Genomic DNA, 115,343 nt, shown 5'->3' with positions numbered 1-115,343 from the left:
CCCGACGGCTCGCTCGCCACGAACATGTGGATCTGGTCGCTCGGCATGAACGCCAGGAGCCGCAACAAGTCCGCGGCCTGGCTGTTCCTCCAGTGGGCGACCGGCAAGGAGCATCTGCGCAAGGGTGCGATCGAGTACAACCACATCGACCCGGTACGGAAGTCGGTCAGCCAGGACCCCGCGTACAAGGCCAAGATGCGGGCCATCCCCGGCTTCATCGAGACGTTCGAGACGGTCGTCGACCGGACGGAGATCCAGTTCACCCCGCAGGAGCAGTTCTTCGACGCGACGACCAGCTGGGCCGCCGCGCTCCAGGAGATCTACGGCGGGAAGAATGCCTCGTCCGTACTGAACTCTCTGGCCGGCGACCTGGCGTCGAAGGTCGGCTGACCGATGCCAGGACGCGCGTCGCCCGTGCTGGAGGCCGACCACGGGGCGGCCTCCGGCACAGGGGCCGGGAAGCGGGCGGTGCGGGCGGTACCGGCATGGCGCCGCTCGCTGCGGCCGTACCTGCTGATCGTGCCCGCGCTGCTGCTGACCGGCGGCATCCTCTATCCGTTCGGACTCGGCCTCTACTACACGGTGTTCGACTTCGCGGCGAGCAAACCGCAGCCGGACCTGGTGGGCATCGAGAACTACCGGCGGATCTTCACCCAGTCCTCGTTCTGGGACTCGGCACGGGTGACGGTGGCGTACGCGCTCGGCGCGGCGGCCGTCGAAACGGTGCTCGGGGTGGCCGTGGCCCTGCTGCTGCACCGGGCGAGCTTCGTCGGGCGGGTGCTGGAGAAGATCCTGATCCTGCCGCTGATGATCGCGCCGGTGATCGCCGCGATCATGTGGAAGCTGATGCTCCAGCCGTCGGTCGGTGTCATCAACCACCTCCTGGAACCGTTCGGCCTCGGCGGTGTGCAGTGGACGGACACCCCGACGGGCGCCCTGCTGTCGTCGATCGCCGTGGACGTGTGGGTCTACACACCGTTCGTCGCGATCCTCGCGCTGGCCGGTCTGCGCTCGCTGCCCGCCTCGCCCTTCGAGGCTGCGGCCGTCGACGGGGCGGGCTGGTGGTTCACCTTCCGGCGCCTCACCCTGCCGATGCTGTGGCCGTACGTCCTGGTGGCCGTGATCTTCCGGTTCATGGACTCGCTGAAGGTCTTCGACATCATCTACGCGCTGACCGAGGGCGGCCCCGGCGACTCGACGATGGTGCTCCAGATCCGGGCCTATCTGGAGGCGATCCGCTTCCAGCGCTACTCGTTCGGGATCAGTTACATGATCGCGCTCTGGGCCGTGGTCTACCTGGTCACGATGGTGCTGGTGCGCTATCTCGGCCGGATCCAGAACCGGGCGGCGGAGGTGCCGGGGTGAAGCGCAGGGTGCTCGCCGTCGCCGCCGACCTGGCGCTGATCCTCTACTTCGTCTTCGCACTGTTCCCGGTCGCCTGGATGCTGATCCTGTCGCTGAAGCCGGCGAACGAGCTGTTCAGCACGTACTTCTCGTTCACCCCGACCTTCGACTCCTACCGCACGGTCCTCGGCGCCGGTGACGACCAGGGCGTGCCGTTCGTGCGGTTCTTCGTGAACAGCCTGGTCGTGTCCGTGGGCGCGGTCACGCTGTCGCTGGTGATCGGTCTGCCCGCCGCGTACGCCGCCGCGCGGTGGCGGTTCCGCGGCTCGGAGAACCTGATGTTCACCCTTCTCTCGTTCCGCTTCGCCCCCGAACTCACCGTCATCATCCCGCTGTTCGTGCTCTACCAGAAGCTCGGACTCTTCGATACGTATGTCGGCATGGTGTGGGTGCTGCAGCTGGTGACCCTCCCGTTGATCGTCTGGATCATGCGGTCGTACTTCTCCGACCTGTCCCCCGAGCTGGAGCAGGCGGCGCTGCTGGACGGCTACACCCGCAAGCAGGCGTTCTTCAAGGTCGCGCTGCCGCTGGTGAAGCCGGGGATCGCGGCCGTCTCGCTGCTGGCGTTCATCTTCGCGTGGAACAACTTCGTCTTCCCGCTGATCCTCACCTCGTCGAACGCGCAGACGGTGACGGTCGGCGCGCTGTCCTTCCTCGGCGGCGACCGGCCCAAGTACAACCTGACCGCCGCGGCGGCCCTGGTCTCGGTGGTCCCGCCGTTGCTGCTGGCGCTCACCATCCAGCGCTACCTGGTGCGCGGTCTGTCGTTCGGGGCGGTGAAGTCGTGACCGGCCCCGCAGCCATCGCCCTGCGTTCCGTGCACAAGAGGTACGGGAAGAACACCGCGCTCGACGGCCTGGACCTGGAGGTGGCCGAGGGCGAGTTCTTCTGTCTGCTCGGCCCGTCCGGCGCCGGGAAGACGACCACGCTCAAGACGATCGCGGGCCTGGAGCAGCCGGATTCCGGCGCGGTCGAGCTGGGCGGGGTGGACATGGCGGGCGTGGAGCCGTACGACCGGGGCGTGGCCATGTGCTTCGAGTCGTACGCCCTGTATCCGCACCGCACCGCGTACGACAATCTCGCGTCCCCGCTCCGCTCGCCGCGCCACCGCCTCCCCGCCCACGAGGCGCGCGAGCGGATCGGGGATATTGCCGAACTCCTCGGTATCGGGGCCCTGCTGGACCGTCCGGTGGGCCGGCTCTCCAACGGTCAGCGGCAGCGGGTGGCGCTCGGCCGGGTGCTGGTGCGGCCGGCCCGGGCGTTCCTGCTCGACGAGCCGCTGTCGCATCTCGACGCGAAACTGCGGCAGGCGATGCGCGCGGAACTGAGGGCGATCGGCTCGGTCCGGCACACGACCACGCTGTACGTCACCCATGACTCGGTGGAGGCGCTGGCGCTCGGGGACCGGATCGGGGTGATCAGGGACGGCCGCACGGTGCAGACCGGCACCCGCGAGGAGCTGTGGCACCGCCCGTACGACACCTTCGTCGCCCGGTCCTTCGGCAGACCCCGGATCAATCTGCTGCCGGGCACGGTGACGACCGAGGGACACTTCCGGTCGCCGGACGGGGCGTACGAGCTGCCGCTGACGGTGTCCGCACCGCCGGGCACCGCGGTCCAACTGGGCGTACGGCCGAGGGACATCGGTCTCCTGGGGCCCGGCGAGGGCTCAGGCGTGGAGCCGGCCGGCACCGGCAGGGGCCCGGCCCTGGAGCTGACCGGCACCGTTCACGTCACCGAGCTGCTGGGCCGGGCCACCGAGGTCACGGTCAGAATCGGCGGGCAGCAGCTGTCCCTCGTCGTCCCGCGCGCCGACGCGGCGGGCCTGAGACCCGACCGTCCGGTCCGGCTCTCCGTACCGCCTGAGAGTCTGCTGCTGTTCGAGGCCGACCGGCCGGCACGTCCAGGACGAAGGATCAGCACGTGAGCAACGTTCCACAGCGGGGCCCCGCCCCGCGCCAGGCATCCATAGCCGAGTACGTCCTCGCGCAGGGCGAGGTGAGCGCCGCCGAACTGGCGGAGCGTTTCGACGTCAGCCTGATGACCATCCACCGCGATCTGGACGAGCTCGAACGACAGGGCATCGTCCGCAAGTTCCGCGGCGGTGTCACCGCCCAGCCCTCCGGCGTCTTCGAGTCGAACGTCTCCTACCGGCTGAAGACGATGCGCGCCGAGAAGGCCGCCGTCGCCGAACGGGCCCTGCAGCTCATCGAGCCGGGCATGGCGGTGATGCTCGACGATTCGACATCCACGCTGGAGATCGCGCGCAGGCTGCGCTCCATCACTCCGCTGACCGTCGTCACCAACTTCCTCGAAGCGATCAACCTGCTGTCGCAGGAGCGTGGCATCCATCTGATGGGCCTCGGCGGCGACTTCGATCCGCTGCACTCCTCGTTCCTCGGCGTCTCGTGCGTGGAGGCGGTGCAGTCGCTCCAGGTCGACATCTGTTTCACCTCCACCTCCGCAGTGTCCGGCGGTTACGCCTACCACCAGGAGCAGCACATCGTCTCCGTCAAGCGGGCGATGCTCGACTCGGCGAGCCGCAATGTGCTGCTGCTCGACCACACCAAGCTGGGCCGGGTGGCCCTGCACCGGCTCGCCCCGCTCTCCCGCTTCGATCTGCTGCTGGTCGACGACGGGGCGTCAGACCGGGCACTGCGCGAACTCGACGAGCACAAGGTGCCCTACGAGGTCTGCGGCACCGGCCGGGAACCCGGAACGGGAGGCGGCGATGACGGGTGACTGAACTGACCCTGCGCGCACTGCGCAAGACCTACACCGGACGCGGCCGGGCCGCCGTCGAAGCTGTCCGCTCCATCGACATCGAGCTGCGCTCCGGCGAGCTGCTGGGGCTGCTCGGCCCGTCCGGCTGCGGCAAGTCCACAACGTTGCGGATGATCGCCGGACTGGAGTCGGTCACCGACGGCGACATCCTCATCGGCGGCTCGTCCGTGGTGCCGCTCCCGGCCCAACAGCGCAACATCGGGGTGGCGTTCGAGAACTACGCCCTGTATCCGCCGCTGACCGTCGCGGAGAATCTCGGCTTCGGACTCTCCGCCCGGCGCCGGTACGGGCGGGCCGAGATCCGCCGCCGGGTCGCCGACATGGCTGAGCGCATCGGGATCACGGACCTCCTGGGCGCCCGGCCTGCCGGACTCTCCAGTGGCCAGAAGCAGCGGGTCGCCCTGGCCCGCGCCCTGATCCGCACCCCCGACGTGCTGCTCCTCGACGAACCGCTCTCCCATCTGGACGCGGCCCAACGGGACACCACCCGGCGTGAGTTGAAACGCATTCAGCGGGACAGCGGCCACACCACCATCCTCGTCACGCACGACCAGGAGGAGGCGCTGTCGCTCGCCGACCGGATCGCGGTGATGCGGGACGGCGAGATCCAGCAGCTCGGCACGCCCGAGGAGATCTACGACGCCCCGGTGAATCTGTTCGTCGCCGACTTCGTCGGGGAACCGGCGATCAATCTGCTGCCGGGGACGGCCGACGGGGCGGGCGGGGTGCGCCTCTCGGACTCCGTGCGCATCCCCGTACCGCAGCGGCCCGCGGCGGGGCGCGCGGTGGTGCTCGGCATCCGCCCGGAAGACCTGCGCCTGGACGGCACGGGTGTACGGGCCCGGGTCGCCGCCCATGAACCCCTGCTGGAATCCGGCATCGCCACGCTCTCGCTCGACGGGGTGACGAAGCCGCTGGTCGTCGTGACGGGTCCGGAGGTGCGGCTCGACCGGGACGACACCGTACGCATCACCGCCGATCCCCGGCACATCCATGTCTTCGACGCCCGGACAGGAGACGCTCTGCGATGACCCGCCCCATGACGGTCCGCCCCGCGACGAGGATTCTGATCGCCGGTGACCATTTCGTCCGCAACTCCCTGATCGCCGAGGCCCTGCACCACGCTCTCTGCCCGGAGCCCCATCTCACCGAACTCACCCTCCCCTGGCCCCTGGAGCCCTTCGGCAAGGTCGCCGAGGTCGACGAGGCGAGCGACGCCGAGGACGCGCTGATCCACGCCCTGGACGGGGTCGAGGTGTGCGTGACGCAGATGGGCCCGTTCACGGAACGGGTCCTGGCCGCCGCACCCGATCTGCGGCTGGTCGTGGTCTGCCGGGGCGGCCCGGTCAATGTGAACGCGGCCGCGGCACGGGCCCGGGGTGTGCGGGTGTGCTTCGCGCCCGGACGCAATGCGGCGGCGACCGCCGAATTCACCGTGGGGCTGATGCTCTGTGCCCTGCGCCGCATCCCCGAGGCCCACCGCTCCCTCGCCGCCGACGGCCGCTGGGACGCCTCCCACTACACGTACGAGAACTGCGGCCTGGAGCTGGAGGACACCCCCGTCGGCCTGATCGGTTACGGCGCGGTCGGCAGCCGGGTGGCCCGGGTCCTCTCCGCGTTCGGCGCCGAGGTCGAGGTGTACGACCCGTATGTGCGCGGCGATGTCCACGGCATGCGCGCCACCTCTCTGGAGGCGCTCCTGGACCGCTCCCGCGTCCTCACCCTGCACGCAAGGCTCACCCCGGAGACCCGGCATCTCATCGGCGCCCGCGAACTGGCCCAGCTGCCGCGCGGCACGGTCCTCGTGAACGCGGCCCGGGGCGGGCTGCTGGACACGGACGCGCTGTGCGACGCCCTGGACTCGGGGCAGTTGCGGGCCGCGGCGCTCGACACGTACGAGCAGGAGCCGCCCCCGCCCACGTCACGGCTCTTCCGCACCCCGCATCTGCTGATGACCCCGCATGTGGCGGGCGCCAGCCGGTCGGTCGCGCAGAAGGCGGCCCGGATCGCCGCGGCCGAGGTGGCGCGCTATGTGCGGGGCGAACCGCTCGCCCACGCACTGTGAGGGGAGCCTGTCCCATGACGCGGTACATCGGCATCGATGTCGGCACATCCATGGTGAAGGCCGCGGCCTTCGACCCGCAGGGCCGCACACTGGCCGTCGAATCCCGCCCGGTGGGGCTCACGATCCGCGGCGGTTTCGTGGAGCAGGACATGGACGAGGTGTACGGGGCGGTCTGCGAGGTCCTGACCGCGCTGGGCTCCGACGGGGTCGCGTTCACCGGCCTCACCGGTCAGGGCGACGGCGTCTGGCTGGTCGACGAGGCGGGCCGGCCGGTGCGTACGGCGATCTCCTGGATGGACGGCCGAGCCCATGAAATCGTCGACGCCTGGCTGGCGTCCGGTGTCTTCGGAGCCGTCTACCGGCGCACCGGCAGCGCGATGTTCCCGGGCTGTCCGGGCCCGGTGCTGGCCTGGCTCGACCGTCACGACCCGGCCTCGCTCGACGCGGCGACGACCGCCCTGTACTGCAAGGACATGGTGTTCCAGCGTCTGACGGGGGTCCGGGCCACGGATGTCTCCGATGCGTCGATGCCGTTCCTGGACCCGATGACCCGTATGTACTCCTCGGATGTCGTGGCCGCGCTCGGCCTCGGTCACCGGGCCTCGCTCCTCGCCCCGGTCAGCGATCCGGTCGCCACCGCCGAACTCCCCTCCGGGGTACGGATTTCCAACGGCCCGTACGATCTGCCGGCCTCCGCCCTGGGCGCGGGCGTCACCCGTCCCGGCGACGGTCTGCTGATCGTCGGCACCTGCCTGGCCGCGCTGGTGGCCACGGAGCGGCTCGATCTGGACGGCGAGCCGGCGGGTCTGCACATCTCCACCGACCGCCCGGGCCACTGGCTGCGCGCCATGCCCGCGATGGTCGGCACCGCGGCCCTCGACTGGATCCTGACCACCACCGGCGTACGCCACACAGAGGTCGACTCGCTCCTCGCCGCCACTGCGCCCGGCGCGAACGGTGTCCGCGTGCTCCCCTATTTCGCCCCGTCCGGCGAACGCGCCCCGTTCGTCGAGCCGCGCCTGCGGGCCGAGCTGACCGGTGTGTCCCTGGAGACCACCCCGGCGGATCTGATCCGCGCGGTCTGCGAGGGCATCGGCTTCGCCGCCCGCCACTGCCTGGAGGCCGCGGGCCTCACCGGCACCCTCGCCCTGTGCGGCGGCGGCACCCGCTCCCCTGCCTGGATGCGCCTGTTCGCCGATGTGCTGGGCCGGCCGGTCCGGATCGTGGAGGGCGAGGTCGGTGCGCGGGGCGCGGTGCTCGCGGCGGCGCAGCGCTTCGGTGCGCAGCTGGACACGGCTGCCTGGACGGCCCCGACGACGGTCGTCGAACCGGACCCGGAGCGGGCGGTGTTCTATACGAAGGCGTACGAGGACCATCTGGCCCGGCTCGCCACGGCCCGTACGCACGCCCGCGCATGAGCACTCGTTCCCGGTCCGAGGACGCGGACCGCCGGCCGGTACCCGCCCCCTCAGCTGTAAGGCTGGTTGAAGGTGGCACTCGCGAGCAGGGAGCCGTCCGCGTTGAGCAGGCGGACGCCGGTGACCGGTGATGTGCCGGCGAGGTAGGGCCCACCCCAGGAGCCGTAGCCGTCGTCATTGAGGGTGAAGGAACCGACCTTGACGATGGAGCCGTCGGCCCGCTGCAACTGGCAGCGGACGGTGCCGGAGTGCCCGTCGGCGTCCACCGCCATGTACAACCAGGGCGAGGACCCGGCGTAGAGGTAGACCTGCCCGAACGACTTGCCCGCGTGGGCGAGTTGGGCGGTGAGCAGGTGCGGTTGCACCGGGGAGACGATGGGCGCGACCGGGGCTGGACGACCGACGGATGCGCCGAGCACCCAACCGCCGCCGCCCAGGGCGAGGCCCGCTGCCGCTGCCGCCGCAGCGAGGGCGAACCGCCGCCACTGCACGCGCCGGAGCGGCCGTCGCCCGGAGGAGAGCCCGAGCCGGTCGATCGCCCTGTCCTCGAAGCCGACCGGCGGTTCGCTGCCGGGGACGAGATCCAGCAGCGCGTCCGACGTGGCCGTCAGCTCGTGGACGTATTCTCGGCAGGCGGGGCAGTGCTCCAGATGGTCCATCGCCGCGGCCCGCTCCCTGGCGGGCAGCACGCCGAGCGCCAGCTCCGCGCCGATCTCCCGGAGCTGCTCACAGCTGAACCCGCTGTTGTCAGTCATGGTCCACCTGCCTGGCCGCGAGCGACGCCCGGACCTTGCCCATGGCCGTCCTTATCCGGGTCTTGGCGGTACCGAGCGGTATCTCCTCGAAGCCGGCGACCTGCTGAGCCGTCATCCCGTAGATTCCTGCCATCACCAGAGCACGCGCCTGCTCCCGTGGCAGCGTGCCGACCGCGCGGCGCAGTTCCACCGCGGTCTCGGTGGAGAGTGCATGCCGCTCCGGTGTGTCCGTGATGGTCTCCATCATGTTCTCCAGGTCTGCGGGGTCGACCGGAGTGGCCTTGCGCGTGCGTACGGCGTCGATCGCGAGGTTGTGTGCGATGGCCGCCAGCCAGGTGGGCACCGATCCCCGGCGCGGGTCGTAGACCTGAGCGTGTCGGCAGGCACGCTCGAAGGTCTGCTGAGCGATGTCCTCGGCGAGCTGGACATCACCCACCACGGCGATGGCCACGCCGAAGACCCGACGCTGGAACCGCCGGACGAAGGCCACGGCGATCTCGGGGTCGCCGGTCATGAGCCCGGCCAGCAGCGCTTCGTCGGGCACCCGCTCCAGGGGTATGCCAATCCTGCGCATACTCCTTACGTAACACGGGCCCGCAGGGATTGCCTGCGCCGGGCAACCCCGGCGCGGTGGAAGGAATGGCGCAGAGCCCGGCATCCGTGCGTGGCGAAGGCGGCAGGCGGACCCGAGTACGAAAATTTCCTGAAAAAGGCAATCCTCTGAGCGCTCCGGAGCGTATTCCGTCTGGAAGCCTCTTCAGGAGGGAAGCTCATGGCGATCTTCAGTCATCTCATCCCCGCAAAAAGCCGTCACGACATGAGGGACACGTCGGGGCGCTTCGACGACAACGGAAGGGACCATCGTGGCCACCGTGGTCACGACCACGGCCACGACCACGACCACGGTCACGGTCACGGCGGCCACCGCGATCACCGCTGGTGATCGCGCAGGACGGCCGAGCGGGCCCAGGCTCTTGGTCCGCCCGGCCGGCAATCTTTGAGGAACGCGTCTTATGAGGCGTGTCTCGCTTCATGTGCTGCGGCGGCTGCTGTCGGTGGCCGATGATCCCGACGCAGTCGTCGCCGCCGCGCCGCCCGTAGCGCCGCGTGAGGCGTTCCGGCGGTTCTGGCCCTATACACGCGGTGGCCGGCGCTGGCTCGTTCCGGTGCTCGTCTTCAGCATGGCCGGACCCGTCATCGACGCGGCCGAGATCTGGCTCTTCAAAGTCGTGGTGGACGACGTCCTCGTTCCGCGCGATCTGCGTCCCTTCCTCTGGATCGCCCTGGCATACGCAGGGCTCATCATCTGTTCCGGCGTTCTGGGATTCGCCGACGACGTGACCTCCACCTGGGTCAGCGAGCATTTCCTGCTGACCCTTCGGTCGGATGTGTTCCGGCACGTCCAGGGCCTCTCACTCGGGTTCTTCGAACGGCGACGGCTGGGGGACGTACTGTCGCGTATCACCGGCGATGTCGACGCGGTCGAGACGTTCCTCCTGTCGGGGGTGGCGGACGGCCTGTATTACGTGATCCGGTTGGGCGTCTTCCTCGGTCTGCTGTTCTACCTGCGGTGGGATCTGACCCTCCTCGCGCTCGTCATCGTGCCGCTCTTCTGGTGGGCGGCCCGGCGCTTCTCCCGGCTGATCAAGGCCGCATCGCGCGAACGGCGGCGGCGCAGCGGCTCCATCAGCGCGATCGCCGAGGAGTCACTCGGCAACATCGCGCTGGTGCAGGCGTACAACCGGCAGGAGTCGGAGGATCGACGGTTCGAACGCGAGAGTGTGGGCAAGTTCCGCGCGGCGATGGCCTCGGCGCGCATCCGCGCCGTCTACGGCCCGATCGTCGAGGTCATCGAGCTGGCCGGCGGGCTGGCCGTCATGGGCCTGGGCACGTGGAAGCTGGCGCAGGGTCAGCTCACGCTGGGCGGGCTGCTGGTCTTCCTCGCGCTGCTGGGCAATCTCTACAGTCCGATCCGCGACCTGTCCCACCTCGCCAACACGTTCTACGCGGCGTCCGCCTCCGCCGAGCGGATCATCGAGTTGCTCGACCAGCACCCCCAGGTCGTCGAAGCCGCCGCCGCCCGACGGATCGGGCGCGCCCGGGGCGACATCGAGTTCCGCGGCGTCTGCTTCCGCTATCCGGGTACGCCCCGGTGGGCGCTCTGCGACGTGTCGTTCCATGTGACGCCCGGCACGACGCTGGCACTGGTCGGCGCGAGCGGTGCCGGTAAATCCACGGTCGGGAAGCTTCAACTGCGCTTCTACGACCCGGACCGGGGCGCAATCCTCCTCGACGGCACCGACCTGAGGGACCTCCAGCTGTCCGAGCTGCGCGAGAACGTCGCGGTGGTCCTCCAGGAGACGCTGGTCTTCCACGGCACCGTACGGGAGAACATCGCCTACGGCCGCCCGGACGCGTCGGAGGCCGACATCGTCGCGGCGGCCCGCGCCGCCGACGCCCACGACTTCATCCAGTTGCTGCCCGAGGGCTACGACACCCTGGTGGGCCAGCGTGGCCGAACACTGTCCGGCGGGCAGGCCCAGCGCCTCGCGATCGCCCGCGCGATGATCAGGGACGCACCCGTACTGCTCCTGGACGAACCGACCACCGGCCTGGACGCCCGGTCGGGTCGCCGGATCATGGAACCGCTGCGCCGGCTCATGGCCGGGCGGACCACCATCGTCATCTCCCACAACCTGCTCACCGTCCGCGACGCCACCTCCACCGTGGTGCTGGACCACGGCCGGGTCGTCGAGTACGGAACGCACGAAGACCTGCTCCTGCGCGGCGGAACCTACACCCGGCTGCACCGGCTGAACGAAGTGACCGGCCCCGCCCTCGCCGGCCCCCCATCCCCACGAAAGGTTCTCCCATGAGCCGCGCCACAGCCCGGCCCGCCCCGCCTCTCGCCCCCGGAACGAAACCCGTGCCGGGGTACGAGGTCCTGGCGCACCTGGCCCGGACCGGCTGGCTCGACCTCTACGACGCATGGAGCGAGGAGCGGGACTGCCGATGTGTCATGAAGGCCCTGCGCCCCGACTGCCGCCACGAGCAGCGGCTGAGCGACCGGCTGCTGCTCGAGGGCCATTGGCTCCGGACCTTCACGCATCCGCACCTGGTCCGCGCGTACGAGACCTTCGAATCGCCCCAGCCGCTCGTCGTGCTGGAGACGCTGACCGGCGAGACGCTGTCGCACCTCATCCACCGGTTGCCCCGGCGGCCGGCCGCCGGGGACGTGGCCCTCCTCGGCGTGCACCTGTGTTCCGCGATCCACTACCTCCACGGTCACGGACTGCTGCACCTGGACCTCAAGCCGTCCAACGTCGTGGTCGACTGCGGGCACGCCAAGGTGCTCGACCTCAGCGCCGCACGAGCGCCCGGGATCGCCCCGCCGGGCGTCGGCACCTTCGGTTACCTGGCTCCCGAACAGGCGCGCGGCGGACCACTGTCGGCCGCGGCCGATGTGTGGGGCATCGGCGTCACGCTGTACGAAGTCGCCACCGGCGACGCGCCGTTCGACTGCGGCGAGACCGTGGCGCCGGGCGACGGAGACGACACGGGCTGCCAGGACGACTGGTATCCGCAGCTCGAGCAATCCGCTCCGCCGATCAGGTCCCGCCGACGCCTCCCCCGTGATCTCGCCACGGCCATCGACAGCTGCCTCAGGCCCGGCCCGGCAGCCAGGCCCACGATCCCCGAACTCGCCGACGCTCTCGATGCGACTCTGCCCTGGCAGCGGCGCCGCATCGCACCGTCATCGGCCGGCCGGAAAGACAAGTCCTAGTCCGAAGGGCTGATCACCTTCGACCGTTCCTGCTGTTAGCCTGCTCTTGCACATAGGTTGCAATAACAACAGGACAGCAGCTGGAGGGTTCGACCACATGGCCACGTACACGCTTCCGGAACTCCCGTACGACTACGCGGCGCTCGAACCGGTCATCAATCCGCAGATCATCGAGCTCCACCACGACAAGCACCACGCCGCCTATGTGAAGGGTGCGAACGACACCCTGGAACAGTTGGAGGAGGCGCGCGACAAGGAGGCCTGGGGAGCGATCAACGGGCTCCAGAAGAACCTCGCGTTCCATCTGTCCGGCCACATCCTGCACTCGATCTACTGGCACAACATGACCGGCGACGGCGGCGGCGAGCCCCTCGCGGCGGATGGTGTCGGCGACCTCGCGGACGCGATCACCGAGTCGTTCGGCTCGTTCGCCGGTTTCAAGTCCCAGCTGACGAAGGCCGCGGCCACCACGCAGGGTTCCGGCTGGGGCGTCCTCGCGTACGAGCCGGTCAGCGGCAGGCTGATCGTCGAGCAGGTCTACGACCACCAGGGCAATGTCGGCCAGGGCTCCGTCCCGGTCCTGGTCTTCGACGCCTGGGAGCACGCCTTCTATCTCCAGTACAAGAACCAGAAGGTCGACTTCATCGAGGCGATGTGGCGTGTCGTCAACTGGCAGGACGTGGCGAAGCGTTACGCAGCGGCCAAGGAGCGCGCCGACGTGCTGCTGCTCGCCCCCTGACCGGGAGGCGCATGAACGTCCTGCCTCGTGATCGTCTTCTCAACCTTCACCGGGCAGGCGGATGAAGGGGGGCCCTCGCCCGGACGTGACGGGCGGGGGTCCTTCTGTCACGTTCCGCGCCAGGGGTAGGGGTCAGGAGGCGGGGGCGTGCTTCAGCAGGGTGCTCAGCACCTGCTCGGCGTGTGTCCAGAGCACCGCCCCGCCCGCATCCGGCACCAGGTGCCGGACCGCCCCCGGGATGCGCGAGGTCAGGCCGGCCCCCTGGTCGGGCGAGTGGCTGGTGTCCTTCTCCCCGTACCAGAGGTCCACCGGTACGTCGATGTCCGAGAGTTCGATGCCCCAGTGGCCCATGGCCAGAACGGCGTCCCGGGCATAGCCGTCGGCCCCCTGTGCGAAGGCTTCGTCGAGCGCGCGCCGGTAGGCGGCCGCGAACGCGGGCTGTCGATAGACGGCGAGGTCGCACTCCGGGCTACCGGACATGACCATGTCCCACATCGCCTGCGGGGTGAACGCGGCGAAGAGCTTCTCTGCGGCGGCCGGGTCGGACACCGCCAGGTCGACGAGGCGTCGCAGTTCACCCGGAAGCACGTCGCCGAAACACGGCGCGGCAATCTCGTCCGCACCGGAGACCACCGCGAGCGCGCCGACCACTCCGGCAGCCGCGCATCCGAGGGCGAAGGGCGCCCCCTGCGAGTTGCCGACCATCAGGGGCCGATCCAGGCCCCGCATGGCGGCGAACGCACGGATGTCGTCGGCGAAATCACCGAAGGTGCGGCCGGGCAGGGGCGAGGAGGCTCCCAGGCCGGGACGGTCGAGCGAGATCACCCGCACCCCGAGACCGTCCACCACGTCACCGCCGAACCCGAGGTGCCTGCTGGTGGCCGCACCCGGCGACAGCAGCACCGGCACACCGTCCGCCGGCCCCCACTCGGCCCAGCCCAGCCGCCGCCCTCCCGCCAGCCGTTCCGTACCGATACGAACCGGGTCAATCACGCTCAAACTCATACGCCTCATTCTGGCGGACCCCGTCACCCGCGTCGAAGGAGTTTCCACCCGCCCCTCGACTACCGGCCATCGGTGACGAGCGCCAGCATCAGCCCGTCGTATCCCTTGCTGCCGACGGTCTGCAGAGCGGTCGCGGTCAAGGTCGGTTCGGCCGCGACGAGTTCGGTGAAGCGGCGCACCCCCTGCACCTTCGGATCGTCGCTGCCGCCGTCGGCCACCTCTCCGTCGCGTACGACATTGTCGGCGATGATCAGGCTGCCGGGCCGGGTCAGCTTCAGCGACCAGGCCAGGTAATCGGGGTTGCTCGGCTTGTCCGCGTCGATGAACACGACGTCGAACGGCCCGTACCCCTCTTCCGCGAGCTCCGGCAGCGTGTCGAGGGCCCGGCCGACCCGGATCTCGACGACCTCCGACAGACCGGCGCGCTCGATGTTCCCGCGCGCGACCTCGGCGCACTCCGGATCGGATTCGAGCGTCACGAGCCTGCCGCCCTCGGGCAGCGCGCGGGCCAGCCAGATGGTGCTGTAGCCGCCCAGGGTGCCGATCTCCAGCACGGTGCGCGCCCCCTGGAGCCGGGCCAGCAGGTTCAGCAGCTTGCCCTGGTTGGCGGCGACCTGGATCGCCGGGAGTCCTGCCTTGTCGCTGGCCTCGACGGCCGCGTCCAGGGCTTCGTCCGGGCCCACCAGCAGGCCGTTGAAGTAGTCGTCGACCTCGGTCCACTGTGCCAGCGTCACGGCATGTCCCTCTCTCGATAGCGCGCGAGTTCCCAAAAGGAACTTACCTCATACGAGGTGAATGCAATGATGGGCGCCATGAGTTCCGCTCCCGCCGACCCCACCGTTCTGCACCCGATGCCCGGCCAGCCCCGGGTCGTCCAGCTGAAGCCCCTGGTGAAATCCGAACTGATCGAGGTCGGCGACTACTCGTACTACGACGATCCCGACGACGCGACCGCGTTCGAGACCCGCAACGTGCTGTATCACTACGGCCCGGAGAAGCTCGTCATCGGGAAGTTCTGCGCGCTGGGGACCGGAGTGCGGTTCATCATGAACGGCGCCAACCACCGGATGGACGGCCCGTCCACGTTCCCGTTCCCCACCATGGGCGGCTCCTGGGCCGAGCACTTCGATCTGCTGACCGGGCTGCCGGGCCGGGGTGACACGGTCGTCGGCAACGACGTCTGGTTCGGCTACAACTCCATGGTGATGCCGGGGGTACGGATCGGGCACGGTGCGATCATCGGTGCCGGCGCGGTCGTCGTCGGTGACGTACCCGACTACGGCATCGTCGGCGGCAATCCGGCCAGGCTGATCCGTACCCGGTACGACGACGAGACCATAGCCCGGCTCCTGGCCGTCGCCTGGTGGGACTGGCCCACCGAGCACCTCACCCGACACATCCGCACCATCATGTCCGGCAGCGTCGACGCCCTTGAAGCGGCTGCCCCGGAGGGGACATCGTGACGATCACTGTTCGAGAGCTCGCCTACTACCCGGTCAAGGGCTGCGCCGGGATCACGGTCGATTCCGCGCAGGTCCTCGGCACCGGTCTCGAACACGACCGTACGTTCATGGTGGTCGACGCGACGGACGGCGCCTTCCGCAGTCAGCGCACGCACCCCGCGATGGCCGCGATCAGCGTCGAAGTCCTGGACGCGGGCGCGACGTTGGCCCTGAAGACCTCCGACGTAGAACCGTTCCGCCTGGACATCGACCCGCACGGCCCGCGCCTCGACGTCAGCATGTTCGACCGCCCGCTCGGCGCGGCCGTCGACCAGGGGGACACGGTCGCGGAGTGGTTCTCCGACGCGCTCGGTGCGAAGTCCCGCCTGGTACGGGTGGCCCCCGGCTTCGACCGGGACGGCTGGGGCGACACCCCGGGCAAGGTCAACTTCGCCGACGCGCACGCGGTGCTGGTCGCCTCGACGGCTTCCCTGGACGGCCTCAACGCCCGCATCACCGCCCGGGGCGACGCCGAGCCCATCCCCATGAACCGTTTCCGCCCCAACATCGTCCTGACCGGCAACGACGATCCCCACTTCGAGGACCGGGTCCGCCGGATGACCGTCGGCTGCGTCGAACTCGCCCATTCCGTACGGGCGACGCGGTGCGCCGTTCCCATGGTCGACCAGACCACCGGCCACCGCGCGGGCCCGGAACCGATCCGCACCCTGTCGACGTACCGGCGCGAGCCGGAGTACGGCAACAAGGTCAGCTTCGGCGCGAAGAACGCGGTGGTGTGCGAGGGCGTCGTGAGCGTCGGGGACGTGGTCGAGGTGACGGAGTGGCTCGGCACGTGAAGGCCCCGGCCCTCACCGCCCCGGCGACGGCCGGGCGGGCCCGTAGTGCTCCGCCGGGTTCCGGTGGTGACACCCGGCGGTTGACCGGAGCCCGACGGCCCGCGGGAACCTCGGTTCCCGCGGGCCGTCGGGAGGTCGGGAGATCGAGCCTCTCGGCTCAGCACTGACGGATCAGCACAGGCAGGGATCCGTACCCGTGCCCAGGAAAGGCACGTGCTCGTCCCGCAGCGCACCGGAAAGTGCCTGCACCTCGTCCACATCGCCGTGCAAGTACTCGCCCCAGCCGTCACCGGCTTTGGCCCGGCCGATCTGGAGGGCACCGGTGCTGTGCCGGCCGTGCGGGAGGCTCGCAGTCGCCTTGATGGAGCCGTTGAGGAAGAGCTTGATCGTGTCGGTCCCGTCGTCGTAGATCACGGCGAGACGACGCTCCTGACCACCCTCCGAGCTCTTGATCTGGGCCACCACCTTCTCGGGGGCTCCGATCTCGTCCTTCTCCGGCATCACCAGTTGCCAGGTGTACGTGGACGGCTCGTAGCGCACCTTGAACACGTCGATGTGCTCGCCGGCCTGCGAGAGCACGGTCATCGGGCGGGCCGGGTCGGAGTCCGCCAGACGCACCACGACGCCGAGGGTGAAACTTTCTGTGGTGTCCACGACGGGCCCGTCGGCAGCGGCGTACCCGGTCTCGCCGTCCAGGCTGAGATGTCCGTCGCCGACGAGTGCCGGCGGCACGTAGGGGCAGTCGGGGTCCTCTTCCGGGTGACAGGGACCGTCGGAGTCCCGGTAGATCGAAGCTCCCGCGCCGAGCCGCAGCGGCGCACCGCCCGACTGCTCGGGGCTCGTGCCGTCCGTCGCGTTCTCCAGCGACCAGCGACTGAGCAACTTCGGCTTGCGCAGTGCCAGTTCGGTCACCTCGTCCGGTACCACGACCCGGTCGTGGACCCGTACGTCACCGATGTCACCGTGCCACCGGTCACGGTAGCCGGTGGCCCCGCGGGCGCGGCCGATCTGGAACGCGCCGGCCGCCTCGGCGGGAGTCGCCTCTGCCGCGGTGCCGGCCTCATGGCCGTTGACGTACAACTGGGCGCGGCCCGTCTCCGCGTCGTACAGCCCCAGCAGATGGGCCCACTCGCCGGTCTCGGGCGCGCCACCGGACACCCTCGCGCCCGCGATCTCGAACGACCAGACAGGGCCGGGGACCTGGTTGCGCAGCCCGAGGCTGAAGCCGGGCTCCTCGTCCGCGTCCTGGCTGGCGACGGTCATGTTCCGACCGGTTTCGGCAGGCCGCACCCAGGCGCTGACGGCGAAGGTCTTGCGGATGTCGGTGGCCGGGGCGTCCGTGGTGAGGAAGCCGTGGCCGCTGCCGTCAAGGCCGGCCGTGGCGGTGGCTCCGGTGCCCGTGGGCGCCGGGCCGCCGAAGGTCACGCCGGTACCGGCACGGGCGGCGGTGCCCGTCTCGGCAGAGGCCGAGCGGGAGCCTGCCGGGTCGTCCAGCTTCCAGCGGGCGACAGGGGCGCGCCCGGACTGCACGTTGAAGTCGTACCGCGACTCCCCGCTGCTTCGGCCCGACCGGTCGATCGCACGGACCGTCAGCGACTTGGGCCCTGAAGTGAGCGGCAGGTACGGAATGGTCACAGCTGCGCCGGGATGCTCGGCGGAGACGGTCCCATAAGGGCCGCCCAGGAAGCCGTACCTGTACGACACCACGTCGTCGGAGGGCGAGTCCATGGTGAAGTGGCCGTAGACGCCGACCCCGTCCACCCAGAACACGTCCTCGGGGTTGGGGTATTCGGGGGAGCTGAGCGTCGCCTTCTCAGGGTTCACGTCGTCGTACACGAACGAGCAGACCGAGCCGTCGCCCTCATCGCTCCATGCGGAGGTCGCCTCACCATCGTTCGCGCGAACGTGCCAGGAGACGACCGTGTTCGCCGGGATGTCGTCCGGCATCGTCCAGTAGTGGCGCGACCCCGACGACAACGTGATGGTGGTGTAGGTACGGCGCTGCTCCGCTCCTGCTCCGTCCGTCCACCAGGCTTCGAACTCTCCCTTGACCGGGCTGGATTCGGAAGGCTGGTTGTCCTCCTCCGGGTCGTACAGCATGGCACTGAGCCTGGGCGGCTCCGGGACGTATGGCGTGTCATCGCCGGTCGCGCAGGCCTTGCCCTCCGACTGGAGATCCTGGACCAGCGGCTGCTTCGGCGGCAGGTTGTCCACCGCATACGCCGGACCGGCGGCCGTGGCCAGCAGTGCCGCCGCGCAACTGGCCACCACCATCCGTCTGCGTCTGCCCGTTCTTCCGAAGTTGGTCAAATGACCCTCCCCTGTGAGCGCTTGAGGCTCGTGGAGCGCACGAGCCTGCCGAAGCTAACAGAGATCACTGACAACGCCGGAGAGGTTTTACCTTCACTCAGGCACTGGTGGCAGGCAGCAGGCAGCGGCTTCGAACCTGTCAGCCACCGCACCCGTTGAGGGCCTGGTGCGACGCGCTGCCCACGCGGTACGCCGGCTCTCCCCGGGCGCGTCAGCCCCCGAAGACCCCGGCCTTCACCCCGTCGATGAACGCGGCCCACCCGCCGGGTGCGTAGAACTGGAGCCCGCCGTCCCGGTTCTTGCTGTCCCGGACGGCGCGGCCACCGTCGGCGGTGTGAGCGACCTACTTCGGCAGGCCGACCGAGAGAGGTGTCGACAACTACGTCGAGGAAGATGGCGCACCATCCGATGTGTGGTCCAGTTTCGAGATTCCTTACCGAAGCCAGGTGTTCGCACACGCGCCCGGCTTCGGCCACATCGGCTACAAACGCTCGGCAGTCGGCGAAGTGCAGCACGTGCCCGTGCTGGGCAAGCGTGGGGTGCTGGGATACCTCTGGGCCTCCGACACGGAGAACGCGGCGAGCTTCGAGCCGCAGGACTACGCGGACGACGAGCACTACAAAGCTGGACTCGTATGGCTGGACCGCCTGCGCCCTGCTGCCGACCGCGACCTCTCCCCCTTGCAGGCTCTCGCCGAACTCGCTCGGCTCCCGGAGGAGGGCGGGTCGGGCCGCGTCGTCCCGTCGACAGAGCCGATGTCATCGGCCCTCGCCGCTTTGAAGGGGTGAGCGGCCGGACTCCTCAGCCGCCCAGCTGAGCCTCCACCAGCACGTCACCCACGTCCGTACGGAAGTACAGCACCGACCGCCCGGCCCTTCGGCGGCCCGCCAGGCCGGCGTCCAGCAGCACCTTGAGGTGGCGGCCCACCGACCCCAGCCCCTGGCCGGTCAGGGCCACCAGCTGGGTGGTGCTCTTCGGGCTGGAGAGGAGGACGAGGACGGCCGCCCGAGCGGGGCCCAGCAGACGGCCCAGGCTGTCGGGGACCTGCGCCCGTCCCGCATCGGCCAGGGCGCCCGAGCAGGGGTAGACGACCGCGTACCGCTCGGCGTCGTCGTCCCAGGACACCCAGCCCGTGCGTTGGGTGACCGGCACGAACAGCAGCCGCACACCGGACAGTTGCTTCGGCGGATAGTCGTGCGCGTTGATCTGGAGCCGGCTCCCGCCGAGCCACCGCATTCCTGGGCGCAGGCCGCTCAGGGCGGCGGCCCAGCCGCCCTGACTCAGCTGTCCGGTCCGCGCGACGATGTCCGCCTCGATGATCCGGCGGCGGCGCGGCCAGTCCGGCAGTACGGTCCGGTGCCAGACCCACTCCAGCACGTCGGCGGCGCGTTGTGCCAGGTCGTCGCGGTCCAGGAGGGCCGGGAGGGGGCCGCCGCCGAGGGACACCACCAGGTCGGCTCGGGCGCGCTCCGGCGAGGTCGCCCGGACGGGTGCCAGCTCCTCCTCGAAGGAGGGTGCGCCCTCACCCATCGGTGTGGGGGTGATGAAGTCCGCGTTCCAGCTGCCGCCGAGGGCTGCGGGTACGAGGCGGGCGGCGACCGGGTCGGCGGCCTGCCGTGCACGGTGGGCGGGCAGATGGGCGTCGAGCCAGGCCCGTTCGCCGGGGTGCTCGGCCCGTCCCCTTTCCAGGGAGTTCAGGGCGGAGATGGTCTCGGCGAGCGGCGAGACGACGAACCGGCTCCCCGCGAGCGTGTCCGTGTTGATCTGCCACATGCCCATGATGTTTCGCCTCCGCGCGAAACAGTAACGGTCGCCGTGGGCGGCCACCGAGACTCCCCCGCATGCGCACCTACCGGGAACTCTTCCGAACGCCTCAGTTCGGACCGCTCTTCGCGACCAGTGCCGTACAGGTCGCGGGGTCGACGATGAGCGGACTGGCCCTCGGCACCCTCGTCTACGCCGCGACCGACTCGCCGCTGCTCGCCGCCCTGTCCATGTTCGGCTCCTCCCTCGCCCAGGTGATCGGCGCGACCGTGCTGATGTCGGCGGCGGACCGGCTGCCGCCACGGGCCGCGATGACCGGCATGGCGCTCGCCTTCGGGCTGGCCACCGCCGTCCTCGCCGTCCCCGGGCTTCCGCTGCCGGTGATCTTCGCGATCATCCTGATGGAGGGTGTGGTCGCCGCCGTGGGCGGCGGTGTGCGGTACGGCCTGCTCAATGAGGTGCTGCCCAAGGACGGCTATCTGCTGGGGCGTTCCGTACTGAACATGTGCGTCGGTCTGATGCAGATCGGCGGGTTCGCGCTCGGCGGGCTGCTGGTGACGGCGCTGTCCGCGCGCGGCACGCTGCTCGTCGCCGCCGCCCTGTATCTGATGGGTGCGGCCGTGGCCCGGTTCGGGCTGGTACGCCGTCCGGCGCGCGCCGCCGGGCGGCCGTCGGTCGCGCAGACGTGGCGGACCAACGCCGTTCTGTGGTCCTCGGGCCCACGCCGTCGGGTCTATCTCGCGCTCTGGGTGCCGAACGGGCTGATCGTCGGCTGCGAGTCGCTGTTCGTCCCGTACGCCCCCGAACACGCGGGGCTCCTCTTCGCCTTCGGCGCGCTGGGGATGCTCGTCGGGGACACCGTGGCGGGCCGGTTCATCGCGCAGCGTTGGCGGGGACGGCTGGCCATGCCGATGCAGCTGCTCCTGGCCGCCCCGTATCTGCTCTTCGCCGCGCGACCGGCGCTGCCGCTCGCGTTCGCTCTGGCCGCGCTCGCCTCGGTCGGTTTCTCGGCGAGCCTGCTGCTCCAGGAACGCCTGATGGCCCTGACCCCGGACGAGATCACCGGTCAGGCACTCGGACTGCACTCCTCCGGCATGCTCACCGTGCAGGGCGTCGCGGCGGCGCTCGCCGGTGCCATCGCCCAGCGGACCTCACCGGGGACGGCCATGACCGTGATGGCGGTGGCCTCCCTCGCGGTCACCCTGGTCCTGGCCGCGGCCGGACGCCGGGCTGCGGGAGCGGTGAATGGCGTGGAGCCCCACGGGACTTCGGAGGCGGTGGACGTCACGGGTTCTGCTGGTCGACTAGCGTGACCGGCTCCTGCTGCTGTGCAGCAGGGACCCGAGGCGGGACGGCGCCCGGTGGTGGTCGTCCGGGGTGAAGTCGGGTGCCCCGTCGGGCCATCGCTCGGTAGTTTTGGCTGCGTCCTGGCGGAGCATCCGCGCTCCTGACCGGTCTCGGTAATCCCCAAATGGGCAAAGGAAAACATGTTAAAGACGTATCGCGCTGTGCAGTTCACGGAGTACGGCGGACCCGAGGTGTTGCACGTTGTGGACCGCGAGGTGCCGCGCCCAGGTCCTGGGGAGGTGCTGGTCGAGGTCCGGGCTGCCGGGGTGAATCCGCTGGACTGGCAGCTGCGCAGCGGGGCCGTCGCGGCCATGATGCCGGTGGAGTTCCCCGCGGTGCCCGGGGGCGACGTAGCCGGTGTCGTTGTGGACGTCGGCAAGGACGTGACCGACTTCGCTGTGGGTGACGAGGTCTTCGGTTCGATCGGCTTCGGCAGCTACGCCGAGTTCGCGCCGGCCCCCGCGGCGCAGCTTGCGCGAAGGCCCGGAAACGTGTCCTGGGAGATCGCGGCCGGCCTGCCGGTGGCGGTCAACACCGCCTACCAGGCGCTCGACGACCTCGATGTGAAGGCCGGGGAGACTCTGGTCGTGGACGGGGCCGCCGGCGGTGTCGGGTCCGTGGCCGTGCAGATCGCCAGGCATCTCGGCGCGACCGTGATCGGTACGGCGAGCGAGCGCAACCACGCGTACCTGCGTTCGCTCGGCGCCGAGCCCGTGACCTACGGCGAGGGGCTCGCCGAGCGGATCCGCACCATCGCGCCGAACGGCGCGGACGCTGCATTCGACACCGCGGGAAAGGGCTCGTTGCCGGCACTCGTCGACGTGACCGGCGGGCCGGAACGCGTGGTCACCATCGCCGACCACCGGGCGGAGGAACACGGCGTGCGCTTTGTGTTCGCCGGCCCCGGTGCGATCCGTGAGCGTCTTGGGCAGGCAGCCGCGCTGGTCGTGAACGGCGAACTCACCCTGTCGGTGGCACGGACGTACTCGCTGTCCCAGGCAGCCGACGCTCACCGGGAGAGCGAAGGCGGCCACGTACGCGGCAAGCTGATCATCGTGCCGGACTGACGCGGGTACGTCTGCCCCGGGAACACCTGATGGCCCTGCTCCGGCCCCCGGCAGGAGGTCAGCCTGACATGAGGCCGACTTCCAGCAGCGGCAGTTCGCGCCCGGGGATCGATCCCGACGGGGTCGCGCCGATCCGTACCGCGCCCATCGCAAGGTAGAAGGGCTCCGCGTTCGGGTCGGCGTCGATGGTGAGGCGTACGAAACCGAGGCGGCGGGCCTCCGTCATGGTGTGCTCGAAGAGGAGCCGGCCGATGCCCCGGCCCAGGGCGTCCGGGGCGACGAACATCATGCCGAGGGCGCCCTCGGGCGGGGTGCCGTCCAGGGTGGTGAAGCCCAGGACGCGGCCGTCCTCCTCGGCGACCATGGTGCGGCGGCGGTCGATGTCGGCCGGGTGCATGGTCAGTTCGTCGCGACAGGAGGCGAGAAACACCTCGTCGTAGCCCCAGTGGGCCTTCGATGCCAGGGCCAGCTCGGTCAGTGTCGCGGCCTCGGACCGCCGTGCCGGTCGTACGTTCATGTCGCCCGAATCCCTTCCCTCAGCCCCCCTCGGCAGCTTGCCGCACCCGAGACTGTCAGACCCCTCCGGCATGCTGCACCGCATGGACACCACGGACTTCTGGAATCTGATCGACGACGCCCACGCACAGGTCACCGACCCAGAGGATGCGGAGGCCGTCGTCGAGCGGGCCTCCGCATTGCTCGCCGCCCGGTCCAGGGACGAGATCGTCGTCGCGCAGCAGCTTCTCTGGGACCTGATGGCCGCCTCCTACCGGGCTCCGCTCTGGGCGGCGGCGTACACGATCAACGGGGGCTGTTCCGACGACGGCTTCGACTACTTCCGGGGCTGGCTGATAGCGCAGGGGCGTGAGGTGTTCGAGCGGGTCGTCGCCGATCCGGACACGCTGGCCGAGCTGCCGGTGATCAGAGCCGCGGCGCCCGAGGGCCTGGAGATGGAGTGCGAGCGGATGCTCGGGATCGCCTGGGACGCGCATCAGGCGGCGACGGGTGAGGAGCTGCCCGGCCATTCGTTCACGATCGACTACCCCGCCCTGGACCCGGAGTGGGACTTCGACTTCGACGACGCGGAGCGGGTGGCGCTGCGGCTGCCGAAGCTGGACGCGTTGTACGCGTGAGGTGAGGAGTGCGGGTTCCGGACGGCGGCCGGACCCCGCACCGCACCGTGTGCGATCAGTCGAAAATGGGGCCCTGGGTCCGGGTCCGCTTGATCTCGTAGAAGCCGGGGATCGACGCCACCAGCAGCGTGCCGTCCCACAGCTTCGCCGCCTCCTCGCCCTTCGGGGCGGGGGTGACGACCGGGCCGAAGAAGGCGATCTGCTCACCGTCCGAGCCCGGGACGGCGATGACCGGGGTGCCGACGTCCTGGCCGACCTTGTCGATGCCCTCCTTGTGGGAGGCGCGCAGCTCGGCGTCGTACACGTCCGAGTCCGCGAAGTCCGCCAGCTCGGCCGGCAGGCCGACGTCCTGGAGCGCGCCCACGATCGCTTCGCGGGTGGGGCCCTCGCCCTGGTTGTGGAAGCGGGTGCCGAGCGCGGTGTAGAGCGGGCCGACGATCTCGTCGCCGTGCTTCTGCTGGGCGGCGATGACGACGCGTACCGGGCCCCAGGCCTTGTTCTCCAGGAGGTCGCGGTACTCCTCCGGCAGCTCGTCGAGCTTGTCCTCGTTGAGAACAGCAAGGCTCATCACATGCCAGCGGACCTCGACGTCACGGACCTTCTCCACCTCCAGCATCCAGCGGGAGGTCATCCAGGCCCAGGGGCAGAGCGGGTCGAACCAGAAATCGGCAGGGGTCTTGCCGGTCGCCGTGCTGTTGTCAGACATGTCTCTCCTCATAAGGGCGTTCGCACCTGTGCGCGAGAACGCCTCAGGACGCACCGGCCATTCCCGCATGCCGGGCCGAGTAGCGACATGGGAGGATCAAACTATTCGAACGTGACACAAAGGAGTGTGCCGTGCCCGGTGAGAACCTGTCCCGCGACGAGGCCCGTGTGCGGGCCGAGCTGCTGACCGTCGACGGTTACGAGGTCGCTCTCGATCTGCGTTCCGCCGCCGGTGGGCCCGACGGGGACGGCGACGGGGCCTCCTCCGGTCCTCGGACCTTCCGCTCGGTGACGACCATCCGGTTCCGCACCGCGCGGGCGGGGGCGTCGACCTTCGCGGATCTGGTGGCGCCGAGCGTGAACGCGGTGACGCTGAACGGGCGGCCGCTCGACCCCGCCGTCGTCTTCGACGGGACGCGGGTGGCGCTGGAGGAGCTGCCGGAGGGCGACAACGTCCTGGTGGTCGACGCGCAGTGCGCGTACAGCCGGACCGGCGAGGGCATGCACCGGTTCGTCGACCCGGAGGACGGCGAGGTCTACCTCTACACGCAGTACGAGCCGGCCGACTCGCGGCGGGTCTTCGCGAACTTCGAACAGCCCGACCTGAAGGCCCCCTTTCGCTTCGAGGTCACGGCGCCCGAGGGCTGGACGGTCTGGAGCAACGGGGCCGAGGAGTCGCGGGACGGCGGCGTCTGGCGGTTCGCCGAGACGAAGCCGATCTCGACGTACATCACGGCGATCGTGGCCGGTCCGTACCACCATGTGACCGACTCGTACAGCCGTACCTTCGACGACGGTACGACGCTGGACATCCCGCTCGGCGCACTCTGCCGCAAGGGGCTCGCCCGGCACTTCGACGCGGACGACATCTTCCTCGTCACCAAGCAGGGCCTGGACTTCTTCCACGACAACTTCGACTACCCGTACCCGTTCGGGAAGTACGACCAGGCCTTCGTACCCGAGTACAACCTCGGCGCGATGGAGAACCCGGGCTGTGTCACGTTCCGCGAGGAGTACATCTTCCGCGGCAAGGTGACACAGGCGTCGTACGAGAGCCGCGCCAACGTCATCCTGCACGAGATGGCGCACATGTGGTTCGGCGACCTCGTCACCATGCAGTGGTGGGACGACCTGTGGCTGAAGGAGTCGTTCGCCGATTTCATGGGCGTCTTCGCCATGGTCGAGTCGACCCGCTTCAAGGACGGCTGGATCACCTTCGCCAACAACCGCAAGTCCTGGGCGTACCGCGCCGACCAGCTGCCGTCCACGCACCCGATCACGGCCGACATCCGTGACCTGGAGGACGCCAAGCTCAACTTCGACGGCATCACCTACGCCAAGGGCGCCTCCGTGCTGAAGCAGCTGGTGGCGTACGTGGGGCGGGACGCGTTCCTGGAGGGCGCCCGGCGCTACTTCAAGAAGCACGCCTACGGCAATACGCAGCTGGGCGATCTGCTGTCGGTCCTGGCCGAGACGTCCGGGCGTGACATGACCGCCTGGTCCCGGTCGTGGCTGCAGACCGCGGGCGTCAACTCGCTGACCCCGGTGGCGACGTACGACTCGGCCGACCGGATCACGGAGCTGGCGGTTCTCCAGGAGGCGGCCGCTTCCCACCCGGAGCTGCGGCCGCACCGGGTCGCGGTCGGCCTGTACCGGCGGGCCGCCGACGGCGACCTGGTGCGGTACGCGCGCGCCGAGGTGGATGTGGCGGGGCCGCGCACGGTGGTCGGGGAGCTGGCGGGAGCCGAGCGGCCCGAGCTGATCCTGGTCAACGACGACGACCTCACGTACTGCAAGGTCCGATTCGACGAGGTGTCCCTGGCCACGCTGCGGGCGCACCTCGGTGACATGACCGACCCGCTGGCTCGGGCGCTGTGCTGGTCCGCGCTGTGGAACCTGACCCGGGACGGGCTGATGCCGGCCCGTGACTTCATCTCCCTCGTGCTGTCCTTCTCCGGCCGGGAGTCCGACATCGGCGTCCTGCAGATGCTGCACGCCTGGACCCGGACGGCGCTCGTGCACTACGTGGCGCCCGGGTGGCGCGAGGAGGGCGGCCGGGCGCTGGCCGAGGGGGCGCTGCGGGAGCTGCGGATCGCCGAGCCGGGCAGCGAGCACCAGCTGGCCTGGGCGCGGTTCTTCGCGTCGGTCGCCGACTCGGACACGGACTTCCAGCTGCTGTCCGGGCTGCTCGACGGTTCGGCCCGGATCGACGGGCTGGACGTCGACCAGGAGCTGCGGTGGGCGTTGCTGTCCCCGCTGGCCGCGCACGGGGTGGCCGACGAGTCGGTGATCGACGCCGAACTGGCCCGTGACGACACGGCGTCCGGGAAGCGGCACCAGGTGCGGTGTTTGGCCTCGCGGCCCTCGGCTGCGGTGAAGGCACAGGCCTGGGCGGGCGTCGTGGAGTCGGAGGCGCTGTCCAACGCGTTGGTGGAGGCGACGATCACGGGGTTCGAGCAGTCGTCGCAGCGGGAGTTGCTGGCGCCGTACGCGGAGAAGTACTTCGAGGCGATCGAGCGGGTGTGGGCCGAGCGGTCGATCCAGATCGGGATGGCTGTGGTCAGGGGTCTGTTCCCGGCCCTGCAGGACGACCCGTCGACGCTGGCGGCCACGGACGCGTGGCTGACCGCGCACGCGGATGCGGCGCCGGCGCTGCGGAGGCTGGTGCTGGAGGCTCGGGACGATCTGGCTCGTGCGCTGCGGGCGCAGGCGTGTGACGCGGTGGCGGCGGACGGGGTCTGACGGATGCGCCTGGGCCGGGCGCTCCGGCTCTGTCCTCAATCGCCGGACGGGCTTGATTTTCTGGCCCGTCCGGGGGTGGGGGTCCGTGGAGAGCGCCCGGCAACCCGGCAGCGGTTCCGTCCTCGAACGCCGGACGGGCCGGGGGGTGTCCGGGACGGGCTGGAAGTGGCCGGGGCGGGCTGGAAGTGGCCAGGACATTCCTTTTCGGTCGTCGAACGTGCGTACTTTAGGGCGGCGTTGTCCTGAATTGTCAACGGGCGTGTAACAGGGGTTAGCGCCGCGACCGCATGCGGGATACCCCGGAACATGACCCAGAACACCCCGCTCTCTCCCTGCCGCCTCCGTATCACCGGCGATGTCCGTCAACGTGTGCTGTCCGCAGCGCAGTTGAGAGCACACGGCGTGTCCGCCGGGGAGGCCGCCGCGCGGTGCAGGACCGGTGGGCCGTGGCAGCGGCCGCTGCCCGGTGTGTATGTCCTGCACCCGGGACCGCCCACCGGCGAGGAACGGCTGCGTTCCGCCCTGCTGTACGCGGGCCGGCCACCGGCCTCCGGCCGCCGGGGCGTACCCGCGCAGCCCGGGCCGGACACGGAGCCCGGGTACGGCGAGGCCATGGTCACCGGGCTCGCCGCGCTCGCCCTGCACGGCTTCGCGGCCGCGCCGCCGCCCGCGTCGTCGGACCGGATCGATGTACTGGTGCCGCGCATCCGGCGACTGCGCTCGGTCCGGTACGTACATCTGGTACGGATCTCCGAGCCGCCCCGCCCCGAGCAGGTGCACGGCTTGCCCGTGGCCCCGGTGGAGCGGGCGCTTGCCGACGCGGTCGCCGGGCTCGGGGACGCCTCGGCCGTACACCGTCTGCTCATCGAGGCGGTCCGCGGCGGGCACTGCGAGCCGGCCGCCGTCGTGGGCGAGTTGAGCCGGGCCGGACTGCTGGGCCGCCCCCATGTGGTGACCGCCGTCGACTCGTTGCTCGCCGAGGGCCGGGCACTGGCGGAGAGCCGGCTGTACGACATGGTGCGGACGTACGGCCTGCCGGAGCCGCTCTGGAACGTGGACCTGCGGCTGCCCGGCGGCCCGCACCTGGGCGGGGTGGACGCCTACTGGCTCGAGGAGGGGGTCGCCGTGGTGCTCGACACCAGGGCGCCACGGCACAGCAGGCTCGACGACGCCCGGCGCCAGGAGGATCACGACGCGCAGTGGTCCGCGTACGCCGCCAAGCGGGAACATCTGGAGCGGCTCGGCGTCACCGTCGTCCACCTCTCGCCGAAGAAGCTCCGCGACACGCGGGAGCAGCAGGTGGTCGTGGTGCGTACGGCGCTGATGGCGGCGGCCGACCGTGAACCGGCCGCGTATGTGATGATCCTGCCTCGTTGAGGACGGGCCACGGAGGCCACTTATTCACCTTTTCGTCCCTGATGGCACATCAGCCCCACTGGCGGAAGTCCGCCATGTCCAGATCTCGCCCACCTCAACTCTCCACAAACCCCTGTCATTTACGAAAGGGTGAGCGGTCATCCGGTACCGAATTCCGGACTCTCTCTTTCACTTCAGGGATGCTGATGACCTCCGAGTCCCCCAGTTCCATACCCGGGGCGAGACGCGTGGCCCGAGTCGCGGCTGCCGCCGGCCTGGTGGCCGCGCTGGCCGCCACCGGCGCCGCCCCGGTCTTCGCCGCCGATGACCCTGCCCCCGCTCCCGTCAAGTCCGCCGCCGACGGTGCCACGGCCGACAAGCTCGGCTCGGCCGATGCCGATGTTCTGGCGAAGGCCAAGGCCAAGGGCGAGAAGAACGTCACGATGATGGTCGCCACCGCTCCCGGTGCGACCGAGCAGGTCACCGAGCAGTTGGACGCCGTCAAGGGGTCCGTACTGGGACGTGCGTACGACAAGCTCGGCTACGTACGGGCCACCGTGCCCACCGCGTCCGCCGAGGCGACCATCAAGGCGGCCTCCAAGCTGTCGTCCGTCCACGGCATCGATCTCAAGCAGGAGATCAAGCTGGACGACCCGACTCCCACGGCCGACCGGGCCGCCGGGGCGACGACGCAGTCCACGGGCACCTACCCGGCGCCCGGCAAGAAGACGCCGGCGAAGAACCCGTACAACCCGTCCTTCGAGACGGGCGCGGTCGACTTCGTCAAGCAGCACCCGAAGGCCGACGGCCGGGGCGTGACCATCGGCATCCTGGACTCGGGTGTCGACGTCGCTCACCCGGCGCTTCAGAAGACCACCACCGGCGAGCGCAAGATCGTCGACTGGGTGACGGCCACCGACCCGGTCAGCGACGGCGACCGCACCTGGCTGCGGATGACGGACGCCGTGTCCGGCCCGACGTTCACGTACGAGGGCCGTACGTACTCGGCGCCCGAAGGCTCGTACAGGATCAAGGTCTTCGCCGAGTCCGCCACCCGTGGCGGCGACATGGCGGGCGACCTCAACCGTGACGGTGACACCACCGACACCTGGGCCGTGCTCTACGACCCGGTCACCGGCACCACCCGCGTCGACCTGAACAACGACGCCAACTTCTCCGACGACGCCGTCATGAAGCCGTACAAGGACGACCACCAGGTCGGCTACTTCGGCACGGACAACCCGGCGACCGATGTCGCCGAGCGCATCCCGTTCGTCGTCGAGACCCGCAAGAACGTCGTGTACAACGCAGCCGGCGACAAGGCCGACTACGTCAACATCGGTGTCATCGAGTCCGAGCACGGCACCCACGTCGCGGGCATCACCTCCGCCAACGGCCTGTTCGGCGGCAAGATGAACGGTGCCGCGCCCGGCGCGAAGATCGTCTCCTCGCGTGCCTGCACCTGGTCCGGCGGCTGCACCAACATCGCGCTCACCGAGGGCATGATCGACCTCGTCGTGAACCGCGGTGTCGATGTCGTCAACATGTCGATCGGCGGTCTGCCGCCGCTCAACGACGGCAACAACGCCCGCGCGGAGCTCTACAAGCGGCTCATCGACATCTACGGCGTCCAGTTGGTCATCTCGGCCGGCAACGAGGGCCCGGGTGTGAACACCATCGGCGACCCCGGCCTCGCCGACCACGTCATCTCCGTCGGTGCGTCCATCTCCAAGGAGACGTGGGCCGCCAACTACGGCTCGAACGTCACCAGGAAGTACGACATGCTGCCCTTCTCCTCGCGCGGTCCGCGTGAGGACGGCGGCTTCGCGCCGATCCTGACGGCCCCGGGTGCGTCCATCAACACCACCCAGACCTGGCTGCCCGGCGGCCCGGTCAAGGAGGCGGGCTACAGCCTGCCGGCGGGCTACTCCATGCTGCAGGGCACCTCGATGTCCTCGCCGCAGGCCGCCGGTGCGACCGCGCTGCTGCTGTCGGCCGCGAAGCAGAAGCACATCGAGCTTCCGCCGGCCGATCTGCGTACGGCGCTGACCAGCACCGCCACCCACATCAAGGGTGTGCCGGCGCACGCCCAGGGCTCCGGTCTGATCAACATCGTCGGTGCCTGGAAGCAGATCGAGAAGCAGGGCGCCCCGGCGCACGAGTACTCGGTGAAGGCCCCGGTCGACACCGCGATCGACTTCGCGCTGAAGACCCCCGGCTTCGGTACCGGTCTGTACGACCGCGAGGGCGGCCTGAAGGCCGGCCAGAAGAAGTCGTACGACGTCACGATCACCCGCACCACGGGTCCGGACAAGGCCGTCGAGCACCAGCTGTCGTGGAAGAACAACGACGGCACGTATCAGCTGACCGGTCCCGGCACGGTCTCCCTGCCGCTCGGCGAGCCGGTCACCGTCAAGGTCCAGGCGAAGCCGGGCAGCGCGGGCGTGCACAGCGCGATCCTGCAGGTGGACGACAGCAGGACCGTCGGCGTGGACCAGCAGATCCTCTCCACGGTCGTCGTCTCCACGCCGCTCGTGAAGCCCGCCTACGCGTTCAAGGCGTCCGGCTCGGTGCAGCGCAACAGCACCACGTCGTACTTCGTGACTGTGCCGGAGGGCGCCAAGACCCTTGAGGTCGCGATGAGCGCGCTGCGCTCGGGCAGCCAGACCCGCTTCATCTCCATCCACCCGTACGGGGTGCAGATGGAGGACAGCTCCACGATCTTCTGCTACCCGAACTACGAGAACCCGGCCAACACCTGCCGCCCGGATGTGCGCTCCTACAAGGACCCGCAGGCGGGCGTCTGGGAGATCGAGGTCGAGGCACGGCGTACGTCGCCGCTGCTGGACAACCCGTACAAGCTGGACGTCTCGCTGCTCGGTGCGACCTTCGACCCGGCGGTGCAGACCATCGCCGAGGCGAAGGTCGGCACGCCGGCCCCGGTGAGCTGGAAGGTCACCAACAACGCCGGTGACCTGCAGGGCACGCTCAAGGGCGGCTCGCTGGGCTCGGCCAAGGTCGCCAAGCCGTCGATCAAGACGGGCGACGAGCAGGAGTTCGAGGTCACCATCGGTGAGGGCGTCGAGAAGCTGGACGTCGCTATCGGCGGTACGTCGGACGCCAACGCCGACATCGACCTGTACGTCAAGAAGGGCAACACCGAGGTCGGCAAGTCCACCACGGCCGGGTCCGAGGAGTCGGTCAGCCTGGTGAAGCCCGCCGCCGGTACGTACACCGTCGTGATCGACGGCTACTCCGTCCCGGCCGGGACGACCACGTACGACTACCGCGATGTGTACTACGCACCGTCGCTCGGCACGATCAAGGTCGACGAGTCGAAGGCCGTGAACCTGGCCAACGGCGCTTCGGCCCAGATCGGTGCCGAGGTCTCGGTCGCCGGGGCGGCCCCCGAGGGCCGGCAGTTCTTCGGCGAGGTCCATCTGGTGAACAGCCGCGGGACCGCGGCGGGCACCGGCAGCGTCGTGATCGAGAAGGTCACGCCGTAGCGGTGACCGCGGTCGCCGTGTGATCCGTACGACAGTGGGGCGGGCGCTCTGTGGAGCTCCCGCCCCACTGCTCTGCCCGCCCGGCCGGGCGGGCAGTGTCCGCAGCGCGGACAATGGATTGGACAAGGAAGCCGTTCACATACGCATCATGGAGCGGCAACCGTGCCAGTTCGTACGCTTGAAGGAGTCCCTGTGAAGGTCGGAATCGTCGGCGCCACCGGTCAGGTCGGCACAGTCATGCGCAGGATCCTGGCCGAGCGGAAGTTCCCGGCCGACGAGCTGCGGCTGTTCGCCTCCGCGCGCTCCGCGGGCTCCACCATCGAGTGGGAGGGCCGGGAGATCACCGTCGAGGACGCCTCGACGGCCGATTACTCCGGGCTGGACATCGTGCTGTTCTCGGCCGGTGGCGCGACGTCGAAGGCGCTCGCCGAGAAGGTCGCCTCGCAGGGCGCCGTCGTGATCGACAACTCCTCCGCCTGGCGCAAGGACCCCGAGGTCCCGCTGGTCGTCTCCGAGGTCAACGCGCACGCGATCGCGAACCGGCCCAAGGGCATCATCGCCAACCCGAACTGCACCACGATGGCCGCCATGCCCGTGCTGCGCCCGCTGCACGACGAGGCCGGCCTCCAGACGCTGACCGTCGCCACCTACCAGGCGGTGTCCGGCTCCGGCCTGGCCGGTGTCGCCGAGCTGCACGGCCAGGCGTCCAAGGTCGTCGCCGACGCCGACAAGCTCACCCACGACGGCGAGGCCGTCGACTTCCCCGAGCCGGGCGTCTACAAGCGTCCGATCGCCTTCAACGTGCTGCCGCTGGCCGGCTCGATCGTCGACGACGGCTCCTTCGAGACCGACGAGGAGCAGAAGCTCCGCAACGAGTCCCGCAAGATCCTGGAGATCCCGGAGCTGAAGGTGTCCGGCACCTGCGTCCGGGTGCCGGTCTTCTCCGGCCACTCGCTCCAGGTCAACGCACGTTTTGCCCGTCCGATCAGCGTCGAGCGCGCATACGAGCTGCTGAAGGATGCCCCGGGCGTCGAGATCTCCGAGATCCCCACCCCGCTGCAGGCGGCCGGCAAGGACGCCTCATTCGTCGGCCGGATCCGGGTCGACGAGACCGTGGACAACGGCCTCGCGCTCTTCGTCTCCAACGACAACCTGCGCAAGGGCGCGGCGCTGAACGCGGTACAGATCGCGGAGCTGGTGGCGGCAGAGCTGAACGGCTGACGCCTCGCGTGTGAAAGGGCGGCCACCGGTGCTCGGTGGCCGCCCTTCCGTATGCGCTCGTGTCCGTCAGAGGGCGAGATGCCGACGCAGGGCGGCGTCGATCTCGGCCATGCGTCGGCGAGGGACGGTACCGATCCGCTTCAGGACACGGTCCGGGGCGACCGCCCGGACCTGCTCGCACTGGACCTTCGAGTCCTTCGGCAGACGGCTCTCGTCGGCCCTGAGAAGGACCTGGAACGTGAGAACACGTGCGGTGTTCGACGTCAGAGGCACCACGGTGATCACGCCTCTGCCGTTGAGCTCGACCGACTGGTTGGCGGCGTTGTTGGAGACGATCACGGCCGGCCTGACCTTGTTGGCCTCGCTGCCCCTGACCGGCTCCAGATCGACCAGGTGGATGTCGCCTCTACGCATCGGCGATTCCGTCTCCGACCGTACGGTCCCAGAGCGCGGCGTCCTCGCTCGCGTCCCACTCCTCGAACGCCTCCGTGTACTCCGCCTCCAGACCGGCGGCACGCAGCAGCTCGATGGCGGCATGGATCACCGCGGACCGGGAATCCGCATCGGTCTTCATGGCGTACTCGTCGACGAAGGCGACATCCTCCTGCGGCAGGCTCACACTGATCTTCATACCATCGATGCTACCGCAGTGGCACACCCGTAGCCACTTCACTCGGGCATGCGACGTGGAAGGATGACCGGAAACGTCACATACCAAGGAGATGACCGCGTGCCTGGCACCAATCTGACCCGCGAAGAGGCACAGGAGCGGGCGCGCCTGCTGACCGTGGACGCGTACGAGATCGATCTCGACCTCTCCGGAGCGCAGGAGGGCGGCACCTACCGGTCCGTGACCACCGTGCGCTTCGACTCCGCCGAAGCCGGTGCGGAGACCTTCATCGATCTGGTCGCCCCGGCCGTGCACGAGGTCGAGCTGAACGGCAAGGCGCTGGATGTCGCGGCCGTGTTCCGCGACTCGCGCATCAGGCTCCCGCACCTGGTCGCGGGCTCCAACGAGCTGAAGGTCGTCGCCGACTGCTCGTACACCAACACGGGCGAGGGCCTGCACCGCTTCGTCGACCCGGTCGACCAGCAGGCGTACCTCTACACCCAGTTCGAGGTGCCGGACGCGCGCCGCGTCTTCGCCAGCTTCGAACAGCCCGACCTCAAGGCGACGTTCCGGTTCACGGTGAAGGCGCCACAGGGCTGGACGGTCATCTCGAACTCGCCGACGCCCGAGCCGCAGGACGACGTCTGGTCCTTCGAGCCGACGCCGCGCATCTCGACGTACATCACGGCCCTGATCGTCGGCCCGTACCACGCGGTGCACAGCAGCTACGAGAAGGACGGCCAGTCCGTTCCGCTCGGCATCTACTGCCGCCCGTCGCTGGCCGAGTTCCTCGACGCGGACGCGATCTTCGACGTGACGCGGCAGGGCTTCGACTGGTTCCAGGAGAAGTTCGACTACGACTACCCGTTCGCCAAGTACGACCAGCTGTTCGTCCCGGAGTTCAACGCCGGTGCGATGGAGAACGCGGGCGCGGTCACCATCCGCGACCAGTACGTGTTCCGTTCGAAGGTGACGGACGCGGCGTACGAGCGGCGTGCGGAGACCATCCTGCACGAGCTGGCGCACATGTGGTTCGGCGACCTCGTCACCATGGAGTGGTGGAACGACCTGTGGCTGAACGAGTCGTTCGCCACGTACACCTCGGTCGCCTGCCAGGCGTACGCGGAGGGCTCGAAGTGGCCGCACTCCTGGACCACGTTCGCCAACTCCGAGAAGACCTGGGCCTACCGCCAGGACCAGCTGCCGTCCACGCACCCGATCATGGCGGACATCCGTGACCTGGACGATGTGCTGGTCAACTTCGACGGGATCACGTACGCCAAGGGCGCCTCGGTCCTGAAGCAGCTGGTGGCGTACGTCGGCATGGACGAGTTCTTCAAGGGCGTCCAGGCGTACTTCAAGGCGCACGCGTTCGGCAACACCCGGCTGTCCGACCTGCTGGGCGCGCTGGAGGAGACCTCCGGCCGCGACCTGAAGACCTGGTCGAAGGCATGGCTGGAGACGGCGGGCATCAACATCCTGCGCCCTGAGATCGAGACGGACGAGAACGGCCACGTCACGTCCTTCACGGTCCTCCAGGAGGCCCCGGCCCTCCCCGCCGGCGCGAAGGGCGAGCCGACGCTGCGGCCCCACCGCATCGCCATCGGCTGCTATGCCATCGACACCGCCGACTCCGGCAAGCTGGTCGTCACGAACCGGATCGAGCTGGACGTCGACGGCGCGCGCACCACCGTGCCGTTCCCGGCCGGCACCGCCCGCCCCGCCGTGATCCTGCTGAACGACGACGACCTCTCGTACGCGAAGGTCCGTCTCGACGAGGAGTCGCTGCGCGTCGTCACCGAACACCTCGGCGACTTCACCGAGTCCCTCCCCCGCGCCCTGTGCTGGGCCTCCGCCTGGGACATGACCCGCGACGGCGAGCTGGCGACCCGGGACTACCTCTCCCTGGTGCTTTCCAGCATCGGCAAGGAGTCGGACATCGGTGTCGTCCAGTCGCTGCACCGTCAGGTGAAGCTGGCGCTGGATCTGTACGCGGCGCCGGAGTGGCGCGAGGCCGGGCTGGCGCAGTGGACCGAGGCCACGCTGGCGCATCTGCGCGCGGCGGAGCCGGGCAGCGACCACCAGCTGGCCTGGGCCCGCGCCTTCGCGGCGACGGCCCGCACCCCGCAGCAGACGGACCTGCTGCAGTCGCTGCTCGACGGCAAGGAGACGGTCGAGGGCCTCGCCGTCGACACGGAGCTGCGCTGGGCGTTCGTCGAGCGACTCGCCGCCACCGGCCTGCTCGAAGAGGACGAGATCGCCGCCGAGTACGAGCGCGACAAGACGGCGGCGGGCGAGCGCCACGCGGCGACCGCCCGCGCGGCCCGTCCCACCGAGGAGGCGAAGGCGGAGGCGTGGGCCTCGGTCGTCGAGTCCGACAAGCTGCCGAACTCCCTCCAGGAGGCGGTCATCGCCGGCTTCGTCCAGACCGACCAGCGCGAACTGCTCGCTCCGTACACGGAGAAGTTCTTCGCAGCGGTCAAGGGCGTCTGGGAGTCGCGCAGCCACGAGATGGCACAGCAGATCGCCGTCGGCCTCTACCCGGCCGTCCAGGTCTCGCAGGCCACGCTGGACACCACGGACGCCTGGCTGTCCTCGGCGGAGCCGAACGCGGCCCTGCGCCGTCTGATGTCCGAGTCGCGTTCGGGTGTGGAGCGCGCTCTGAAGGCCCAGGCCGCGGACGCGGCGGCGGCCACGGCGTAACGGCTGAACGGTGGAGCAGTCAGGGGCGCCTCCCGCGATGGCGGGGGCGCCCCTTCCTCTCTCCCACCCGGCTGTCGGATCACAGCAGCCGGAACGTCTTGCCGCCCGGGTCGACCACGGCCTTGATCTCCGCGCCCACGGTCGCTTCCGCCACGCCGTAGGGCGGTTGGCCTTGGAAACCGCCCGTCGGGCGGGCGCCGTCGCGCAGCCGTCCGACGGGCGGGGACAAAGGGAGCTACAGGAGAAAGGCGGTTACGGGAGGAAGCGGTTGCGGGAAGGGGGTCATGCGCCCGACTCCTCGTAGCGCCGGGCCAGTTCGGCCGCACCCGACTCCGTCAGGCTGCCGTGCAGGCGCATGCGGGCGACTCCGCCGTCCGGGAAGGCGTCGAGACGGACGTGGGTGACGATCGCCCGGTCGCGGAGGGGGAAGCGGTGGAGGGTGTCGGGCTGGAGCCTGGTCCGGGGGATGATCTCGAACCATTCGCCCGTCTCACCGTTGCGGCCCTGGAGAGCGATCCAGCCGGCCGCGTTGCCCTTGAGGTAGGCCGTGTCGATCTCGACCGCGCGGACCGCGCCCTGGGCGGGGAGGCGGAAGCGGACCCAGTCGTTCGTGTCGCGGACCCGGCGGCGGCGGTTCTCCCAGCCGTCGTCCATCTTGCGGGAGGTGCCGGGCAGGATGATCTGGGTCGGCGAGGAGTAGAAGCGGTCGGAGGCATCCTCGTAACTGCCGCCGTTCAGGACCGAGATCAGGTCGAACGTGCCGAGCGTGGCGAGCCAGGACGGGTCGGGGAGGACCTCGCCGTGGACGCGGAGGCGGGCGATGCCGCCGTCCGGATGCTGACGGAGGCGGACGTGGGTGTAGCGGCGGCCGCCGGTGATCTCGAAGCCGTTGGCGGCGTGGCCGCGTACGGGGGTCGGTGGGACGATCTCCTCCCACTTCACGTCGTCGGCGAGGAGTTCGGCGGGGCCGGGTGAGCCCTCGACCGCCGTCGCCTGGACCGAGACGCGCTGCGGGTAGTTGCCGCGGAAGTGGGCCGTGTCGACGACGATGCCGCGAATGATGCCGGGAGCGCCGAGGCGGATCAGGGCCCAGTCGTGCTCCTCGGGGGCCGGGAACGGACGGGCCGCGTCCGCGCCGCGTCGGCGGCGGGTCTCCCAGCCGTCCATGATCTTGCCCTTGTGGCCGAAGTGCTCGGGGTCGAAGACCGCGCGCTCCCGGACCAGGAGGTTCTCACGCTGGGCGAAGAACTCGTCATTGGCGGCGATCACGCCCGCGCCGAGGCGGCGGTCGGCGAGGTCGACGAGCTCGGTGAAGGGGAGGTCGGTGGTGCGGTAGTCGGCGTACGGGTCGCCACCGCCGTACGGAGCCGCGTCGTTGGCGTGGGGGTCCTCGTGCCGGTTCTCATTCTGTTCGAAGGTCATGCGCCTACTGTCGCGGCGAACAACCCATTAGGTCCATCGAAAGTTTTTGCATTATTTATTCAGTTGAAGTGAACGATGAGGCCGCTTCGGCGAGCGCAGCGAGGACCCTGGCCACCGCCGGACCCCGTTCGGCCCCCTGCCGTACCGCCGCCACCACATGGCGTCGCGGCTGGTCCGCTTCCAGTGCGCGCATCACCACGCCGCCCCGGCTGCGCCGTTCCGCCGATGCCATGCGCGGGATCAGGGCAACCCCCATACCCGCCTCGACCATGGCCAGGATCGCCGTCCAGCCGGAGGCGCTGTGCGCCTGCTCGGGCACGAATCCGGCGGCCTCGCACGCGGCCGTCGTGATCTGCGACCAGGGGCCCGAGCCGCCGAAGATCCAGGGGTCACCGGAGAGATCCGCCAGACGGAGGGCGGGCGCCGCGGCGAGGCGGTGGTCCGCGGGCAGGGCCACGTCCAGGGGGTCCGCCAGCAGGGGCAGCACCGCGAACCGGGGGTCGCGGGCCGTCGGGGCGTGCGCGGCCAGGGACAGGGCGAGGTCCGCGTCACCGGCGGCCAGGAGTTCGTACGCCTGCGCGGCCTCCGCCTCCCGCACCCGTACGTCCGGTCCCGGGCGCTCTTCGGCGCGCAGCCGCTGGATCGCCGGTACGACGAGGGCGGGCACGGCCGTGGAGAACGCCGCGATCCGTACCTCGCCGGCCTCACCGCGCAGATAGCCGGTCAGTTCGGCGTCGGCGCGCTCCAGTTGGGCGAAGACGGCCTCGGCGTGGCGCAGCACGAGGTGCGCGGCGTCGGTGAGGCGGACCCGTCGGCCCTGGGCCTCCAGCAGCGGTACGCCGAGCTGTCCGGACAGGTTGGACAGCTGCTGCGAGACCGCGGACGGGGTCATCAGCAGGGCCTGCGCGGTCGCGGTGACCGTGCCCCGGTCGCGCAGGGTGCGGAGGATGCGGAGCTTCTTGACGTCCCACTCGATCATGGCCGCAACCTACCCGGGGCCCGGACCGGGCATCCGGGTCCGGACATGCGTGTGCGCCGCACGGTACGGGGTACCTGCGGCGCACTCGGGAAGAGCGTGGGTGCTAGGCCTGCTTCTTGGACTTGTCGAAGACCATGACCAGGCCCGCGATGACCACGAACAGGGCGATGGGGGCCACGACGTACAGACCGATGGTCTCCATCACGCTCAGGCCCGGACCGGGGTCGTCACCGTCGTCGCGGGTGAGCGCGAGCGCGGGGGACGACATGAGCAGCATCATCAGCGTCGTTCCGGCCGCGACGGCGCCGGCGCGCATAGCGTTCTTCTTGTCCACGGTGCAAACGTAGCGAACGCCCAGGACGGGCGCGCGCCCGGGGGTGCCGTACGGGGTCACGGGTGGATTTCCGGGTGGGCTCCCGGGCCGTTCCCGCGAGGTTCGAAGACCTCCATCAGCCGGTGCAGGCGGGGTGCGGCGGCCAGCTCCTCCAGGGTGACCGGGTGGCCCTCCGCGTCGGCGACGGGCAGTCGCCAGTTGGGGTACTGGTCCCAGGTGCCGGGGAGGTTCTGCGGGCGGCGGTCGCCCAGTGTGTCGGGCAGCCAGACTCCGACCATGCGGGCGGGGGTGCGCAGCAGGAAGCGGTGTACGGCGCGGACGGCGCCCTCCTCGTCGCCCTCCCCCTCGGGAAGCAGGCCGAGCCGGGCGAGATACCCCAGCCACTCGGCGGTGTCGGTCGCGTCCGCGGTCAACTCCTCGACGAGGCCGCGGGTGAGCAGGCCGAGGCGGTGGCGCAGTGTCACATGGTCGCCGGTCAGCCGGGCTGCGGTGGACGGCAGATCGTGCGTGGTGACGGTGGCCAGGCAGCCCTCGCGCCACTCCTCGGGGGCCAGCGGGCGGCCGGTGCCCGCCCAGTCCCGTTCGAACCAGAGCACGGAAGTGCCGAGCACTCCGCGCCGGGCCAGCGCCTCGCGTACCCCCGGCTCGACGGTGCCGAGGTCCTCCCCCATGACGACCGTACCGGCCCGGTGCGCCTCCAGGACGAGGACGGCGAGCATCGCCTCGGCGTCGTGGCTGACGTAGGTGCCCTCGGTGGGCGGGCGCCCCTCGGGCACCCACCAGAGCCGGAACAGACCCATGACGTGGTCGATGCGCAGGGCTCCCGCGTGGGCGAGGAGTCCGCGCAGCAGCCCTCGGTACGGGGCGTAGCCGGACGCGGCGAGGACGTCGGGGCGCCAGGGCGGCAGGCCCCAGTCCTGGCCTCGGGCGTTGAAGGCGTCCGGGGGCGCGCCGACGGACATGCCGTGCGCGAAGGCGTCCTGCTGGGCCCAGGCGTCGGCGCCGCCGGGGTGCACGCCGACGGCGAGGTCGTGGACGATACCGACGGCCATTTCGGCGTCCAGGGCGGCGCGCTGGGCGGCGGCGAGCTGGCTGTCGGTCAGCCAGGCGAGCCGGCAGTGGAAATCGACCCGGTCCAGCAGTGCACGGCGGGCGCGGGCGGTCTCCTTGGAACGGGGGTCGCGGAGAGCGGCCGGCCAGGTGTGCCAGTCGGAGCCGTGCACCTCGGCGAGGGCGCACCACAGGGCGTGGTCCTCCAGGGCCTGTCCCTGCTCGGCCAGGAAGTCGCAGTACGCGGCGCGGCGGCCCGGGGTGAGGGGCACCTTCGTCACGAGTTCGAGGGCCTGGCGCTTGAGTTCCCAGACGGCGTCCCGGTCGATCAGGGCGCCCTTGTTCAGCACGGTGTCGCTGAGCGTCGCCGCGTCCTGGCGCAGATCGTCGAGGGTGCCCCGGTCCGGCACGTGCCCGTACTCGGGGATGGACTCGATGTGCAGATGGACGGGGTCGGGGAAGCGCCGTGACGACGGGCGGTACGGGGACGGGTCGGTGGGGTTGCCGACCGCGGCGGCGTGGAGCGGGTTCACCTGGACGAATCCGGCGCCGAGGGTCCGCCCGGACCAGGCGGCGAGGTCGGCGAGGTCCCCGAGGTCGCCCATGCCCCAGGAGCGGGCGGAGAGCAGGGAGTAGAGCTGGACGAGGAAGCCGTGGCTGCGTGCGGGCGGCTGCGGCACCCGGGGCGGGGCGACGACGAGGGTGCCGGTCGCGCTCCGGCCACCCGGAGCGCGTACGGCCAACCGGTGCACCCCGAGCGGCGGTTCGATCCACCAGGCGGGGGTCGGGGGCACGCCCGTCGAGGTACCACCTCCCGCGCCTTCAGCCGCGCCCGTTCCGCTCTCCCCTCCCGCGTCGGCGGCGCCCCGTCCCGAAACGGCCTGATCCGGTCGGTCGGCCGGAATGTGCATCCGCCGGGGCGGGGGCGCTCCGCCGTCCTCGAGCCCGATCTCCAGCGAAGTGCCGGGCGGCAGGGCGGTCAGGGCCGGGGGCAGCGGCTCCCCGGCCCACACCACCAGCGTCGGCGGCAGCAGCCGGGACCGGGCCGAGGACTCGGCGGCGACGAGCGATTCCCGTACCGCTTCGGGCGTGGCGGCGTCCACACCGAGCGCGGCGAGCACGGCGATGACGGTGTCGTCGGGAACGGACACCGTGACATCGGCGGACGGGGAGTAGGAGGTGGCGACGCCGTGCAGTGCGGCGAGCCGGGACAAGCCCATTCAGACTCCTGGGAACTCCATGCCCCACGCGCCGCCGGAGGTGGCCGGCTCGCTGGTCAGCGGGGCGTTGACGGCGAGCGGGGGCTCGCTGGTCAGTGGCGTGGCGTCGACGAGCGGCGGCTCGCTGGTGAGAGGTATCGCATCGGCGAGCGGCGGCTCGCTCGTCAGCGGACCGGGGCCGGGCCCGGCGGCCGGGACCGCACCGGGCAGCGGGGCGGGACCGGGTTCCTGTTCAGAGAGGGCGGAGAGCAGAAGCTGCGCGGCAGCGGGCATGGGGGCCTCCCGGCCGTGGGGGACAGGACACAGCAGACCTACCCAGCGGACTCGACCGCAGACGTAGGCGTTACCACAACGAATTCAACGTGCTCCGGGTCACATTCCGTTCCCCGGAGGCCGGTTCTCCGTAAGTCGTCCGCTGTTTTCGGCCATTCGACGTCATCCTTGGCGTCGCCCGTCGACAACCGACCACCCCTCACCTCACCCGCCACATCGGGCATTTACGGCACAACAGCCACCCGCATTGACACCCTCGCGCGCGGGTGGTGGGCTCGGAGCCCACCGGTGGGAGCGAGGGAGAAGATCGATGCGGCTCAGGCGCAGAAAGCAGGCAACGGCCGTCGCGGTCGCCGTGCTCGGCGGGCTGCTCTCCGCCGGGACACCGGCTGCCGTCGCGACCCCTTCGGCGCCCGGCGCCACCGCCGTCACCACCTCCGACCGCACGGACGACGGCACGCTGCCCGCAGTATGGCCGCGGCCCCAGTCCATCAAGGCGTCCGGGCCCTCCGTACCGCTCTCCGCCGAGGTCACCCTCGTGGTCGGCGCGCACGCGGATCCGTACGCCGTCGACGCACTCCGGCAGATCCTGCGGGACGCGGGCGTGCGGACCGTCCACGAGGCGTTGCCGGGCCGCGGCCCCGTCGTCCGGCTCGGCGGCGACGGCGCCCGGGACGCCCTGCGCTCGCTGCACGCCCCCGACCGCGGCGATCTGCCGTCCGGTGGCTACCGGATCGCGGTGGGCCGGGTCGCGGGCCGGGACACCGTCGCCGTGGACGGCGTCGGCGAGGACGGTCTCTTCCACGGTGTGCAGACACTGCGTCAGCTGATCGGGGACAAGAGCGTCGCCGGGGTCACCGTCAGGGACTGGCCGGGCACCGCCGTACGCGGGATGACCGAGGGCTTCTACGGGCAGCCGTGGACCCGTGCGGAGCGGCTGGCACAGATCGGCTTCATGGGGCGTACGAAGCAGAACAGGTATCTGTACGCGGCGGGCGACGACCCGTACCGGCAGGCCCGTTGGCGCGACCCGTATCCCGCCGACCGGCGCGCCGACTTCCGGGCGCTGGCCGAGCGGGCCCGCGCCGAGCATGTGACGCTCGGCTGGGCCGTCGCCCCCGGCCAGGCCATGTGCATGTCGTCGGACAACGATGTGAAGGCGCTGACGAAGAAGCTCGACGCGATGTGGGCGCTGGGTGTGCGGGTCTTCCAGCTGCAGTTCCAGGACGTCAGCTACAGCGAGTGGCACTGCGACAGCGATGCCGAGACCTTCGGCAGCGGACCCGAGGCGGCGGCCAGGGCGCAGGCGCGGGTGGCGAGCAAGGTGGCGCGGCATCTCGCGGACCGCTATCCGGACGCGGAGCCGCTGTCGGTCATGCCGACGGAGTTCTACCAGGACGGGTCGACCGACTACCGCAGGGCGCTCGCCGAGGAGCTGGACGACCGGGTACAGATCGCCTGGACCGGTGTCGGGGTCGTACCGAGGACCATCACGGGCGGCGAACTGGCCGGTGCCCGCGCCACGTTCCGGCACCCGCTGGTCACGATGGACAACTACCCGGTCAACGACTACGCGCAGGACCGCATCTTCCTCGGCCCGTACACCGGCCGGGACCCGGCGGTGGCGATGGGTTCCGCGGCACTGCTCGCCAATGCCATGGAGCAGCCGTCCGCGTCCCGCATACCGCTGTTCACCGCCGCCGACTTCGCCTGGAACCCGAAGGGTTACCGGCCGCAGGAGTCCTGGCAGGCGGCGATCGACGATCTGGCGGGCGACGACGCCCGCACCAGGGACGCGTTGCGTGCGCTGGCCGGGAACAGTGCGACGTCCGTGCTGGGCGGTGACGAGTCGGCGTATCTGCAGCCGCTGCTGGCCGCGTTCTGGCAGTCCCGTACGACGACCGACGCCACGGCGCAGGCCGATGCGGCGCGCAGGCTGCGGGCGGCGTTCACCGTGATGCGGGAGACCCCGCAGCGGCTGAAGGGGCCGGCCGACGGGCGCCTGGACGGCGAAGTACGGCCGTGGACGGAGCAGTTGTCCCGGTACGGCCGGGCGGGCGAGCTGGCCGTCGATCTGCTGCAGGCCCAGTCGCGCGGTGACGGCGCTGCCGCATGGCAGGCTTCGCTTGCGCTGGAGCCGGTGCGCAAGGCCGCGAAGGCGAGCGGTGCGACGGTCGGCAAGGGTGTCCTCGGCCCGTTCCTGGACCGGGTGCGCCGGGAGGCGGACGCCTGGACGGGCGCGGACCGCGACGCCGGTACGGTGACCGAGGCCCCGGGCAGCTATACGGTCCGGCTGGACCGCTCCCGCCCGGTGGAGACCGTGACGGCGATGACGGTACCCGGCAGCGGCACGGTGGCCGGTGCGACGCTGGAGGCCCATGTGCCCGGCGAGGGCTGGCGCAGCCTCGGCCCGGTGTCGGCCACCGGCTGGACCCAGACGCCGGCCAGGGGGCTGCGGGCCGACGCGATCCGGATCAGCTGGCCCACGGGCGGTCCGTCGACACCGCCGGTCATCACGGGCACGATGCCGCCGATCGTCCCGGGAAGCCGGATGGGAAGCAGCATCGGAACCGGTGCCTCCGGGAGTGCGCGGGGCGGGGCTCCGCAGGTGCGCGCGCTCGTGCCCTGGTTCGGCGACGAGCCCGCCGCCCGGCTCGATCTCGTACGCGGCGAGACGGACGCCGAGATCGGCGGCGGGCCGCAGCGGGTCGACGCGCGGCTGGCCGCCCGGCGCCCTGCCGAGGTGCGGGGCACGCTCACCGCGAAGGCGCCCGAGGGCATCGAGGTGCGCGTCCCGAAGCGGACGAGGGTGCCGCGCGGTTCCCGTACCGACGTCCCCGTCGAGATCAGCGTCCCGGCGGGCACCCCGGCCGGCGAGTACGAGGTGCCGATCGGCTTCGGCGAAGAGCGCAGCACGCTGACCGTCCGGGCGTACCCGCGCACCGCGGGCGCCGACCTGGTGCGTACCGCCGCCGTCTCCTCGTCCGGCGACGAGACCCCGGACTTCCCGGCGACGGCCGCCTCCGACGGCGATCCGGGGACCCGCTGGTCCTCGCCGGCCGAGGACGGCGCCTGGTGGCAGGCGGAACTGCCGCAGCCGGCCCGGGTCGGCCAGGTGGTGCTGCACTGGCAGGACGCGTACGCGTCCCGCTACCGCATCCAGGTCTCCGCGGACGGCCGCAGCTGGCGCACGGCGGCGACCGTACGGGACGGCAAGGGCGGGCGCGAGTCGGTCCGGATGGACGCGAAGGACACCCGCTTCCTCAGGGTGCAGGGCGATGCCCGGGCCACCGGGTTCGGCTACTCGCTCTGGTCGGTTGAGGCGTACGCCGTCGCCGCAACGGAGTAACGCCCCGCTCGCGCGCGACTGTCGTCCCCGAAGGCCCCCGTCCGGCCCCGGAGACGACAAAGGCCCGGATCTCTCAGGCTGAGATGCCGTCGATCCGGGCCATGGCGTCGTCCGCGCCGAACGGTTGCAAGTACGGCAGCCAGCGCGGGTCGCGGTGTCCCGTCCCGATGATGCGCCAGGCGAGACCCGTCGGCGGGGCGGGTTGCTGGTGCAGCCGCCAGCCGAGCTCCGGCAGGTGCCGGTCCGCCTTGACGTGGTTGCAGCGGCGACAGGCCGCCACCACGTTGTCCCAGGCATGCTGTCCGCCGCGGCTGCGCGGAATGACATGGTCGACGCTGGTCGCGGCGGCACCGCAGTACATGCAGCGGCCCCCGTCCCTGGCGAACAGCGCCCTGCGGGTCAGCGGTACGGGCCCCCGGTAGGGAACCCGTACGAACCGCTTCAGGCGGACGACGCTGGGGGCCGGGACGGCCCGGGTGGCACTGTGCATGAAGGCGCCGGACTCCTCAAGACAGATGGCCTTGTTTTCGAGCACGAGGACGAGCGCGCGGCGGAGCGGTACGACGCCGAGCGGCTCGTACGACGCGTTGAGAACCAGGACATGCGGCACGGTGGATGCCTCCTTGTACGCCGGCGGCGCGTGGCTCGCGCCGGGACGATCCGATCTCAGTCTCTACTCACGCCTGGTCAAAGCGCCACCACGTGCGGGTAACGGGCCGGGAGGATTTTTCGCCGCTCCCCGCTTCCCGCACCGTCGCCGCACGCCGGAACAGGCGCTTCTGGGCCTCCCCCGCAGCGGCCGCGCCCCGATGTGCGATCGGCCACACGCCGCCTGCGCGCCCCTCGTGAGAGGCGCTCTCCCCCCGATCGCGGCAACGGAACAGTCCCGATACCCCGTTAGTGTGGTTGGTCCGCCGTCGTCCATCTGGAGGTTCCACCGTGCTCCCGTCCGCCCTGTTGGCCGCAGCTCCGTCGCCCGGGCCCGGTGGCTCGCTGGACGAGGCCGCCGAGCAGGCCGGCAACGCCGCGAGCTGGGTGGAGGAGAACTGGTCCACCTGGCTGAGCATCGGTCTGCGCATCGTGCTCATCGCCGCGATCGCGATCGTGTTGCGCATCGCGGTCCGCCGTGCTCTCACCAAGCTCATCGACCGGATGAACCGCAGCGCCCAAGCGGTGGAGGGCACCACGCTGGGCGGGCTGCTGGTCAACACCGAACGCCGCCGTCAGCGCTCCGAGGCGATCGGTTCCGTACTCCGCTCGGTCGCGTCGTTCCTGATCCTCGGCACGGCCGCCCTGATGATCCTGGGCGCGTTCCAGATCAATCTGGCCCCACTGCTGGCCTCCGCCGGTGTGGCCGGTGTGGCGCTCGGTTTCGGTGCGCGCAACCTGGTCACCGACTTCCTCTCCGGTGTCTTCATGATCCTTGAGGACCAGTACGGCGTCGGCGACAACGTCGATGCGGGCGTCGCCTCCGGCGAGGTCATCGAGGTCGGCCTGCGGGTCACCAAGCTGCGCGGCGACAACGGTGAGATCTGGTACGTCCGCAACGGCGAGGTGAAGCGGATCGGCAACCTCAGCCAGGGCTGGTCGACGGCCGGTGTCGATGTGACGGTGCGCCCCACGGAGGACCTGGACAAGGTCCGCACGGTGATCTCCGAGGCCGCCACGGCGATGGCCAAGGAGGACCCGTGGAACGAGCGGCTGTGGGGCCCCGTGGAGATCCTGGGCCTGGACTCCGTGCTGCTGGACTCGATGACGGTCCGGTTGACCGCGAAGACGATGCCTGGCAAGGCGCTGGGCGTGGAGCGCGAGCTGCGCTGGCGGATCAAGCGGTCCTTCGACGAGGCCGGAATCCGCATGGTCGGTGGCGTTCCGGCCCAGGGGGACGGGCCCTCGTCGGCCGACCCGACGGCTGCCATGGCCGCCCCCTCGGCGTACGCGTCGGCCACGTCACCGCAGTCCCTGGCCACGACACCGATCACCCCGCCGCCGAACTTGTCGAAGTAGGACTCGGCCGTACGAGTGAGGGGTGCCCCGCAGGTTCTGCGGGGCACCCCTCACTCGTGAGCGAGTCGGCGTGACCTCAACTCGGTTCTTCAACAGCCCGGTTGGGAATGCACAACCAAGGACCCACACGTTCCATAAGCGCCCCAGGTAACGCTTTGGTAGCCACCGGGGTGCTGCCCATTGACGGCCCGGTGACGCGCGCATACCGTCCTCTCACCGAATAGGAAACTTTCCTAACAGAGGGCAGGTGCAGCACTCATGGCCGGAACCACACCGGGTACCCCCCGCGTTCTGCGGGCCATGAACGACCGGGCCGCCCTCGATCTGCTGCTGGAGCACGGTCCCCTCTCGCGGACCAGGATCGGGAAGCTGACCGGGCTCTCCAAGCCCACCGCTTCACAGTTGCTGGCACGGCTGGAGGCGGCCGGACTGGTCGTCGCGACCGGGACCGTGGCCGGGCGGCCGGGGCCCAACGCCCAGCTGTACGGGGTGAACGCGCGCGCCGCCCATGTCGCGGGACTCGATGTGAACGCCCGCCGGATCGTCGCCGCCGTCGCCGATGTGACCGGGGAGACGGTCGGGCACTTCGAGCTGCGCACCCCCGGACGGCGCGCCGACAGCGTGGTGCGGCAGGTGGCGGAGGCGCTGGACGGGGCGGTGAAGGACGCCGGACTCACCCGTTCCGATGTGCACCGGGTCGTCATCGGCACCCCGGGCGCCTTCGACCCCGGCACCGGACGGCTGCGGTACGCCTCGCACCTGCCGGGCTGGCACTCCCCCACGCTGCTGGAGGAGCTGGCCGCCTTCCTGCCGATGCCGGTGGAGTACGAGAACGACGTGAACCTGGTCGCGGTGGCCGAGCAGCGGGCGGGCGCGGCGCGCGGGCACGAGGACTTCGTCCTGCTGTGGAACGAGGAGGGGCTCGGTGCCGCCCTCGTCATCAACGGACGGCTGCACCGCGGCTTCACCGGTGGCGCGGGCGAGGTCGGTTTCCTGCCGGTGCCGGGCGTCCCGCTGGTCCGTCAGGTCACCAAGGTGAACGCGGGCGGCTTCCAGGAGCTGGCGGGTGCGCAGGTGCTGTCCCGGCTGGGCCGGAAGCTCGGCATCGACGACGAGCTGATCCGCGCCGCCGGTACCCACCACGAGGTCGCCGCCCGGCTGCTCGCCCGCGCCGCCGAGGCCGCGGAGGCGGGCGAGGACGGCCCGTACCCCCGGCTCCTCGATCTCTTCGCCACCGGCCTCGCGACCGGCCTCGCCTCCATGATCGCCGTGCTCGACCCGGAAGTCGTCGTGCTGTCCGGCGAGGTGATCGCGGCCGGCGGGGAGCCGCTGCGCTGCCGGGTGGCGTCCGAGCTCACCGAACTGGCGGCCTCCCGGCCCCGGCTGATCGCCGGGGAAGTGAAGCACCGCCCCGTACTGCGCGGCGCGCTGGAGAGCGCCCTCGCCACCACCCGTGACGAGGTCTTCGACACGTCCCGCTGACCCCTTCTCGGCCCGTCCGCTTCCTCCGTACCCCTGCCCCATTCCTTCACCGGGAGACCGCCATGTCCGGAAACCGCCGGAAGACGGCCGCCGCGCTCGCCGCGACCGCCGCCATATCTCTGCTCGCCTCGGCCTGTACGGGGCAGAGCAACGGTGCCAGTGATGACCCGTCCAAGGAGACGACCATCAACTTCTGGCACGGCTGGAACTCCCCGAACGAGGTCGCGGGAATCCGGGCGACGGTCGACGCCTTCGAGAAGGCGCACCCCAACATCCATGTGAAGGTCGTCGGCGACATGACGGACGACAAGATCAACCAGGCACTGCGGGCGGGCGGTTCGAACGCCCCGGACGTCGTCTCGTCGTTCACCACGAACAATGTCGGCAAGTTCTGTTCGTCGAAGGCGTTCCTCGACCTCAACCCCTTCCTGAAGAAGGACGGGATCGACCCGGACAAGACCTTCCCCAAGGCGATGAACGAGTACACCCAGTTCGACGGGGTGCGCTGCACCGTGCCGCTGCTCGGTGACGCGTACGGCCTCTACTACAACAAGGACGCGTTCGAGAAGGCCGGCATCAAGAGGCCCCCGCAGACCTGGTCGGAGCTGGCCGCGACCGCCGAGCGGCTGACGAAGACCAAGGGCGACTCGTACGAGCAGCTCGGCTTCATGCCGAACTACCACGGCTACGAGTCGACCACCGAGCACTACCTCGGTGGCTGGGACCCGAAGTACTTCGACGCGGACGGCAAGTCGAACATCGCCGAGGACCCGGCGTTCGCCTCCATGCTCAAGACCCAGAAGAAGCTGGTCGACGACCTGGGCGGCTACGAGAAGCTGGAGAAGTACCGCACGTCGTTCGGTGACGAGTGGGGCGCCAAGCACCCGTTCCACACCGGCCAGGTGGCCATGCAGCTGGACGGCGAGTGGCGGCTCGGGATGGCCGAGGAGACCAAGCCGAAGTTCGAGATCGGCGTCGCCCCCATGCCCGTCGCCGACGACGAGGCCGACACCTACGGCAAGGGCTATCTGACCGGCACCATCGCCGGTATCGCCGCCACCTCGAAGAAGCAGAACGCGGCCTGGGAGCTGGTGAAGTTCATGACGACCGACACCGACGCCGTCGTGAATTTCGCCAACGCCATTCACAATGTGCCCTCCACCCTGGCGGCGCTGAAGTCGCCGAAGCTGAAGTACGACCCGCGGTTCAAGACCTTCCTCGACATCGCCGCGGACCCGAAGAGCACCACCACCCCGCCCTCGGTGAACGGCGGCGCGTACCTGGTGTCCCTGCAGAACCTCGGATTCGACATCGAGAAGGGCAAGCAGAAGGACATCGAGGCGGGTCTGAAGAACACCGCCAAGGAGATCGACGCAGCCATCGCGCAGGCGAAGTAGCGCCGCGATGACCACATACACACTCCGCGCGAAGCGCCGCCGGTCGGCGCTTCGGACAGCGGCCTTCATGTCGCCGTGGCTGATCGGGTTCTGCGTCTTCTTCGCCTACCCGCTGATCTCCACCGTCTACTTCTCCTTCACCTCGTACGACGGTTTCACGGCCCCCGAGTTCAGCGGGCTGAAGAACTGGTCGTTCGTCTTCAACGACTACCCGCTGTTCTGGCCGGCGCTGCGCAACACGCTCTGGCTGGTCGTGGTCATGGTCACCTGCCGGGTGGTGTTCGGCCTCGGTGTCGGGCTGCTGATCACGAAGATCAAGACGGGTGCCGGGGTCTTCAGGACCCTGTTCTACCTGCCCTACCTGGCCCCGCCGGTCGCGGCGACCCTCGGCTTCGTCTTCCTGCTCAACCCCGGGACCGGGCCGGTCAATTCGATCCTCGGCGAGCTGGGGCTCCCCACGCCCGGCTGGTTCACCGACGCCGCCTGGTCCAAGCCGGCCCTGACCGCGCTCGCGGTCTGGGGGGTGGGCGACCTGATGGTGATCTTCATGGCCGCGCTGCTCGACGTACCGAAGGAGCAGTACGAGGCGGCGGAGCTGGACGGGGCGACCGCGTTCCAGCGGTTCCGCTTCGTCACCCTGCCGAACATCTCGCCGATCATCCTGTTCGCGGTGGTCACCGGGATCATCCAGACGATGCAGTACTACACCCAGCCGTTCGTGGCCGGGAAGGTCGCCTCGGGCGTGATGGGCGGCTCCGGGCAGCAGTTCGAACCGGGCTATCCCGACAAGTCGACACTGACGCTGCCGCAGGTCGTCTACAACCTCGGTTTCCAGCGCTTCGACTACGGCTCCGCCTGCGTGGTCGCGCTCGTTCTCTTCGTACTCGCCATGGCGTTCACCGCACTGCTGATGCGGCGCCGCAGCGGACTGATCCAGGCAGGTGAGTGACGTGGCGCAGACTCTCGACGCCGTGAAGACGGCCGGCCCCGCGACCGGCCCGGCCACCCCGGCCGAACGCGTCGCGCGGCGCAAGTCGCTGCTGAACTGGATCGCGGTGCACGCGCTCGGCGTCGCCGCCGCGCTCTTCTTCGTGCTGCCGTTCGTCTTCCTCCTGCTCACCTCGCTGATGAGCGACCAGCAGGCGCTGACCCGCGATCTGTGGCCGCACCCCTTCGAGTGGAGCAACTACCGGCGGGTCTTCGAGACCGACGGCTTCCTGACCTGGTGGCGCAACACCCTGCTGTACGCGGGGCTCGGCACCGTCCTCACGGTCGTCTCGTCGCTGCCCGTGGCCTACGCGCTCGCCAAGTTCCGCTTCCGCGGCCGGCATCTGTCGCTGATGCTGGTCATCTCGATGATGATGCTGCCGCCGCAGGTCGTCGTCATCCCGATGTATCTGTTCTGGGCCAAGCAGCTGGACATGTCCGGCACGCTCTGGCCGCTGATCATCCCGATGGCGTTCGGCGACGCGTTCTCCATCTTCCTGCTGCGGCAGTTCCTGCTGACCATCCCGAACGAGTACCTCGACGCGGCGAAGGTCGACGGCTGCGGCGAGTTCCGTACCCTGATGCGCGTCGTGGTGCCGATGGCCAAGCCTGGCATCGCCGCCGTCGCCCTCTTCCAGTTCTTCTACGCCTGGAACGACTACTTCGGCCCGCAGATCTACGCGTCGGAGAACCCCGCTGCCTGGACGCTCAGTTACGGCCTGGACTCCTTCAAGAGCGCACACCACACCGACTGGAACCTGACCATGGCCGCGACCGTACTGGTCATGGCCCCCGTGATCCTCGTCTTCTTCTTCGCACAGAAGGCATTCGTCGAGGGCGTCACACTGACCGGAGTAAAGGGCTGACCTATGAAGCTCGCAGTAGTTGGTGGCGGGTCCACCTACACACCTGAACTGATCGACGGTTTCGCCCGGTTGCGGGACACGCTGCCCATCGAGGAGCTGGTGCTCGTCGACCCGGCGGCCGACCGCCTGGAGCTCGTCGGCGGCCTCGCCCGGCGGATCTTCGCCAAGCAGGGCCACCCGGGGAGGATCGTCACCACCTCCGACCTGGACGCGGGCGTCGCCGACGCCGACGCCGTCCTGCTCCAGCTGCGCGTCGGCGGCCAGGCCGCCCGCAACCAGGACGAGACCTGGCCGCTGGAGTGCGGCTGCGTCGGCCAGGAGACCACCGGCGCCGGCGGCCTCGCCAAGGCGCTGCGCACCGTGCCGGTCGTCCTGGACATCGCCGAGCGGGTCCGCCGGACCAACCCGGACGCCTGGATCATCGACTTCACCAACCCGGTCGGCATCGTGACCCGGGCGCTGCTCCAGGCCGGGCACAAGGCCGTCGGCCTGTGCAACGTGGCGATCGGCTTCCAGCGCAAGTTCGCCAGGCTCCTCGATGTCACGCCCGGTGAGGTGCACCTCGACCATGTCGGGCTCAACCACCTGACCTGGGAGCTCGGGGTCCGCCTCGGCGGCCCGGACGGCGAGAACGTCCTGCCGAAGCTGCTCGCCGAACACGGCGACGCGATCGCGGACGATCTGCGCATGCCCCGGGCGATCGTCGACCGGCTCGGCGTCGTCCCCTCCTACTACCTGCGGTACTTCTACGCGCACGACGAGGTCGTACGGGAGCTCGGCACCAAGCCGTCCCGGGCGGCCGAGGTCGCCGCGATGGAGAAGGAACTCCTCGCCATGTACGGCGACCCGGCGCTGGACGAGAAGCCCGCGCTGCTCGCCAAGCGCGGCGGCGCCTTCTACTCGGAGGCGGCCGTGGACCTGGCGTCCTCGCTGCTCGGCTCGGGCGGCACCCCGGTGCAGGTGGTCAACACGTACAACAGGGGGACGCTGCCGTTCCTGCCGGACGACGCGGTGATCGAGGTGCAGGCGAGGGTCGACGGGACGGGCGCCACCCCGCTCGCCGTTCCCGAGCTGGACCCGCTGTACGCCGGTCTGATCGCCCATGTGACGGCGTACGAGGACCTTGCTCTGGAAGCCGCGCTGCGCGGTGGCCGGGACCGGGTGTTCGAGGCGCTGCTCGCGCACCCGTTGATCGGTCAGTTCGAGTACGCCGAGGCGCTCACCGACAAGCTGATCGCGCACAACCGGGAGCACCTGGCGTGGGCGTGAACGCTTCGGTCCTCGCGATCGATGCGGGGAACAGCAAGACCGATGTGGCACTCATCGGTGAGGACGGAACGGTGCTGTCGGCGGCCCGCGGCGGTGGCTTCCAGCCGCCGGTCGTGGGGATCGAGGCGGCCGTGGACGTTCTCGGTGCGGCCGTCGGCCGGGCGCTGGAGCTGTCCGGCGAACCGGTGGACTCCGTCGCGCATGTGTCGGCCTGCCTCGCCAACGCCGATCTTCCGGTGGAGGAGGAGCAGTTGGCGGCGGCGCTGCGTGCCCGTGGCTGGGGAGCCACGGTCGAGGTGCGCAACGACACCTTCGCGATTCTGCGTGCGGGGGTGGACGAACCGCGGGGTGTGGCCGTCGTCTGCGGTGCGGGGATCAACTGTGTCGGCATGGTGCCGGACGGGCGGACCGCGCGCTTCCCTGCCATAGGCCGGATATCCGGTGACTGGGGCGGCGGTTCGGGGCTGGCCGAGGAGGCGATGTGGTTCGCCTCGCGGGCGGAGGACGGCCGCGGTGAGACGACCGAGCTGGCCCGTGTGCTGCCCGGACACTTCGGGCTCGACTCGATGTACGCGCTGATCGAAGCGCTGCATCTGGGCCGGGTCGAGTTCGAGCGCAGGCACGAGCTGACTCCGGTGCTCTTCGCGACCGCGGCAGCCGGGGACCCGGTGGCGGGTGCGCTGGTGGACCGGCTGGCGGAGGAGGTCGTCGCGATGGCGTCGGTCGCGCTGACCCGGCTCGGCCTGCTGGACGAGGAGGCGCCGGTGGTACTGGGCGGCGGGGTGCTGGCGGCCCGTCACCCGCAGCTGGACGACAGGATCGCCGAACTCCTCGCGGTACGTGCCCCGAAGGCGGTGGTCCGGGTGGTGACGGAGCCTCCGGTCCTGGGGGCCGCGCTGCTCGGCCTGGATCACACGGGGGCGGCTGCCGGGGTGCACGAGAGGCTGCGTACGCAGTACGGCTGAGACGGTTTCCCGACTCAAGGGGCGTCCTGCGGCGTTTCGCGTCGCAGGACGCCCCTTGCGCACGGGAACCGTTCAGTTGTCCCGGACGTGTTCATGAGTGGGGAGATCGGTCCGCTTCGGGGATTGGTCCGCCGATCGGCTTGATCGGCGGCTCAGGCCTTGATCGAATGCGTGTGACTACCATCTGTGGACCGGTGCAGGATCCAGGCGTTCCTGGTGTGGATGTCGGTCCCTGCGGCCATACTTCTGGCCGGGTACCAGTCCTCCGATCGGCCGGGGGGCCGGGCCACCGTCAGTGACCGAGGGGGAGGTCAAGTGACATACCCGCCGAATGTACGCACGGCGCCGGAACACGCGCGGGCTCAGCCGCCCGTGCCCGCGACCGTGCCCGCTCCGCCGCAGCGCGGTGCCTGGTCCGCGACGGCGGACCGGCTGCAGGCCGCGGCGACGACCGAACCGGGCAGGCTCCAGATCATCGGGGCCGTACTGGCCCTGCTCGTCGTGGCGTTCGGGGCCGTGACGGCGTTCGAGATCGCCGACCGGGCGGCCGCGGCCGACGACGTGGTGAGCCGCAGCCAGCCGCTGAGCGCCGACGCGGCGGACATCTACCGCTCGCTGGCCGATGCCGACACCGCGGCGGCGAGCGGCTTCCTGGCCGGGGCGCAGGAGCCGCGCGATGTCCACGACCGGTACGACAAGGACATCAAGGAGGCGTCCCGGCTACTGGTGAAGGCCGCGGCCAACACGGACGCGTCGACGAGCTCCGGGCACGAGATCACCACACTCAACGAGGAGCTCCCCCGCTACGCGGGCCTGATCGAGCGGGCCCGTGCCAACAACCGGCAGGGCCTGCCGTTGGGCGGCGCCTATCTCCGGTACGCGAACCAGAAGATGACCGACGTACTGCTGCCGGCCGCCGAGCGGCTGTACACGGCGGAGACCGGGCGGCTCGACCGGGACAACGACTCGGCCAGGGCCTGGCCGTTCCTCTCGCTCGGGCTCGGTGTCGTGGCGCTGGCCGCACTGTTCTGGGCGCAGCGGCGCAACTACCGCAGGACGAACCGGGTCTTCAACCACGGGCTGCTCGTCGCGACCGCCGCGTCCACCGTGGTGCTGCTGTGGCTGGCCGTGGGGCACACGGTGGCGCGGTCCGAACTGCTGGACGCCGATGTGCACGGGCAGCAGTCCCTCAATGTCCTCAATCATGCGCGGATCGACTCGCTGAAGGCGCGCGCCAATGAGAACCTCACTCTTGTCGCCCGCGGCGCGGTACTCACCCCGGACGGCAAGGACGACAAGTACGAGACCGACTACAACACGGGCATGAAGGCCCTCGGTGAAGAACTGGGGAAAGCCAGGAAGCTCGCCGACGACTCCCAGGGGAGCGGGCCGGTGGCGAATGCCATCAGCGGTGTCTCCGAGTGGCAGGGCCGCCACCGGACCGCCCGCACGACCGACGACAACGGCGACTACGAGGGCGCGCTGAAGCAGATCATCGGGCCGAGGAACTCGACGGGTGAGTCCTTCAACCGGGTGGACGAGGCGCTGAAGCAGGCGCTCGCCCATGAGCAGGGCGAGTTCACCCGGGCCGCGAAGGGCGGGCGCGGGGCGCTGGGCGGGCTGCCGATCGGGGCCGCCGCGCTCGCCGCACTGGGTGCCCTCGCCGCGATCGTCGGGGTCAACCGTAGGCTCTCGGAGTACCGGTGAGAGGGGGAGCGATGACCAGGAAGCGCACGGGCCCTGGGTCCACCCGCGGCAGGCTGCGCGGCTGGGGCGGGGTGACGGGCATGGCCGTGGCCTGCGCGGTGACGGCCTCGCTCACCCTGCTGCCGCTCTCCCACGGCGGCGCCGGCGCCTTCGGCGGGGACCCTTCGGGGCCGGGTACGGCGCAGGTGGTGCAGGCCCGGGCCGACGACTGCACGGACCCGGAGGCCAGCCTGACGCCGTCGAGCGCCGACGGCCCGAGCATCGCGAAGATCAAAGCGCGCGGAAAGCTGATCGCGGGCGTCGACCAGAACAGCTTCAGCTGGGGATACCGCAAACCGGAGACGGACAAGCTCGAAAATTCGGGGACAGGCAAGCTCGAAGGCTTCGACATCGATCTGGTGCGGGCCATCGCCAAGGACATCCTGGGCGATCCCGACGCGGTGATCTTCCGGGCCATCCCCACCAACCAGCGGATCGCCGCTCTGGAGAACGACAAGGTCGATGTCGTCGTCCGGACGATGACGATCAACTGCAGCCGGCTGGACCAGGTCTCCTTCTCCACGGCCTACTTCCAGGCCGGGCAGCAGGTCCTCGCACCGAAGAACTCGACGATCACCGGGTTCGACAAGTCCCTGGCCGGCAAGCGGATCTGCACCGCCGAGGGTTCCACCGCGTACGAGGCGCTGGAGAGGCAGTCGTTCGGCTCGGTCTTCAAGGACGAGCACGACGGCACCGAGGCGGACGAGGACCGGCTCACCGTCCCCAACCAGCTGGACTGCCTGGTGCGGCTGCAACTGGGCGAGGTCGACGCGGTGGTCACGGACAACGCGCTGGCGGCCGGCCAGGCCGCTCAGGACCCGGCGGTCGAGCTCAAGGGCGACAAGCCGTTCACCACCGAGTACTACGGCGTGGCGACGAAGCGCGGTGCGAACGATCTGGTGGCCCGGGTCAACCAGGTGCTGGTCGACTACCGCAGGGGTGGTGCGGACAGCCCCTGGATGGTGTCGTACCGGAAGTGGCTGGAGGCCGGTCTGCCGGGGATATCGGCGCCGCCGGCCCCCAAGTACCGAAGCAATTAGCGCCGGGCCGGTCAGGTGTGCGCGACGGCGCGGACCGGACCGGCGAGACAGTGGCACTGATCCTGTCGGGCCCGTCCCGGCAGGAAGAGCGGAGAGGTGATCGATGGGCGTCGCGGGCCCCTTCCCCGGCTACGCGGGGAGGCCCCCCGGCCCGGTCATGGACCGGGACGAGGCGGACCGTGCGCTGGCCCGGCTGGGCGCGGAGCACGAGGCGATCGAGACCTCGCTCCTCGCCCTGCAGGACCATGCGGGCCGCCGGCTCCTGGAAGGCGCCGATCTGACCGGTGTCACCAAGGAACGCTGGGCCTCCACCGAGCAGTCGATCACACTGCTGTGGGGGTATTTCGACGCCTACGCGGGGGCGCTGGCCGAGGCCCGCGCGGTGCGGGCCCGCCGGCGCCACCCCAACCGGGACGACCTGGTGTCCCTCACCGAGCTGCTGCGCGGCCAGGGTGTCACCGTGGCACATGCGGCCGGCCGCCCCGATCCGTCGATCACGGGCCCGGCCAAGCTCTCCGAGCGGTTCACGCTGGAGGAGCTGGTCGCCCGGATGAACGACCTGTACGCCCGCTCGCTGGACATGGTCGTCGCCTCCGACTCCGTGTGGTCCGCACTGCCCGCCCGGATAGATCTCCTCGCCGCCGAGCTGCACCGCACCCGCTCGCTGGCGCACTCCGTCGGTGTACGGCCCGGAGAACACCCGGCGGGCGACGACCTGGAGGCGATCACCCATGAACTGACGACGCTGCGGGTCCAGGTGATCTCCGACCCGCTCGCGTTCTGGCTGTCGGGCCCCGGAAGTTCGGCGCCCGGCGGCGGACGCCCCGACACCACGCGCTACGACCGGGCGGCCCGCGCCCTGGACGACGTACGCCGCGAGATCGAGGCGGTGCTCGCGGTGCGGCAGGACGCCGAGCAACGTCTGGTCCACCTGCGTGATGTCCTCTCCCGCGCGGACCGCACCCTGACCGAGGCCCGGTCTGCGCGCGGCGAAGTGCTGGCGAAGATCGCCGCCTCCGAGGTGCCGGCGGTCAGCGGCCCGGCGACCGCACTCCAGGAGCGGCTGGCCGCCGCTTCGGAGTACCGCAGGCATGCCCAGTGGCACCGGCTCTCCCCGCTCCTGGAGACGCTGGAGCGGGAGGCCGAGGAGGAACTGCTGCGGGCCCGGGAGTCGCTGACCGCGGTCACGGCCCCGCTGGCCGTACGGGCGGAGCTGCGCGGCAGGCTCGACGCGTACAAGGCGAAGGTCGCCCGGCACGGGATGGCCGAGGACCCGCTGCTGATCGAGCGGTACGACGCGGCGCGCCGGATGCTGTGGAGCGCACCGTGCGATCTGCGGGTCGCCACGCAGGCGGTGCTGCGCTATCAGGAGGCGGCGGCCGAACTGCTGTCCCAGCGCCGGACCTCGGGACCGGAGGACCGGCGATGAGTACAGGCAGGTGCAAGGTGGAAGGGCCGCCGCGTCGGCGGGGCGAACAGGGGGACGGACCATGAGTACGCAGTGCCAGCGCCCCGCGTGCGAGGGCAATTACGAGGACGTGGGCGGCGGTGAGCTGTACTGCGACACCTGCGGTCTGGCTCCGGTCGTGTCGCCGACGGGCATGGTGAGTTCGCCGCCGACCGGGATCGCGGGCGGCGGTGGCGCGAGCAGCAGGGGCAGTCGGGGCAGCAACAGCAGTTCGCGGTCCTCGTCCCGGGCGTCCTCGCGTTCCTCGTCCCGCTCGTCGACCTCGCGGCGTTCCGTTTCGGGGCGGCTCTCGCGCTCGCTGTCCGGTGGCGCCACGTCCCGTTCGGTGTCGGTCCGTTCCTCCGGTTCGTCCACGGGCGCGTCGTCCGGCCGGGGGAGGCTGGGCGCGGGCCTGGTGCAGGTGCCGGACGTGCCGCGTCCCGACCCGCGCTCCGCGGTGATGGAGAACCCGGAGGTGCCGGAGCGGAAGCGCTTCTGTTCGCGTTCGGACTGCGGGGCCCCGGTGGGCCGGGCGCGCGGCGAACGGGCGGGCCGCACGGAGGGGTTCTGCACCAAGTGCGGCCATCCGTACTCCTTCGTGCCCAAGCTCCACGAGGGCGACATCGTGCACGGCCAGTACGAGGTCGTGGGCTGTCTGGCGCACGGCGGGCTCGGCTGGGTCTATCTCGCGGTCGACCGTGCGGTGTCCGACCGCTGGGTGGTCCTCAAGGGCCTGCTCGACACGGGTGACCAGGACGCCATGGCGGCCGCCATCTCGGAGCGCCGCTTCCTCGCCGAGATCGAGCACTCCAACATCGTCCGGATCTACAACTTCGTCGAGCATCTCGACCAGCGCACCGGCTCGCTCGACGGCTACATCGTGATGGAGTACGTCGGCGGCAAGGCGCTCAAGGAGATCGCGAACGAGCGCCGTACCCCGGCCGGGAAGCGCGATCCGCTGCCGGTCGAGCAGGCGTGCGCGTACGGCATCGAGGCGCTGGAGGCGCTCGGCCATCTGCACAGCCGCAACCTCCTGTACTGCGACTTCAAGGTCGACAACGCGATCCAGACCGAGGACCAGCTGAAGCTGATCGACATGGGCGCGGTCCGAAGAATGGACGACGACGAGTCGGCCATCTACGGCACGGTGGGGTATCAGGCTCCGGAGGTCGCCGAGGTCGGCCCTTCGGTCGCCTCCGATCTGTACACGGTCGCGCGGACGCTCGCGGTGCTCACCTTCGACTTCCAGGGCTACACCAACGTCTTCGTGGACTCGCTGCCGGACCCGGACAACATCGAGGTGTTCCGGACCTATGAGTCGTTCTACCGGCTGCTGGTGCGGGCCACCGACCCGGATCCGGCGCGGCGGTTCGCCTCTGCGGCGGAGATGGCGGAGCAGCTGACGGGTGTGCTGCGCGAGGTGGTGTCGCTGCAGACGGGGCGGCCGCGGCCTGCGCTGTCGACGCTGTTCGGTACGGAAGTGCGGGTCACGGACACGCAGTTGTTCGCCGAGCTGACGGATGATGTGTCGCGGCTGGGGGCACGGGCTGTCGCTCCGGCGTCCTCAGGGCGCTTCGGGCGGCGGCGGAACGGGTCGGTGGCCGGTGCGGCCCCGGGCACAGCCACGGGGCCGGGCACGCTGCCCGCGGGCGCTCCGCCCGCACCCGGGCACGCCGCGGCGGGTGCCGGTCCGCTGACCGCGCCGCCCACCCACGTACAGGCGGGCAACGGGGCGGGCCAGAGCGGTGCGGTTCGCCGGAGCGGTGCGGCCTTCTCGTACGCGCAGACCCGGGCCGCGATTCCGGCCCCCCGTGTCCCGGCCACCGATCCCGGTACGCCGTCGGGGCCGTACGTCCCGAACGGCCCCCGGCCGGCCGGGCTCGACGCACGGGCCACCTCGCTCGCGCTGCCCGTGCCCCGGGTCGACGCGAGCGACCCCAACGCGGGCTTCCTCGCCGGACTGATGGCCACCGCCCCCGCCGAACTGATTGCCGCATTGAACGCCGTACCCGCGGCCTCGCTGGAGACCCGGCTGCGTGAGCTGCGTGCCCGTCTGGAGATGCACGAACTCGGCGCCGCGGGGCAGACCCTGACGGCGCTGGAGGGCCGGCACGCGGACGACTGGCGGGTCGTCTGGTACCGCGGCATCACCTCGTTGGTGACCGGTGACAACGAGAACGCGGCGCTCTCCTTCGACGCGGTGTACGACGCGTTCCCCGGCGAGCCGGCGCCCAAGCTGGCGCTGGGGATCTGCGCGGAGGTCCTGGGCCAGCTGGACAACGCCGCCGAGTACTACCGCCTGGTGTGGACGACCGACCCGAGCTTCGTCAGCGCCGCGTTCGGCCTGGCCCGGGTGCAGATCGCCGCCGGGGACCGGGCCGGCGCCGTGACGACGCTGGAGTCCGTGCCGGAGGCGTCGATCCACTACACGGCGGCCAGGGTCGCCGCGGTGCGGGCGCGGCTGCGTGAACGGTCCCCGGACGAGCCGCTGATCGCCGATCTGACGGCCGCCGCCGACCAGGTCTCGGGGCTGGCCGGTTTCGGTCTGGACGCGGTACGCCGCGAGCAGTTGTCGACAGAGGTGCTGGGGACGGCGCTCGACTGGGTACTCTCCGGTAGTCCGACGGCTCTGCCCTCGGCCCCGCAGCCGCACGCGCCTGCCGGGTCGCCCGGGCCGAGAACGCTGCTCGGCAGTGAGTTGGACGAGCGCGGCCTGCGTTTCGGGCTGGAGCGTTCGTACCGGATGCTCGCCCGGCTTGCAGAGCCCGGCGACGAGAGGATCGAACTGGTGGAGCGGGCCAACCGTTTCCGCCCCCGGACGTGGGTGTGAAAATGTCGCAGAAGCCCCAGGAGACGGCCTTGTCGAAGTGCCCCGGCTGCGAGGAGCCGCTGGAGCCGGGGGACCTGTTCTGCGGTGCGTGCGGGTACGACCTGTCGGCCGTGCCCGAACCGCCGCAGGACCGCCCGACGATCGCCATGGCCGTGCCGGCGGAGAACGGCGCGGCGGCCGCCGCCCGCACTCCGGCGGCCCGCCCGGCAGCGGTCCGGTTCGACGAGCCGGACGGATCGGGCGACTTCGAGCTGGCCGCCCCCGGGGCCGCACCTGGGGCCGCGCCCGCATCCAGGCCGTCCGCCGAGGTGTCTGCGTCCGCACCCGACCCCCGTACCCCTGCCGCGGAGCTGCCCTCCACGCCACCGGCCGGCATCAAACTGTGTGTGGCCTGTCGCGCCGGCCGTGTCGACAACGACGGCTACTGCGAGAACTGCGGTCACGCCCAGCCGCGCGAGCGCGACCACATGGAGCAGGAGCTCGGTTCGGTGGCTGCCGTCAGCGACCGGGGCCTGCGCCACCACCGCAACGAGGACTCGTTCGCGGTGTCGACCACCGCCCTGCCCGACGGTTCACCGGCCGTCGTCGCGATCGTCTGTGACGGCGTCTCATCGGCGAGCCGCCCCGACGAGGCGTCGGCGGCCGCCGCGAGCGCCGCCAACGAAGCGCTTCTGGAGTCGCTGCCGCGCGGCACCCATCCGCAGCAGGCGATGCACGAGGCGATCGTCGCGGCCTCGGAGTCGGTCAACTCCCTGGCCGAGGAGCCCGGCCAGGCCATGGAGCATGCCCCGCACCGCCACCAGAACGCCCCGGCGTGCACCCTGGTCGGCGCGGTGATGGCGGGCGGTCTGCTGGTCGTCGGCTGGGTCGGCGACAGCCGCGTCTACTGGGTGCCGGACGACCGCACCAACCCGCCCGCCCGGCTGACCGAGGACGACTCCTGGGCCGCGCAGATGGTGGCGGCGGGCCTGATGAACGAGGCCGAGGCGTACGCGGACGAGCGCGCCCACGCCATCACGGGGTGGCTCGGCGCCGACGCGTACGAACTGGAGCCGCACACCGCGTCCTTCAAACCGGACCGGTCCGGTCTCGTGGTGGTGTGCACGGACGGCCTGTGGAACTACGCGGAGTCGGCGGCCGAGATGGCCGCGGCGGTGCCGGACGATGCCCAGCTGCGGCCGTTGCACGGCGCCCAGGTGCTGGTGGGTCATGCGCTCGACGGTGGGGGCCACGACAACGTAACAGTGGCTCTGCTGCCGTTCGCGGTACCGCCTCAGGGGGCAGGATCGGCCTGCGGCAACACATGAGTCCCATTCCGTAACGCTTGATTCCGTTTCCGTCCGCCCACTCCATCCGTGACACCCTCGCCCGCGTTCGCCCGCGTTCGCCCGCGTTTCTGCCCTCACAGCTGTCTTCATCTGACACCTGGAGCCTCAAGGAGCCGATCAGATGGCCAACTTCTCCAAGTCGAACGTGCCGCAGTTCTCCGTCGAGGTGTACCAGAACGAATATCTGCCGGAGGGCGGTCGCGAGGTCAACGCGATCGTCACGGTCACCTCGACCGGAGGCGGTACCACCGGCGGCGTCCCGCTGTCCGGTGCGGCCGCAACACCCACGCACGTACCGGGGCAGGCGCCGAAAGCCGCCGTGGTGATCATGGTCGACTGCTCCGGTTCGATGGACTATCCGCCGACGAAGATGCGCAACGCCCGCGATGCGACGGCCGCGGCCATCGACACCCTGCGCGACGGCACCTCGTTCGCCGTGGTCGGCGGTACGCACGTCGCCAAGGAGGTCTACCCGGCCAACGGAAGGCTCGCCGTCGCCGATGCGCGGACCAAGGCCCAGGCGAAGGAGGCCCTGCGTGCGCTCAGCGCCGGTGGCGGTACGGCGATCGGCACCTGGCTGCGGCTGACGGACCGGCTGCTCGGCGCCGCCGATGTGGAGATCCGGCACGGCATCCTCCTCACCGACGGCCGCAACGAGCACGAGGCGCCGGAGGATCTGCGGGCCGCGCTCGAATCCTGCGCGGGCCGCTTCACCTGTGACGCCCGTGGTGTCGGCACCGACTGGGAGGTGAAAGAGGTCACAGCCATAGCCTCCGCGCTGCTCGGCACGGCCGACATCGTCGCCGACCCGGCGGGGCTGGCTGCGGACTTCACGCAGATGATGGAGAACGCGATGGGCAAGGAGGTCGCGGATGTCGCGCTGCGGCTCTGGACGCCCGTCGGGGTCGAGATCAAGTTCGTGAAACAGGTCGCACCGACGGTCGTCGATCTGACCGACCGCCGCACCGAGGCGGGCCCCCGCGCCGGGGACTATCCCACAGGTTCCTGGGGAGACGAGTCCCGCGACTACCACGTGTGCGTAAAGGTGCCGGAGGCCGGCATCGGGCAGGAGATGCTGGCGTCCAGGGTCTCGCTGATCCTCCCCGACCCGTCGGGCGGGGCCCCGCAGACCCTTTCGCAGGGCCTGGTACGGGCGGTGTGGACGGAGGACATGGTGGCGTCCACCTCGATCAACCCGCAGGTCGCGCACTACACGGGCCAGGCGGAACTGGCACAAGTCATCCAGCAGGGGCTCGATGCCCGCAAGTCGGGAGACTTCGACGGCGCGACGGCGAAACTGGGCCGTGCGGTACAGCTGGCATCGGCGTCAGGGAACGAGGACACTGCGAAATTGCTTTCGAAGGTGGTGGACGTCGTCGATGCCGCGACCGGTACTGTGCGACTGAAGGCGAAGGTCGCGGAAGCCGACTCGATGACACTCGAAACACGCTCGACCAAGACCGTTCGTGTCAAGAAATAACCACACAGCCGCACAGTCGAGCCGCCCGGCCGGAGCGATCCGCCGGGTGGCGAAGAGCAAGAAAAAATGACGGCCCCAGGGCCGGACGAGGAGAGGGGGAAGCGCCGACATGCCGACATGCCCGAACGGACACCAGTCGGGTTCCGATGACTGGTGCGAGGTCTGCGGCCATCGCATGGCCGGGGCGGGCGCGCCTGCGGGTGCAGTCCCCCCGCCGCCTCCCCCGCCGCCCGCTCCCGGTTACGGCTTCCCGCAGGGCCCCGATGCGACCCAGCAGGCCGAGCTCTGCCCGCAGTGCCGCACACCGCGTGAGGCCATGGCGCCGTTCTGCGAGGAGTGCCGCTGGAACTTCCTCACGAACACCGCGACGTCGTACACGCCGCTGGCGCCGTCCCACAGCCTTCCCGGCCCTCCGCCCGGTCTCAACCTGCCGCCCGGCTTCCAGGCACAGCAGCCGCCGGGCCCTCAGCAGCAGCGTGATCCGTTCGAGTACCAGGGCTCGCGGCCCTCGCAGGTGAACCGCCCGGCCGAACCGCTCTCCCCCGACCAGGGAAGCCGGCCCGGGCCCCCGGCGCCGGGTCCGCAGCCACCGGGTCCGCAGTCACCGCAGCCGCCGCATCCGTTCCAGCAGCAGGGGCCGCCGCCTGCACCGTCCTTCCAGCAGCAGACCGCGCCGCCCCCGCCGTTCCAGCAGCAGACCCCGCCGCCGCCGTTCCAGCAGCAGTCGGCGCCGCCCTCGTTCGAGCGGCCCGGTCCACCCGCCCCGCAGGCCCCCCAGCCACCTGCCCCGCCACAGGGGCCGCAGGGGCCGCAGTCCGGCGATGACGACGACTGGATGCTGTCGCCCCCGTCCCGGACGCAGGCCCCGCAGCCGCCGGCCCCGGCGCAGCAGCAGCCGCCGTTCCCGGGTCAGAACCAGAACCAGCCGCCCGCGACCTGGACCGCGGTCATCGCCCCGGACCGTGAGTACTTCCTGGCGATGATGCAGCGCAGCGGTCCCGAGGCGACCGGGCTCAACCTGCCCGCGTACTCCCCGGAACAGCAGCTTCCGCTGACCGGCAACCAGATCACCATCGGTCGCCGCAGGCACAGCACCGGCGAGTCCCCCGACATCGATCTGTCCGTGCCGCCGGAGGACCCGGGCGTCTCGCACCAGCACGCGGTGCTGGTGCAGCAGCCCGACGGCGGCTGGGCCGTGGTCGACCAGAACTCCACCAACGGCACCACGCTCAACGGCGCCGAGGACCCGGTCCAGCCCTATGTCCCCGTCCCGCTCCAGGACGGCGACCGGGTGCACGTCGGGGCGTGGACGACGATCACGATCCGCCGGGACTGACCCGCGCTACCCGTTGGGCAGTGGCCAGGCGTACGGCCCCTCGGGGTCGTCCAGCCAGGCCCACTGCCGCCCGTCCCGGACCGTGATGCCGAATCTCTCCCGTTCGGGGCGCCGCTCGCGCTGCCAGAGGGAGAGGGCCCCGCGCGGGTCGAGGGTGGCCTCGGTCAGCGCCAGCAGGAACCGGAAGAGTTCGTTGTCGCTGACGCGCCTCGGCAGTGCGCCGGTGTGCGGACGCCGCGCGGGCCGCGGCGGTGTGCCGCGCAGCGGTACGAAGTACGCGGGCGTGTGCAGGAACCGGCCCTCGGCGTACTTCCCGTGCGCCCCTTCCCGTACCTGCAGCGCGATCAGTCCGGTGGCGAACGGCGCCAGTATCCGTGCACCGGGCGTGCACTGGTCCAGCCAGGCCTGCGGTACGCACGGCAGGGTGCAGGTCGCGATGATCCGGTCGTACGGGCCGCGCGGGGGCCAGCCCCGTGTCCCGTCCCCGGTGATCACCGCCGGGCGGTATCCGGCCGCCGCCAGATGTTGGCGGGCCGACTCGGTGATCTCCGGGTCGAGGTCGACAGTGGTCACGGCGTCGTCACCGAGCCGGTGTGCGAGCAGCGCCGCGTTGTAGCCGCTGCCCGCGCCGATCTCCAGGACCCGCTGCCCTTCCCGTACATCCAGCTCTTCGAGCATCCGGGCCATCAGCGACGGCTGGCTGCTCGACGAGATCAGCTCACCGTCCCGGATCCGGGTGGCCAGCGCCCCGTCCGCATACGCCCCGTGCAGCCACTGGGCCCGCCTGACCGGATCGGGGTCCTCGCACCACAGGCGGTCGAATCCACCGCCCACGAAGTAGTACGGCACGAACAGATGCCGCGGCACCTCCTCGAACGCGGCCAGCCATTGCGGGTCGCCCAGCGCCCCACCGGCCACGATCCCGCGCACCATGGCCCATCGCTCCTCGGCGGCGGCCGCGGCGAACCGATCCGGGTACGCGTCGTCCATACCTCCACCTTCCTGCGCCGGGGGCCCCGGGGCCAGGAACCGGGCCGGGGCGGGTCGGGGCCGGCGGACGGCGATCCGAGGGCAGGACCTAGGACCCCGGTCCTCGGCCGGTGCGTCTGCGACGATGGACGGGTGACTGACATTCCGCACGACACGCTGCAGGAGCAGACCTTCTACGAGCAGGTCGGCGGCGAGGAGACCTTCCGGCGCCTGGTGCACCGCTTCTACCAGGGGGTCGCCGAGGACCCGCTGCTACGGCCGATGTATCCGGAGGAGGATCTCGGTCCGGCCGAGGAGCGGTTCAGGCTGTTCCTGATGCAGTACTGGGGTGGTCCCCGTACCTACGGTGAGCAGCGCGGACATCCCCGGCTGCGGATGCGGCACGTTCCGTTCCGGGTGGACCGGGCGGCGCACGACGCGTGGCTGAGCCATATGCGGGTCGCCCTGGACGAGCTCGGACTGGCGCCGGAGCACGAGCGGCAGCTGTGGGACTACCTCACCTATGCCGCCGCCTCGATGGTGAACACCGAGGGCTGAGAACACGCCCCTGTCCCCCGCGCCGGGTGCGGAATGCGTTCCTCCGTATCCGATTAACGGTCACGATCCCATCAAGGTGCGCACACAAGCGGTTTCCAACTGCACGTGCTTCCTGAAAGCATCCCTACATCGCCGGGGGGCGTGTGTGCGGTGAGGGTCCAAGGGGGCACGTGTGACGGGGTTTGTCTTTCTCCGGGTGAGGGCCTATCGGCTCCTGCTCGCCGCCGCTGTCCTCGCGATCCTGCTCACCGCCTCGGTGCTGGCCGCGCTCACCGCGTTCTCCGGCTCCGTCGGCGACGCGGCGCTGCGCCACGCCCTCACGCATCGGTCGGCGTCCGCCGCCTCCCTCGTCGTGTCCGCGCAGGTGATGCCCGCGCAGCGGGACGCGGCCGACGCGACCGCGCGGAGAACCGCCCGCGACACCTTCGACGGCCTGCCCGTGACCGTCCGGACCCTGGAGACGTCGGGTTCGTACGCGCTGCCGGGCGGTCCACAGGCTTCGGACGTCCGGGGCGGCGACCCGGACCTCACCCACTTCGCCGCGCTCGACCGCAGCCGCGTCCGGCTGACCGCGGGCCGCATGCCCGCGGCCGGGAACGGAAGGGCCGGCGATCCCGTCCAGGTCGCCCTGCCGCACACCGCCGCCGGGGCCCTGAAGCTGCGGCCCGGTTCGCGGCTCACCCTCACCGACCGGCTGGACGACAAGCCGGTGCGCGTCCTGATCACCGGCGTGTACGAGGCGTCCGACCAGGCCGACCCGTACTGGCAGTTGGACGAACTCGGCGGGCGCGGCATCCGCAAGGTCGCCTTCACGACGTACGGTCCGCTGCTCACCGATCCTGCCGTGCTCCGTTCCGGACGGATGAGCTCCGGCACGATGTCGTGGCTGACAACCGCAGATTTCCGCACCGTCACCACGGGCCGGACCGCGGCGCTGCACAGCGCCGCCACGGCCGCTCCGAAGAAGCTGCAGGCCGCCCCCGGTTTCAGGAGCGGGGCCACCGTGCGGACCTCACTCCCCCAGGTGCTGGAGCAGATCGACCGGGCGCTGCTGGTCTCCCGCTCGACGCTGATGATCGTGGCCGTCCAGTTGGTGATGCTCGCCGGTTACGCGCTGCTGCTGGTGGCCCGGCTGCTGAGCAGTGAGCGCGACGGGGAGACCCGGCTGCTGCGGGCCCGCGGCGGATCGCGCGGACGCGTCACCGCGCTCGCCGCCATCGAGGCTCTGTTGCTCGCGCTGCCCGCGGCGCTCCTCGCCCCGCTGCTCGCCGGGCCGCTGACACGGCTGCTTGCGGACCGCGGGGCGCTGTCCCGGATCGGGCTGCGGCTCGACGGGGGCGCGACCGCCACCGTGTGGCTGGTCTCCGCCGTCGCCGCGCTGACGTGTGCGCTGGCCGTCGTGGCGCCCGCGCTGGCGGCCGGTGCAGGGGAGCGTCGTTCCCGCCGCGCCGTCGCGCTGCCCGCGCCGCTCCGGGCGGGCGCCGACCTCGGTCTGCTGGTGATCGCGGCGGTGGCGTACTGGCAGCTCGACCGTCAGACCACGGGCTCCGGCGGCGGCGTGCTGAGCGGTGACCGGCAGGGCGGTCTCGGCGTCGATCCGCTGCTCGTCGCGGCTCCCGCCCTGCTGCTGCTCGCGGGCACCGTACTGACGCTGCGTCTGCTGCCGCCCGCGGCCCGGCTCGCGGAGCGCCGTGCGGCGGGCGGCCGGGGGCTGATCACGGCACTGGCCGGCTGGCAGTTCAGCCGGCGCCCGCTGCGCAATGCCGGACCGGTGCTGCTGCTGGTCCTGTCGGTCGCCATGGGCATGCTGGCGATCGGGCAGCGCGCCTCCTGGGACCGTTCGCAGGGCGACCAGGCGGACTTCAAGGCTGGTGCGTCGGTGCGCGTGGTGGGCAGTGTCGAGGACGATCCGGCGAAGGCGGGCGCTTACGCGCGGCTGCCGGGCGTACGGGAGGCGGCGCCCGCGTTCCGTACGACCTTGGATCTCTCCGGTGAACGCACCGCCGAGATCCTCGCCCTGGACACCGCGCACGCCGACGAGCGGATGCTGATGCGCGGCGACCTCGGTGACGGGCCTCGGGAGCGGCTGTTCGACTCGCTCGCCCCGCCGAGGACCGCACGGGCCGGGCTGCTGTTGCCGCAGCGCAGTGAACAGGTCCGGTTCGACGTGCGGATCACGGTGGCCGGGGCGCCCGCGCGGCCGTCGCCGTCCGGCACCGCGCCGCTCGTCACCGTGCTGCTGGAGGATCGTTACGGCTTCCCGTACCGGGTACCGGCCGGAGCCGTACCCGTCGACGGGAAAACGCATCCGTTCGCGTTCGCGGTGGCGGCCGCGGGTGATCTCGCGGTGACCGGGTTCGAGCTGGACGGCAACCGGCCGACCGGCCGGAGCGAGTCCCACCGGGTCGACATCGGCGCCCTCAGGACAGTGACGGCCGACGGCACCGAGCAGGCGGTCCCGGTGCCCGACGGGTTCGCCTGGGACGCCACGCAGACCGCCGCCGCCGGATCCGATGAGGAGCAGCCCGGCGAGGAGCAGCCCGGCGATCCGGTGTACGTGACGGTCTCCGCGAAGAGCCTGCTGGCCTTCGGGTACGACACCGGCTCGGCCCCGGACGCGTGGGAGTCGCCCGCCTTCTCCGTACGGGCCATCGCGCCCCGTCCGAAGGCGCCGACGCCGAACGCCATCGTCACCGACGCGTATCTGAAGGCCGCCGGAGCGAGGAAGGGGCAGAGCGTCGACATCACGCTGGCCGGCGAGACGGTCCGGGTGAAGATCGCGGATGTGGTGCGCAGGCTGCCGACCACAGGCCCCGGCACCGGCTCCGATGCCTCCGTCACCGGCTCCGACCGGGCCCGGGACGGCGGCGCGCTGCTGCTCGACCTCAGGGCCGTCGGCCAGGTCCTCGCACACCGTCCGGGCACCGTGCTCACCCCCGTCGAGTGGTGGCTGAGCACCGCCCCCGGACAGGCCGGAAAGGTCGCCGCCGCGCTGCGGGCACAGCCCTACACCGATCCGGCTCAGGTCGAGGTGCGCGACGAGATCGCCCAGGAACTGGTCAGCGATCCGCTGGGCGCCGGGCCGCAGTCCGCGCTGCCCGCGGTGGCCGTCGTCGCCGCGGCCCTGGCCGCGGTCGGTTTCGCGGTGAGCGCCGCCGGCGCGCAGCGCGAACGGACCGCCGAGTTCGCCGTCCTGCGGGCGCTGGGGACGCCGCGCCGACGGCTGACCCGGATGATCGCCGCCGAGCAGGGCGTGCTGATCGCGATCGCGCTGCTGGTCGGGGCCGCGCTCGGGGCCGTACTGAACCTCGCCGTCGTGCCGCTCATCGTGCTGACCGGTCAGGCCACCGCGCCGGTGCCCCCGGTGCTGGTGCAGCTGCCGGCCGGGCAGGTGGCCGCGTTGCTGGCGGGTGTCGCCGCGTTGCCGCTGCTGATCGTCGTGTTTCTCGCCCTGCGCGGCGCCGACCCCGCGACCTCGCTGCGCCACCAGGGGGACAACTGACATGAGTGCGCGTTCCGTTCGAGACCGTCGCGCCCCCGCCGCCTGTGCGCCCTGGGTCCGTACCCGGCTGCGTACCGCTCCCGGCACGGCTTGGGCGCTCGGGCTGCTGGTGCTGCTGACGGCGTTCCTCGCCGCCGCTTTCCCACGTGCCGTCGACCGTTACGAGAACGAGGGGCTGCGCCATGACATCGCCGCCGCGGACCCCCGGCTCAGTGTGCTGGAGCTGAGCACGCCGCAGCCCGATCTGCAGGTGCCCCAGCCCCGGCGTGAGGAAGCGGTGAGTGCGGCGTCGCTGGCGTCCGTCCATCGCAGGGTGCTGTCCGGGCTGCCCGACGTGGTGCGGCCCGACACCGCCCAGTCCGCGTACGGCTTCCGCACCGGGAAACCGATCTCCGCGCAGGAGGGCTGGCTGCCGCGGCCGTCCCTCATCGACCCCGAGCTGACCTACTCGACCCTGTCGGACCTGCCGGACCACGCCAGCCTGCGCACCGGGACCTGGCCCGCCGTCCACGGCACGGTCACGGCGGGCACGCCTGAGGTGGAGGGCGCGGTCACCGAAGAGACGGCGAAAGCCCTGCGGATCAAGGTCGGCTCGGCCATCTCCGTACCGACCCAGGGCGGAACACCACTGACCGTGCGCATCACCGGCATCGTCACCCCGGAGCGTCCCGCGGCCGCCTACTGGTCGGTCCAGCCACTGCTCCGGACCCCGTCCCTGGTGGCCAAACCGACGCGTGACATCCCGCGTTACTACTGGATCGGGGCTGTCCTGCTGCCGCCGGACGCCGCGCCCGCGCTGCTCGCCACCGCCGGTCAGCCGGAGGCGTTCTGGCGGATCCCACCGGATGCCTCCCCCCTCACCGTCACCGACGTGGCGGCCCTGCGCTCGTCGATCGCCTCGCTGGAGGGCGGTCCGGGACTGGTGAACCTGCGTGCGGTGGCCGGCGAGAACGCCGCGCTCACGACCGACCTGGACACGATCCTCACCAGGTACGACACCCTGCGTCAGGCGATCGGCCCGGTCGTCATGGTCGCCGCCGTGGGCATCGGAGCCGTCGCCGCCGTCGTCCTGCTGATGACCATCGGACTGATGGGCGGCCGGCGCCGCAGCGAACTGGCCCTGCTGCGCTCACGCGGCGGATCCTTGCGCGGCATCGGCGGCCGGCTGCTCGCCGAGACGGTGGTGATCACGGTGCCCGCGGCGGCGCTGGGTCTGCTGATCGCCGTACTGACCATCGGGGACGCCCGGCTGTGGCCCTCGGTCACCGGCGCGGTCGCCGTCGCCGTACTGGTCTGCGTCGCCCTGCCGCTGTGTACGGCGCTGCCGCACCGCAGGCCGCGGCTGCACGGAGCCCGCGACGACCTGATGGACGCCCGCCCGTCGCGACGGCGCACGGTCGCCGAGCTCACCCTGCTGGTGCTGGCCGTCGGCGCGGTCGTCGCGCTGCGCCGGCGCGGTACGGGCTCCGGCGGCGGCGATCTGCTGGTCAGCGCCGCCCCCGTACTCGTCGGTCTGATCGCCGCCCTGGTCCTCGTACGGATTCTTCCGCTGCCGCTGCGTCTCGCCTCTCGCTCCGTCGCCCGGCGGCGCGGCGCGGTCGGATTCCTGTCGCTGGCCCGCGCCGGGCGCACCTCGGCGGGTGGCACGCTCCCGCTGCTCGCACTGCTGATCGCGCTGACCACCGCGGCGTTCGGCGGCTCGGTGCTCGCGGGCATCGCGGACGCGCGGGACGACGCGGCGGTGCGCGCGATCGGCGCGGACGCCCGGATCAGCGGCCCGGGCAACTCCGTGCCGCTGCCGGACCGCCTGATCCGGGAGGTACGGAAAGCGGGCGGCGTGCGGGAGGTGGCGCGCGTGCAGATCGAGTACGACGTGGTGCTGCCGGCCGACGGGACCGGGGACCAGCACACGAAGGACGCCACCCTGGTGGGCGTCGACCCGGCGACGTATGCCCGGCTGGCCCGCGCGACCGGCCTCGGGGCGTTCCCCGCCGACCGGTTGAAGGCCTCCGCGGCAGCGAAGAAGTCCGCGCCGCCGAAGGACCCGGTGCTGCCCGTCATCGCCTCGCCGTCCGTCGCCGAGCGGCTCGGCGACCGGGCACGTGACCTCTCCGCGGCGGCCGGGAACTTCACGGTGCGGGTGGCGGGTACCGTCACGCGCACTCCCGCCGTCTCCGACAGCGACTTCCTGATCGTCGACGCCGCGTCGCTCACCCGCCGGCAGACCACCACCCTGCTGGTCACCGGCGGCTCCCCGGACGCGAAGGCACTGCGCACGGCGGCACACCACGCGGGCAAGGACGTCTCCGTGCGGCTGCGCTCCGAGACACGCGAGGCGTTCGTCGACACCCCCGTGCAGCGGGGCGCAGAGAAGATCTACGCGGCGGCGATCGCGGCCGGCGCGGGCTACGCCCTGCTCGCCGTTCTGCTGTCGCTGCTGCAGACCGCGCCGGAACGCACCGCCCTGCTGGCCCGGCTGCGGACCATGGGCCTCACCTCCCGGCAGGGCAGACGGCTCCTCGGCCTCGAAGCGATGCCGCAGGCGCTGCTGGCCGCCGCCGGCGGGCTGCTCGTCGGATGGGCGACGACCGCCCTGCTGGCGCCGGGCGTCGACCTGGTGAGCCTGGCTCTCTCCGCCGGGCCGGAATCCGGCGGAGACGACACCATTGCGCTGCGGGCCGACCCGTGGTCGCTGACGCTTCCGGCGCTCGGCGTGGTCGTCCTCACCGCCGCGGTGGCCGCCGTCCAGGCCTGGTGGGCGGGCCGCCGCGGACCGATCACCGAACTCAGGGCAGGAGACCCCCGATGACGTCGCCGTCGACCGACACCACGCTGGCCGAGCTCGAACAGCGGGCCACCGCACGCCGCGACCGGCCCTCCTACGGGCACGACGCGCTGATCGCCTGCGACCGACTGGTCCGCATCTTTTCCGCGGACGGGGTGGAGGTGCAGGCCCTCCAGGGCCTCGATCTGCTGGTCACCGAAGGCGAGTTGATGGCCCTGGTCGGTGCGTCCGGCAGCGGCAAGTCGACCCTGATGAACATCCTGGCGGGCCTCGATGTGCCCACGGCCGGGTCGGCGAAGGTCGCGGGGTGCGATCTGCTGTCGATGGGACCGAAGGAACGGCTCCGCTACCGCCGGGACATCGTCGGGTTCGTCTGGCAGCAGACGGCCCGGAATCTGCTCCCGTACCTCACCGCCGCACAGAACATCACCCTGCCGATGCAGCTGCGCGGCCGGGGCCGGGGCCGTGAACGGGCCGAGCGCGCCGAGTCGTTGCTGCGGATGCTGGGGCTGGAGGAGTGCCGCGACCGGCGCCCGCAGCAGCTCTCCGGCGGCCAGCAGCAGCGGGTGGCGATCGCCGTCGCGCTCGCCAACAATCCGTCGGTGCTGCTCGCCGACGAACCGACCGGTGAACTCGACTCGGCGTCCGGCGAGCGGGTCTTCGCCGCGTTCCGCCGCGCCAACGAGGAGCTCGGCACCACGATCGTGATCGTCACGCACGACCAGGCGGTGGCGAGCGAGGTCCGCCGCACGGTCGCCATCCGTGACGGCCGTACGTCCTCCGAGGTGCTGCGCCGCACCGAGGTCGACGCAGCGACGGGCCTGGAGTCCCAGGTGGCGCGGGAATACGCGATGCTCGACCGCGCGGGCCGCCTGCAGCTGCCCGCCGACTACACGGAGGCGCTCGGGATGGAGCACCGCGTGATGCTGGAGCTGGAGCAGGACCACATCGGGGTCTGGCCGGACGACCAGCCGCACCCGTAACGGGTGTTGGTGGTGCTGGCCCCAGGGCGCTTCGACCGGGTGGCCCGATGTTCCCGCGCCGCGTACGCCCCTAGCGTCGTGCGGGAGTCATCCACCTGATCCGAGGAGCACAATGCGCGTCACCTCACTGGTCACCGCCGGCCTGGGCCTGACCTGCTTACTCGCGGGCAGTGTGCCCGCGTCGGCCGCCCCCGCCGCCCCCTCCGCCCCCGCCCACCAGCGGCTCGTCTGGGGCCCCTGCTCGCCGCAGCAGCAGGAGCTGAACGAAGCGGGCGCGCAGTGCGCGAAGGTGACCGTTCCCCTCGACTACTCCGATCCCGGCGGCCCGACGATCGGGATCGCGGTCTCCCGTATCAAGGCCGACGCGAAGCGCGGCAAGCGGCGGGGCATCCTGCTGTCCAATCCGGGCGGTCCGGGCGGCACCGGACTCGCCAACACCCTTTATCTGCGACCCGCGTTGAAGGATGTGGCGGACCGCTACGACCTGATCGGCTTCGATCCCCGTTTCCTCGGCGAGTCCACCCCCATCACCTGTGACCCCGCCGCCCCGACGCCCGCGCCCGGCCCGACCACGACCCGCCGCGAGGACTTCGAGCGGTCGGTACGGTCCGCCCGCGACACGGCAGACCGCTGCCGGGAGCACGGGGACAATGCACGGCTCCTCCCGCACGCCACATCCAGGAACGTCGCCCGCGACATGGATGCGATCCGCGCAGCGCTGGGCGAGCGCAGGCTGTCGTATTACGGCGTCTCGTACGGTGCCGATCTGGGCGCCGTCTACACCCAGATGTTCCCCCGCCGCGCCGACCGCATCGTCATCGACTCCTCGACCGACCCGACGGCCACCCAGTACGAACTCTTCCAGCGGGCGGGCAAGCCGCTCGAAGAGGCACTGGACTCCTGGGCCGGATGGACCGCACGGCACGACGGCACCTACCGGCTCGGCAGGACGCCCGCCCAAGTGCGGTCGAATGTCCAGCAGTTGCTCGACGGGGCCGAGCAGCGCCCGGTCACCGTCTCCGGCATCCGGCTCGACGCGCCCTTGCTGCGGCTGATGCTGAGGCAGCTCATCCAGCACGAGGAGTACGACCCGGCGCTCGCCGGTACGGTGCGCGACCTGACCGATGCCGCCGCGGGCAGGCCGGTCGAGCCCGGCCCGGAGCTCGCCGCCATGCTCGAACTGCTCGCGTCGCCCGAGCTGGCGGACAGCATGCTGGGCGGGGCCCTCTTCATGTGCGGCGACAACGGCTGGCCGGCCGGTGGCTGGCCGAAGAACCCGGAGACGTACTGGAAGAACATGGAGCGCAGCCGCGCCACCCAGCCCGTCTTCGGCCCGATCGTCAACAGCATGATGGCCCCGTGCGCGTTCTGGACGAGCACATCCCGTGAGCCCGCCACGGTGATCGGCAACGACGTACCCGTACTGATGCTCCAGGCCCGGCGCGACAACAACGTCCCCTACGAAGGGGCATTGGCTCTGCACCACCGGCTGACCGGTTCACGGCTGGTGACTGCGGACATCCGCTCGCACGGGGTGTACGGGCGCGGACTCGACGGCCTCACCCCCGTCCCCTGCGCCGACAGAGCCGTCAACGACTATCTGCGCGACGGCACGCTGCCCGGCGCCGACCTGACCTGCCCCCGCGCCGGGGAGGACCGGTGATCAGCAGACGTACGGGCCTGGCGGCCACGGCAGCGGCCCTGCTCACCGGAGCGTCCGGACCCGCGGCGTCGGCCGCCGCACCCCACCGCGCCCCCGGGCTCCGCAGCCGTCTCCAGAGCGATGTGGACGCGATCTGGGCCACCGGCGCCACCGGCGTACTGGCCGAGGTGCAGAGCGCCCACGGCCGGGCGACGGCTCGCGCCGGATCCGCCGTCCTGCGGGCCCCGCACCACCCGGTTCCCTGGGACGCCTACTACCGGCTCGGCAGCGACACCAAGACCTTCACGGCCACGCTCGCCCTCCAACTGGCCGGCGAGGGGCGGCTCGCGCTCACGGACACCGTCGAGCGGTGGCTGCCCGGCGCCGTGCGGGGCAACGGCAACGACGGCCGCAGGATCACGGTCGCCAATCTGCTGCGCCAGACCAGCGGGCTGAACGACTATCTCGCCGTCTCACCCGACTCGGCCGATGCGTTCACTCCGGACGGCTACCGCCGATCGCGGTTCCGCATCACGGCCCCCGAGGACCAGCTGAAGGCGGCCCTGAGCCGGCCGCCCCTGTGGGTGCCGAACGCCGAACACCCCGACCGGGAACGGCGCTGGGGCTACTCCAACACCAACTACGTGGTGGCGGGCCTGATCATCGAGCAGGTGACCGGCAACTCCTGGGCGCAGGAGATCCACGACCGGATCATCGAACCCCTGGGCCTGCACCACACATTCACGCCGGGAACCTCGCCGTACGTGCCCCACCCCACGGCCACCTCGTACACCTGGTTCCCCGGCTGCGCCCGGCCGACCGACACGACGCTGGCGTCCGGCGGCGGGGCGGACGGCTCCGTCATCAGCACCACCCATGACCACGGTGTCTTCCTGCGCGCCCTGATGAGCGGCCGGCTGCTGCGCCCGGCCCAGCTGGCCGCGATGAAGGAGACGGTCGTGGCCGAGGACTGGAGTGCGGCGCCGGGGGTCCGTTACGGACTGGGCATCGCCTGGCGCCCGGTGGCCGGGAGCAGCGGCGGGATCTGGTTCCACGGCGGAACCCATCTGGGGATCGTCTCCGAGAGCGGGGTGACGCCGGACGGTGCGCGGGCCGCGACGAGCGCCACGTTCACCCTGCGGATGGGCGACCCGGCCCAGGACGCTCAGGACCTGGCCGCGCTCCGGCTGGTGGACAGGGCCCTGACCGGTTAGGTCCTGTCAGTCCGTCCGGACGGGTCCGTCGGCCTGTCCGGACGGGTCCTGTCGTCGGGCCGTCGCTCAGCCCGCGCCCACCGTCACCGCGAGCGTGCCGAGCCCGCCGCCCGGTCCGCGCAGGGCGACCGAGCCGAACGGGGTGCGCAGCCGCAGCCAGGGCCCGGCCGCGAGCAGGGCGACCGGGAAGTCCGGCGCCGGGCGGAGGAAACCGAGGGACTGGGCGGCGTGCACGGCCCGCAGCGGAAGTTCGGTACCGGCGACCGTGCGCGACCAGATCTCGCGGCCGATCAGGTCCCGCTCCGCCCGGGTGCGGCGGTCCTCGGGCAGGGCTTCGTCGCGGGAGCGGAACTCCGCCACCGCGGCGGTGACTGCCGTGCGCAGGGAGACCGGGTCGGGCAGGCCCGGCAGTTCGTGCCAGCCGCCACGGGGCGGGAGGACACCCGTCCACGGCGGCCCGGTGACGGGTGCGGGCAGGGCGCCCGAACCGGCTGCCGCGCCCTCGACGTCGAGGGATTCGAGGAGTTCACCGGCGGACACCGTGACGTCGAAGTCGTGCGATCCGGCCAGCCGCGCCGCCCGGATCGCCAGGACCTCGAACGACGGCGGCCTGCCGAACACAGCCAGCGCACTGCCGCCCGCCTGCATCCGCACCGCGGCTGCCCGGTCGTAGTGGAGCAGCCGACCGAGGAAGGCCGCGAGATCCGCGGCCTCCCTCGTGTCGGCGAACTCCAGCGACCGCACGGGCACCGTCATGCTGCAGCAGGCTCCCCGGCCAGGTACTGCTGGAGGAAGAGCTTCTCCTCGGCGGAGATCCGCCGGGGCCGCTCCTCGGCCAGGTTGTACGGCACGACGACGGTCGAGGCCCGTACGTAGACCTGGTCCGGGTCCTTGATCTCGTACGCGATCGTCAGCGATGCGGCGCCGATCTTCGTGACCCACGACTCGACGGTCACCGGCTCGTGCCGGTGGACCAGCGGCCGTACGTAGTCGATCTCGTGCCGGGCCACGACGGACCCGCCCGAGAAGGACGGCGAGCCGTCCCCCGGCGCCAGCCGGAACATGAAGTCGATGCGCGCCTCCTCCAGATAGCGGAGGAAGACCACGTTGTTCACGTGGCCGAAGGCATCCATGTCCGACCAGCGCAGCGGGCAGTTGTAGATGTGACGTGCCAAGACGATCAGCCTCGCGTGAGCTTCTTGTACGTGGCACGGTGCGGGCGGGCCGCGTCCGCGCCGAGGCGGTCGACCTTGTTCTTCTCGTACGACTCGAAGTTGCCCTCGAACCAGTACCACTTGGAGTCGCCCTCGTACGCCAGGATGTGCGTGGCGACGCGGTCCAGGAACCAGCGGTCGTGGGAGATGACCACAGCGGCGCCCGGGAACTCCAGCAGGGCGTTCTCCAGCGAGGACAGGGTCTCGACGTCGAGGTCGTTGGTGGGCTCGTCGAGGAGCAGCAGGTTGCCGCCCTCCTTGAGCGTCAGCGCCAGGTTGAGGCGGTTGCGCTCACCACCGGAGAGAACACCGGCCGGCTTCTGCTGGTCCGGGCCCTTGAAGCCGAATGCGGAGACATACGCCCGCGAGGGCATCTCGACCTGGCCGACGTTGATGTAGTCCAGCTCGTCCGAGACGACGGCCCAGAGGGTCTTCTTCGGGTCGATGTTGGCGCGGGACTGGTCGACGTAGGAGATCTTGACCGTGTCACCGGTCTTGATGGAGCCGGTGTCCGGGGTCTCCAGGCCCTGGATCATCTTGAACAGCGTGGTCTTGCCCGCGCCGTTCGGACCGATGATGCCGACGATGCCGTTGCGCGGCAGCGTGAACGACAGGTCGTCGATGAGGACCTTGTCACCGAAGGCCTTCGAGAGGTTCTCGACCTCGACGACGACGGAACCGAGCCGCGGGCCCGGCGGGATCTGGATCTCCTCGAAGTCCAGCTTCCGCATCTTGTCCGCCTCGGCCGCCATCTCCTCGTAACGGGCGAGACGCGCCTTGGACTTGGTCTGCCGGCCCTTGGCGTTGGAGCGGACCCACTCCAGCTCTTCCTTGAGCCGCTTCGCGCGCTTCTCGTCCTTGCGGCCCTCGACCTTGAGGCGGGCCTGCTTCTTCTCCAGGTACGTGGAGTAGTTGCCCTCGTAGGCGATGGCGCGGCCGCGGTCGAGTTCGAGGATCCACTCGGCGACGTTGTTCAGGAAGTACCGGTCGTGCGTGACGGCGATGACGCAGCCCGCGTACTTCGAGAGGTGCTGCTCCAGCCAGTTCACCGACTCGGCGTCGAGGTGGTTGGTGGGCTCGTCGAGGAGCAGCAGGTCGGGGGCCTCGATCAGCAGCTTGCAGAGCGCGACGCGGCGCTTCTCGCCACCGGAGAGGTTGACGACCGGCCAGTCGCCGGGCGGGCAGCCCAGGGCGTCCATGGCCTGCTCCAGCTGGGCGTCCAGGTCCCACGCGTTGGCGTGGTCCAGGTCCTCCTGAAGCTTGCCCATCTCGTCCATGAGCGCGTCGGAGTAGTCGGTCGCCATGAGCTCGGCGACCTCGTTGAAGCGCTTGAGCTTGCCCATGATCTCGGCGGCGCCGTCCTGGACGTTCTCCAGGACCGTCTTCGCCTCGTCGAGGTGCGGCTCCTGCATGAGGATGCCGACGCTGAAACCGGGCGACAGGAACGCGTCCCCGTTGGACGGCTGCTCCAGGCCCGCCATGATCTTCAGCACCGTGGACTTACCGGCGCCGTTGGGGCCCACCACACCGATCTTCGCCCCGGGCAGGAAGCTCAGCGTGACGTCGTCAAGGATCACCTTGTCGCCGTGCGCCTTGCGCGTCTTGCGCATCGTGTAGATGTACTCAGCCAAGAGAAACCGTCCGGCAATCGATGAGTGGGCAGATACACCCCATCTTGCCTGACGTCCATCCCAGGATGGAAACCCGTCCGGTCCGCGGTACACCCCGTCCCGCCTCCCGGCACGCACCGCCCCCCGTCTTCCGGCATGCGACGGCCCCGGTACGCGTCCGCGTACCGGGGCCACCATCAGGCAGGCGTGACAGATTGCCTGCCGTTCGTCACTCCGTGACTACTGGGCGGAGGACTGCGTCTTGCGCTTGCGGAGGAAGAAGACCGCGCCGCCGCCGACGACGACGAGGGCGATCGCGACGCCCGCGATGACCGGAGTGGCGCTGGAGCCACCGGTCTCGGCGAGGTCGCCGGTGGACCCGGTCGAGCTGCCGCCGGCCGTGGCCGGGGCGGGCTGGTCCTGGGTCTGGGTGTCGAGGCCGCCGGTGCCGCTGCCGCTGGTCTTGCAGTCCAGGACGCCCTTGAACGTCTTCGAGAAGCCACCGGGGCCGGTGATCGTGAAGTCGTACGCCTGGTCCTCGGCGACCGGGACGGTGACCGTCTCGGACTTGCCCGCCTCGATGGTGTGCTTCACCCCGGCCAGCTCGAACGTGAACGCCTCGTCGCCCTTGTTGCTCGCGGTGACGTCCACGCCGCCCTTGGCGCAGTTCTTCTTCGCCGAGACCGCAGGCATCGCACCCTGCTTGGCCCAGGTCGCGGTGGCGACCGCGGAGACCGTGGACTCGCTGGAGCCGGCCAGGATCATGGTCTGACTCTTGGTCACCCCGGCGAAGGCCCGGCCGACCGGCACCGACGTGGTGGCCTGGACGGTCAGCGAGGCGGAACCGTCGGCGGTGCCCGCCGGTACGTCGAAGTAGAGCTCAGAACCGTTGGCCGCCGCGGTCACGGGCTTGCCGCTCTTGTCGGTGACCTTGACACCGCTGGCGGCGTCGGCGGGCGGGGTCACGGAGACCTGGCCCGCATTGGTACGGACGGTGACCGGCCCGAGCCGCTCACCGGACTTGCCGGAGACCGCGGCCGAGTCCAGGGCGAGGGACGCCTTGGGCTCGGCCTGGTCGACGGCGTTGTGCTCCAGCCAGTCGGCGAGCTTCTCGGCCTGGCCGTCGGTTGCGTCGACATCGGCGTTGTCCGAGTAGCGCCAGATGGCGACCTGGGTGCCCGCCGCCGCGGTCTTCTCGGTGAGCGGTCCGGTGCCGGCCTGCTTGGCGAGCGCCGCGAGGTCGTCGACCTGCGGGTAGGAGTGCTCCAAGATCCAGCGGATCTTGCCCGCGTTCTTGTTGCTGCCGAGCGAGGTCTGGTTCCAGGGGGTCTCCAGATACTTCGCCTGGTCCTGGGTGGGGTTGTGAATGTCGATGCAGTACGTCTTGAGCTTGCCGCCGCCGTCGACGGTCATCTCGAAGAGCCCGGCGGGCAGCTCCTGATTCCGGCCGCCCGCGTGGAGCACGGCACGGTCGAAGGTCTTCAACCCGTCCAGGACCGCGGCCGCACCACCTTGATGCTGCGGCGCCTCGTCGGCAACCGCACTGCCCGCGCCGACGAGGGCGCCCGCCATGACCAGACCGGATGCCACCATCGAAGCGGCCAGCCGGGCTATGCCCCGCCGCCGCGGAGAATCGGTCGTCTCCGTGGATGACGAAACGGTCGCTGAATAAGCAGAAAACACAGAATTCCCCTCCGGGCGAGACCCTCCGCGCCTGATGCGCGTGTGGGGATTGTCCCGCCAGTCGACTCAAGTGCCCCGTGAGTACTGGGAATCCTAAGGACGAAGCGATGAACAGTCCCCCGTCATACCGTCGTACAACCGTTCCGAATCAGAATCGTTATCGCCGGTATCGCGCGCACGGTTCCGCGCCCGCCTGTCCACCCCGGTCCGCACAGGTCCACACAGGTCCCGACAGGTCCGGTCACGGCACCGACGCAAGTTCCTGGCCACCTTTCTGACGCCCCGTCGACCGCTTGGCTCGCTGCCGCCCGGCCCGTTCGCCGCGTTCGCCCTTTTCGCCCTGTTCCCCCAGTCCCTCCCGATCATCCGCCCCGGCCCGTTCGCCCCGTTCGGCTCGCGACACGTCGTACGAACCACCCGGTCCACCCGCCCCCTCCGATTCACCCGAGCGTGCCGGCCCGCCCGAGTCGCCCATCCCGCCCGGGTCACCCGCCCTGCCCACGCCCGCCGAGCGCGTCACCAACCCCGGATCGCCCCTCATCACCCGTCGGAACGCGGCCGTCCCCCGAGTCAGATCGTGTCCCACCGCAACCGCCTCGATGTCCACGAACGTCCTGTGCCGGCCCTCCCGTTCCTCCTCGCGCACCTTCAACCTTCCGTGCACGACAAGTGGTTCTCCGACGGAGACGGAACCGGACAGATTCGATGCCAGAGTCCGCCAGGCCCACACGGTGTAGAAGCTGGTGTGCCCGTCCGTCCAGAACTGCTTCTCGCGGTCCCAGCGGCGCGGCGTCACCGCGAACCGGAATCGCGCCATTCCGCCGGTCGCGGTCTCCCGGAACTCCACGCCCGTCGCCGCGTTTCCCACCAGTGTGACCAAGGTGTCATTCATGACTCCGCCTCCCCTTCGGCCTTCGGCTCCAGCGACCGCACCCACGCGGTCACTGATCCCAGGTTGAAGGGAAGGCGGAAATCCTGCTGATGCCTGTGGACTAACGAACAGTTGTGGAAAACTCCGTCACCGTCACGTACCGCTCCCGCACCTCGCGGTACCGCACGAGTTCCGCCGCCACCGGATCGAGCACCCGTGCCCGCCCACAGGCCGCCGCCGCCTCGCGCAACTGCCGCTCGGCGTCCTGCCCGTACCGTCGGGCGGGCCCCCGTGCCGCGGCCGCACACGACCACTCCACGAGCGGACCGCCGATGATCCCGGCCAGCATCACCAGGGCGGGCGTGAGGAATCCCGGTTCGAGTACGCCGACGATCTGGCCCACCAGCCAGAGACCGCCGAAGATCTGCAGCAACGTCATCGATGCCTGTGCCAGCACGGCGGCGGGCCACCACCTGGGCCGCGGCAGCTTCCCGCCCACGCGACCGCTGTGCGCCACGCCGGAGGCCCCGGCCACACCGGTCGCCACGACCGTCGAACCGCCCGGACCGGCCGAACCCTGCGCACCGCCTGCCGCGCCACCCGAGAAACAGCTCACCGCCCATCCCCGCCCGTCCGCGCTGCCGGCCCTTTCCACCAGCTCGTCGAGCGCCTCCGGCAGCCCTTCCGCACCGTTCACCGCGGCCTCGCGGACCGCCTGCGCCCAGGGGCCGGGCAGCCCGCCGGCGGCCTCGTCCGCCACCCTCCGCACGGCCTGTTCGACGCGTTGCCGGGCGGTGAGCTGCTCCTCGGGGGGTGCGGGCTGCGCAGGGAACTCCAGGCTTCCCGGCCGCCGGGTGGACTCGTACCAGCGCCACAGCCGCAGCCACGGCGTGCCGCACGCCCGGCCGGCGTTCCTTCGCCACTCGCGCTCGGCCGCCTGTCCCGCCGCGGCCGCTCCGACGGCCTCCGCGAGCCGGTCGGCGAACTCCTCGCGGGCCCCTTCGCCGAGACCGGGCCGCCCCTCGGCGACGTACACCGGACGGAGCCTGGCCGCGGCGGCGTCCACATCCGCGGACAGCCGGAGCGCCGCTGCCGTGCGCTCGTGGACGAACCGGCCGAGCGTCTCGCGCAGTTCACCCACGCCTTCGCCGGTGAGTGCGGACAGGGACATGACGGTGGCGCCCGGTTCGCCGTGTTCGCCGAGCGCCATGCCGTCCTCGTCGAGCAGTCGGCGCAGATCGTCGAGGACCTGGTCGGCGGCGTCGCCGGGCAGCCGGTCGATCTGGTTGAGGACGACGAACGTGATCTCGGCGTGCCCGGCGAGCGGCCGCAGGTAGCACTCGTGCAGGGCCGCGTCCGCGTACTTCTCCGGGTCGACGACCCAGATCACCGCATCGACCAGCGCAAGCACCCGGTCGACCTGATCACGGTGCCCGGTAGCCGCCGAGTCGTGGTCGGGCAGGTCGACGAGGACGAGCCCCTGGAGTGCCTCGTCGGCGTCCGTGCCGCTCTGTTGCGGCCTGCGCCTGAGCCGTCCCGGAATGGCGAGCCGGTCCAGCAGCCCGGCGGCCCCGTCGGTCCAGGAGCAGGCGATGGGGGCGGAGGTGGTCGGCCTGCGCAGACCGGTGTCGGAGATCTGCGCACCCGCGAGGGAGTTGAACAGGGTCGATTTGCCGCTGCCGGTCGCTCCGGCGATGGCGACGACGGTGTGCCTGGAGGAGAGCCGCTGGCGGGCTGCCGCTTCGTCGAGCACGCGTCCCGCCTCGGCGAGGGTGGCCCGGTCGAGCCTGGCCCTGGACAGCCCGACGAGTTCACGCAGCGCGTCGAGCCGCGGCCGGAGCGGACCGCGCGACGGTACGTACGCCTCGACCCGGGGCAGCCGTACCGCGTCGTTCGGGGCGTTCCCGGTCTCGGTTTCTGCCCCCTTGGCGGCCGCGCGCCGGGCGATGAGCCCGTCGTTCCAGTCCCCGCCCGCCTCCGGCACGGCTGTGCGCAGGTCGTCGGGTGTCCGACGCCGGCTCCTGTGGTTCCGGTTCCGGTCCTCGTGAGAAGTGGGACTCTCGCCCCGGCCGGGCCCCTCGTCAATGACGGCAGTCATCGCTGCCACCTCTCCTTCTGCAGTACGGACAGCGCGGCAATCAGTTCGGCCTGCGGCTCGGGGGCCACATCGAGTGCGTCGAGCGGTGCGAGCCGCCGGTCGCGCTCGCCGTCCAGCACCCGGTCGAGGCAGTTGGTGAGCAGTGCGCCGCCCTTGTCGCGCAGCCGCAGCGCACCCTGGGCCCCGATCCGTTCGGCGAGTTGTTCCCCGGCGCCGCGGGTACGGCGGCCGCCGAGCAGTACGGCAGCCAGGAGCGCCACCACTGTCTCGGCGTCGGGTGCGCAGTTGCGTTCGAGCCGGCGCACCTCTTCCTCGGCCAGTTCCTCCAGCACCCGCCACCACCGCCGTACGGCCATGGCGATCCGGCCCCGGATGTCCTCGGCGGGCCCCCATCCCCCGGCCTCCCGGCCGACATCCTCGAAGCCGAACACCCCGGCCGCGGGCTCGCGCTGCCAGGTCGTGCGGATCTGTTCGTCGGCTGCGGCCACCGCGCACTGCAGAAGTGCGGCAAGACTCTCCACCAGCGCTTCGAGGAGTTCCTCGGAGTTGCTGTACATCGGGTATCCACGCCACCGGGTCCGGGCGTCCCCGGCGAGCACGCCGCCGTTGCGCAGCCGCCGCCGGACCCGGGCACCTTCCGTGCGGTACGCGTCCTCGACCACACCGGTCAGCCGCACGGCCGCCGCGTACTGTGCCGCGACGGCCCCGGCCAGCGCGGGCATCCGTACGTCCAGCGAGTCGATGACCCCGGCCGCCGTGCGCCCGACCGCCTGCTGACGGGCCGCCGGGTCCTGGGCGCGGTGGCTGAGCCAGGCCCGCAGCGGGGCGACCGCGGTGGCGGGCAGCAGCCCGCTGTCGCCGGCCGATTCGGGCAGCTCGGGAATGGTGAAGCGCGGCACCTCACCGAGGCCCGCCTTGGTGAGCAGCGCCCCGTACTGCTGGGACACCTCGGCGATCACCTGGTGCGGTACCCGGTCGAGGACGGTGACGAGCGAGGCGTCGTACTCCTTGGCGGTACGCAGCAGGTGCCACGGCACGGCGTCCGCGTACCGGGAGGCCGTGGTCACCATCACCCACACATCCGCGGCGCAGATCAGCTCGGCAGCCAGGACCCGGTTCCGCACCACGAGCGAGTCGATATCGGGCGCGTCGAGCAGCGCGAGCCCGCGCGGCAGCCCGGTGGCGGTCTCGACGCGCAGCGCGGTCCCGTCCTCCTCCTCGCTCCCGTCGAGGTCGTCGCACCGACCTGGGTCCCCGTTCTCCTCCGGGGGCAGCCAGACCCTGGTGAGCTGCGGCAGTACGCGGACCCCCGCGAACCAGTGGTGATCATCCGGATGGCAGACGAGCACGGGTGTCCGCGTGGTCGGGCGCAGCACCCCGGCCTCGCTGACCAGCCGCCCCACCAGCGAATTGACGAGCGTCGACTTCCCCGCCCCGGTGGACCCGCCGATGACCGCGAGCAGGGGCGCTTCAGGATCTCTGAGCCGGGGAAGCAGATAGTCGTCGAGCTGGGCGAGCAGCTCGCTACGGGTCTGGCGGGCGCGCGCGGCCCCCGGCAGCGGAAGTGGAAGACGCACGGCAGCGACACGGTCGCGCAGGGCGGAAAGTGCGTCGATGAGCTGAGGCCGTACGTCCAAGGTCACCACATGCGAAGAATGCCCAATTTTGGAGCCTTTTTGAAGCGTATAGCCACCTCTGCGCGCCGGTTCTCCCGCTGGGACAGAGTCGGGACAGAGGGGACGAGTGGGGCGCAGGCATAACGAGTGCACAACACCCGGGGCCCGAGGCGTCAAAAGCGATGCAGGAATCCCGCCCACCTGCGATTATCGGTTCGCTTCACCGAACCTCCACATCGTGCCACGCAGGTGAAGCAACCAGGTCGAGGCGATCGGAGCCCTATCCTTGTCCCGGCGGGTCATCGACCGGCCCGGCCCCAGGGCTCCAGGCCGCCGAGGCCACCACCCGGCCCCCGTAGCTCAGTGGATAGAGCAGGCGCCTTCTAAGCGCTTGGCCGCAGGTTCGAGTCCTGCCGGGGGCGCACAGTCCGCACGACACCAGGCCCTCCCTCGGGAGGGCCTTTCAGCAGGCCACAGCACCGTAGCGAGGGTGGCGTAGCGAACGCATAAGCGCCGGACCGGCCCCAGGTCACGGTGGAAGGGGCCGGCGCTGTGGCGCAGATCGCGAGCAGTTCGGCCCGATCCGGCCGAGGCGGACCTCGCCGCTGCGCCCGTCTCACAAGCTGCAAGTAGGAGCACATTGCGGTGTCCGACCGCCCGGAGGCCCTGACCTGCCGGACACAGCCTTCCGCGAACACGCCTCAACTCGGCCTTCAGCCTCTCCAGCGGTCGGCCAGGGGGCTGACTTCAGTCCTGCTCGATGGCCGTGACGCAGCGCGCGAGCAGCCCTCGCAGGGTGTCGCGTTCCTGGGGGGTGAACTCGTCGGCGAGGCGGCGCTCGATGCGCACGGCCCGTTCGTCGGCCAGGCGTGCGGTTTCGCGGCCGGTGTCGGTGAGCCGGGTCTCCAGCATCTTCTGGTGCCACGGGTGCGCCGACCTGGTGACCAGGCCGCGTTCTTCGAGGTTCTTCAGCACGGCCGCCATGGCCTGTGGGGTGACCAGGCAGGTGCGGGCCAGCGCGGCCCCGGAGATGCCGGGGTTCTCGGCGAGGACGAACAGAGCGGCGTATTGCGCGACGGTCAGGCCCACGCCCTTCAGCGCGGCGCTCTTGGCAGCCATGAGGGCTTGCTCCGTGCGCTTGATGTCCATTCCGAGGCGCTCGTCCGCGGTCATTCCCATGACGGCGAGCATACAGCCACGAACAACTAGCAAACATAGGCATGATGACAAGGCCTTGATATAACTCAAGGCATGGATATCGAGACTCCGTCAGCTCACAACAAGACGGTCCTGATCACCGGCACCACCCAGGGGCTGGGCCGCCATGTCGCACTCGACCTCGCTGCCAAGGGCGCCGCACTGCTGCTGCACGGCCGCGACCGTGGACGGCTGGACGAGATCGCCGCAGAAGTACGCGCGAGCGCACCGGATGTGCCGGTGCGCACGTACCTCGCCGACCTGGCCGACCTCGACCAGGTCCTGGCCATGGCCGCCCGCATCCTCGATGCCGAGTCCCGGCTCGACGTCCTGGTCAACAATGTCGCAATCGGCTTCGGCACCGACCACACCAGGCGCGAAGTGAGCCGCCAGGGCCACGAACTGCGCTTCGCCGTGAACTACTTGGCGCCCCACCTCCTCACCCGCGAACTGCTGCCGCTGCTGACCGCCTCCGCGCCCGCGCGGGTGGTCAACGTCGCCTCGGTCGGGCAGGCGCCCATCGATTTCGACGACGTCATGCTGGAGCGCGGCTACGGAGGCGTTGATGCCTACTGCCGGAGCAAACTGGCAATGATCATGTGGACGTTCGACCTCGCCGCCGAACTCGTGGACAGCGGGGTCACCGTCAACACTCTGCACCCGGCACACCTGATGGACACCCAGGGAGTGCGCGACTCCGGACTCACCCCCGCGGTCGGCATCGACGAGGGAGTCCGGCCGACCGTCCGGCTGGTCACCGACCCGGCCCTGGAGACGGTGACCGGCAAGTACTTCGATCAGTTCACCGAGAGCCCGGCCCACGAGCAGGCCTACGACACGACGGCACGAACACGGCTCGCAGCACTGACCCGCAACCTCCTCGCCTGATCGCGACGGTCAGCCCTCCGGCGATCGGCCCCTGCCGTCTTCCTGCGCGCTCCTCGGCGCGACTGCCGCGTCCTGCCACGGAACGTCGTGGCAAATCCGCCGGGTTACGCGCGCAGGAAGGTCAGTACGGCCAGCACCCTGCGGTGCGTCTCGTCGGCCGGTGGGAGGTCCAGCTTGGCGAGGATGTTGCCGATGTGCTTGCCCACCGCGGCCTCGGATACCACCAGGTCACGGGCGATCGCACCGTTCGACCTGCCCTGGGCCACCAGGGCGAGCACCTCGCCTTCCCTGGCGGTGAGGCGCTCCAGTGGATCGCGGCGGCGGCGCAGGAGTTGGCGTACGACCTCCGGGTCGACGACCGTGCCGCCGTCGGCGACCTCCTGCAGGGCGTCGGTGAACTCCTCGATCTGGCCGACCCGGTCCTTGAGCAGATAGCCGACGCCCGAGCCGTCCCCGGAGTCGAGGAGGTCTGCGGCGTACGTACGTTGCACGTACTGGCTCAGGACCAGTACCGGGAGGGCGGGCTGCTTCTCGCGGAGCCTCACCGCCGCGTGCAGGCCCTCGTCCTGGAAGCCGGGCGGCATCCGGACGTCGGTCACGACGATGTCCGGGCCGTGCTCGGCCACTGCCGCCGTGAGCGCCTCCGCGTCGCCGACGGCCGCGACCACCTCGTGGCCGAAGCGGGTGAGCAGGCCGATGAGACCCTCGCGCAGCAGCACGCTGTCCTCGGCCAGAACTACGCGGAGCGATCGGTCCACTCGCAAGGAATCTCCACACGCAATCGGGTCGGGCCCCCGGCCGGACTGGACAGGGAAAGTCTGCCATCCAGAACGGACACCCGGTCGGCCAAGCCGGTCAGTCCGCTGCCGCCGCCGGATGTGCTCGCACCGCCCCGTCCGTCGTCGTGGATCTCCAGGAACATCCGGCCTCCGGCGTGGCCGCCGCTGACTGCGACGCGGTGCGCGCCGCTGTGTCTGGCGACGTTGGCCAGTGCCTCGCGGACCACGAAGTACGCGGCTGCCTCGACGGCTTCGGGGAATCTGCCGGGCAGTTCGAGGTCCAGGTCGACGGGGATCACGGAACGGTCGGCGGCGTCGGCGACCGCGGCCTGGAGGCCGTAGTCGGCGAGGACCTTGGGATGGATGCCGTGGATCAGCTCGCGCAGCTCCGCGAGTGCCTTGCCGGCCTCTTCGTGGGCTTTGGCCAGTTGGTCGGCCAGGGGGCCGGGCGGAGTGTCCAGACGGGCCAGTCCGAGCATCATGGTGAGCGCGACAATGCGCTGTTGGGCCCCGTCGTGCAGATCGCGTTCGATACGGCGGCGTTCCGCCTCGAAGGCGTCGACCAACCGGACCCGGGAACGGGTGAGTTCCATGACCCGGGCGTCCGGCTCGGCTGATCGGCATGTGAGCAGGAAGCGGGTCAGCTCCGACCTCGCTCCGGCCAGCAGGCCCAGGAAGTAGCAGCCGAGCATCAGGGTGACGAGTCCGCCCGCCGCGGTCGCGAAGGCTTCGGGCCACGTCGTGACCGTCCACAGCTTCACCACCCGGGCCTCCGCGCCGTCCCCGTACACCTCCATCACCACGGGAGTGCTCACCACCGCCAGTGGGACGACCGTGCAGACGCCCACCGCGAGGGCGTCGAGTGGCCACAGGACCACGGCCAGCAGCAGCACGTACCCGAGTTCCCGCCAGGTCACCCGCTCCCGGAACCGGCACGTCGTCCAGCTCCACAGCCCCGGTTCCTCCGGCCGGCGGTGCGGGTCGGGGGCCGGGGTGCGGTCCATGAGGCGGAGCCTGCGCCGCTCCAGGGCCGCGACCGGAATCCCGGTCAGAGCGAGGAGGGCGAGCAGCGGCAGTCCGATCAGTGCGAGGGAGAGCGCACCGCCCACGGCCACGCCGATCACGACCACCACCAGGACGACCGCGCCGGCCAGAGCACCGCTGATCAGGTAACCGGCCGACCTCCATGGCCAGGACGTCAGCAGATAGCGGGCGGTCGGCAGGGCCTGCCACACGGTGCGAGGGCGCATGGCCTCACCGTAGGAGACGGTCTCGGGGCGGGTACATCCGTGCTGCCCGAGTCCCGGGGGTAGGGTCGGCCCTACCCCCGGCCGTGATCGTGACGCGCGACAGAGAACCTGTGTCAGCGGTTGAACGACGAACCCAGCCCCGCGGCCGTCGCCACCGTGCCCAGCGTCCCGTGGCCGAACGTGAACGAGCCCTTGGCCGTCACACCGGAGGCCGTGGTCGGGAAGACCCACAGTGAGCCCGCGTGCGCGTTCTCGCCGGGGGCGCCGACGACCAGTTCGGTACGGCCGTCGCGGTTGGCGTCGACCGGCTTGGCGGCGCCGCCGAACCCGTCGTTCGTCTCGGCCGCCCCGGGGACGTTCGCCGTGTCCTGGTTGAAGCCCACGGTGCCGGTGCCGGTGGGACCGGATGCGGTGCCGGGGAGGACCAGGACCGAGCCCGCGTTCTTCGTCTTGCCGAGGTCCTCGTAGGGCACGCCGACGGCGATGTCGCCGTAGCCGTCACCGTTCATGTCACCGATCGACAGCGACGCGCCGAAACCGTCGTGCACTTCGGCGGCGCCGGGGACACCGGCGCTGTCCTGGTTGAAGACCTTGGCCCGGTCGCCCCGCGGGCCGGTGGCGCTGCCCGGTACGTAGGTGATCATGCCGCCCAGGGCGAGCGGATAGTCCAGATCGCTGTCGTAGCCCTCGATCGTGCGGCCCACGACGAGGTCGGCGTACCTGTCCCCGTTGATGCGGCCGGCCGTGATGGTCTCGCCGCCCTGGAGGCGGTAGCCATTCGGCCTGTTGACGACGGTGTACTTGTCGCTGAGGCCGGTGGCACCGCCGTTACGGATGAGGATGCGCCGGGCGTCGAACTCGTCGCCGTCGTGGACGACGGCGGCCAGGTCGTCGCGGCCGTCGCCGTTGAAGTCGCCCGCGGCGAGGTCCAGGTATCGCAGATCGTCCATGTCGCGGATCTCCCTGGCGGGAGCGGCCGCGCTGCCGTCGCGCTTGAACGGGCCGGACAGGACGTGGGTGTTGCTCATCCCGAGGGTGACGATGTCCATCGCGCCGTCGCCATTGAAGTCGCCGACGGCGGCCTTGCCGCCGATCTCTTCGTACAGCTCGTTGCCCGTCAGGAGGGTCGCGCCACCCGACAGTCCGTGCGCGCCACCCCAGATGACGGTGAGCGATCCGGCCGACGTGGACGAGCCGGCCTTCTCCTTTCCCGCGCCGACTACGAGGTCGCTGTACCCGTCCCTGTCCAGGTCGGCGGAGACCATCGAGCTGCCGAACGCGTCACCTGCCTCGGCGGTGTCCGGGATTCCGGGCGAGTCCTGGGTGAAGACCTGCTTGGTGGAGGTCTGCAGACCACTCTTGGAGCCGTACACCACACCCACGTACCCGGCCTTGGCCTTGCCCCCGACGGTGGCACCGGGCGCGGTGAACGCCACGTCCGGGTAGCCGTCCCCGTTGAAGTCGTCGCGTCGCGGGGTCGGGGCGGGCACGGCCCCCGTGGGGGTCGCGGAGGCTGTCGCGGGGGCGGACGTCGACGCCTGGGCGGCGACGGGGAAGGTGGTCACGGCGGTCGCCACGGTGATGGCGAGGACCACGGTTATTCCTAAAGCGCGGATTGCCACGTGGGCTCCTTCGTTCGATGAGCGATGAAGGGAGTGGGTGCGGGGCTCGGTGGATCCCCGGGGTGTACGGGAGCGCGAGGCCGTGCGCCGCACCGGCACTTTGCAGACTCAGACCGGTGGTCTCGCCCGAGGGTTGCGTTCCCCCCTGGACCGTCACAGCTCCTCCACCCCGATCCCGGCGGAGGCCTGATCCGATCGTCCGTCATCCCGGCGCCCCGGCACCCGTGCCATAGTCGGTTCCATGAATGCCGACGAGGCGCAGCCCACCCGGCTCCTCCTGGACCGCTTCATCGCCGACGCCGCTCACGCCGTTGCCCCGGAGGCGGTCTGGGCGCACGGGTCCCTGGCGTTGGGTGACTATCAGCCGGGGCGCAGCGACCTCGACCTCGTGGCCCTCGTGGAGTCGCCGGTCACCGAGACCCAGAGGCGACAACTCATCCTTCTGCACCGCGCGTTGATCGCGGATGTGCCGATGGCCGCGAAGCTGCACTGCTCCTATGCGGTGCGGTCGCAACTCCCGGACATGGGCCGTGATCATGTGACCTGGGCTCATGGCCGTTTGTTCGAGCGACCGGTCACGCCGGTCAGCCGACGAGAGTTGAGTACGGGCGGATTGTCACTGTTCGGCCCGGAGCCCGCCGGGCTCGTTGCGGAGGTGTCCGATCAGGCGCTGGCGGAGTTCATCCGGGGCGACCTCAAGGGCTACTGGTATCCGGCGAGCGCCAGGCCCACCCGCTGGCTCCGCGACATCTGGGTGGACCTCGGACTGCTGACCCTCGCACGGGCGTCGGTCACCCTGCGGGACGGGCGGCTCATCACCAAGGGGCAGGCGCTGGAGGTGCTGGCCGAGCTGGGCGCTCCCGCCGAGGTCGTCGGCGACATACACCGCCGCCGGTACGGAACCGACCCGCGCCGGGCCTCCCTGCCGTGGCGTATCAGGCGGGGACGCCTCGCGCGCGCCTTCGTCCGGGCAGGCATCGAGCGAACGTTGTCGCAGCGGTCAGGATCCTGACGATCGACACCGGCGGGCCGGCCCCTTCACGGTGGAGGGACCGGCCCGTCGTCCTACCCGGCGGCCACGGCCAGCAGCGCGAACGCGGCGAGAGACAGGACCGTCCGGATCCGGTGGAGGTTGTTCCAGCGGGACTCGAACGCCTCGCGGGCAGCGCTGTCACCGCCGCCCTCGGACGCCGCGAGCGCCTTGTTCAGCGGGATGTTCCCGGTGATCGTGATCAGGTGGCTGCCGACCGCGCAGACCAGCGCCGCCACTGCGAGCGCCCGGTCCGCGTCTGCGTCGGCTCCCACGATCACAGCGGCCGGGAAGGCGATCACACCGGCGAAGAGGACCAGGAAGGCCGGTGAGGGCACCTTCTCGTTGAAGCGGCGCATCGCGGACGTGAACCGCTCGTCCGGCAGTGCCGCGATGCCGGGCATGATCGCGATCAGGAACGTCAGCAGGAAGCCTGCGTAGAGGCCGGTCGTGATCACGGCGAGGGTCGGCAACAGGGAGGACATGGTGCACATCATGGCGTCGTCGGACGGGCCGCACAGCCCACTTTCATATGCCGGTGCGGCCCGACGCCTCCCCCGGTCAGTCCATCTCGCCTTCCGGTGCACCCCCGGACCCAGTGTCGTCCCCGCCGCCCTTGAGCCGGCCGGCCTGTCCGATCGCGGTCGCCAGCTTCCGTACCGAATCGTCCTCGGTCTCGGAAGCCAACGTGTCTGCCCGTGAGACGAGTTCACCGAGTCCGGGCGCGCCCGGCAGCTGACCTCCGCGCAGCGCCTCGGCGAAGTAGGCGGCGACCGCCGTCACTTGGAGCCGCTTGCTGTCGCCGCCCCACAGCGGACCGTCGATCGCTTTCGTCTCGACCGCCCCCCTCTGCTCGTGCGGGGCCCGGGTCCTGGGGTCCAGCCAGCGCACGGTCGCGGTCGCCACGTGCCCGGAGGCACCGTCCCGGAGGTGTACGGCGTAGAGCGCCGTCACCGTGTGGCCGGGGCCGACCTCACCGCCGTCGACGCGGTCGTTGCGGAAGTCCTCGTCGGCGACCTTGCGGTCCTCGTAACCGATCAGCTTGAACTTCTCGACGGTCTCCGGGTCGAAGGCGACCTGGGCCTTGGCGTCGCGCGCCGTCAGTTCGAGGTGTGCGGGCAGCTGGTCGACGAAGACCTTTCGGGCCTGGGTCTCGTCGGCGATGTACGTGGTGTGGCCGTCGCCCTTATTGGTGAGCTGTTCCATCAGCGCGTCGCCGTAGTCGCTGCCGACGCCGACGCCGAAGAGGGTGATGCCGTACTCGCGGCGGGCGGAGCCGATGCGTTCGAGGATGGTTTCGGCGTCGGTCGCGCCGGTGTTGGCGAGGGCGTCGGAGAGCAGGACGACCCGGTTGTTGGCGCCCTTGACGCGGCCGTCGACCGCCTCGTCGTATCCGCGCCGGATGCCTGCTTCCAGGTTGGTGGAGTCGGTGGGTTCCATGGAGTCGACCCGGTCGCGGATTCTGCCGCGGTGGTCGCGCAGCCGGGTCATCGGCAGCAGCGTCTTCGCCTCGTCGCTGAAGGTGACCAGGGAGACCGAGTCGTCGTCGCGGAGTTCGTCGGTGAGGATGCCCAGGGACTTCTTCACCAGGTCGAGGCGGCCCGCTCCGGCCATCGAGCCGGAGATGTCGACGACGAAGGTGAGCGCGGCGGGCGGGCGCTCGTCGCGGGCGGGGGCGGCCCGGGTGGCCAGACCGACCCGCACCAGCGACCAGCCGTCGGCCCCGGCACGGGCGCCGTCGACGTTCACGGTGAAGCCGTTGCCGGCCGGGCGCCGGTAGCCCTGGCGGAAGCTGTTGACGAACTCCTCGGGCCGCACGGTGGTCGGCTCCGGCAGGGTGCCGTAGGCGAGGGTACGTCGCGCATACCCGTACGAGGCGGTGTCGACGTCCAGGGCGAAGGTGGACAGGTAGTCGGGTGGCGCGGACTCCCGCAGCCCGTCCTGCTTCTTCGAGCCGTCCACGCCTTTCGCGCCGTCGCTGTCGGCCGCACCGCCCGACGCGGCGGGTGCGGGGGCGGCCCGGCGGTCGGCGGAGGAGTACCCCGTTCCGTCGGATGCCCCCGAGCACCCGGTGAGCAGCACCCCGCCCGCCAGCAGCACGCCGAGCGCCCCTCGCCATGTCCGTACGTACTTCCCTGTCCGGCGTTCCATGCCCTGCCCCCAACGTCGCCGTGTCAGCACTTGTGAATGTGACGTGCGAGACGGTGCCGAGGAGCAGACGAAGACATTGCGGATGAATCTCGATGTGGCAACGAAGGCCGGAGAATCGGCGGAAAGTCGAGCTCAGGACACGATGTCCTTACGACTGAACCCCCGGAAGGCGAAGGCGAACAGGATCAGGGCATAGGTCACCGAGATCGCCGCGCCCTTCGCCATGCCGCCCCATTCCAGATCGGGCTGGAGTGCGTCCGCCCAGGCGAACTGCCAGTGCGCAGGCAGGAATTCGCGCCAGGACCCGAGCGCGGTGACGGCGTCCAGCACATTGCCGACGATGGTCAGCCCGACCGCCCCGCCGACCGCGCCCAGCGGGGCATCGGTCTTCGTCGACAGCCAGAACGCCAGCCCGGCGGTGACCAGTTGGGAGACGAAGATGAACGCGACGACGAGCGCGAGGCGCGGCACGGTGTCCGAGGCCGCCAGCGCCCCGCCGGTGGGGAGTTCGAGCGGCCCCCAGCCGTACGCGGCGGCTCCCGCGGCCAGCGCGACGAGCGGCAGCAGCACCATCGCGGCCAGACTGAAGCCGAGCGCCACGACGAGCTTGCTCCACAGCAGCCTGGCCCGTGGCACGGGCGCCGCCAGCAGATAGCGCAGCGAGGACCAACTGGCCTCGGAGGCGACGGTGTCCCCGCAGAACAGCGCCACCGGGACGACGAGCAGGAACCCCGCGGACACGAACAGGCATGTCGCGGCGAAGTTCGCGGCGGACGCGGTCGCGGTGTCCATCAGGGTCAGCCGGTCGCCGCCGCCGCGGGAGGACGGCGTGCCGCCGATCGCGAACGCGGCGATCAGGATGAACGGCAGCGCCGCCAGCACCCCGCCCATGAGCAGGGTGCGGCGCCTGCGCAGCTGACGTACCGCCTCGACGCGCAGCGGCAGGGTGCGCCGGGCGCGGTAGCCGGGGGCCTCGGCGGCTTCCGTGACATCGACTGCGGCACTCATGCGGAGCCTCCGGAGATCAGGGTGAGGAACGCGTCCTCCAGGCGGCGGTGCGGCCCGACACCGGTCACCGGCATGTCCAGCCGCACCAGTTCGGCGATCAGCTCGGACGAGGTGGCGCCGTCGAGCCGTACGAGCAGTCCGCGGCCGTCGTCCGTACGGACTGCCGAGCCGATCCCCGGCAGTGCGGCGACCTTCCCCACGAGGGGTTCGGTGATGTCCTGCGCGCTGGTGACGAGCAGCATGTCGCCGGAGCCGGTGATCTCGGCGACCGGGCCCGCCTGGACGAGCCGGCCTCGGTCCATGACCACGAGGTGGGTGCAGGACTGTTCGACCTCGGAGAGGAGGTGGCTGGAGACGATGACGGTCCGGCCCCCGGCCGCGTACCGGATCATCACGTCGCGCATCTCGCGGATCTGGGGCGGGTCGAGTCCATTGGTCGGTTCGTCGAGGATGAGCAGGTCCGGCATCCCGAGCATGGCCTGGGCGATGGCGAGCCGTTGCCGCATGCCTTGCGAGTACGTACGGACGGCGCGGGCCAGTGCGTCGCCGAGCCCGGCGATCTCCAGGGCCTCCCCGATGTAAGCGTCCTCGGCGGGCCGCCCTGTGGCCTGCCAGTACAGCTCCAGGTTGGCGCGCCCGGACAGGTGCGGCAGGAAGCCGGCTCCTTCGACGAACGAACCGACGCGGGACAGCACGGGTGCTCCCGGCCGGATGGCCTGCCCGAAGACGCGGATCTCGCCGTCGTCGGGCGTGATGAGCCCCATCAGCATGCGCAGGGTGGTGGTCTTGCCCGCGCCGTTGGGGCCGAGGAGGCCGAGCACCTGCCCCTTCTCGACCTGGAAGGACAGTTCCTTCACGGCGTACCGGTCGGCGGACTTGGCGTACTTCTTGGACAGGCCGGTGATCTGGAGAGGCACCCCGGCGAGCGCCGGATCGGGTGCGGGGGTCGCGGTGCGGCGGCGGGCGGTGAGCAGCAGCAGGGCGGCGATCACGACAGCGCCGGCCGGGAGCCCCCAGGTCCACCAGGGCAGGGTGGCCGCTGCGGTCTTCAGAGCGGGGGCGGTGGGGACGGTCAGCGGGCCGTCTGTGGTCACCTTGTACGTCGTCGGCTCGGCCGGTGAGGCGTAACCGAGGTCGGTGGCGGAGAGGACCAGGCGGAGCCGGTGTCCTGCGTCGAATTGGTGGTCGATGGCGGGGAGCGTCAGTTGCACGCCCTTGCCCTGCTGGGACTGCGGGATCCGGAAGGGTGCGACCAGCTGGGAGGGCAGCACCTGCTGCTTGCCGTCCGGCGACACGTCGTACACCTTCCCGAACAGCACGGCGTCGCCCCGTTCCGCATCGACGACGACCCGCGCGGTCGGTGAGCCGGTGACGCGCAGGGACTTGTCCAGCGGGGCCGAGTCGAAGCGGGCGTACTGCCCCGGGAAGTCGATCGAGAGGCCGACGCCGAGGGACGACAGCTGGGAGAGCCCGCCGCCGACGCCGGGAACGGCCGAGATGGCGGGCGGGTTGGCGCCGGCCGGGTTACGGAACGTCTGCGTCCGGCGCCCGAGGCCGATCGTTTCTTCTCCGCTGCTCAGCCCCGGATACGTATCGCTGCTCGCCCCGCGCGTGAGGGCGGCCCCGTCGGTGGAGTCGATACCTCCGGTCCGGGTGACGCGGAAGCCGGGCCCGGTGTCGGCGCCCTTGTCGCCCTTCAGATACCGGTCGAACCATCCGCCGATCCGCTGCCGCACCCGGTCGGTCTCCAGGTCACCGCCGTCGTGCCCACCGGCGATCCAGTCGACGGCGACCGGCGCGCCGTTGCCGCTTATGGCCTCGGCCATGGCGTCGGCCTGGCCGAGCGGGAAGAGGGAGTCGGACTGCCCCTGCACGATGAGCGCGGGCACCTTGATCCGGTCGGCGACGGCGCTCGGGGAACGCTCGGTCAGCAGCGCTCGCGCGGCGGCGTCCGGCTTCCCGCTGACGGCGACCCGTTCGTACATGTCGCAGAGCTGCTTCTCGAACTTCTGGCAGCCGCCACCGGTGGTGACGAAGATTCCGGCCCAGAGCTTCTTGAAGACCCCGTCGGGGAAGAGCGCGTCGGCCAGGTTCCAGTAGGTGATCTGCGGTGCGATGGCATCGACGCGCTTGTCGTACCCGGCGGCGAGGAGCGAGACGGCTCCGCCGTAGGAGGCCCCGGTGACCCCGACCCGGGGGTCGTCCTTGGCGTCGAGCTCCACCTCGGGCCGGTCCGCCAGCCAGTCGATCAGCCGGGACACGTCCTTGACCTCGCGGTCGGGGGCGTTGAGTGCGATCTCCCCGCCCGACTTCCCGAACCCGCGGGCGGACCAGGTCAGCACGGCGTACCCGGCACCCGCCAGCTGTTCGGCCTGCGCCCGTACGTCGTTCTTGCTTCCGCCGAATCCGTGCCCGATCAGCACAGCGGGCCTGCGCTGCGTGCCCCCGGTGGTGAAGTACGAGGTGTCGATGGACACGCCGTCCACGCGCATCATCCGGTCCTGGCGATGCACGGCGGGCCCGCCGTCGTCGGCAGTTGCGGTCCAGGTGCCCGCACCGGCCAGCACGACGAGCGCCGCGAGGCCCGCGGCCCACCGGCCGCGTTTACGGGGCAGCAGTCGCCGCCACCGGGACGTACGCGCAATAGGGGTCTCCATGGTTCACGACCCTAAGCCGACAGTCGCCGTGCGCAGGCAGCCGCCAGGGGGAACTCTCCGGCCTTCTTGCGGCGTACGGCACTCCCCCGCCGTACTCCATGCGCGGTATGCCGCGCCGTTCGGGCGGGCGCGTTCGACACGGCCACCCAATCGGATCGTGGGAGCCCTCGTGGGCTGGCACCCTGCCGACATGAATCACGCAGAGGTACTGCTCATCGGCGGGCGCGCGGGCGTCGGCAAGTCGACCGTGGCCTGGGAGGTTTCGGCGCAACTGCGGGCCGTCGAGGCGGCGCACGCGGTCGTGGAGGGCGATCTGATGGGCCAGGTCCATCCGGCGCCGGAGGGCGATCCGCACCGCGCGGGGATCACCGAGCGCAATCTGGCGGCGGTCTGGTCCAACTTCGCGGAACTCGGCTACCGGCGCCTGATCTACACGAACACGGTGAGCGTGCTGCCTGAGTCGGCGGCGATGTTCGAGCGTGCGATGGGTGCGGACGTGCGGATCGTCCGCGTCCTGCTCACCGCCTCCGATGCCACGACGTACGGCCGGCTCTCGGGACGCGAGATCGGCTCGGAACTGGACCGTGAGGTGGCGAACAGTGTCCGCAAGGCCCGACTCCTGGACGAGCATGCACCGGCGGACACGGTCCGGGTGGCGACGGACGGGCGGAAGGTGACGGACATCGCGCGCGAGGTGGTGGCCGTCACGGGGTGGGGGGACCCGGTGGGCCCGGCCGTCCGGCCGGGCCCACCGTGGTCCTGAGTGACTCACATGGTGTTGACGATGAGGCCGATGTGGGTGAAGTAGTTGAGGCCGCCGAAGAACAGGAACGCCAGCCCGGCCAGACCCCAGACGACTCCGATGACCGGAGCCATCCAGCCCTTGGGCCGGTGCAGCGCGAACGGGAACAGGAGCGCGCCGATGCCCACGAGGACGTACAGCCCGGACATGAAGCTCGCTTCCACCATCGGCCACTTCGCGAATTCTCCGGAGATGGGTTCCTCGGGCGGAGCGGCGAAGAGGGTGTATTTCCAGCCCGCGGCGGCGATCCCGAAGCAGGCGAGCCCGAGGCCGAACACGAAGACGGAGATGGGCGAGGCAACGCGGGCCGTGCGGACGATGCGGTCGGCGCTGTTGAGTTCGGCGCCGCGTTTCCAGAGGTAGAAGGACGCGGCCAGCAGAAAGACGCCGAAGGCGAGTGCCGGCTCGCCGAAGATGACGTTGTCGAACGGGAAGCCCTGTCCGGCGAGCGGCCAGGTCAGCGTCATATGGAGGCCGGTGGTGACAAGAGTGAAGCCGACGGCCCCGAACGCCAGCACCCAGCCGTCGGGGGTGATAATGCGCCCGGGCGCAAGGAGCTGACGCCCCAGCGCCACCACGAGCAACAGCCCGGCACCGGCGGCCACCGCCATGATGGTGTTGTACGTCGGCATCCTGGCCCAGTCGATCTTCAGGCCGGATGCCGCCAGGGGGATGGCATGGTGGATCATGCGCGGAGCGTAACGTCAGATATGTCCCTTATGGGGCATTAACTCTTTCGCCCGGGTTACGGGTCAGGCCGTCGCCCCCGCCGGGAGCGCGGCGCCGGGCGGCGGGTACGGGGACTCCCGCGGCAGGAGTTCCGCCGCGTCGTCGAGCCGCCCGGCCCGCACCAGTTCGTGGATCTGCCGGGCGAGCGGGGTGACGTCACGGATCGACACCGTCCACTCGTCCGCGTATCGCCGCGCCGCTTCACCGCAGAGCCCGAGCTGGAGGGAACGGTACGGAAGCCGGTCCAGGCGGAGGTCGCGCTCGGGGTCCCACTGGACACGGGCCGGGCTCCGGCGCAGGTTGCGCTGCCAGGCGGCGCGGTCGGGGTGAACTCCCCTCACGTAGTGCGACAGTTCGGAGTTCGCCAGGGCCCAGTCGAAGCCCTCACGGGTGATCTCGACGGCCAGGACGGTCTCCTGGCCCTCCTTCGTGGCCCAGCCACAGCGGTACATCATCCACAGGAAGCTCGGCTTGATCCATGTCATGCGGTCGCGCTTCCAGACTTCCGGGAAGCGCCCGTCGCGCACGGCCGGCAGACCGATGAACGGGGCGTACGCCTGGTAGACGGTGACGGTCGTATCCGTGTACTGGGCGCGGATCTCGTGCTGTGGCCTGGTCGGGGCGGTCATGACCTCATCACAGCACCGGTTCGACCGGCGCAGCGAGCGAGTTTCGGGTACGTCGGAGCCCCGGCCTCCGTCAAGCGGCGGGCAGCCGCTGTCACCGGCAGGGGCTGACATTCGTCATACGGACCTCGGTACACGCGGCTCTGCCGGGCACCGGGCTCCGGCGGCCAGTCTGTACGTATCGAGAGCGGGGCCGCGAAGGCGCCTGCCGATACGGGAGAGGAACCCGCCATGACCAGCCCGGCCGCCACAGCCACCGCCCCTGTCGCAGATGCTCCGGTCGCCGCCGCCCCGTTCGCTCCGCGCAAGGCGCTGCTGGACAGCCTGATGCCGCTGCTCGTGGATGTGGGGGTGCCGCTCGTCTCGTACTACGCGTTGAAGGCGGCGGGCATGGGTACCTTCGCCGCGCTGGCCTGGAGCAGCGTGGTACCGGCCGTGCGCACCGTGTGGGGTGTCGTCCAAAAGCGCCGGCTCAACGGGCTGGCGGCGCTGATGGTGACGGTCAACGCGGTCGGGCTGCTGACGAGTCTGGTGGTCGGTGACCCGCGGCTGATGCTCGCCAAGGACAGCGGGGTGAGCAGCATCATCGGGATCGTCATTCTGGTGACCGCGCTGAAGGGGCAGCCGATGATGAGCGCGGGGGTGCGGCCGTGGCTGACCAAGGGCGATGCGGCCAAGGACACCGCCTGGCAACGGCTTTCGGCTCAGTCGGCGGCGTTCCGGCGGGCGGAGATGCGGTTCTCGGCGGTGTGGGGTGCGGCGCTGCTGGGTGAGTGCGTGGTGCGGACCGTGGGGGCGTACACCGTGCCGGTCGGGACGATGGTGTGGCTCGGCACAGTGATCATGGTCGCGACGATGGTGTTCGCGTTCCTGGTCTCGGGGCGGGTGGGCGCCGTTCCGATGGAACGGATGATCGCCGAGGCGGTCGGTGCCGAGAGGGCCGCGGACGGTACGCGTTGACATGGCGAGGCCGGAAAAGGGGAGCCGCTTTCGCGGCTCCCCTTTTCCGGCTGGAGCGAGCGGGCCCTGACACGTCCCGCGAGCCGGTGCAGCCCCTTCGACCATTACCTGGGAGGTAATTGAGGTGGCCCCGTACCGGTCATTACCGTCCCCGTATGGGCATGCGTTCCACAGAAGACGACGGAGTCCTGGGGCTGCTCCTGCGTGACCTGCGGCGCCAGAAATCGCTCAGCAAGCAGGTACTTGCCGAGCGGGCCGGTTTTTCCCTGAACCACCTGAGGAGAATCGAGGCCTGCGAGCAGACGCCCGATGCCGAGACGGTTCTCCGCATCGCCCAGGCGCTCGGGCTGCCGCCCGCGCACCGACAGCAGCTCGTCGCCCGAGCGACCGCGGCGGGAAAGCTGCGCTGGTACGACAGCGTCCCCCCGTTGCCGGCTGACATTCGCCCGGTTCTGGAGAAGGCGCTGACCGGCCATGAACCGTATCCGGCCATGGTCACCGACAGCTGCTGGAACATCGCGGCTCTCAACCACACGATGGAAATGCTGATGAGCGATGTCGCCGGCCATCTCCTGGCGCCCCCCAATTTTCTCCGCATCATTCTTCACCCGGAGGGTCTGGCGCCGCATCTGACCAATCTTCCCCAGGTGAGATACCACGTCATACGAATGCTCCGGCGATGGAGCGCAATCACCGGGGACGGCCGACTGCGCGAATTGGAAGCGTCCATAGCAGGCCTTCCATCGGCGCAGGATGCCGAACTGGCCACATCCGAGGAAGCCGAATTCACCGTATCCGGGGAGGCGAATCGTCTGCTTCTGCCCATTGAGCTGTACCGGGAGGGGCACCTGATGACCTTCTTCCACATCGTCACCTCGTTCGGCGAGCGCCCCGGCACCCTCTTCTCCGATCTTCCGTCCGGTCCGCTGAGCGGCATCGCGCTCGAATCGTTCCTGCCGGCGAATACCGAGACCCGGGTCCTCCTCGGTTCGCCCGCCCCGGTGTTCCCCGATGCCGGGAGCACCTCCGGGCCCACTCGGCACACACCTCCAGATCAGCAGCATGACAACGAAAGGAAGACCTCATGATGTCGTCCCAGAATGCTGGTACGGTCCCGGCGACGGGCGCCGCCCGTTCCGACAGCCTCCTCCGTTTCGCCCTCGTGGCGGACGTGATCCTGACCGGTGCGAACGGCATCGGATACCTCGTACTCGCCACGGTCCTGGACTCGTTCCTCGGCGTGCGCCTCTCGGTGCAGTACCCGGTGGGCGTGTTCCTCACCGTGTACGCCCTGGGGGTGCTGGTCGTCTCCCGCCAGGAGAGCATCAACCGCGGCGCGGTCGCCGTCATCATCACCCTGAACGTGGCCTGGGCCGTGGCCGGCGTCGCGGTGGTCGCCATGGACTCACTGACCGCGACCGGGATCGGTAACAGCTGGATCGTGTTCCAGGGCCTGGTCGTGGCGGCCATGGGTGCACTCCAGTACGTGGGCCTGCGGCGCATGTGAGAGTGCGCCGGGCGGGGTTGAACCGAGGCGGGCATGGCGACGGCCCGTACGGATACAGCTTCCGTACGGGCCGTCGGTGCAGAAGGGAAGTGGCGTCAGTGGTTGCGCGGGAAGCCCAGGTCCACGCCCGCCGGGGCGTCGGCCGGGTCCGGCCAGCGGGTGGTGACGACCTTGCCGCGGGTGTAGAAGTGCACGCCGTCGTTGCCGTAGATGTGGTGGTCGCCGAAGAGGGAGTCCTTCCAGCCACCGAAGGAGTGGTAGCCGACCGGCACCGGGATCGGCACGTTGACGCCGACCATGCCGGCCTCGATCTCCAGCTGGAAGCGGCGGGCGGCGCCGCCGTCACGGGTGAAGATCGCGGTGCCGTTGCCGAACGGCGAGGCGTTCATGAGGGCGACGCCCTCTTCGTACGTCTCGGCGCGCAGGACGCACAGGACCGGGCCGAAGATCTCGTCCTTGTACGCGTCCGAGTCGGTGGACACGTTGTCGAGGAGGGAGAGGCCGATCCAGTGGCCGTCCTCGAAGCCCTCGACGGTGAAGCCGGTGCCGTCGAGGACGACGTCGGCGCCCTGGGCGGCCGCGCCCTTGACGTAGGAGGCGACCTTGTCGCGGTGGGCGGCGGTGATCAGCGGGCCCATCTCGGACGTCGGGTCGTTGCCGGGGCCGATCTTGATCTTCTCGGCGCGCTCCTTGATCTTGGCGACGAGCTCGTCGGCGATGGTGCCGACCGCGACGACCGCGGAGATCGCCATGCAGCGCTCACCGGCGGAGCCGTACGCGGCGGAGACGGCGGCATCGGCCGCGGCGTCGAGGTCCGCGTCCGGCAGCACCAGCATGTGGTTCTTCGCGCCGCCGAGTGCCTGGACGCGCTTGCCGTTGGCGGAGGCGGTGGCGTGGATGTAGCGGGCGATCGGGGTGGAGCCCACGAAGGAGACCGCGGCCACGTCGGGGTGGCCCAGCAGGCCGTCGACGGCGACCTTGTCGCCGTGCAGGACGTTCAGCACGCCGTCCGGCAGACCGGCCTCGGCGGCCAGCTCGGCCAGCAGGTTGGCGGCCGACGGGTCCTTCTCGCTCGGCTTGAGCACAAAGGTGTTTCCGCAGGCGATGGCGAGCGGGAACATCCACATCGGCACCATGGCCGGGAAGTTGAACGGGGTGATGCCGGCGACGACACCGAGCGACTGACGGATCGAGGAGACGTCGACCCGGCTGGAGACCTGGGTGGACAGCTCGCCCTTGAGCTGGGTGGTGATGCCGCAGGCCAGCTCGACGATCTCCAGACCGCGGGCGACCTCGCCCAGCGCGTCCGAGTGCACCTTGCCGTGCTCGGCGGTGATCAGCGCGGCGATCTCGTCGCGGTGGGCGTCGAGCAGCGCGCGGTAGCGGAAGAGGACCGTGGTGCGGGCGGCCAGCGAGGACGTGCCCCAGGTGGCGTAGGCGTCCTTGGCGGCGGCGACCGCGGCGTCGACCTCTTCGAGCGATGCGAGCGCCACCTGGGTGGTGACGGCGCCGGTGGCCGGGTCGGTGACCGGGCCGTAGTTGCCCGACGCACCCTCGACGGTCTTGCCACCGATCCAGTGGTTGACGGTCTTCATGACAGAACTCCTTCAAAGGTGGTGGCGTCGGTCGGCGACGTGACGGTCGTACTCTTCCCGGGCTTTCACGGCCGACGGCCGGGTGGCCGTTTCGGCTACGGGAACATCCCACCACGCCTGCGCCGGAGGGGGGCCCGACACTGTGTCTGCCGTTTCGGTCTCGACGTAGACACAAGTGGGACGGTCCTCGGCCCGCGCCTCGGCAAGGGCTTCGCGCAGGTCACGCACGGTCTTGGCACGCAGCACCCGCATCCCCAGCGAGCCGGCGTTGGCCGCGAGGTCGACGGGGAGCGGGGGGCCGGTGAAGGCGCCGTCCGCGGCGCGGTGGCGGTAGGCCGTTCCGAAGCGCTCACCGCCGACCGTCTCGGACAGGCCGCCGATGGACGCGTAGCCGTGGTTCTGCAGGATGACCAGCTTCACGGGGAGTTCCTGCTGCACCGCGGTGACGATCTCGGTGGGATTCATCAGATAGGTGCCGTCTCCGACGAGGGCCCAGACGGGGCGGTCGGGGGCGGCCAGCTGGACCCCGATCGCGGCCGGGATCTCGTAGCCCATGCAGGAGTATCCGTATTCGACGTGGTACTGGTGCGGGGAGCGGGCCCGCCAGAGTTTGTGCAGGTCACCGGGGAGTGATCCGGCCGCGTTGATCAGGATGTCGTCCTCGGTGACGAGGGCGTCGAGCAGGCCGAGGACCTGGGCCTGGGTGGGGCGGGCGTGCGGGTCGTCGGCGGTGAACGCGGCGGTGACGCGCTGCTCCCATTTCTCCTTGGCCTCGGTGTACTCGGTCTCGTAGGACGGGTCGACGCGGTGGTTGCGTGCGGCGAGCGCGGCGGTGAGGGCTTCGAGGGCGGTGCGGGCGTCGGCGACGAGCGGGAGCGCTCCGAGTTTGTGTGCGTCGAAGCCGGTGATGTTGAGGTTGAGGAAGCGGACAGCCGGGTCGGAGAAGAGCGTGGCGGAGGCGGTGGTGAAATCGGAGTAGCGGGTGCCGATGCCGATCACCAGGTCGGCGGTGCGGGCCAGCTCGTCGGCGGTCGCGGTGCCGGTGTGGCCGATGCCGCCGACGTCGGCGGGGTGGTCGTGACGCAGGGAGCCCTTGCCGGCCTGGGTGGCGGCGACGGGGATGCGGGTGGCGGCGGCGAACGCGGCGAGGGTCTCCTCCGCCGCGCTGTGATGGACGCCGCCGCCCGCCACGATCAGCGGCCGGCGGGCGCTGCGCACGGCCCGTACCGCCCGGTCGAGCTCGTGCGGATCGGGGGCCGGCCTGCGTACGTACCAGATGCGCTCGGCGAAGAACTCCTCCGGCCAGTCGTGCGCCTGCGCCTGCACGTCCTGCGGCAGCGCGAGCGTGACCGCGCCGGTCTCCGCCGGGTCGGCGAGGGTCCGCATGGCCTGGAGTGCGGCCGGGATCAGGGCCTCGGGGCGGGTGATCCGGTCGAAGTAGCGGGAGACGGGACGCAGACAGTCGTTGACGGAGATGTCGCCCGCGGACGGGACTTCGAGCTGCTGGAGCACGGGGTCGGCGGGCCGGGTCGCGAAGGTGTCCCCGGGCAGGAGGAGGACGGGGAGGTGGTTGATGGTGGCGAGGGCGGCGCCGGTCACGAGGTTCGTGGCGCCGGGGCCGATGGAGGTGGTGACGGCGTGCGCGGAGAGCCGGCCGGACTGGCGGGCGTAGCCGACGGCGGCGTGCACCATGGCCTGCTCGTTACGGCCCTGGAGATAGGGCATCGCCCGGCCCGACTCGACGAGCGCCTGACCGACTCCGGCGACATTGCCGTGGCCGAAGATGCCCCAGGTGGCGCTGATCAGGCGCTGTCGCCGGCCGTCGCGCTCGGTGTACTGGCGGGACAGGAAGGACACCAGGGCCTGGGCGGTGGTGAGCCTGCGGGTGCGTGGTGCGCTCACGAGGTCGCCTCCGGTCCGTAGAGCGGGAGTCTGGGGTCCACCGGCTGCGACGGCCAGGTGTCGCGGATCCAGCCGTGGTCGGGGTGATCGCTGATCAGCCACTCCCGCTGCTCCCCCGGGCCCGCCATCACATTGAGGTAGTAGAGCGTGCGGCCGGGGGCGGCGATGGACGGACCGTGCCAGCCGTCGGGAACGAGGACCGCGTCGCCACTGCGGACCTCGGCGAGGACGTCCGTACCGCCGTCCCTCGACGGCGACACACGGTGGTAGCCGAGGCCGCCGTTCTCCACCTCGAAGTAGTAGATCTCCTCCAGCACGGACTCGACGCCGGGGCGGTGCTCGTCGTGCTTGTGCGGTGGGTAGGACGACCAGTTGCCGCCCGGGGTGAGTACCTCGACGGCGATCAGCCGGTCGCACTCGAAGGTGTCGGCGGCGGCGAAGTTGTTGACCTGGCGGGAGCAGTTCCCGGAGCCGCGCAGCTCGACGGGTACCTCCGGCGCGGGGCCGTAGCGAGCGGGGAGTCGTCGCTCGCACTTCGCTCCTGCCAGGGCGAAGCGGCCTCCTGCGCCGGAGGCGATCTGTGCATGGGCGTCACGCGGTACGTACGCGAAGTCGGATACCCCGCTGAACACGCTTTCCCGGCCCAGCAGTTCAAAGATCTCACCTGAGGTGTGCACCGTACAGCCACCGGTCAACGGCAGAACGATCCATTCGCTCTCCCCGGTGACAAGCGTGTGAACTCCGCCCGGCCCCAACTCCAGCACACGCAGGCTCGACCGGTCCCAGCCGGCGCGCTTCGGGTCGATGTCGAGGGCGTAGGGGCCGCTCGCCGCGCTCCCGGCGCCGAGGTGGTACCGCGGTTCGTTGTGCGTCGTCATACCCATTCCCTACTTGATACCCGGTCCCCGCCCGTTCCTCTCGGTTCCAGCAGCGATACGGCCGTGTCGACGGCCGCGGCCACCTCACCGTCGGCCGGGTAGAGCAGCGAACGCCCCACCACCAGGCCCTGGACGGTCGGCAGTTGCAGCGCCGTGCGCCACTTCTCGAACGCGCCGTCCAGGTCGTCGCCCACCTCGCCGCCCAGCAGCACGGCGGGCAGCGTCGAAGCCTCCATCACCCGGGCCATGTCGTCGGGGTTCTCGGTGACGGGGACCTTGAGCCAGGTGTACGCGGATGTCCCGGCCAGCCCCGAGGCGATGGCGATCGAGGTGGTGACCGCCTCCGCGCCGAGGTCGTTGCGGACGTGGCCGTCCATGCGGCGGCAGAGGAACGGCTCGACGAAGACGGGCAGCCGGTGCGCGGCCATGGCGTCGATGGCACGGGCGGTGGCGTGCATGGTGTCGAGCGAGCCGGGGTCGTCGTAGTCGATACGGAGCAGCAGCTTGCCCGCGTCGAAGCGGAGCCGGGCGAGGTCCTCGGGGCGGTGGCCGGTGAAGCGGTCGTCGAGCTCGAAGGCGGCGCCCGCGAGTCCGCCGCGGTTCATCGAGCCGACGACGACCTTGTTCTCCAGTGCGCCGAGGAGCAGCAGGTCGTCGAGGATGTCGGCGGTGGCGAGGACGCCGTCGACGCCGGGGCGGGAGAGGGCGAGGCAGAGCCGTTCCAGGAGCTCGAAGCGGTTGGCCATGGCCAGTTCGCGGTCGCCGACGGCGAGGGAACCGCGGGCCGGATGGTCCGCCGCGATGATCATCAGACGGCCGCCGCTGCCGACGAGGGGGCGTCTGCGGCGTCGCGCGGCGGCTTCGGCGACGGCCTCGGGATGGCGCATGCGCAGCTGGACGAGTTCGGAGACCGAGGAGGCCGGGGGCGTCATGGGGTGGCTCCGGTGGGGCGGGAGGTGACGGCACCTTCGGTCAGGGCCGCTTCGACTTCGTACGGGAACGGCATGGCGGACGAGCAGGCGAGCCGGGAGGCGACGATGGCGCCGGCGGCGTTGGCGTACCGCATGACGCGTTCGGTCTCCCATCCTGCGAGCAGCCCGTGGCAGAGCGCCCCGCCGAAGGCGTCACCGGCACCGAGGCCGTTGACGACCTCGACAGGCAGCGGCGGCACATCGGCCACCGTGCCGTCGCAGTGCACGGCGAGTACGCCCTTGGGGCCCTGTTTGACGACGGCGAGCTCGACGCCCGCGGCGATCAGGGCGCGGGCGGCCGCGTACGGTTCGCGCTCGCCGGTCGCGATCTCGCATTCGTCGAGGTTGCCGACGGCGACGGTGGCATGGGCGAGGGCCTCGCGGTAGCGGGCAGTGGGGTCGGACGCGGTCCCGGGGATCTCTTCCGTGGTGTCCCAGAACATCGGGCGCCAGTCGAGGTCGAAGACGGTGATGCCGGACCGGTCGCGGGCGCGCAGGGCGGCGAGGGTCGATGTGCGGCTCGGTTCGGCGCACAGCCCGGTGCCGGTCATCCAGAAGACCCGGGCGGACCGCACCGCGTCGAGGTCCAGCTCCGACTCGTGGATCTCCAGGTCGGGGGCCTTGGGCTGCCGGTAGAAGTAGAGCGGGAAGTCGTCGGGCGGGAAGATCTCGCAGAAGGTGACCGGTGTCGGATACGCGTCGACGGGCGTCACCCACCGGTCGTCCACCCCGAACTCCCGCAACTCGTGGTGGAGATACTCCCCGAAGGCATCCCGGCCCGTGCGGGTCACCACGGCGGTCCGCCGGCCGAGCCGGGCTGCCGCGACGGCGACATTGGTCGGCGAGCCGCCGAGGAACTTCCCGAATGTCTCGACCCGGGCCAGCGGTACACCGGTCTGCAGGGGGTAGAGATCCACACCGATCCGGCCCATGGTGATCACGTCGTACAGCTCAGGCATATGCATCCCTTCGACCGGCGACCGGGGCGGCTGCTCCCAGGTCTAGCCCTCCCCCGGAACCCTGTCAATGCTTTGTCCGGACATAAGGACGAATGATTGACACTCGTTGCCCGGGCCGGGAGGCTGGGCCGCATGACCTCCTCCGCATTGGCTCCGGCCCGTATCCGTATCGGTTCGGCACCCGACTCGTGGGGTGTGTGGTTCCCCGACGATCCGCAGCAAGTGCCCTGGCAGCGCTTCCTCGACGAGGTGTCCGCGGCGGGTTACGAGTGGATCGAGCTCGGCCCGTACGGCTACCTCCCGACCGACCCGGCCCGCCTCGCCGACGAGACCCGCCGCCGCGGGCTCACGGTCTCGGCCGGGACCGTTTTCACCGGATTGCACCACGGAACGGACGTCTGGGACCGGACCTGGGCGCATGTCGCCGACATCGCGGCACTCACCCGGGCGATGGGTGCCGGGCATCTCGTGGTCATCCCGTCGTTCTGGCGCGACGACAGGACGGGCGAGGTCCTGGAGGACCGCAGCCTCACCGCGGAGCAGTGGCGCAGCCTCACCACCCAGACGGAACGGCTGGGCCGCGAGGTGCAGGACCGTTTCGGGCTGCGCATCGTCGTCCATCCGCATGCCGACACCCATATCGACAGCGAGGAGAACGTCAGCCGCTTCCTCGACGCCACCGATCCCGAACTGGTCTCGCTCTGCCTCGACACCGGCCACTACGCCTACTGCGGCGGCGACAGCGTCAAGCTGATCGAGACCTACGGCGAACGGATCGGCTATCTGCATCTCAAGCAGGTCGACCCGGAGATCCTGGCCGAAGTCGTGGCGGACGAAGTGCCGTTCGGCCCCGCCGTGGCGCGCGGAGTGATGTGCGAACCGCCGGGCGGGGTGCCCGCACTGGAGCCCGTACTCGCGGCCGCCCGCAAGCTGGACGTCGATCTCTTCGCCATCGTCGAGCAGGACATGTATCCCTGCCCGCCCGGCAAGCCCTTCCCCATCGCCCGCCGTACCCGGGACTTCCTCCGCTCCTGCGGCAGCCCGCACCGGGCGCCCTGACACGCCGAGCGGCCCCGGGAAGTGACGTAGCGGCGGTACGCGGTGTTGTCCTCGATGAGAAGTCGGCGCGCGGCCCCGGGCCGCGCCCCACCACCGCACGCACCACCACCGCACCAGGAGCAACTCGCCATGATCCGGAAGATGCTGTCGTCCCGCAGGACGGCCGGCGCCTCGGCCCTGGCCGTCGCCGCCCTGACCGCCGCCCTCGCCGCCGCCCCGGGCGCCTCGGCCGACGAGCACAACCCACCCCCACCGCCCGGCTCCAGCCCGGTCTGCGCCTTCTACGACGGCGACGGGCTCACCATGTACGGCGAGCGGGGCGATCGGGTCTCCCAGGTGCAGTGCATGCTGGCCAACCGCCACTATCTGCCGTGGTCGGCGCTCGACGGAACGTTCGGACCGCAGACCCTCCTCGCCGTACAGCGCTTCCAGGCGGACAACCCACCGCTCATGCCGGACGGCCTGGTCACCCCGGCCACATGGTCAGCGCTCTGGCACGCGGGACCGACCCGCACGACCCCTCTCCCCTACCCACCGGCGTAACCCGGCGCGCCGGACCCCTCTCCGTAGCCCCGCCGGGCATCATGCATGCCTTCTGTAACAGAGATCACATCCTCGTCACACATGTCTCCGTTACGCGGGTCTTCCGTCACAGGCGCTCGACAGCCCCTCCCCGGAACTCTCCCCCTGTCGTTGCACCGGGCGCAGGCCGAGTGATCGTCAGCGTCCGCGCCGCAGCTCCCCCGACGGCCTGCCCGGCTGCGCTGCGGCGCAGAGAGGTGTCATACATGACGGACAGAAAACTCTGGTCCTACAAGGACATTGCCGCGCACATCCGGGTACAGCCGGACACCGTCCGCTCCTACCGCAAACACGGCCACCTCCCGTCACCCGACCACGTGGAGAGCGGCAAGCCCTACTGGTACGCGGACACCATCCGCGCCTGGGTCGCCTCAAGACCCGGCAACCGAGGACGCAGGGACTGACACCTCCGGCCCCGTACGGGGAACGACTCCCACCTGCCGCCGTACGGGGCTTCACCGGCCGGCCCGCCATGCCGCGCCTCCCGGCTCCCCGAATGCCCGCTCCCCGAATGCCCGACAGCTCCACGCGCCATACGATCCCGACAGCTCCACACACCATACGATTCGGACAAATGCGGTCGGATTCGGGTTCGCCGCCGTCGAGAGCGCGGGCTACGCCTCACTCGCATTCATACCCCCTAGGGGTATAGTGTGATGAGAGTCGGGCACACCGGGGTCTCCCGGGGTTCCCGACATCACGCCCTTGCGCTCGTCGAAGAGGAGAACACCATGACCGCCGAGACCCAGCTCCCCCAGGCCACCGGATCCTGCTGCTCGCCCAGCGGCTCCTGCCACGACGGTGCGGACTCCAGCGCCCCGGCGGGCGAGGTGACCACCGTCTACCAGGTGACCGGCATGACCTGCGGACACTGTGAAGGCGCCGTCTCCGAGGAGATCTCCGGCATCGAGGGTGTCACCTCGGTCAAGGCCGTCGCCTCCACCGGCCGGGTGACCGTCGTCTCCCGGGCCCCGCTGGCCGAGGACGCCGTGCGCGCCGCGGTCGACGAGGCAGGCTACGAGCTCGTCGGCCGGGCCTGAACACGATCGGGGCGAACCCGGTACGCCACGTACACCCGCACCACCCCCTTTTGCCGCCGGGCCGGACCGACCAGCAGATACTGGTGGGGTACGGCCCGGTCGGCGTTTCAGGAGTTCGGACATGCACAGCGCAACAGAGGCCGCGCCCCCGTCGGCGGAGAGTTCGCGGGCCGAACTCACGATCGGCGGGATGACCTGCGCCTCCTGCGCGGCCCGCATCGAGAAGAAGCTCAACCGGATGGATGGCGTCACCGCCACCGTCAACTACGCGACCGAGAAGGCCCGTGTCTCCTTCGGCTCAGGGACCGGCCTCGCGGATCTGATCGCCACGGTCGAGAAGACCGGCTATACGGCGCAGCCGGTACGCCGCCCCGAACCGACCCCGCCCTCCCCGGCACGGGCCGCCGCACCGGCCACGCCTTCCATCACCGTCACAGGAGCCTTTGAGGGCGGCGGACCGGGCAGCACCCGAGTCCGCACCGGACAAGTCACCGAGAGCCCGACCGGCACCGAAGCCGGCACCGAGACCGGCGCCGACGACCCCGCCGAGCGGAAGGCCGCCGACGCCCTCACATCACTGCGTCAGCGTCTGATCGTCTCGGCCGTCCTCGCCGCCCCCGTCGTCGTGCTCGCGATGGTCCCCGCCCTCCAGTTCAACAACTGGCAGTGGCTCTCCCTCACCCTCGCCGCCCCCGTCGTCGTCTGGGGCGGACTGCCCTTCCACCGCGCCACCTGGACCAATCTCCGGCACGGCGCGGCCACCATGGACACCCTGGTCTCGGTCGGCACCCTCGCCGCCTTCGGCTGGTCCCTGTGGGCGCTGTTCCTCGGTGACGCAGGCATGACCGGGATGCGGCACGGCTTCGACTTCACGGTCTCGCGCGCAATGGGGTCTCCCCTGCTCGAGCGGAGCCGAGAGCTCGGGGAAAGCTCGTCCACCATCTATCTGGAGGTCGCGGCCGGCGTCGTCACCTTCATCCTGCTGGGCCGCTACCTGGAGGCGAAGTCCAAGCGGAAGGCCGGCTCCGCCCTGCGCGCGCTGATGCACCTGGGCGCGAAGGACGTCTCCGTCCTCCGGGGCGGCACTGAGGTACGCATCCCCGTCGGCCGGCTCACCGTCGGCGACCGTTTCGTCGTCCGCCCCGGCGAGAAGATCGCCACCGACGGCACCGTCGTCGAGGGCGCGTCCGCCGTGGACGCCTCCATGCTCACCGGCGAATCCGTCCCGGTCGATGTGAGCGTCGGCGACCGGGTCACCGGGGCCACCGTGAACGCCTCCGGCCGGCTCGTCGTCGAAGCCACCCGGGTCGGCGCCGACACCCAGCTGGCCCGGATGGCAAAGCTCGTCGAGGACGCCCAGAACGGCAAGGCCGAGGTGCAGCGCCTCGCGGACCGGATCTCCGCGGTCTTCGTCCCCGTGGTGCTGGTGCTCGCAGTGGCCACCCTGATCACGTGGCTGCTCCTCACGGACGACGTGACCGCCGCGTTCACCGCCGCCGTCGCCGTACTGATCATCGCCTGCCCCTGCGCCCTGGGCCTCGCCACCCCCACCGCCCTCATGGTCGGTACGGGACGCGGCGCCCAGCTCGGCATCCTGATCAAGGGTCCCGAGGTCCTGGAGACCACACATCGCATCGACACGATCGTCCTCGACAAGACCGGCACGGTCACCACCGGCCGGATGACCCTCCAGGACATCCACCCCGCACCCGGCACCGACGAAACCCGGCTCCTGCGACTGGCCGGCGCTCTGGAGCACTCCTCCGAGCACCCCATCGCCCAGGCCGTCGCCGCCGGAGCCACGGAACGCATCGGCGGCCCCCTCCCCGCCCCCGAGGACTTCGCCGGCATCACGGGCCTCGGCGTACGCGGCACGGTCGACGGGCACCAGGTACTGGTCGGCCGCCCTCAACTGCTCGCCGACGCGGGCATCGACATCCCCGACACCCTGTCCGGTGCCGTGGCGGACGCGGCGGCTCAGGGCCGTACCGCGATCGTGGTCGCCTGGGACGGGCAGGCACGCGGCGTCCTCGCCGTCGCCGACGCGGTCAAGGATTCCAGCGCGGCAGCCGTCGCCGAGCTGCGCGCGCTCGGCCTGCGTCCCGTTCTGCTGACCGGCGACAACCGGGCCGTGGCGGACGCCGTGGCCCGCGCCGTCGGAATCGACGAGGTCCATGCCGAGGTCCTGCCCGAGGAGAAGGTCCACGTCATCGAGCGGCTCCGGGCCCAGGGGCGCTCCGTAGCCATGGTCGGTGACGGGGTCAACGACGCGGCCGCTCTCGCCACCGCCGATCTCGGCCTGGCGATGGGGACCGGTACGGACGCCGCGATCGAGGCGAGCGATCTGACCCTCGTTCGTGGAGATCTCAAGGTGGCGGCCGATGCGATCCGGCTCTCCCGGCGCACCCTGGCGACCATCAAGGGCAATCTCTTCTGGGCATTCGGCTATAACGTAGCCGCCCTACCCCTTGCGGCATTTGGCCTGCTCAACCCTATGATTGCGGGAGCGGCGATGGCGTTCTCATCGGTCTTCGTCGTGACGAACAGCCTGCGGTTGCGCGCCTTCACGTAACTTCCACAAAGAGATTTAGATCACACCGGTTTCAGGGTAACCATCCGGTGGGTTCGCGAGTCTAAGAGTGCGATGCCAAGGATGTCTTGGGGGACGTCCGTCGAAGCGTCTTGGGGGATGCTTCGGGCAAGCGTTGGCCGGGGCACGTGCACCGGGGAGCTTTGAGCGGCCCTCCCGTGCGTACGTACCCCGGCGGACCGCACTGGAAGTACAAGTGAAGAGCGCAGCTCGCAGTAGGTGAGGAGCGCCCAGGAGCTTCGGCTCCCGCAGACGCCCGGCCGGATCCCGTGGGGGGAATCCGCTCCGGGAC

At 70.8% G+C, this 115,343-nt stretch carries 94 protein-coding genes, 1 tRNA gene and 1 pseudogene (1 of these 96 only partly in view); 55 read left to right on the top strand and 41 right to left on the bottom strand.

Features of this window, described 5'->3' with window-relative positions; genetic code table 11:
- The 8 genes in view from NRF20_RS30110 to NRF20_RS30075 are tightly spaced (at most 14 nt apart) and all read left to right on the top strand, a layout consistent with a single transcriptional unit that may run on beyond the window.
- Nucleotides 1–390, top strand: the final stretch of a protein-coding gene (locus NRF20_RS30110; protein ID WP_398628736.1) for an ABC transporter substrate-binding protein. Its footprint begins 1,038 nt before the window's first position; only the last 390 of its 1,428 coding nucleotides appear in the window; its start codon lies beyond the left edge, outside the window; its stop codon occupies nucleotides 388–390.
- Nucleotides 391–393: 3 nt separating this feature from the next.
- Entirely contained in the window at nucleotides 394–1,365 is a 972-nt protein-coding gene (locus tag NRF20_RS30105; RefSeq protein WP_398628737.1) for a carbohydrate ABC transporter permease, read from the top strand.
- Nucleotides 1,362–2,192, top strand: coding sequence for a carbohydrate ABC transporter permease (locus NRF20_RS30100; RefSeq protein WP_413753656.1), 831 nt, complete (start codon nucleotides 1,362–1,364; stop codon nucleotides 2,190–2,192). Before NRF20_RS30105 ends, NRF20_RS30100 begins: the two co-directional genes overlap by 4 nt.
- Nucleotides 2,189–3,331, top strand: a complete 1,143-nt coding sequence (locus NRF20_RS30095) for an ABC transporter ATP-binding protein (RefSeq protein ID WP_398628739.1) — start codon at nucleotides 2,189–2,191, stop codon at nucleotides 3,329–3,331. Before NRF20_RS30100 ends, NRF20_RS30095 begins: the two co-directional genes overlap by 4 nt.
- Nucleotides 3,328–4,146 carry a DeoR/GlpR family DNA-binding transcription regulator gene (locus NRF20_RS30090; protein WP_398628740.1) on the top strand — a complete coding sequence of 273 codons (819 nt, stop codon included), beginning with the start codon at nucleotides 3,328–3,330 and terminating at the stop codon, nucleotides 4,144–4,146. The genes NRF20_RS30095 and NRF20_RS30090 overlap by 4 nt, the downstream gene beginning before the upstream one ends.
- A complete protein-coding gene (locus tag NRF20_RS30085; RefSeq protein WP_398628741.1) occupies nucleotides 4,143–5,219 on the top strand; it encodes an ABC transporter ATP-binding protein in 1,077 nt (358 codons plus the stop codon). Before NRF20_RS30090 ends, NRF20_RS30085 begins: the two co-directional genes overlap by 4 nt.
- Nucleotides 5,216–6,253, top strand: a complete 1,038-nt coding sequence (locus NRF20_RS30080) for an NAD(P)-dependent oxidoreductase (protein ID WP_398628742.1) — start codon at nucleotides 5,216–5,218, stop codon at nucleotides 6,251–6,253. Before NRF20_RS30085 ends, NRF20_RS30080 begins: the two co-directional genes overlap by 4 nt.
- Nucleotides 6,254–6,267: 14 nt before the next feature.
- A complete protein-coding gene (locus NRF20_RS30075; RefSeq protein WP_398628743.1) occupies nucleotides 6,268–7,671 on the top strand; it encodes an FGGY family carbohydrate kinase in 1,404 nt (467 codons plus the stop codon).
- Nucleotides 7,672–7,721: 50 nt separating this feature from the next.
- Here NRF20_RS30075 and NRF20_RS30070 read toward each other — a convergent pair whose 3' ends face one another.
- On the bottom strand, nucleotides 7,722–8,426 hold the full coding sequence (locus NRF20_RS30070; RefSeq protein ID WP_398628744.1) for a hypothetical protein: 705 nt from the start codon (nucleotides 8,424–8,426) through the stop codon (nucleotides 7,722–7,724).
- Nucleotides 8,419–9,000 (bottom strand): RNA polymerase sigma factor, encoded by a 582-nt coding sequence (locus NRF20_RS30065; RefSeq protein ID WP_413753655.1) that lies wholly within the window; start codon nucleotides 8,998–9,000, stop codon nucleotides 8,419–8,421. The genes NRF20_RS30070 and NRF20_RS30065 overlap by 8 nt, the downstream gene beginning before the upstream one ends.
- Nucleotides 9,001–9,439: 439 nt before the next feature.
- On the opposite strand from NRF20_RS30065, the gene NRF20_RS30060 reads away from it, so the two are divergent.
- The 3 genes from NRF20_RS30060 (at nucleotide 9,440) to NRF20_RS30050 (ending at nucleotide 12,949) form a co-directional block, all read left to right on the top strand.
- Nucleotides 9,440–11,302, top strand: coding sequence for an ABC transporter ATP-binding protein (locus NRF20_RS30060; protein ID WP_398628746.1), 1,863 nt, complete (start codon nucleotides 9,440–9,442; stop codon nucleotides 11,300–11,302).
- The gene (locus NRF20_RS30055) at nucleotides 11,299–12,210 is read left to right on the top strand and encodes a serine/threonine-protein kinase (protein ID WP_413753654.1); all 912 of its coding nucleotides are present in this window, start codon (nucleotides 11,299–11,301) and stop codon (nucleotides 12,208–12,210) included. Before NRF20_RS30060 ends, NRF20_RS30055 begins: the two co-directional genes overlap by 4 nt.
- 97 nt (nucleotides 12,211–12,307) lie before the next feature.
- Nucleotides 12,308–12,949 carry a superoxide dismutase gene (locus NRF20_RS30050; protein WP_266778773.1) on the top strand — a complete coding sequence of 214 codons (642 nt, stop codon included), beginning with the start codon at nucleotides 12,308–12,310 and terminating at the stop codon, nucleotides 12,947–12,949.
- Nucleotides 12,950–13,081: 132 nt separating this feature from the next.
- Here the strand turns inward: NRF20_RS30050 and NRF20_RS30045 are convergent, their stop codons facing one another.
- Together NRF20_RS30045 and NRF20_RS30040 are read right to left on the bottom strand one after the other, a co-directional pair.
- Entirely contained in the window at nucleotides 13,082–13,954 is an 873-nt protein-coding gene (locus NRF20_RS30045; protein WP_413753653.1) for an alpha/beta fold hydrolase, read from the bottom strand.
- A 59-nt stretch (nucleotides 13,955–14,013) separates the two neighbouring features.
- Entirely contained in the window at nucleotides 14,014–14,688 is a 675-nt protein-coding gene (locus tag NRF20_RS30040; RefSeq protein ID WP_413753652.1) for an O-methyltransferase, read from the bottom strand.
- A 78-nt stretch (nucleotides 14,689–14,766) separates the two neighbouring features.
- Between NRF20_RS30040 and NRF20_RS30035 the strand changes: the two genes are divergently transcribed.
- Nucleotides 14,767–15,417, top strand: a complete 651-nt coding sequence (locus NRF20_RS30035; protein WP_413753651.1) for a CatB-related O-acetyltransferase — start codon at nucleotides 14,767–14,769, stop codon at nucleotides 15,415–15,417.
- Nucleotides 15,414–16,253: an MOSC domain-containing protein gene (locus NRF20_RS30030; RefSeq protein ID WP_398628752.1), complete on the top strand. Its 840-nt coding sequence runs from the start codon at nucleotides 15,414–15,416 to the stop codon at nucleotides 16,251–16,253. The genes NRF20_RS30035 and NRF20_RS30030 overlap by 4 nt, the downstream gene beginning before the upstream one ends.
- A 171-nt stretch (nucleotides 16,254–16,424) precedes the next feature.
- On the opposite strand, the gene NRF20_RS30025 is transcribed toward NRF20_RS30030, so the two are convergent.
- Together NRF20_RS30025 and NRF20_RS30020 are read right to left on the bottom strand one after the other, a co-directional pair.
- Complete coding sequence (locus NRF20_RS30025) at nucleotides 16,425–18,527, bottom strand: LamG-like jellyroll fold domain-containing protein (RefSeq protein WP_413753650.1); 2,103 nt, start codon at nucleotides 18,525–18,527, stop codon at nucleotides 16,425–16,427.
- A gap of 247 nt (nucleotides 18,528–18,774) precedes the next feature.
- Nucleotides 18,775–18,855, bottom strand: a pseudogene (locus tag NRF20_RS30020) (DUF397 domain-containing protein); the annotation flags it as partial.
- Nucleotides 18,856–19,009: 154 nt separating this feature from the next.
- On the opposite strand from NRF20_RS30020, the gene NRF20_RS30015 reads away from it, so the two are divergent.
- On the top strand, nucleotides 19,010–19,351 hold the full coding sequence (locus NRF20_RS30015) for a hypothetical protein (RefSeq protein WP_398628754.1): 342 nt from the start codon (nucleotides 19,010–19,012) through the stop codon (nucleotides 19,349–19,351).
- A 13-nt stretch (nucleotides 19,352–19,364) separates the two neighbouring features.
- Here the strand turns inward: NRF20_RS30015 and NRF20_RS30010 are convergent, their stop codons facing one another.
- Entirely contained in the window at nucleotides 19,365–20,342 is a 978-nt protein-coding gene (locus NRF20_RS30010; RefSeq protein WP_398628755.1) for an ArsR/SmtB family transcription factor, read from the bottom strand.
- A 62-nt stretch (nucleotides 20,343–20,404) separates the two neighbouring features.
- Here NRF20_RS30010 and NRF20_RS30005 point away from each other — a divergent pair, with 62 nt between their 5' ends.
- On the top strand, nucleotides 20,405–21,640 hold the full coding sequence (locus NRF20_RS30005) for an MFS transporter (RefSeq protein ID WP_413753649.1): 1,236 nt from the start codon (nucleotides 20,405–20,407) through the stop codon (nucleotides 21,638–21,640).
- Nucleotides 21,641–21,814: 174 nt separating this feature from the next.
- Nucleotides 21,815–22,741 carry an NADP-dependent oxidoreductase gene (locus tag NRF20_RS30000; RefSeq protein WP_398628757.1) on the top strand — a complete coding sequence of 309 codons (927 nt, stop codon included), beginning with the start codon at nucleotides 21,815–21,817 and terminating at the stop codon, nucleotides 22,739–22,741.
- A 58-nt stretch (nucleotides 22,742–22,799) separates the two neighbouring features.
- On the opposite strand, the gene NRF20_RS29995 is transcribed toward NRF20_RS30000, so the two are convergent.
- Nucleotides 22,800–23,258 carry a GNAT family N-acetyltransferase gene (locus NRF20_RS29995; RefSeq protein WP_398628758.1) on the bottom strand — a complete coding sequence of 153 codons (459 nt, stop codon included), beginning with the start codon at nucleotides 23,256–23,258 and terminating at the stop codon, nucleotides 22,800–22,802.
- Between the two features lie 82 nt (nucleotides 23,259–23,340).
- On the opposite strand from NRF20_RS29995, the gene NRF20_RS29990 reads away from it, so the two are divergent.
- Nucleotides 23,341–23,874 carry a DUF4240 domain-containing protein gene (locus NRF20_RS29990; RefSeq protein WP_398628759.1) on the top strand — a complete coding sequence of 178 codons (534 nt, stop codon included), beginning with the start codon at nucleotides 23,341–23,343 and terminating at the stop codon, nucleotides 23,872–23,874.
- A 55-nt stretch (nucleotides 23,875–23,929) separates the two neighbouring features.
- Here the strand turns inward: NRF20_RS29990 and NRF20_RS29985 are convergent, their stop codons facing one another.
- Nucleotides 23,930–24,580 (bottom strand): DsbA family protein, encoded by a 651-nt coding sequence (locus NRF20_RS29985; protein ID WP_398628760.1) that lies wholly within the window; start codon nucleotides 24,578–24,580, stop codon nucleotides 23,930–23,932.
- A 131-nt stretch (nucleotides 24,581–24,711) separates the two neighbouring features.
- On the opposite strand from NRF20_RS29985, the gene pepN (NRF20_RS29980) reads away from it, so the two are divergent.
- The 4 genes from pepN (NRF20_RS29980) (at nucleotide 24,712) to NRF20_RS29965 (ending at nucleotide 33,404) form a co-directional block, all read left to right on the top strand.
- On the top strand, nucleotides 24,712–27,321 hold the full coding sequence (pepN, locus tag NRF20_RS29980; RefSeq protein ID WP_398628761.1) for an aminopeptidase N: 2,610 nt from the start codon (nucleotides 24,712–24,714) through the stop codon (nucleotides 27,319–27,321).
- 306 nt (nucleotides 27,322–27,627) lie between these two features.
- Complete coding sequence (locus NRF20_RS29975) at nucleotides 27,628–28,698, top strand: hypothetical protein (RefSeq protein ID WP_413753648.1); 1,071 nt, start codon at nucleotides 27,628–27,630, stop codon at nucleotides 28,696–28,698.
- 179 nt (nucleotides 28,699–28,877) lie between these two features.
- Nucleotides 28,878–32,183 (top strand): S8 family serine peptidase, encoded by a 3,306-nt coding sequence (locus tag NRF20_RS29970; RefSeq protein ID WP_413753647.1) that lies wholly within the window; start codon nucleotides 28,878–28,880, stop codon nucleotides 32,181–32,183.
- Between the two features lie 192 nt (nucleotides 32,184–32,375).
- Nucleotides 32,376–33,404, top strand: a complete 1,029-nt coding sequence (locus NRF20_RS29965) for an aspartate-semialdehyde dehydrogenase (RefSeq protein WP_413753646.1) — start codon at nucleotides 32,376–32,378, stop codon at nucleotides 33,402–33,404.
- 66 nt (nucleotides 33,405–33,470) lie between these two features.
- On the opposite strand, the gene NRF20_RS29960 is transcribed toward NRF20_RS29965, so the two are convergent.
- The gene (locus NRF20_RS29960; RefSeq protein WP_266361475.1) at nucleotides 33,471–33,818 is read right to left on the bottom strand and encodes a type II toxin-antitoxin system PemK/MazF family toxin; all 348 of its coding nucleotides are present in this window, start codon (nucleotides 33,816–33,818) and stop codon (nucleotides 33,471–33,473) included.
- Nucleotides 33,811–34,035, bottom strand: coding sequence for a ribbon-helix-helix domain-containing protein (locus NRF20_RS29955; RefSeq protein WP_266361474.1), 225 nt, complete (start codon nucleotides 34,033–34,035; stop codon nucleotides 33,811–33,813). Before NRF20_RS29955 ends, NRF20_RS29960 begins: the two co-directional genes overlap by 8 nt.
- A 99-nt stretch (nucleotides 34,036–34,134) precedes the next feature.
- Between NRF20_RS29955 and pepN (NRF20_RS29950) the strand changes: the two genes are divergently transcribed.
- Entirely contained in the window at nucleotides 34,135–36,717 is a 2,583-nt protein-coding gene (pepN, locus tag NRF20_RS29950) for an aminopeptidase N (RefSeq protein WP_413753645.1), read from the top strand.
- 79 nt (nucleotides 36,718–36,796) lie between these two features.
- On the opposite strand, the gene NRF20_RS29945 is transcribed toward pepN (NRF20_RS29950), so the two are convergent.
- From NRF20_RS29945 to NRF20_RS29920, 6 genes are all read right to left on the bottom strand, one after another.
- Nucleotides 36,797–36,946: a hypothetical protein gene (locus NRF20_RS29945; RefSeq protein WP_266361472.1), complete on the bottom strand. Its 150-nt coding sequence runs from the start codon at nucleotides 36,944–36,946 to the stop codon at nucleotides 36,797–36,799.
- A gap of 53 nt (nucleotides 36,947–36,999) precedes the next feature.
- Nucleotides 37,000–38,139, bottom strand: a complete 1,140-nt coding sequence (gene alc / locus NRF20_RS29940) for an allantoicase (RefSeq protein ID WP_398628766.1) — start codon at nucleotides 38,137–38,139, stop codon at nucleotides 37,000–37,002.
- Nucleotides 38,140–38,194: 55 nt separating this feature from the next.
- Nucleotides 38,195–39,118, bottom strand: coding sequence for a LysR family transcriptional regulator (locus NRF20_RS29935; protein ID WP_413753644.1), 924 nt, complete (start codon nucleotides 39,116–39,118; stop codon nucleotides 38,195–38,197).
- 103 nt (nucleotides 39,119–39,221) lie between these two features.
- Nucleotides 39,222–39,452, bottom strand: coding sequence for a hypothetical protein (locus NRF20_RS29930; protein ID WP_351253829.1), 231 nt, complete (start codon nucleotides 39,450–39,452; stop codon nucleotides 39,222–39,224).
- Nucleotides 39,453–39,508: 56 nt separating this feature from the next.
- Complete coding sequence (malQ, locus tag NRF20_RS29925; RefSeq protein WP_398628768.1) at nucleotides 39,509–41,722, bottom strand: 4-alpha-glucanotransferase; 2,214 nt, start codon at nucleotides 41,720–41,722, stop codon at nucleotides 39,509–39,511.
- Complete coding sequence (locus NRF20_RS29920; protein WP_266361467.1) at nucleotides 41,723–41,995, bottom strand: hypothetical protein; 273 nt, start codon at nucleotides 41,993–41,995, stop codon at nucleotides 41,723–41,725.
- A gap of 310 nt (nucleotides 41,996–42,305) precedes the next feature.
- Here NRF20_RS29920 and NRF20_RS29915 point away from each other — a divergent pair, with 310 nt between their 5' ends.
- Entirely contained in the window at nucleotides 42,306–45,344 is a 3,039-nt protein-coding gene (locus tag NRF20_RS29915; RefSeq protein ID WP_413753643.1) for a beta-N-acetylglucosaminidase domain-containing protein, read from the top strand.
- A gap of 73 nt (nucleotides 45,345–45,417) precedes the next feature.
- Here the strand turns inward: NRF20_RS29915 and NRF20_RS29910 are convergent, their stop codons facing one another.
- On the bottom strand, nucleotides 45,418–45,954 hold the full coding sequence (locus NRF20_RS29910) for an HNH endonuclease (RefSeq protein ID WP_018552807.1): 537 nt from the start codon (nucleotides 45,952–45,954) through the stop codon (nucleotides 45,418–45,420).
- Nucleotides 45,955–46,283: 329 nt separating this feature from the next.
- Between NRF20_RS29910 and NRF20_RS29905 the strand changes: the two genes are divergently transcribed.
- The 14 genes from NRF20_RS29905 (at nucleotide 46,284) to NRF20_RS29840 (ending at nucleotide 65,524) form a co-directional block, all read left to right on the top strand.
- Nucleotides 46,284–47,351, top strand: coding sequence for a mechanosensitive ion channel family protein (locus NRF20_RS29905; protein WP_398628770.1), 1,068 nt, complete (start codon nucleotides 46,284–46,286; stop codon nucleotides 47,349–47,351).
- Nucleotides 47,352–47,609: 258 nt separating this feature from the next.
- Nucleotides 47,610–48,833, top strand: coding sequence for an ROK family transcriptional regulator (locus tag NRF20_RS29900; protein ID WP_398628771.1), 1,224 nt, complete (start codon nucleotides 47,610–47,612; stop codon nucleotides 48,831–48,833).
- A 62-nt stretch (nucleotides 48,834–48,895) separates the two neighbouring features.
- Nucleotides 48,896–50,230: an ABC transporter substrate-binding protein gene (locus NRF20_RS29895; RefSeq protein ID WP_398628772.1), complete on the top strand. Its 1,335-nt coding sequence runs from the start codon at nucleotides 48,896–48,898 to the stop codon at nucleotides 50,228–50,230.
- Between the two features lie 7 nt (nucleotides 50,231–50,237).
- A complete protein-coding gene (locus NRF20_RS29890; protein WP_398628773.1) occupies nucleotides 50,238–51,179 on the top strand; it encodes a carbohydrate ABC transporter permease in 942 nt (313 codons plus the stop codon).
- A 1-nt stretch (nucleotide 51,180) separates the two neighbouring features.
- Nucleotides 51,181–52,083 (top strand): carbohydrate ABC transporter permease, encoded by a 903-nt coding sequence (locus tag NRF20_RS29885; RefSeq protein ID WP_317865877.1) that lies wholly within the window; start codon nucleotides 51,181–51,183, stop codon nucleotides 52,081–52,083.
- Nucleotides 52,084–52,086: 3 nt separating this feature from the next.
- A complete protein-coding gene (locus tag NRF20_RS29880; protein WP_413753642.1) occupies nucleotides 52,087–53,352 on the top strand; it encodes a 6-phospho-beta-glucosidase in 1,266 nt (421 codons plus the stop codon).
- A complete protein-coding gene (locus tag NRF20_RS29875) occupies nucleotides 53,343–54,317 on the top strand; it encodes an N-acetylglucosamine kinase (protein ID WP_398628775.1) in 975 nt (324 codons plus the stop codon). The genes NRF20_RS29880 and NRF20_RS29875 overlap by 10 nt, the downstream gene beginning before the upstream one ends.
- A 315-nt stretch (nucleotides 54,318–54,632) precedes the next feature.
- A complete protein-coding gene (locus tag NRF20_RS29870) occupies nucleotides 54,633–56,024 on the top strand; it encodes a hypothetical protein (RefSeq protein WP_413753641.1) in 1,392 nt (463 codons plus the stop codon).
- An 11-nt stretch (nucleotides 56,025–56,035) separates the two neighbouring features.
- Nucleotides 56,036–57,103, top strand: coding sequence for a glutamate ABC transporter substrate-binding protein (locus NRF20_RS29865; RefSeq protein ID WP_398628777.1), 1,068 nt, complete (start codon nucleotides 56,036–56,038; stop codon nucleotides 57,101–57,103).
- Nucleotides 57,104–57,206: 103 nt separating this feature from the next.
- The gene (locus NRF20_RS29860; RefSeq protein WP_413753640.1) at nucleotides 57,207–58,532 is read left to right on the top strand and encodes a hypothetical protein; all 1,326 of its coding nucleotides are present in this window, start codon (nucleotides 57,207–57,209) and stop codon (nucleotides 58,530–58,532) included.
- A 61-nt stretch (nucleotides 58,533–58,593) separates the two neighbouring features.
- Nucleotides 58,594–61,380 (top strand): tetratricopeptide repeat protein, encoded by a 2,787-nt coding sequence (locus NRF20_RS29855; RefSeq protein WP_398628779.1) that lies wholly within the window; start codon nucleotides 58,594–58,596, stop codon nucleotides 61,378–61,380.
- Nucleotides 61,377–62,687, top strand: a complete 1,311-nt coding sequence (locus NRF20_RS29850; RefSeq protein WP_398628780.1) for a protein phosphatase 2C domain-containing protein — start codon at nucleotides 61,377–61,379, stop codon at nucleotides 62,685–62,687. Before NRF20_RS29855 ends, NRF20_RS29850 begins: the two co-directional genes overlap by 4 nt.
- A 142-nt stretch (nucleotides 62,688–62,829) precedes the next feature.
- Nucleotides 62,830–64,188, top strand: coding sequence for a vWA domain-containing protein (locus NRF20_RS29845; RefSeq protein ID WP_413753639.1), 1,359 nt, complete (start codon nucleotides 62,830–62,832; stop codon nucleotides 64,186–64,188).
- 109 nt (nucleotides 64,189–64,297) lie between these two features.
- Complete coding sequence (locus NRF20_RS29840) at nucleotides 64,298–65,524, top strand: FHA domain-containing protein (RefSeq protein WP_398628782.1); 1,227 nt, start codon at nucleotides 64,298–64,300, stop codon at nucleotides 65,522–65,524.
- A gap of 6 nt (nucleotides 65,525–65,530) precedes the next feature.
- On the opposite strand, the gene NRF20_RS29835 is transcribed toward NRF20_RS29840, so the two are convergent.
- Nucleotides 65,531–66,514, bottom strand: a complete 984-nt coding sequence (locus NRF20_RS29835) for a methyltransferase domain-containing protein (RefSeq protein WP_398628783.1) — start codon at nucleotides 66,512–66,514, stop codon at nucleotides 65,531–65,533.
- A gap of 132 nt (nucleotides 66,515–66,646) precedes the next feature.
- On the opposite strand from NRF20_RS29835, the gene NRF20_RS29830 reads away from it, so the two are divergent.
- The 6 genes from NRF20_RS29830 (at nucleotide 66,647) to NRF20_RS29805 (ending at nucleotide 77,177) form a co-directional block, all read left to right on the top strand.
- Nucleotides 66,647–67,051 carry a globin gene (locus NRF20_RS29830; RefSeq protein ID WP_413753638.1) on the top strand — a complete coding sequence of 135 codons (405 nt, stop codon included), beginning with the start codon at nucleotides 66,647–66,649 and terminating at the stop codon, nucleotides 67,049–67,051.
- Between the two features lie 172 nt (nucleotides 67,052–67,223).
- Nucleotides 67,224–70,553, top strand: coding sequence for an FtsX-like permease family protein (locus NRF20_RS29825; RefSeq protein ID WP_413753637.1), 3,330 nt, complete (start codon nucleotides 67,224–67,226; stop codon nucleotides 70,551–70,553).
- A gap of 1 nt (nucleotide 70,554) precedes the next feature.
- Nucleotides 70,555–73,362, top strand: a complete 2,808-nt coding sequence (locus NRF20_RS29820; protein WP_398628786.1) for an FtsX-like permease family protein — start codon at nucleotides 70,555–70,557, stop codon at nucleotides 73,360–73,362.
- Nucleotides 73,359–74,321 carry an ATP-binding cassette domain-containing protein gene (locus NRF20_RS29815; protein ID WP_327275188.1) on the top strand — a complete coding sequence of 321 codons (963 nt, stop codon included), beginning with the start codon at nucleotides 73,359–73,361 and terminating at the stop codon, nucleotides 74,319–74,321. Before NRF20_RS29820 ends, NRF20_RS29815 begins: the two co-directional genes overlap by 4 nt.
- Nucleotides 74,322–74,433: 112 nt before the next feature.
- Complete coding sequence (locus NRF20_RS29810) at nucleotides 74,434–75,984, top strand: alpha/beta hydrolase (protein ID WP_413753636.1); 1,551 nt, start codon at nucleotides 74,434–74,436, stop codon at nucleotides 75,982–75,984.
- Nucleotides 75,981–77,177: a serine hydrolase domain-containing protein gene (locus tag NRF20_RS29805; RefSeq protein ID WP_398628788.1), complete on the top strand. Its 1,197-nt coding sequence runs from the start codon at nucleotides 75,981–75,983 to the stop codon at nucleotides 77,175–77,177. Before NRF20_RS29810 ends, NRF20_RS29805 begins: the two co-directional genes overlap by 4 nt.
- A gap of 66 nt (nucleotides 77,178–77,243) precedes the next feature.
- On the opposite strand, the gene NRF20_RS29800 is transcribed toward NRF20_RS29805, so the two are convergent.
- From NRF20_RS29800 to NRF20_RS29770, 7 genes are all read right to left on the bottom strand, one after another.
- On the bottom strand, nucleotides 77,244–77,933 hold the full coding sequence (locus NRF20_RS29800; protein WP_398628789.1) for a hypothetical protein: 690 nt from the start codon (nucleotides 77,931–77,933) through the stop codon (nucleotides 77,244–77,246).
- Nucleotides 77,930–78,352, bottom strand: a complete 423-nt coding sequence (locus NRF20_RS29795) for an acyl-CoA thioesterase (RefSeq protein ID WP_398628790.1) — start codon at nucleotides 78,350–78,352, stop codon at nucleotides 77,930–77,932. The genes NRF20_RS29800 and NRF20_RS29795 overlap by 4 nt, the downstream gene beginning before the upstream one ends.
- A gap of 5 nt (nucleotides 78,353–78,357) precedes the next feature.
- Nucleotides 78,358–80,022, bottom strand: a complete 1,665-nt coding sequence (ettA, locus tag NRF20_RS29790; RefSeq protein WP_266361440.1) for an energy-dependent translational throttle protein EttA — start codon at nucleotides 80,020–80,022, stop codon at nucleotides 78,358–78,360.
- Between the two features lie 219 nt (nucleotides 80,023–80,241).
- Nucleotides 80,242–81,684 carry an LAETG motif-containing sortase-dependent surface protein gene (locus NRF20_RS29785; protein WP_398628791.1) on the bottom strand — a complete coding sequence of 481 codons (1,443 nt, stop codon included), beginning with the start codon at nucleotides 81,682–81,684 and terminating at the stop codon, nucleotides 80,242–80,244.
- Between the two features lie 241 nt (nucleotides 81,685–81,925).
- Entirely contained in the window at nucleotides 81,926–82,576 is a 651-nt protein-coding gene (locus tag NRF20_RS29780; RefSeq protein WP_398628792.1) for a single-stranded DNA-binding protein, read from the bottom strand.
- A gap of 100 nt (nucleotides 82,577–82,676) precedes the next feature.
- Complete coding sequence (locus tag NRF20_RS29775) at nucleotides 82,677–84,653, bottom strand: GTP-binding protein (protein WP_398628793.1); 1,977 nt, start codon at nucleotides 84,651–84,653, stop codon at nucleotides 82,677–82,679.
- Nucleotides 84,650–86,290, bottom strand: a complete 1,641-nt coding sequence (locus NRF20_RS29770) for an ATP-binding protein (protein WP_398628958.1) — start codon at nucleotides 86,288–86,290, stop codon at nucleotides 84,650–84,652. Before NRF20_RS29770 ends, NRF20_RS29775 begins: the two co-directional genes overlap by 4 nt.
- 328 nt (nucleotides 86,291–86,618) lie before the next feature.
- Here NRF20_RS29770 and NRF20_RS29765 point away from each other — a divergent pair.
- Nucleotides 86,619–86,691, top strand: a tRNA-Arg gene (locus NRF20_RS29765).
- Nucleotides 86,692–87,016: 325 nt separating this feature from the next.
- Here NRF20_RS29765 and NRF20_RS29760 read toward each other — a convergent pair.
- Nucleotides 87,017–87,448 carry a MarR family winged helix-turn-helix transcriptional regulator gene (locus tag NRF20_RS29760; protein WP_398628794.1) on the bottom strand — a complete coding sequence of 144 codons (432 nt, stop codon included), beginning with the start codon at nucleotides 87,446–87,448 and terminating at the stop codon, nucleotides 87,017–87,019.
- A gap of 72 nt (nucleotides 87,449–87,520) precedes the next feature.
- Between NRF20_RS29760 and NRF20_RS29755 the strand changes: the two genes are divergently transcribed.
- On the top strand, nucleotides 87,521–88,354 hold the full coding sequence (locus NRF20_RS29755; protein WP_398628795.1) for an SDR family NAD(P)-dependent oxidoreductase: 834 nt from the start codon (nucleotides 87,521–87,523) through the stop codon (nucleotides 88,352–88,354).
- Nucleotides 88,355–88,458: 104 nt separating this feature from the next.
- On the opposite strand, the gene NRF20_RS29750 is transcribed toward NRF20_RS29755, so the two are convergent.
- From NRF20_RS29750 to NRF20_RS29740, 3 genes are all read right to left on the bottom strand, one after another.
- Complete coding sequence (locus NRF20_RS29750; protein ID WP_398628796.1) at nucleotides 88,459–89,118, bottom strand: response regulator; 660 nt, start codon at nucleotides 89,116–89,118, stop codon at nucleotides 88,459–88,461.
- Complete coding sequence (locus tag NRF20_RS29745; protein WP_398628797.1) at nucleotides 89,091–90,383, bottom strand: sensor histidine kinase; 1,293 nt, start codon at nucleotides 90,381–90,383, stop codon at nucleotides 89,091–89,093. Before NRF20_RS29745 ends, NRF20_RS29750 begins: the two co-directional genes overlap by 28 nt.
- A 113-nt stretch (nucleotides 90,384–90,496) precedes the next feature.
- Nucleotides 90,497–92,005: an FG-GAP and VCBS repeat-containing protein gene (locus NRF20_RS29740; protein WP_398628798.1), complete on the bottom strand. Its 1,509-nt coding sequence runs from the start codon at nucleotides 92,003–92,005 to the stop codon at nucleotides 90,497–90,499.
- Between the two features lie 241 nt (nucleotides 92,006–92,246).
- Between NRF20_RS29740 and NRF20_RS29735 the strand changes: the two genes are divergently transcribed.
- Nucleotides 92,247–93,017, top strand: coding sequence for a nucleotidyltransferase domain-containing protein (locus NRF20_RS29735; protein ID WP_398628799.1), 771 nt, complete (start codon nucleotides 92,247–92,249; stop codon nucleotides 93,015–93,017).
- A 53-nt stretch (nucleotides 93,018–93,070) separates the two neighbouring features.
- On the opposite strand, the gene NRF20_RS29730 is transcribed toward NRF20_RS29735, so the two are convergent.
- From NRF20_RS29730 to NRF20_RS29715, 4 genes are all read right to left on the bottom strand, one after another.
- The gene (locus NRF20_RS29730) at nucleotides 93,071–93,520 is read right to left on the bottom strand and encodes a DUF1772 domain-containing protein (RefSeq protein ID WP_413753635.1); all 450 of its coding nucleotides are present in this window, start codon (nucleotides 93,518–93,520) and stop codon (nucleotides 93,071–93,073) included.
- A 76-nt stretch (nucleotides 93,521–93,596) separates the two neighbouring features.
- A complete protein-coding gene (locus NRF20_RS29725; RefSeq protein WP_413753634.1) occupies nucleotides 93,597–95,186 on the bottom strand; it encodes a YfbK domain-containing protein in 1,590 nt (529 codons plus the stop codon).
- A 132-nt stretch (nucleotides 95,187–95,318) separates the two neighbouring features.
- Nucleotides 95,319–96,194 (bottom strand): ABC transporter permease, encoded by an 876-nt coding sequence (locus NRF20_RS29720; RefSeq protein ID WP_114244559.1) that lies wholly within the window; start codon nucleotides 96,192–96,194, stop codon nucleotides 95,319–95,321.
- Complete coding sequence (locus NRF20_RS29715; protein ID WP_413753633.1) at nucleotides 96,191–98,851, bottom strand: alpha/beta fold hydrolase; 2,661 nt, start codon at nucleotides 98,849–98,851, stop codon at nucleotides 96,191–96,193. Before NRF20_RS29715 ends, NRF20_RS29720 begins: the two co-directional genes overlap by 4 nt.
- A 190-nt stretch (nucleotides 98,852–99,041) precedes the next feature.
- Here NRF20_RS29715 and NRF20_RS29710 point away from each other — a divergent pair, with 190 nt between their 5' ends.
- Nucleotides 99,042–99,614, top strand: coding sequence for an AAA family ATPase (locus NRF20_RS29710; RefSeq protein ID WP_413753632.1), 573 nt, complete (start codon nucleotides 99,042–99,044; stop codon nucleotides 99,612–99,614).
- A 5-nt stretch (nucleotides 99,615–99,619) separates the two neighbouring features.
- Here the strand turns inward: NRF20_RS29710 and NRF20_RS29705 are convergent, their stop codons facing one another.
- Both NRF20_RS29705 and NRF20_RS29700 read right to left on the bottom strand, forming a co-directional pair.
- On the bottom strand, nucleotides 99,620–100,342 hold the full coding sequence (locus tag NRF20_RS29705) for a DUF981 family protein (protein ID WP_413753631.1): 723 nt from the start codon (nucleotides 100,340–100,342) through the stop codon (nucleotides 99,620–99,622).
- Between the two features lie 63 nt (nucleotides 100,343–100,405).
- A complete protein-coding gene (locus tag NRF20_RS29700) occupies nucleotides 100,406–101,011 on the bottom strand; it encodes a DUF4291 domain-containing protein (protein WP_266361424.1) in 606 nt (201 codons plus the stop codon).
- Between the two features lie 228 nt (nucleotides 101,012–101,239).
- On the opposite strand from NRF20_RS29700, the gene NRF20_RS29695 reads away from it, so the two are divergent.
- From NRF20_RS29695 to NRF20_RS29685, 3 genes are all read left to right on the top strand, one after another.
- On the top strand, nucleotides 101,240–101,968 hold the full coding sequence (locus NRF20_RS29695; RefSeq protein WP_413753630.1) for a VC0807 family protein: 729 nt from the start codon (nucleotides 101,240–101,242) through the stop codon (nucleotides 101,966–101,968).
- Nucleotides 101,969–102,123: 155 nt separating this feature from the next.
- Nucleotides 102,124–103,056: a helix-turn-helix domain-containing protein gene (locus NRF20_RS29690; RefSeq protein ID WP_398628805.1), complete on the top strand. Its 933-nt coding sequence runs from the start codon at nucleotides 102,124–102,126 to the stop codon at nucleotides 103,054–103,056.
- Nucleotides 103,053–103,475: a hypothetical protein gene (locus tag NRF20_RS29685; protein ID WP_398628806.1), complete on the top strand. Its 423-nt coding sequence runs from the start codon at nucleotides 103,053–103,055 to the stop codon at nucleotides 103,473–103,475. The genes NRF20_RS29690 and NRF20_RS29685 overlap by 4 nt, the downstream gene beginning before the upstream one ends.
- 95 nt (nucleotides 103,476–103,570) lie before the next feature.
- Here NRF20_RS29685 and mmsA read toward each other — a convergent pair whose 3' ends face one another.
- Genes mmsA through iolC form a run of 5 tightly spaced genes read right to left on the bottom strand, consistent with a single transcriptional unit; the run spans nucleotide 103,571 to nucleotide 109,780 of the window.
- The gene (gene mmsA / locus NRF20_RS29680) at nucleotides 103,571–105,070 is read right to left on the bottom strand and encodes a CoA-acylating methylmalonate-semialdehyde dehydrogenase (protein WP_413753629.1); all 1,500 of its coding nucleotides are present in this window, start codon (nucleotides 105,068–105,070) and stop codon (nucleotides 103,571–103,573) included.
- Between the two features lie 12 nt (nucleotides 105,071–105,082).
- A complete protein-coding gene (gene iolD / locus NRF20_RS29675) occupies nucleotides 105,083–106,972 on the bottom strand; it encodes a 3D-(3,5/4)-trihydroxycyclohexane-1,2-dione acylhydrolase (decyclizing) (protein WP_398628808.1) in 1,890 nt (629 codons plus the stop codon).
- Nucleotides 106,969–107,850 (bottom strand): 5-deoxy-glucuronate isomerase, encoded by an 882-nt coding sequence (gene iolB, locus NRF20_RS29670; RefSeq protein ID WP_398628809.1) that lies wholly within the window; start codon nucleotides 107,848–107,850, stop codon nucleotides 106,969–106,971. Before iolB ends, iolD begins: the two co-directional genes overlap by 4 nt.
- The gene (locus NRF20_RS29665; RefSeq protein ID WP_398628810.1) at nucleotides 107,847–108,782 is read right to left on the bottom strand and encodes a deoxyribose-phosphate aldolase; all 936 of its coding nucleotides are present in this window, start codon (nucleotides 108,780–108,782) and stop codon (nucleotides 107,847–107,849) included. The genes iolB and NRF20_RS29665 overlap by 4 nt, the downstream gene beginning before the upstream one ends.
- Entirely contained in the window at nucleotides 108,779–109,780 is a 1,002-nt protein-coding gene (iolC, locus tag NRF20_RS29660) for a 5-dehydro-2-deoxygluconokinase (protein WP_413753628.1), read from the bottom strand. The genes NRF20_RS29665 and iolC overlap by 4 nt, the downstream gene beginning before the upstream one ends.
- 132 nt (nucleotides 109,781–109,912) lie before the next feature.
- On the opposite strand from iolC, the gene NRF20_RS29655 reads away from it, so the two are divergent.
- The 5 genes from NRF20_RS29655 (at nucleotide 109,913) to NRF20_RS29635 (ending at nucleotide 115,033) form a co-directional block, all read left to right on the top strand.
- The gene (locus tag NRF20_RS29655) at nucleotides 109,913–110,839 is read left to right on the top strand and encodes a sugar phosphate isomerase/epimerase family protein (protein WP_413753627.1); all 927 of its coding nucleotides are present in this window, start codon (nucleotides 109,913–109,915) and stop codon (nucleotides 110,837–110,839) included.
- Nucleotides 110,840–110,968: 129 nt separating this feature from the next.
- Nucleotides 110,969–111,382 (top strand): peptidoglycan-binding protein, encoded by a 414-nt coding sequence (locus NRF20_RS29650; RefSeq protein ID WP_398628813.1) that lies wholly within the window; start codon nucleotides 110,969–110,971, stop codon nucleotides 111,380–111,382.
- 245 nt (nucleotides 111,383–111,627) lie between these two features.
- Nucleotides 111,628–111,825 (top strand): helix-turn-helix transcriptional regulator, encoded by a 198-nt coding sequence (locus NRF20_RS29645; protein WP_114244591.1) that lies wholly within the window; start codon nucleotides 111,628–111,630, stop codon nucleotides 111,823–111,825.
- 327 nt (nucleotides 111,826–112,152) lie between these two features.
- Entirely contained in the window at nucleotides 112,153–112,461 is a 309-nt protein-coding gene (locus NRF20_RS29640) for a heavy-metal-associated domain-containing protein (protein WP_413753626.1), read from the top strand.
- A gap of 121 nt (nucleotides 112,462–112,582) precedes the next feature.
- Nucleotides 112,583–115,033: a heavy metal translocating P-type ATPase gene (locus tag NRF20_RS29635; protein WP_413753625.1), complete on the top strand. Its 2,451-nt coding sequence runs from the start codon at nucleotides 112,583–112,585 to the stop codon at nucleotides 115,031–115,033.
- Nucleotides 115,034–115,343: the final 310 nt, after the last annotated feature.

The sequence above is a fragment of the Streptomyces sp. R-74717 genome (assembly GCF_047305335.1).
Classification (GTDB): domain Bacteria; phylum Actinomycetota; class Actinomycetes; order Streptomycetales; family Streptomycetaceae; genus Streptomyces; species Streptomyces atratus.
Note: the sequence above shows the minus strand (reverse complement) of the source record. Positions and strands in the feature narration are given on the sequence as shown.

Excerpts from the sequence above, each read along its gene's own strand:
- NRF20_RS30105 (WP_398628737.1), top strand. The coding sequence starts at position 394 with ATGCCAGGACGCGCGTCGCCCGTGCTGGAGGCCGACCACGGGGCGGCC.
- NRF20_RS30080 (WP_398628742.1), top strand. The coding sequence starts at position 5,216 with ATGACCCGCCCCATGACGGTCCGCCCCGCGACGAGGATTCTGATCGCC.
- NRF20_RS30075 (WP_398628743.1), top strand. The coding sequence starts at position 6,268 with ATGACGCGGTACATCGGCATCGATGTCGGCACATCCATGGTGAAGGCC.
- NRF20_RS30070 (WP_398628744.1), bottom strand. The coding sequence starts at position 8,426 with ATGACTGACAACAGCGGGTTCAGCTGTGAGCAGCTCCGGGAGATCGGC.
- NRF20_RS30065 (WP_413753655.1), bottom strand. The coding sequence starts at position 9,000 with ATGCGCAGGATTGGCATACCCCTGGAGCGGGTGCCCGACGAAGCGCTG.
- NRF20_RS30060 (WP_398628746.1), top strand. The coding sequence starts at position 9,440 with ATGAGGCGTGTCTCGCTTCATGTGCTGCGGCGGCTGCTGTCGGTGGCC.
- NRF20_RS30055 (WP_413753654.1), top strand. The coding sequence starts at position 11,299 with ATGAGCCGCGCCACAGCCCGGCCCGCCCCGCCTCTCGCCCCCGGAACG.
- NRF20_RS30050 (WP_266778773.1), top strand. The coding sequence starts at position 12,308 with ATGGCCACGTACACGCTTCCGGAACTCCCGTACGACTACGCGGCGCTC.
- NRF20_RS30045 (WP_413753653.1), bottom strand. The coding sequence starts at position 13,954 with ATGAGTTTGAGCGTGATTGACCCGGTTCGTATCGGTACGGAACGGCTG.
- NRF20_RS30035 (WP_413753651.1), top strand. The coding sequence starts at position 14,767 with ATGAGTTCCGCTCCCGCCGACCCCACCGTTCTGCACCCGATGCCCGGC.
- NRF20_RS30025 (WP_413753650.1), bottom strand. The coding sequence starts at position 18,527 with ATGGTGGTGGCCAGTTGCGCGGCGGCACTGCTGGCCACGGCCGCCGGT.
- NRF20_RS30010 (WP_398628755.1), bottom strand. The coding sequence starts at position 20,342 with ATGGGCATGTGGCAGATCAACACGGACACGCTCGCGGGGAGCCGGTTC.
- NRF20_RS30005 (WP_413753649.1), top strand. The coding sequence starts at position 20,405 with ATGCGCACCTACCGGGAACTCTTCCGAACGCCTCAGTTCGGACCGCTC.
- NRF20_RS30000 (WP_398628757.1), top strand. The coding sequence starts at position 21,815 with ATGTTAAAGACGTATCGCGCTGTGCAGTTCACGGAGTACGGCGGACCC.
- NRF20_RS29995 (WP_398628758.1), bottom strand. The coding sequence starts at position 23,258 with ATGAACGTACGACCGGCACGGCGGTCCGAGGCCGCGACACTGACCGAG.
- NRF20_RS29990 (WP_398628759.1), top strand. The coding sequence starts at position 23,341 with ATGGACACCACGGACTTCTGGAATCTGATCGACGACGCCCACGCACAG.
- NRF20_RS29985 (WP_398628760.1), bottom strand. The coding sequence starts at position 24,580 with ATGTCTGACAACAGCACGGCGACCGGCAAGACCCCTGCCGATTTCTGG.
- NRF20_RS29975 (WP_413753648.1), top strand. The coding sequence starts at position 27,628 with ATGACCCAGAACACCCCGCTCTCTCCCTGCCGCCTCCGTATCACCGGC.
- NRF20_RS29970 (WP_413753647.1), top strand. The coding sequence starts at position 28,878 with ATGCTGATGACCTCCGAGTCCCCCAGTTCCATACCCGGGGCGAGACGC.
- NRF20_RS29960 (WP_266361475.1), bottom strand. The coding sequence starts at position 33,818 with ATGCGTAGAGGCGACATCCACCTGGTCGATCTGGAGCCGGTCAGGGGC.
- NRF20_RS29955 (WP_266361474.1), bottom strand. The coding sequence starts at position 34,035 with ATGAAGATCAGTGTGAGCCTGCCGCAGGAGGATGTCGCCTTCGTCGAC.
- alc (WP_398628766.1), bottom strand. The coding sequence starts at position 38,139 with ATGACCTTCGAACAGAATGAGAACCGGCACGAGGACCCCCACGCCAAC.
- NRF20_RS29935 (WP_413753644.1), bottom strand. The coding sequence starts at position 39,118 with ATGATCGAGTGGGACGTCAAGAAGCTCCGCATCCTCCGCACCCTGCGC.
- malQ (WP_398628768.1), bottom strand. The coding sequence starts at position 41,722 with ATGGGCTTGTCCCGGCTCGCCGCACTGCACGGCGTCGCCACCTCCTAC.
- NRF20_RS29920 (WP_266361467.1), bottom strand. The coding sequence starts at position 41,995 with ATGCCCGCTGCCGCGCAGCTTCTGCTCTCCGCCCTCTCTGAACAGGAA.
- NRF20_RS29915 (WP_413753643.1), top strand. The coding sequence starts at position 42,306 with ATGCGGCTCAGGCGCAGAAAGCAGGCAACGGCCGTCGCGGTCGCCGTG.
- NRF20_RS29900 (WP_398628771.1), top strand. The coding sequence starts at position 47,610 with ATGGCCGGAACCACACCGGGTACCCCCCGCGTTCTGCGGGCCATGAAC.
- NRF20_RS29895 (WP_398628772.1), top strand. The coding sequence starts at position 48,896 with ATGTCCGGAAACCGCCGGAAGACGGCCGCCGCGCTCGCCGCGACCGCC.
- NRF20_RS29890 (WP_398628773.1), top strand. The coding sequence starts at position 50,238 with ATGACCACATACACACTCCGCGCGAAGCGCCGCCGGTCGGCGCTTCGG.
- NRF20_RS29880 (WP_413753642.1), top strand. The coding sequence starts at position 52,087 with ATGAAGCTCGCAGTAGTTGGTGGCGGGTCCACCTACACACCTGAACTG.
- NRF20_RS29865 (WP_398628777.1), top strand. The coding sequence starts at position 56,036 with ATGACCAGGAAGCGCACGGGCCCTGGGTCCACCCGCGGCAGGCTGCGC.
- NRF20_RS29860 (WP_413753640.1), top strand. The coding sequence starts at position 57,207 with ATGGGCGTCGCGGGCCCCTTCCCCGGCTACGCGGGGAGGCCCCCCGGC.
- NRF20_RS29855 (WP_398628779.1), top strand. The coding sequence starts at position 58,594 with ATGAGTACGCAGTGCCAGCGCCCCGCGTGCGAGGGCAATTACGAGGAC.
- NRF20_RS29845 (WP_413753639.1), top strand. The coding sequence starts at position 62,830 with ATGGCCAACTTCTCCAAGTCGAACGTGCCGCAGTTCTCCGTCGAGGTG.
- NRF20_RS29840 (WP_398628782.1), top strand. The coding sequence starts at position 64,298 with ATGCCGACATGCCCGAACGGACACCAGTCGGGTTCCGATGACTGGTGC.
- NRF20_RS29835 (WP_398628783.1), bottom strand. The coding sequence starts at position 66,514 with ATGGACGACGCGTACCCGGATCGGTTCGCCGCGGCCGCCGCCGAGGAG.
- NRF20_RS29820 (WP_398628786.1), top strand. The coding sequence starts at position 70,555 with ATGAGTGCGCGTTCCGTTCGAGACCGTCGCGCCCCCGCCGCCTGTGCG.
- NRF20_RS29815 (WP_327275188.1), top strand. The coding sequence starts at position 73,359 with ATGACGTCGCCGTCGACCGACACCACGCTGGCCGAGCTCGAACAGCGG.
- NRF20_RS29810 (WP_413753636.1), top strand. The coding sequence starts at position 74,434 with ATGCGCGTCACCTCACTGGTCACCGCCGGCCTGGGCCTGACCTGCTTA.
- NRF20_RS29800 (WP_398628789.1), bottom strand. The coding sequence starts at position 77,933 with ATGACGGTGCCCGTGCGGTCGCTGGAGTTCGCCGACACGAGGGAGGCC.
- NRF20_RS29780 (WP_398628792.1), bottom strand. The coding sequence starts at position 82,576 with ATGAATGACACCTTGGTCACACTGGTGGGAAACGCGGCGACGGGCGTG.
- NRF20_RS29775 (WP_398628793.1), bottom strand. The coding sequence starts at position 84,653 with ATGACTGCCGTCATTGACGAGGGGCCCGGCCGGGGCGAGAGTCCCACT.
- NRF20_RS29760 (WP_398628794.1), bottom strand. The coding sequence starts at position 87,448 with ATGGGAATGACCGCGGACGAGCGCCTCGGAATGGACATCAAGCGCACG.
- NRF20_RS29755 (WP_398628795.1), top strand. The coding sequence starts at position 87,521 with ATGGATATCGAGACTCCGTCAGCTCACAACAAGACGGTCCTGATCACC.
- NRF20_RS29745 (WP_398628797.1), bottom strand. The coding sequence starts at position 90,383 with ATGCGCCCTCGCACCGTGTGGCAGGCCCTGCCGACCGCCCGCTATCTG.
- NRF20_RS29735 (WP_398628799.1), top strand. The coding sequence starts at position 92,247 with ATGAATGCCGACGAGGCGCAGCCCACCCGGCTCCTCCTGGACCGCTTC.
- NRF20_RS29730 (WP_413753635.1), bottom strand. The coding sequence starts at position 93,520 with ATGTCCTCCCTGTTGCCGACCCTCGCCGTGATCACGACCGGCCTCTAC.
- NRF20_RS29725 (WP_413753634.1), bottom strand. The coding sequence starts at position 95,186 with ATGGAACGCCGGACAGGGAAGTACGTACGGACATGGCGAGGGGCGCTC.
- NRF20_RS29720 (WP_114244559.1), bottom strand. The coding sequence starts at position 96,194 with ATGAGTGCCGCAGTCGATGTCACGGAAGCCGCCGAGGCCCCCGGCTAC.
- NRF20_RS29715 (WP_413753633.1), bottom strand. The coding sequence starts at position 98,851 with ATGGAGACCCCTATTGCGCGTACGTCCCGGTGGCGGCGACTGCTGCCC.
- NRF20_RS29710 (WP_413753632.1), top strand. The coding sequence starts at position 99,042 with ATGAATCACGCAGAGGTACTGCTCATCGGCGGGCGCGCGGGCGTCGGC.
- NRF20_RS29705 (WP_413753631.1), bottom strand. The coding sequence starts at position 100,342 with ATGATCCACCATGCCATCCCCCTGGCGGCATCCGGCCTGAAGATCGAC.
- NRF20_RS29700 (WP_266361424.1), bottom strand. The coding sequence starts at position 101,011 with ATGACCGCCCCGACCAGGCCACAGCACGAGATCCGCGCCCAGTACACG.
- NRF20_RS29695 (WP_413753630.1), top strand. The coding sequence starts at position 101,240 with ATGACCAGCCCGGCCGCCACAGCCACCGCCCCTGTCGCAGATGCTCCG.
- NRF20_RS29690 (WP_398628805.1), top strand. The coding sequence starts at position 102,124 with ATGGGCATGCGTTCCACAGAAGACGACGGAGTCCTGGGGCTGCTCCTG.
- NRF20_RS29685 (WP_398628806.1), top strand. The coding sequence starts at position 103,053 with ATGATGTCGTCCCAGAATGCTGGTACGGTCCCGGCGACGGGCGCCGCC.
- mmsA (WP_413753629.1), bottom strand. The coding sequence starts at position 105,070 with ATGAAGACCGTCAACCACTGGATCGGTGGCAAGACCGTCGAGGGTGCG.
- iolB (WP_398628809.1), bottom strand. The coding sequence starts at position 107,850 with ATGACGACGCACAACGAACCGCGGTACCACCTCGGCGCCGGGAGCGCG.
- NRF20_RS29665 (WP_398628810.1), bottom strand. The coding sequence starts at position 108,782 with ATGACGCCCCCGGCCTCCTCGGTCTCCGAACTCGTCCAGCTGCGCATG.
- iolC (WP_413753628.1), bottom strand. The coding sequence starts at position 109,780 with ATGCCTGAGCTGTACGACGTGATCACCATGGGCCGGATCGGTGTGGAT.
- NRF20_RS29655 (WP_413753627.1), top strand. The coding sequence starts at position 109,913 with ATGACCTCCTCCGCATTGGCTCCGGCCCGTATCCGTATCGGTTCGGCA.
- NRF20_RS29650 (WP_398628813.1), top strand. The coding sequence starts at position 110,969 with ATGATCCGGAAGATGCTGTCGTCCCGCAGGACGGCCGGCGCCTCGGCC.
- NRF20_RS29645 (WP_114244591.1), top strand. The coding sequence starts at position 111,628 with ATGACGGACAGAAAACTCTGGTCCTACAAGGACATTGCCGCGCACATC.
- NRF20_RS29640 (WP_413753626.1), top strand. The coding sequence starts at position 112,153 with ATGACCGCCGAGACCCAGCTCCCCCAGGCCACCGGATCCTGCTGCTCG.
- NRF20_RS29635 (WP_413753625.1), top strand. The coding sequence starts at position 112,583 with ATGCACAGCGCAACAGAGGCCGCGCCCCCGTCGGCGGAGAGTTCGCGG.